The sequence below is a fragment of the Stenotrophomonas sp. PvP093 genome, assembly GCF_017876915.1.
In the GTDB taxonomy this organism is placed as follows: Bacteria; Pseudomonadota; Gammaproteobacteria; order Xanthomonadales; family Xanthomonadaceae; genus Stenotrophomonas; species Stenotrophomonas muris.
Map to the genome: position 1 here is coordinate 2,780,362 of NZ_JAGIOX010000004.1, position 113,462 is coordinate 2,893,823.

A 113,462-nucleotide genomic window follows, 5' to 3' on the forward strand; every position below is an offset into this window, starting at 1 on the left:
CCTACCGCACCTCCGACGTGGTCGGCCTGGACACCATGGCCCACGTCATCAAGACCATGGGCGACACCCTGCCGAATGACCCGTGGCATGAATTCTTCAAGTCGCCGAAGTGGCTGGACGCGCTGATTTCCAAGGGCGCGCTGGGCCAGAAGACCGGTGCCGGCATCTTCCGCAAGGTCGGCAAGGACATTGTGGTGCTGGACCTGGAGAAGCAGGACTACCGTCCGGCCGATCGCGCTGCCGCGCCGGAAGTGGTCGAGATCCTGAAGATCAGGAACCCGGCCGAGAAGTTCGCCAAGCTGCGCGAGAGCCAGCACCCGCAGGCGCAGTTCCTGTGGGCGACCTTCCGCGACCTGTTCCACTACAGCGCCTACCACCTGGCCGACATTGCCGAGACCGCGCGCGACGTCGACCTGGCCATCCGCTGGGGCTACGGCTGGTCGCTGGGCCCGTTCGAAACCTGGCAGGCCGCCGGCTGGAAGCAGGTGGCGCAGTGGATCGCCGATGACATCGTCGCCGGCAAGAGCATGAGCAATGCCCCGTTGCCGGATTGGGTGTTCGATGGCCGCGATGGCGTGCATGCCGCCGAAGGCAGCTACAGCCCGTCGCGCAACGCCAAGCTGCCGCGCTCGTCGCTGCCGGTGTACCAGCGCCAGCGCTTCCCCGATCCGCTGCTGGGCGAGACGTTCGCGCCGGGCGAGACCGTGTTCGAGAACGATGGCCTGCGCATGTGGCACGACGGTGATGGCATCGCCGTGGTCAGCTTCAAGACCAAGATGAACACCGTGTCCGACCAGGTGCTGGACGGCCTGCAGGAATGCGTGAGCCGCGCCGAGAAGGACTTCCAGGGCCTGGTGATCTGGCAGCAGAAGGAACCCTTCTCCGCCGGTGCCGACCTGGCCGGTGCCCTCGGCCTGCTGCAGGCCGGCAAGGTCGACCAGTTCGAAGAAATGGTTGCCAACTTCCAGCGCACCAGCCAGCGCATCAAGTACTCGCTGGTGCCAGTGGTGGCTGCCGTGCGCGGCCTGGCCCTGGGTGGCGGCTGCGAGTTCCAGATGCACAGCGCCAAGACCGTGGCCTTCCTGGAAAGCTACATCGGCCTGGTCGAGGCCGGCGTCGGCCTGCTGCCGGCCGGTGGTGGCCTGAAGGAACTGGCCGTGCGCGCCTCGCAGGCTGCGGGCCCGGGCGGCGACGTGTTCGCCGAACTGAAGAAGACCTTCGAGACCGTGGCGATGGCCAAGGTGTCCAACTCGGCGGTCAACGCCAAGGAACTGGGCCTGCTGCGCAGCACCGACAAGGTGGTGTTCAACAGCTACGAGGCCCTGCACATCGCCAAGGCCGAAGCACGCGCCCTGGCCGAAGCGGGTTACCGCCCGCCGCTGCCGGCACGCCGCATCCAGGTGGCCGGTGACGTGGGTATCGCCACCTTCAAGATGATGCTGGTCAACATGCTGGAAGGCCGCTTCATCAGCCCGTACGACTACGAGATCGCCGAGCGCATCGCTACCGTGCTGTGCGGTGGCAAGGTCGACCGCGGCACCCTGGTCGACGAAGAGTGGCTGCTGACCCTGGAGCGCAAGCACTTCGTCGAACTGGCCCAGCAGGAAAAGACCCAGGCCCGCATCGCGCACATGCTGAAGACCGGCAAGCCGCTGCGTAACTGATCGCCCATCCCTGCTTCCGGTGGGTGCCGACCGTTGGTCGGCACTCCGGCTAAAAAATTCAAGAGATCACTGCAATGACCAAGCAAATCCAGGACGCCTACATCGTCGCCGCCACCCGTACCCCGGTTGGCAAGGCGCCCAAGGGCATGTTCCGCAACACCCGCCCCGACGACATGCTTGCGCACGTGCTGCGCAGCGTCGTCGCCCAAGCCCCGGGCGTGGACGTCAACCGCATCGATGACGCCATCATCGGTTGCGCCATGCCGGAAGCCGAGCAGGGCATGAACGTGGCCCGCATCGGCGTGCTGCTGGCCGGCCTGCCGAACACCATCGCCGCACAGACCGTGAACCGCTTCTGCTCCTCCGGCCTGCAGGCCGTGGCGCAGGCCGCCGACGCGATCCGCCTGGGCAACGCCGACCTGATGCTGGCCGGCGGCACCGAGTCGATGTCGATGGTGCCGATGATGGGCAACAAGATCGCCATGGCGCCGAGCGTGTTCGACAACGACCACGTTGCCATCGCCTACGGCATGGGCATCACCGCCGAGAAGGTCGCCGAAGAGTGGAAGGTCTCGCGCGAAGACCAGGACGCCTTTGCCCTGGCCTCGCACCAGAAGGCCATGGCCGCGATCCAGAACGGCGAGTTCAAGGACGAGATCAGCCCGTACGAGATCGTCTCGCACCTGCCGGACCTGGCCGACGGCCAGCGCATCATCACCCGCAACAAGATCGCCGACACCGACGAAGGCCCCCGCCCGGACTCCTCGGCCGAAGGCCTGGCCAAGCTGCGCCCGGTGTTCCGCAACGGCCAGTTCGGCGGCACCGTCACCGCCGGCAACTCGTCGCAGATGAGCGACGGCGCCGGCGCCGTGCTGCTGGCCTCGGAGCAGGCGATCAAGGATTACGGCCTGACCCCGCTGGCCCGTTTCGTCAGCTTCTCGGTGGCCGGCGTGCGCCCGGAAGTGATGGGCATCGGCCCGATCGCCGCGATCCCGAAGGCACTGAAGCAGGCCGGCCTGACCCAGGACCAGTTGGACTGGATCGAGCTCAACGAAGCCTTCGCCGCGCAGTCGCTGGCGGTGATCCGTGACTGCGGCCTGGACCCGGCCAAGGTCAACCCGCTGGGCGGCGCGATTGCCCTGGGCCACCCGCTGGGTGCGACCGGCGCGATCCGTACCGCAACCCTGCTGCACGGCCTGCGTCGTCGCCAGCAGAAGTACGGCATGGTGACGATGTGCATCGGCACCGGCATGGGTGCGGCGGGTATTTTCGAGGCGCTGTAAGGTTCAAGGCGTTGCCTCGTTGGGCTTCATGGCGTGGGTCGGGTTGGCAGGGCTGCCCGGGACACGCCGTGAACCCTTCCATGGGGGCTCGATGGCGCCATCCATGGCGCCAACGGTCCCGGGCAGCCCTGCCAACCCGGCCCTTCCAGCCTCCCCGCGGCGGAGGGATGAGCAAAGGCAGGGTCAAAGGTTGGGGTCAGATCCCTTTGCTGCGCAAAGGGATCTGACCCCAACCCACGAAAAAAGGCAGCCAGTGGCTGCCTTTTTGCTTTTGCTTCTGCCTTTGATTCCGCCCTTCCCGTCCGCGCCACACGGAAACTGTCGAGAGGGGGCGGATGGCCCTCTCCAAAACCGTTGGCGCCATGGATGGCGCCATCGAGCACCATGGAAGGGCTTTGGCGTGTTTTGGAGAGGGCCATCCGCCCCCTCCCCCACGTATCAATCAAGGCGCCGCACGGAGCGCTTGATAAAACCCTTATTCCGCCAGCATCGCCGCCAGCTTCTCCCGCGCCGGGCCAGCCAGCTTCGTGTTGTCCAGCGCGAAGCGGATCGTCGCCTCCACCAGACCCAGGTGCGTGCCGCAGTCGAAGCGGGTGCCCTCGAAACGATAGGCATCGACTTCTTCAGTCTTCAGCAGCTCGGCAATCGCATCGGTCAGCTGGATCTCGCCGCCGGCACCGGTCTGGGTCTGTTCCAGCAGCTCGAAGATCTTCGGGCTGAGCACGTAACGGCCCACCACCGCCAGATCGCTCGGCGCGTCCTCCGGCTTCGGCTTCTCGACGATCTGCGAAATACGGCCCTTGCGGCCATCGAACGCGTCGGTGGCGACGATGCCGTAACTGGCGGTCTTATCGTGCGGCACGTCTTCAACCGCGATCACGCTGGCGCCACTGGCTTCGTTGAGGTCGGCCATCTGCTTCAGCGCGCCCGCACCGCGGTTCCAGATCAGGTCGTCGGGCAGCAGTACGGCAAACGGCTCGTCACCGATCACCGACCTGGCACACAGCACCGCGTGCCCGAGGCCCAGCGCCTCGGCCTGGGTCACGAAGATCGCGCGCACACCATTGGGGAGCACGTGCCGGATCAGTTCCAGCTGCTCCTGCTTGCCAGCGCGCTCAAGCTTCTGCTCCAGCTCGTACGCCTTGTCGAAATAGTCGGCAACGGCGTGCTTGTAGCGGTTGGTGATGAACACCAGCGTGTCACAGCCGGCTTCGATCGCCTCATCCACCGCGTACTGGATCAGCGGCCGATCAATGATCGGCAGCATCTCCTTCGGCACAGTCTTGGTTGCTGGCAAAAAACGCGTCCCCAATCCTGCCACCGGGAAAACTGCTTTGCGAATTCGCTTGCTCATTGGTGCCTGTTGGCCTCACGTGCCGGAAAAGGCACGACTTTAGCGGATGAAATGTAAGCATCCTGTTCGATTGGCGAGAATTCCGGCATCGTCGCAAACAGGATTTCCTGGATGCGGGCGGTGTCGTAGCTGGCAATCGCCTCGCGCAGGCGCGGAACGTTGCCCAGCACCAGGTCGCGCGAGAACGTACGCACGCCGGCTTCAAGAATCTTCGGGTGCGCGGTGGAGCGGTAATCTTCGTCCGAATAGAACAGCGTCTCGTGCAGCTTCTCGCCCGGACGCAGGCCGGTATAGATGATCTGGATGTCCTTGTACGGCTGCTTGCCGGTCAGGCGGATCATCTGTTCGGCGAGCACGCGGATCGGCACCGGCTCGCCCATGTCGAGGGTATAGATCGCACCATGCGACGCCGATGCGGCCGCCTGCAGGATCAGCTGGCAGGCCTCGGGAATGGTCATGAAGTAGCGGCTGACTTCCGGGTCGGTGACCGTGACCGGGCCACCGCGCAGGATCTGCTCGCGGAACAGCGGCACCACGCTGCCGGCCGACGCCAGCACGTTGCCGAAGCGCACCGTGACAAAACGGGTATGCGTGGACTTCTGGTCCAGGCTCTGGCAGATCATCTCGGCGTAGCGCTTGCTCGCGCCCAGCGCATTGACCGGGTCGACCGCCTTGTCGGTGGAGATGAACACGAAATGCTCCACGCGGGCTTCCAGGCAGGCGCGCGCGACGTTCTCGGTCGCCAGGATGTTGTTGCGCACTGCTTCACGCAGCTGGCGTTCCAGCACCGGTACATGCTTGTAGGCGGCCGCATGGAAAGCGGTATCGACGGGGTGCAGCGACAGCGCGTGGCGGATCACCGCCGGGTCACCGCAGTCGCCCAGCACCGCCTCGATCTCGACATCGGGGAAGCTGCGACGCAGCTCGCCCTCGATGGTCAGCAGCAGCAGCTCGCTGATCTCCAGCAGGATGATGCGACCGGCACCATGCCGCGCGCACTGGCGGCACAGCTCCGAGCCGATCGAACCACCGGCGCCGGTAACCATCACGGTGCGCCCACCCAACCAGCCGCGGATCAGGTTCCAGTCCGGCATGATCGGCTTGCGCCCCAGCAGGTCCTCGATCGCCACTTCCTTCAGCTGGCCCGGCAGCGACTGGCCCTGCAGGATGTCACTGAGCTTGGGCACGGTACGGAACGGCACGCCGGTGCTTTCGCAGATCGCGACGACGCGCTGCATGCCTGCGGCGTCCAGCGACGGCATGGCAATGACCAGCAGCTTGGCAGCGGTCTCGCGGACCACCGTCGGCGCGTCATCCAGCGTGCCCAGGATCGGCAGGCCCTGCAGCTTGGCGCCCCGCAGGTGCGGTGCATCGTCGAGCAGGCCGACCGGCTCGAAGTTGCCGGAGCGGCGCAGGTCGCGCACCAGGGTCTCGGCCGCCTGGCCGGCGCCGAGGATCAGCACGCGGCGGGCGCTAGAATCGGACTGCAGTGCCTGGTAGTCCTTCCAGGCGCGGTACAGCAGGCGCGGCGCGCCGAGCAGTGCCGACAGCGCGAACGGGTAGATCACCAGCACCGACATGGGTACGCCGTCGAAGCGCTTCCACATCAGCACCAGGATGATGGCCACCATGCCGATGAAGCTGGCCTTGAAGATGTTCAGCAGGTCGCTGACGCTGGCAAACCGCCACAGGCCGCGGTACAGGCCCACGCGCCAGAACACCAGGCCCTGCAGCAGCAGGACCAGGGTGGTATCGACGTTCCACAGGGGCAGCGCCGGGGCGTTGGGCAGGATCGAGTAACGCCCTGCATGGAGCAGCTGCCAGCATGCCCAGACCATGAAGAGGTCGTGGCAGACGATGGCCGAACGCGGCATCAGGCCGAGGATTCTGTCCCGCCAGGGTGAAGCCATAATTCAGGTAATTCCTTGTCGGTGGCGCATTCCATTGCGCAGGAGGAGCCAGAGGACGCTCAGCGCGATGAACCACGCGATCGCCACGACAGCCTCCCACCTCGGCTGCAAATTGGAGCAGACATTGAACACTGTAATACTGAACAGACCCAAAGCAAAGTACATCCCTGTCACCTGCGGGTGACTGGCTCCTGCCTGCACCGCGCGCTGGTAGACATGCTGGGTATGGGGTTCCATCCAGCGTTGTCCGGAAATGATGCGCGCCAGCAGTGTGAAGCCCGCGTCCACGAGGAACGGCGAAACCGGTACCAGCAGCAGGATCCAGTTGATATCGGTACGCACGCTGGCGATCGCCAGCACCACTGCGACCGCATACCCCAGCGCGCCGCTTCCAACATCGCCCATGAAGATCCGGGCGCGAGGGAAGTTGAACGGCAGGAATCCAAGGCAGGCCAGGCCCAGCGCCACGGCGGCCAGTGAATAGGGCCACGGCAGTACCGGCGCCAGCCCCAGCATCGCCACAACGGCCTGGCTGGCGGCGATGCCATTGATGCCGTCCATGAAGTTCCAGATGTTGATCAGCGACGCGGTGAACAGCAGCACCAGCACCGCCAACAGCCAGCTGCCACCATTCACCTTGACCAGGCCGGCCAACAGCGCTGCGGCGATGAAATGCACCAGCAGGCGACGCATCGCCGGCAGGGGCTTGTGGTCGTCCCACCAGCCGATACCGGCCACCAGCACCAGCCCAAGGCTGGCCACCAGCACCGTCGGCGTGCTTTCGGGCCAGGCCCAGATGGCCACGCCGGCGGTCACCAGCAGGCTGATGACGATGGCGATGCCGCCACCGCGCGGGGTGGCAACGCTATGGCTGCGACGCTCGCCCGGCTGGTCCATCAACTGCTGGCGCAGTGCATAGCCCCGCGCAGCCCAGGTCAGCAACGCACTGAGCAGGGCGAGCCCCAGCAGCGCGCCCATCACAAGCCAGGGCATGGATCAGAGCACCGCGTAGTTCAGCAGCGGCTTGACCGTCCCCCACTCCTTGCAGCTCGGGCACTGCCAGTGGTGGGTACGCGCACCGAAGCCGCAGCGCGTGCAGCGATAGGCCGGGTTGCGCACCAGCAGCTGGTCGGTGATGTGCTTGAGGTCATGCAGGGTGGCGGTGGAATCGGCTCCCTCGGCGAGGGTCAGATCGATCAGCGCGGATTCGCCACGTACCGACGGGCGATCCTTGAGCTGGCGACCGAGGTAGGCACGGGCCGGCGCCACACCTTCCTGCTCTTCCATCAACCGGGTCAGCGCCAATACCGGGGCGATGCCGCGGTAGTGCTCGGTCATCTCCGACAGGAACGCGCGTGCACCTGCCAGATCGCCGACCCTGCGATAGTTCTGCATCAGTGCCGGCAGCAGTTCCGGCAGGTATTCGGGGTCGTTGCGCGCGGCGCGCTCGAAGGCGCGCACGGCGGCCTCTGGATTGCCCGCGTCGGTTTCCAGCCGGCCCTCGATGATGCCGGCGCGCACCGACATCGCGTCGGCCTGGTAGGCGCGGGCGATCGCTGCCCTCGCCTCTTCCAGCTTGCCGGCGCCACGGAAACGTTCGGCCAGTTCGCATTCGAACTGTCCGATCAGCTTGCCCATCGGCTCGCCGGTGACGTCCTCGAAACGGGTCGCGTTGTCGATCGCCTTTTCCCAGTCGCGCTCGGCCTGGTAGATGCCGATCAGGTGCTTGAGCGCCTGCGGTGCGCGCTGATCCAGCTGCGCCAGCTCGGTGAACACGGTCTCGGCACGGTCCAGCAGGCCGGACTTCATGTAGTCCTCGCCCAGCGCCAGCAGGGCCTGCACGCGCTGTGCATCACTGAGGTCGTGGCGGTTGACCAGGCCCTGGTGCAGGCGGATGGCGCGGTCGACTTCGCCGCGGCGGCGGAACAGGTGGCCCAGCGCGACCTGGGTCTCGAAGGTTTCCTTGTCCAGCTCGGCGATGTGCAGGAACAGCTCGATGGCCTTGTCCGGCTGCTCGTTGAGCAGGTAGTTCAGGCCACGGAAATAGGTGCTCGACAGGCGGCTGACCTGGCTGTCACCGTGGCGTTGACCACCGCGCCGCCCGATCACCCACCCAGCCAGGGCGGCCAGCGGAACGAACAGGAAGAACCAGAACCACTCGGTGACGAAATCCATCTTCGATCAGCGTCCATCAAAAGATTGAGGGGAAGCAACCGGTGCCGGCGTGGCGGCAGCGGACTTGTTGGCGCGGCGCAGCTGGCTGTAGAGCGGAATGACCACGCTCACCAGCACCAGGCCAGCGCCAACGATGACGCCGATCAGCAACGCGGCAATGATGGCCACGCCGACCGAGGTCTTAAGCTGGGTGAACAGCAGGTTGATGGTCATCTCGTCCATGTTCATGGCACCGATGATCAACCCAAGAATGAGTACCGCCAGCAGGACCAGCAGACGAAAAACCTTCATGCGACAGCTCCAGTGGCAGGAGTCCGTAGCTTATCCGACTCGCGGCTGGATTCGCACGCGGTGGCGCGACGGAAGGCTCAGGCCGGATCGGCGTCCAGCGGCAGCACACTGCTGACCCGCTCGCGCAGTTCCTTGCCCGGCTTGAAATGGGGGACATGCTTGCCCGGCAGGGCAACCGATTCGCCGGTCTTCGGGTTGCGACCCAGGCGCGGCGGACGATAGTGCAGCGAGAAGCTGCCAAATCCACGGATTTCGATGCGATCCCCGGCGGACAGCGATCCGCCCATCATTTCCAGCAACGACTTCACCGCCAGATCGACATCATCGGCCTTCAGGTGCGCCTGGCGGCGCGCAAGGATTTCGATCAGTTCGGATTTGGTCATTACCGGCTCACATCAGGGGCATCTCAGCCTGAAACGGCCCGGGCAATGCCCGGGCCGTCCAGGAAACAACGAACAGCGTAAGGCCGATTACTCGGACTTGTTGCCGTTCAGCTGTGCACGCAGCAGCGCGCCCAGCTGGGTGGTGCCGCTGGAAGCCGAAGAGGACTGGTATTCCTCCAGCACTTCGCGCATTTCCGCGTCGTCCTTGGCCTTGATCGACAGCTGCAGGGTACGGCCCTTGCGGTCCATGCCCACGAACTTGGCTTCGACCTTGTCGCCGACCTTCAGGTGCTGGGTGGCGTCGTCAACGCGCTCGTTGGCGATGTCGCGGGCCGAGACGTAACCTTCGATGCCGTCAGCCAGCTCGATGATCGCGCCCTTGGCGTCGACTTCCTTCACCACGCCTTCAACCTTGGAGCCCTTCGGATTGGCAGCCATGTACTGGCCGAACGGATCCTGCTCCAGCTGCTTCACGCCCAGGGAGATGCGCTCGCGCTCCGGATCGACAGCCAGGACGACGGCGTCCAGGGTATCGCCCTTCTTGAAGTTGCGAACGACGTCTTCGCCGGTGGTGTTCCAGCTGATGTCGGACAGGTGGACCAGGCCGTCGATGCCGCCGTCCAGGCCGATGAAGATGCCGAAGTCGGTGATCGACTTGATCTGGCCCGACACCTTGTCACCCTTCTTGTGGGTGGCAGCGAAGGTTTCCCACGGATTGGCGGCAACCTGCTTCATGCCCAGCGAGATACGGCGACGCTCTTCATCGACGTCCAGCACCATCACTTCGACTTCATCACCAACCTGGACAACCTTGGACGGGTTGACGTTCTTGTTGGTCCAATCCATCTCCGAGACGTGCACCAGGCCTTCGACGCCCGGCTCGATCTCAACGAACGCACCGTAATCGGTGACGTTGGAGACCTTGCCGAAGACGCGGCTGTTGGCCGGGTAACGACGGCCGATGTTGTCCCACGGATCCTCGCCCAGCTGCTTCAGGCCCAGCGAAACGCGGTTGCGCTCGCGGTCGAACTTCAGCACGCGGACGTCCAGCTCGTCGCCGACGTTCACGACTTCCGACGGGTGACGCACGCGCTTCCACGCCATGTCGGTGATGTGCAGCAGGCCGTCGATACCGCCCAGGTCCACGAACGCGCCGTAATCGGTCAGGTTCTTGACGACACCCTTCAGGATCGCGCCTTCCTGCAGCTTGTCCATCAGCTGCTCGCGCTCTTCCGAGTGCTCGCTTTCGACGACAGCGCGGCGCGAGACCACGACGTTGTTACGCTTGCGGTCCAGCTTGATGAGCTTGAACTCGAGTTCCTTGCCTTCCAGGTAGGCCGGATCGCGCACCGGGCGCACATCGACCAGGGAACCCGGCAGGAAGGCGCGGACATCCTTGATGTCCACGGTGAAACCACCCTTGACCTTGCCGCTGATGCGGCCGGTGATGGTTTCGTTCTTTTCCAACGCTTCTTCCAGCTCGTCCCACACCATCGCGCGCTTGGCCTTCTCGCGCGACAGGACGGTTTCGCCGAAGCCGTTCTCGATCGAGTCGAGGGCGACCTTGACGATGTCGCCTTCGGCGACGTCGATTTCGCCAGCGTCGTTACGGAACTGTTCGATCGGCACGATGCCTTCGGACTTCAGGCCAGCGTTGATCACCACGACGTCGCCGCGGACTTCAACAACGGTACCGCTGACGATGGCGCCCGGCTTCAGCTTGGCCAGATTGGCCTGGCTGGCTTCAAACAGTTCGGCAAATGATTCGGTCATTAGATTTACTCTGTTGGACACATGGGTCGGTGGCGTCCCCTTCAGGGGAATGGCGACCGCCCGCCTGTTGGTCGACCCCGGAAACGCAGGTCGTGTGTAGTAGGAAAACCGCCACGCATCATTGCGCGGCGGAGCTGGTACAGCACTGCTATGCGCGACCGCCGCCGATGCTGCTGGCAGCGCTCCCGCGCGAACGGATCAGGCAGCCGGAACCGGAAGCAGATCCATCACTCTGGCAACGACATCATCGATGCCGATGCCTGTGGTGTCGATGAGGACAGCATCGTCTGCCGGCTTCAGGGGCGCCACGGTACGCTGGGCATCACGGGCGTCGCGGGCCATGATCTCGCGCAGGAGGTCATCAAAGTTAACAGAAACCCCCTTGTCCTTCAACTGCTTATGCCGGCGCTCGGCGCGCTCCTCGGCACTGGCGGTCAGGAAGACCTTGTAGGAGGCGTCCGGGAAGATCACCGTGCCCATGTCGCGGCCGTCGGCGACCAGGCCCGGCAGCTCCCTGAATGCGCGCTGGCGCTCCTTCAGGGCAGCGCGGACCTCGGGAATGGCGGCAATGGCCGAGGCCAGCGCACCGGTGGTCTCCAGGCGCAGCTCGTCGGTGGCATCGGTGCCGTTGACCATGACCCGCATGGCATCGCCCTGCTCGACAAACTGAACGTGGGTGTCGAAGGTGCAACGCACCAGCGCCGAGGCGTCGGAGGTATCGATGTCGGCCCAGCTTGCGGCCACGCCCACCGCCCGGTACAGCGCGCCCGAATCCAGGTAATGCCAGCCCATCCGGCGCGCGATGATGCGGCTGATGGTACCCTTGCCGGCCCCGGATGGGCCGTCGATGGTCAGGACGGGAGCGAGTGGATTCATGGGGGTCCCAGAGCGTGTGAAGAGGCCATTCTAGCCCCTGCCAGACGCCCCCAGCGGGATCTTTTGTGCAACCACTTGAAACCACGAGGAAAAGCCCGGTAGAATGGCGGGCTTGAACGAGCGTCAACTGCCGATTGTCTTTCGCATATCGCGGCCACGCTCCACCCGAACAACTACTGTTTACGCCGAGGTATGCCATGAAAGTCCTGTCCTCCCTGAAGTCGGCGAAGGCCCGTCACCGTGACTGCAAGGTCGTGCGTCGTCGTGGCAAGATCTTCGTCATCTGCAAGTCGAACCCGCGTTTCAAGGCGCGTCAGCGCTAAGCCTCACAGCCTTACGGCTGCGGCTGGCCCTAAGCGGGGCCGACCCGATGCAAGAAACCGCCTTCGGGCGGTTTTTTGTTTATGCGGCTTTTTCCTGCCGTTTTTGCTGTAATCGCCTTTCTTGACCACTGGGGAGTAGATCGAGATGAAGCGTTACCTGTCCGCCCTGGCCGTGATGGCCACCCTGGCCGCCGCCACACCGGCACTGGCCGATACCCTGCTTGTCGACCGCGCCCGCGAGAAGCCGGCCGGTGCCCTGCCCGTGCGCGGCCAGAGCATGCAGCAGGTGCAGGCGCAGTTCGGCGCGCCCAGCGAGCAGCTGCAGCCGCGTGGCGGGCAGAAACGGCAATGGCCGACCATCAACCGCTGGGTGTACCCGCAGTTCACCGTCTACTTCGAGAAGCAGAAGGTGATCGACGTGGTGGCCAACCAGGCGGACCCGAACGAAATCGGCCCGAAACCGCCGATCCGTTGATCCCATTACCCGCCGTGGGCGGGCCTGTGTAGCGAGACCATGAACCAGACCCTTCGTTTTCCTGCCGAGTGGGAAGCCCAGAGCGGCGTCCTGATTGCCTGGCCCACCGCCGATACCGACTGGGCTGACCGCCTGGGCCAGGTGGAAGAGACCTACATCGCCCTGGTCGCGGCCATCACCCGCTTCCAGCCGGTGCTGATCTGCGTGGCCGACGACGATGTGGAGACCTACGCCGAGATGCGACTGCGCTCCAACCGCATCGACATGGACAAGGTCCACTTCACCACGGCGGCCTACGACGATACCTGGCTGCGCGACTCCGGCCCGATCACCCTGCGCCGTGCCGACGGCGGCTTCCAGCTGCTGGATTTCCGCTTCACCGGCTGGGGCGGCAAGTTCGACGCCACCCTGGATGACCAGCTGGTGGGCGTGCTCGACCAGGCCGGCGTATTCAACGATGCGCCGGTCCGCAGCATTCCGTTCGCGCTGGAAGGCGGCGGCATCGAGACCGACGGTGAAGGCACCCTGCTGACCACCTGGAAGTGCCTGCACGAGCGCCACCCGGACCGCGACCGCGCCAGCCTGAGCGCCGACCTGGCCGACTGGCTGCAGCAGGACCGCGTGCTGTGGCTGGACCACGGCTACCTGGAAGGCGACGACACCGACGCGCACATCGATACCCTCGCCCGCTTCGCCTCCGCTGACAGCATCGTCTACCAGGCCTGCGACGACGAGAGCGACTCGCATTACGCCGAACTGCAGGCGATGGGCAATGAGCTGGCCGCGCTACGCACCAGGGATGGCCAGCCGTACCGCCTGTTCCCGCTGCCGTGGGCCCGGCCGGTGATCGACGAAGGCCGTCGCCTGGCTGCCTCGTACGCCAACTACCTGATCGTCAATGGCGCGGTGCTGATGCCGGCCTATGGCGACCCGGCCGATGACCTGGCCCGCGACGTGCTGGCACAGGCGCACCCGGGCCGAGAGATCGTGCAGGTGCCCTGCCGCTCGCTGATCTGGCAGAACGGCAGCCTGCACTGCATCACCATGCAGCTGCCGGCTGGGCTGTTGAAGGCGTAACGGTCGTGCCGGCCGCTGGCCGGCAACCCTGCAATGCCTGATGGATCCACGGGATTGCCGGCCAGCGGCCGGCACTACCCGCTGCGCCATTCAGCGCGCGACACGCCGTCGCCGCCCATCCGCGCTAACATGCTGGTTTTCCCCCGCAGGAACGCCCCGCATGAACTCGCGCAGCCCCCTTACCGTCGCCCTGATCCAGGAGCGCAACCACGGTGATGCCGCCGCCAACCTGGCGGTGATCGAAGCACGCGTGGCCGAGGCGGCTGCGCAGGGTGCCAAGCTGGTGCTGCTGCAGGAACTGCATAACGGCCCGTACTTCTGCCAGCACGAATCGGTGGACGAGTTCGACCTGGCCGAGCCGATTCCGGGCCCGAGCACCGAGCGCCTTGGCGCGCTGGCGAAGAAGCATGGCGTGGTGCTGGTCGGCTCGCTGTTCGAGCGCCGCGCTGCCGGGCTGTACCACAACACCGCCGTGGTGTTCGAGAAGGACGGTACGCTGCTCGGCAAGTACCGCAAGATGCATATCCCGGACGACCCGGGCTTCTACGAGAAGTTCTACTTCACCCCGGGCGACATCGGCTTCACGCCGATCGATACCTCGGTGGGCCGCCTGGGCGTGCTGGTGTGCTGGGACCAGTGGTACCCGGAAGCGGCGCGCCTGATGGCGCTGGCCGGCGCCGAGCTGTTGCTGTATCCGACTGCGATCGGCTGGGATCCGGACGACGTGCAGGACGAGAAGACCCGCCAGCGCGACGCCTGGGTGCTGAGCCATCGCGGCCATGCCGTGGCCAACGGCCTGCCGGTGCTGAGCTGCAACCGCGTCGGCCACGAGGCTTCGCCGCTGGGCGCGTCGGGCATCCAGTTCTGGGGCAACAGCCACGTGCTCGGCCCGCAGGGCGAGTTCCTGGCCGAGGCCGGCACCGAGGCCACCGTGCTGCTGTGCGACGTCGACCTGCAGCGCAGCGAGCACGTGCGCCGCATCTGGCCGTTCCTGCGTGATCGCCGCATCGATGCCTACGGCGACCTGCTCAAGCGCTACATCGACTGAGCCGGAGCCCGCGCATGGCCGTCCTCATCCGTGATGCCGGCCCGGCCGACATCGACGCGATCACCGCGATCTACGCGGTGGAAGTGACCGACTTCGTCAACACTTACGAGTACGACATCCCGGACGCGTCCGAGATGCTGCGCCGCATGCGCGACATCATCGACCGCGGCTTCCCCTACCTGGTCGCCGAGATTGACGGCCAGGTGGCCGGCTATGCCTACGCCAACACCTACCGCACCCGCGTTGCCTACCAGTGGACCGTGGAAAACTCGGTCTACGTCGATGCCGCGTTTCAGGGCAAGGGCGTCGGCACCGGCCTGCTGCAGGCGTTGATCGACGCCTGCGTGGCGCGTGGCTACCGGCAGATGGTGGCGGTGATCGGCGAACCGACCAATACCGCTTCAATCAAGCTGCACGAACGCTTCGGCTTCGAGCTGGTCGGCGTGTTCCGTGGCCTCGGCCGCAAGCATGGCCGCTGGCTGGACACCGTGCAGATGCAGCGCGCGCTCGGCGATGGCGCCGACACCGCACCTTCCAATGAATGAACCCATGACCGAAACCCTTCCCGAGACCGGTGACGACCTGTTCGCCGGCCAGCCGGTGCGCGTCGTCGAACGCGACGGCGTCCGCTACACCCTGCTGGGCACCGCCCATGTCTCACGCGCCAGCGTCGAGGCCGTGGAAAAAGCCATCGACAGCGGTCGCTTCGACGCCGTGGCCGTTGAACTGGACCCGCAGCGCCTGCAGGCACTGAGCGACCCGGACACGCTGGCCAAGCTCGACCTGGTCGAGGTGATCCGCAAGGGCCGCGTCGCCCTGTTCGCCGCCAACCTGGCCCTGTCCGCCTACCAGCGCCGCCTGGCCGAACAGCTCGACATCGAGCCGGGCGCGGAACTGAAACGCGCGGTGGAACTGGCGCGCGAACGCGACCTGCCGGTGCGCCTGATCGACCGCGAGGTCGGCCTGACCTTCCGCCGGGCGTCGCAGCGGCTTGGGTTCTTCGGCAAGCTGAAGCTGGTTGCCGGGCTGGGCGCCGGCCTGTTCTCGTCCGAGGAAGTGGGCGAGAACGAGATCGAAAAGCTCAAGCAGGGCGACATGCTGGAATCGAGCTTCGGTGAGTTCGCCAGCGAGAGCCCGGCGCTGTACGAAACCATCATCGGCGAGCGCGACCGCTACATGGCCACGCGCCTGCGCGAGGAGCACACCCCGCAGCAGCGTGAAGTGCTGGCGGTGGTCGGTGCCGGTCACCTGGCCGGGCTGGCGCGCTACCTGGAAACCGATACCGAGGCACCGGCGCCGCTGCGCGCCGAGCTGGAGGCGGTGCCGAAGAAGCGCAACATCCCGTGGTTCACGCTCGGCATCCTGACGATCGTGGCGACCGGCATCGGTGTGGGCTTCTACCGCGGCGGCCTGGGCGTGGGCACCGAGCTGCTGGCGACCTGGGCAATGTATACCGGCGGCCTGGCGGGCCTGGGCTGCCTGCTGGCAGGCGGTCACCCGCTGAGCATTCTCACCGCGATCGCGGTGGCCCCGTTCAAGCCGTTCCGCCTGAGCATCCCGACCGGCGCATTCTCGGCGCTGGTGGAAGCACGCCTGCGCAAGCCGGCCTACGAGGACTTCCTGAAGCTGCGCGACGATGCGCAGAGCCTGAAGGGCTGGTACCGCAATCGCGTTACCCGCGTGGTGCTGACCTTCATGCTGACCAACATCGGCAGCATGCTCGGCCTGTGGCTGACCACCTTCAAGGTGTGGGGCAAGGTGGCGGGATAAGCCTCTCAACCGGCCACAGAATCTGTAGCGCCCGAGCCCATGCTCGGGCGACGCGGCGACGCGGCGACGCGGCGACGCGGCGAGCAGAAAAAAAGGGGGAGACCGCCCCACTACGACCGGCCTCCCCCACACCACAACACGTTGGCGCGCATTACAGCCGGGCAGCGCCCGGCTCCATCCTCTCCAGCCCGCGTGCACGGCGGATCAACCGCGTCACGGCATTGCGCAGGTCATCGAGCACCGCATAGATCGTCGGCAGGAACAGTAGGCTGACCACCGTCGAGAACGCCAGGCCGCCCGCAATCGCGCGCGCCATCGGCGAATACTCCGGGCCATTGCCGAACATCTGCGTATCGGTCAGCGAGATCGGGATCATCGCCAGGATCGCCGTGCCCATGGTCATCATGATCGGGCGCAGGCGTTCGCGTGAGCCTTCCACCAGCGCCTGGGTGCGGCCCATACCGCTGCGCCGCAGGTTGTTGATGTGCTCGATCATCACGATGCCGTTGTTCACCACCACGCCCATCAGCACCAGGATGCCGATGAAGGACATGATCCCGAACGAGGTGCCGGTGATCCAGAACAGCCAGAACACGCCGAAGATCGAGAACAGCACTCCGCTCATGATCGCCGCCGGGAACAGCAGCGACTCGAACACCGCCGCCATCACCACGTAGATCATCACCAGTGCGATCAGCAGGTTGAACACCATCTGCTGCATGGCCTCGTCGTCGTTGCCGTAGTCGCCGCCGTCGAAGGTGAAGCCATAGCCGGCCGGGAAGTTCATCGGCTTGAGCACGGCTTCGATCGCCTTGCGCCCGTCCGGCGCGGTGACCTTCTCGGCCAGGTTGGCCTTGATGGTCAACGTGGTCTGGCGGTTGGTGCGGCCGATCTGGGTGGCGGACGAACCAACGTCCACGGTGACCAGGCTCAGCAGCGGCACGCTGCGGCCATCGCCGGTGCGCACGCTGAAACCGGCCAGGTCTTCCGGGCTGCTCTGCTCGGCGCCGGCAAAGCGCACCCACACCGGCACTTCGTTGTCACCGCGGCGGAACTCGCGCATCGGCGCGCCGCGCAGCGCCAGGCCGACGAAGCTGGCCACCTGCTCGGCATTGAAGCCGAACGCTGCGGCACGCTCGCGGTCGACGCGCACCTTCAGCTCGCCGCCCTTCTCGCCGTTGTCGATGCGCACGTCACGCAGCTCGGCACGCTGCGCCAGCAACGGCACCACTTCCTGGCCGATCTCCTGCAGCATCGAGCTGGAATCACCCACCAGCTGCACCTGCACGCCCTGGTTGCTGCCGCCACCGCCATCGCCGCCCTGGTTGCCGACGAAGTAATCGGTGCGTGCCGACTTCGGCAGGCCCTTGCGCAGTTCCTCCTGCAGCGACTTGATGTCCTTGGCGTATTCTTCGTCCAGGGTGACCACCGTGGAGCTGCCTTCCTGCTCGCTGTACCAGGAATACACCTGCTTCACGTGCAGGCGTTCGCGGTTCTGGTCGATCCAGTTCTCCACCCGCGCCACTTCCTCGGACATCTGGCGGTAGGTGTAGGCGCCCTTCCACATGTAGCCGATGAAGATGTCCTTGCCCCCCTCACCACCGAACATGTCGACCTTGGTCAGCTTCATCGGCACCAGGCTGACCAGCACCACGAGCAGGATGCCGAGCAGGCTCCAACCGCGGTGATGCAGTGACCAGTCCAGCAGCTGCGCATAGCGTCGCTGCAGGCGCGCGATCAGGCCGGTCTGCGAGTGCACCAGCTTGGGCGTGGCCATGCGCGCGGACAGCATCGGGATCAGGCTGACCGCCACCAGCCACGAGGCCAGCAGCGAGACCGAGATGGTGATCGCGATCTGCGCCATGAAGATGCTGATGTTGTTGGTCTCGCCGAACAGGTTCGGCACGAAGACGATGCAGTGGCACAGCGTGCCGGCGCTGAGCGCGATGGCCACGTTGCGGGTGCCGATGATCGAGGCCAGCCGTGGCTGCCCCGGCATGCGCTCGCGCTCCTGGTAGATGCTCTCCACCACCACCACCGCGTTGTCGACCAGCATGCCGACGGCCAGCAGCAGGCCCATCATGGTCAGGATGTTGAGTGTCACCCCGACGAAGTACATGAAGCCGAGGGTGATGGTGAAGCAGATCGGAATGGCCAGGGTCACCATCAGCGTCGACGGCCAATGGCGCAGGAAGAAGAACAGCACGGTGACCGACAGGATCAGGCCGACCGCGCCGGCCTCGGCCAGCTCCAGCAGCGAGGACGTCACTGCCTTGCCCTGGTTGTCGATCACCTTGATCTGCACGTCGCGCATCGACGGCTGCGCGCGGATCGCCTCGACCTCGGCCAGTGCCGCACGCGAAACGTCCACCAGGTTGGCGCTGCGTTCCTTGAAGATGTCCAGGCCCACCGCCGGGTTGCCGTCCAGGCGGCGCCCGTAGTTCATCCGCGCCGGCTTCAGGCGCACGTCGGCGATGTCGCCCAGGCGCAGGCCCTTGGCGTTGATCACCAGGTCGCGCATCTCCTGAAGGTCGGTGATCTCGCCTACCGGCTGCACGCGCACGCGTTGGCCGTTGTCATCGATCTGCCCGGCCGAGATCGAGAAGTTCAGCGTGCGCAGGCGCTCGCTCAGCTCGTTGATGCTCAACCCATGCGCGTTGAGCCGGTTCGGATCGATGGCGATCTCCACCTCGTTCGGCGGCGCACCGGTGATATCGACGCGGGCCACACCGGGAATACGCTCGATGCGCCGCTTGAACTCACGATCGAGCATGTCATAGGCGGTGGTCAGGTCGGTGGTGCTGGCCAGCCGCACCTTCAGCACGGGCTGGTCGCTGCTGGACCACTTGAACACGTTGTAGCGCTGCAGGTCGTCGGGCAGGTCGCTGCGGATCGCGTCGATACGCTCGCGCGCGTCCGACGCGGCAATGGCGATGTCGCGGTCCCAGTCGCTGAACTCGATGTAGATCAGCGCCGCCTCGGAGGTGGCCGACGAGCGCATGCGCTTGATGCCGGTCATCGTCGCCAGCGATTCCTCGACTGGACGGATGATGGTCCGTTCCACTTCTTCCGGGGTCGAGCCGGTGTAGGGAATCTGCACGAACAGGAACGGCGCGGAGATGTCCGGCAGCGCCTCCAACGGCAGCCGGAACGAAGCGATCAGGCCGATCACCACCAGCGACACGAAACACATGATGGTGGTGACCGGACGGCGGATGGAGAACTCGGCAACACTCATGCCGGTTCCTCCACACCCGCTGTGCCGCCCTCGTCGCCATGCAGGCCCTCACCGGCGTGCTTGCGGCCGCGCTCACGGTAGTAGGCGTCGCCGCGACGATCCATCAGGTCGTACACCACCGGGATCACCAGCAGCGTCAGCAGCGTCGACACCAGCAGGCCACCGATCACGGTGATCGCCATCGGTGCACGCACTTCGGCGCCCTCGCCCATCGCCACCGCCAGCGGCAGGAAGCCGAACAGCGTGCACAGCGTGGTCATGATGATCGGGCGCAGGCGGGAACGCGCACCCTCCACCAGCGCCTCATGCTTGGCCACGCCGGCCTCGCGCAGCTGGTTGACCTTGTCGATCAGGATGATCGCGTTCTTGGTGACCAGGCCGACCAGCAGGATCAGGCCGATGAACACCACCACCGAGATGGGCTTTCCGGTCAGCATCAGCGCCAGGATCGCGCCGACCAGCGCCAGCGGGATGGTGAACAGGATCACGAACGGGTGCAGCAGGGATTCGAACTGCGAGGCCATCACCAGGTAGACCAGGAAGATCGCCAGGCCGAAGGCGAAGATCAGCGACTTCGCCGCCTGCGCCAGTTCCTCGCCCTGGCCACCGATGTGCAGGCCGACACCCGCGCCCAGCGGCTGCTCGGCCACCATCTGCTGCACTTCGCGCATGGCGGCGCCGAGGTCGATGTCGCGCAGGTTGGCCGACACCACCGCCACCCGGGTCTGGTCGGCACGATGGATCTCGCTGGGGCCGGTGGTGGCGACCACGTCGGCCACCGCGTCCAGGGTCACCGGACGGGTGCTGCCCGGATTGACGATCAGCCGGCGGATGCTCTCCACGCTGGCGCGGTCACCTTCCTGGGCGCGCACCAGCACGTCGATCTTGCGGTCACGGAAGCTGTAGCGGGTGGCGACGTCGCCACGCACCTTCTTCACCACCACGTCGGCGATCTGGCGGGTGGTCAGGCCCAGTGCACCGGCGCGCTCCTGGTCGAAGCGGATCTGGATTTCCGGGAAGCCCTCTTCCACCGTCGACTTCACGTCGGCGTAGTGGGCGTTGCCGCGCAGCATCGCCGCCAGGCGCTGGCCGGCCACTTCCAGGGTCGCCATGTCCTGCCCGCGCAGTTCGATTTCCAGCGGCGTGGAAAAGCTGAACAACGCCGGCCGCGCGAAGTCGACCTGGGCACCCGGGTGCTGGCTCATGGTGCCGCGCAGGCGCTCGGTGATCGCCGCTTCAGTGTGCGCATTGCCGCCACCTTCCATCACCACAGTCAGCTTGCCGATGTTCTCGCCACTTTCGGTCGGGCTGGCATCCAGCCGGGTGCCGCTGCCACTGACGCCATACAGCGAGGCCACGCCTTCGCCCTTGCCATGCGCCAGCTGCAGCTCGCGCACCAGCGCATCGGTCTGCTTGAGCGGCGTGCCGGCCGGCAGCTTCACCGTCATTTCGAAACGGTCCTGCGCCAGCTGCGGGATCAGGTCGGCGCCAAGCATCGGCACCAGCGCCATGGTCGCCACGAAAATGATGGCTGCCACGCCCAGCACCTTGCCGGGATGCGCCAGCGCACTCGGCAGCAGGCGCAGGTAGCCTCGCTCGGCGCCTGCATAGGGCTTCATCGCCAGGTCGCTGGCCTTGCGCATCACCGGGCCGACCACCGCCACCACGCCGCGCCACAGGCGCACCACGAGCCAGGCCAGCGCATAGAAGCTCCAGCGCACGCTGGCGAGCACGCCACGGCGGCCCAGTGCAACCGGCTTCTGCCAACGCTTCTGCGGCTGCCATGCTGCGTTCGGCGCCTCTTCCGGGAACGCCAGCGGCGGCCGCCCCTTCAGCGAGCTCAGCATCGGGATCAGGGTCATCGACACCAGCAGCGAGATCGCGATGGCGATCGCCACGGTCAGCGCCTGGTCGCGGAACAGCTGCCCGGCGATGCCATCGACGAACACCAGCGGCAGGAACACCGCGATGGTGGTCAGGGTCGAGGCGACCACGGCCATGCTCACTTCACGGGTGCCGGCGATCGCCGCCTGCAGGATGCCCAGGCCACGCTCACGGGCCTTGGCGATGCTCTCCAGCACCACGATCGAGTCATCCACCACCAGGCCGGTGGCCAATGCCAGGCCACCCAGCGACATCACGTTCAAGCTCAGGCCGAGCTGGCCCATGAAGAAGAACGTGGCGATGATCGAGACCGGCAACGACAGGCTGATCACGAACGTACTCCAGCCATCGCGCAGGAACAGGAAGATGATCAGGATCGCCAGCAGGCCGCCGATCACGGCATCCTTCTTGACGTCGGCGATGGCGTGCTCGATGAAGCGCGACTGGTCCTCGATGGTGGTCAGCTGGACATCGGACGGGAACGTGCCCTTGATCTGCTCCAGGCGCTTTCGCAGCGCTTCAGCGGTGGACACGGTGTTGGCGTCGCCTTCCTTGTAGATGGCCAGCTCGACCGACTCCTTGCCGCCCAGGCGGATGATCGCTTCGCGCTCCTTGTAGCCCTGGCGCACGGTGGCCACGTCCTTCAGGCGCACCGGCACGCCGTTGGCAACCACGCTGGAGCCACCGCCGGACGATGCGCTCTGTGCCGCCGACGCCGCCGCGATGGCGGCCGCCGAACCGGTCGACGCGGCGATGTTGAACATCTGCTGCAGCGCCGAGTCCGCCGCGCTGCCATTGGCGGCCTGGGTGGTCACCAGCAGGTTGCGGATCTCCTCCAGGTCGGCGAACTGGTTGACGGTACGCACCAGGAAGCGCTGCGAGCCCTCCTCCAGGCGGCCGCCGGAAATGTTGATGTTCTCGTCCTTCAGGCGCTTGATGACGGTGTCGATCGGCAGGTTCAGCTGGGCAAGCTTCTGCTGGTCGATGTCGACCTGGATCTCGTCCTCCAGGCCGCCGCCCACCTTCACTGCCGCCACACCGGTGACCGGCTCCAGCTTCTTCTTGAGGTCTTCATCGGCATAGCGGCGCAGGCCGGTCAGCTCGCGCACCGCATAGGCATCGCTGGTCGGCGCCGTCTTGTTCGACAGCACCAGGCGCATGATCGGCTCGGTTGACGGATTGAAGCGCAGCAGCACCGGGGCCTTGGCCTCCAGCGGCAGGTTCAGCGCTTCCATCTTGTCGCGCACCTCCAGGCTGGCCTGGTCCATGTTGGTGCCCCAGGCGAATTCCAGCACCACGTCGCTCTGGCCGGTGCGCGAGACCGACTTCAGCTTGCGCAGGTTCTTGACCACGCCGACCGCTTCTTCAACCGGCTGGGTGATCAGGGTTTCGATTTCAGTCGGCGCTGCACCGGTGTATTCGGTGCGCACGGTCAGCGTCGGGTAGCTCAGGTCGGGCAGCAGGTTGACCTTGAGATTGCCCAGCGCGATCAGGCCGAACAGCAGCAGCGTGACCGTGCACATGGCGATGGTCACGCGGCGGCGGGTGGCAAACTCCACCAGGCCGCCGCGCATGCCGGCGGCGGCGCCGTCGCTCGCCGGCGAGGCACCGTGGTCGTGGCCCGGGGCGGTCATTGCTTGCTCCCGGCCTTGTCTGCGGGCTTGGCGGCCGCAGCGACCGTCTTCGCCTTCGGATCGGCAATCACCTGCACCGTGGTGCCGTCGCGCAGGGCGACCTTGCCGGCGGTGACCACCTGATCACCGGCCGCCAGGCCATCACGGATCTCCACCCACGGGCCCTCGGCGTAACCCAGCTTGACCGGAACGCGTGCGACCTTGCCTTCGCGCACGCGGAACACCGCCGGCTCACCGTCGTCGAGCAACGCCAGGCGCGGTACGACCAGCGCATCGGCACGCTGGTCGTAGTCGATGCGGATGCGACCGAACATGCCGGGCTGCAGCGCGTGTGCGGCGCCGTCGAAGGCGCTGACCACGCGAAACGTGCCGCTGCCCGAATCCACCACCGGCGCGATGCGATCAACGGTGCCGGTGAAGCTCTGCCCCGGCAGCGCGTCGGCCGCCAGCGTCACCGGCTGGCCGGCGCGCAGGGTGGCCAGTTCACGCTCGGGCACGTTGAGGGTGGCTTCCAGCCGCGAGTTGTCGACGATGCGGAAGATCGGCGTGTTGATCTGCACGAAGTTGCCGGTCTTGATCGAGCGCGATGCGATCACGCCGGAGATCGGCGCCACCACCGTGGTGTAGGACAGCTCCAGCGTGGCCAGCCGGTACTGCGCGCGGACGTTTTCCAGGTCGTAGCGCAGCTGGTCGACATCGGCGGCGCTGACCATCTGCTGGCCGACCAGCTTCTGTGCGCGCTGGTAATTGTTTTCCAGCTTGCGCATCTGCGCTTCGCTCTGTGCAACGGCCAGCCGTGCACGATCCGGGTCCAGCCGCACCAGCGGTTGGCCGGCGGTGACCCGCTGCCCTTCCTCGACCAGCACCGCCAGCGCCACGCCGGAGGTCTTGGCGACCACCTGCGACTCGGCGCGTGGTTCCAGCGCGGCAGTGCCCGTGTAGCTGGCCGCTACGGCACGATGGCTGGCCACCGCCACTTCGACCGGGACTGCGTCGACCTTCTTCTCCTCCTTGGTCTCGGCAGCCTTGGCTTCGGAATTGGGCCCTGCGGCGCAACCGCCCAGCAGCAGGGAGGTGGAGATCAGCAGTGCGGCAGCGCAGATTCCGCTGCGACGGCCGGACAGGAAGGTTGGGTGCGACATCGTCGGGTCCCTGAAGGATGCGTGGACAGGTGTGGTAGCAAAGTAATTCACCACTTCACGGAAACACCATATCCCAAAGGTCATGGTGCCTTCACGCCACCGGTCGGCCCGACCCCATTTCAGCTAGATGAAACCTGAGGCTATACTCGGGTCGTTCCGTACCCCACGCCGGAACGACCAGACCCGAATCCCCGGAAACGACACCATGCGCCCGCAGCCGCTCGCCGCTTGTCTCGCTCTGGCCGTCCTCCTGCCCCTTGGGGCCGCCGCACAGCCCGCTCCTGCTCCTGCCGCACCCGCCCCGGCCCCGGCTCCCGCCGTTGCGCCAGCGCCCGCCGCACCCACCGGCAACTTCGACAATGGCCGCGTCCTGGCCTACACCTGCCAGGGCTGCCACGGGATCACCGGCTACAAGAACGCCTACCCCAGTTATCGGGTGCCGAAGATCGGCGGCCAGACCCAGCAGTATCTGGCCCAGGCCCTGACCGAGTACCGCCAGGGCAAGCGCCGGCATCCGACGATGCAGGCGCAGTCGATGAGTTTCAGCGAACAGGAGATCGCCGATCTCTCTGTTTACCTGTCCACCGTCAAGTAAGGCCCGCCCATGTCGAAAGCCGCGCATCCGATGCGTCACGCCATCGCCCTGTCCGTTGCCCTGCTGCTGGCCGCCTGCTCACAGTCGCAGGTGGAAAACAGCGAAAAATCGGCCGCCGACCCGGGCCATGCCAGCGGCGAGCACGGTTCATCGTCCTCCGCCGGCCTGCCCGCTGGCCGCGAGGCCGCCGGTGAAGCCCGCGCCAAGGTGAAGGGCAAGGCCACCAACCAGAGCTGCATCGACTGCCATGGGGCCGACGGCAACGCGCCGATCGATCCGACCTATCCGAAGCTGGGTGGGCAGTACGGTGACTACCTGGCGCACGCGCTGCAGGCCTACCGCGCCGGTGACCGCCAGCATGCGCTGATGACGCCGCAGGCGAAGGACCTGAGTGATCAGGACATCGCCGATCTGGCGGCGTACTTCGGCAGCCGGCCGAGCCAGCTGCGGGATCTGCACGGGGTCAAATGACGGCCGGCCCCCCGGTCGGTGCGGACCGTCGGTTGGTGGGTGCGGACCGTTGGTTGGTAGGTGCGGACCGTTGGTCCGCACAGATTCCGGATATCCACGCATGGCGTGGATCTGCTGAGCCGGGCGTGGGCTCGGCTCTACATCAATCGGCGCGATCGCTGGCGCCGGTCAACGCTCAGCCTTCCAGCTCTTCCCAGCGCGCGTAAGCGGCATCCAGTTCGGCCTGCACCTTGGCCAGCTGCTGGGTGTGCGCCGTCACTTCAGCACTGCTGCGGGTGTAGAACGATGGGTCGTTCATCGCCGAGGTCAGCCCTTCGACATCGCCTTCCAGCTTCTCGATGGTCTTTGGCAGCTGCTCCAGCTCGCGCGCTTCCTTGTACGCCAGCTTGCGCTTGGGGGCTGCGGGAGTCGCGGCCGCAGCAGCGGCCGGTGCAGCAGTCGCCGGCTTGGCAGCCGGGGCCGCGGCAGGCGCAGCCACGCTGGCCGCATAGCGCTGCCAGTCGCTGTAGCCACCGACGTACTCGCCGATCACGCCGTCGCCTTCCATCACCAGCGTGGAGGTCACCACGTTGTCGATGAAGTCACGGTCGTGGCTGACCAGCAGCAGTGTACCGGTGTACTCGCCCAGCAGCTCTTCCAGCAGCTCCAGGGTTTCCACGTCGAGGTCGTTGGTCGGTTCGTCCATCACCAGCAGGTTGGACGGCTGCGCGAACAGCTTGGCCAGCAGCAGGCGGTTGCGCTCGCCACCGGACAGGCGGGTGATCGGCGCACGCGCGCGCTCGGGGGTGAACATGAAGTCCTGCAGGTAGGCATGCACGTGCTTGCGCTTTCCGTTGAACTCGAGGAAATCGCGGCCTTCGGCCACGTTCTCGATCGCGCTCCAGTCTTCGCGCAGCACCGCGCGGTACTGGTCGAAATAGGCGATCTGCAGGTTGGTGCCCGCATTGACCTCTCCCTTGGCCGGCTGCAGTTCACCCAGCAGCAGCTTCAGCAGCGTGGTCTTGCCGCTGCCGTTGGGGCCGATCAGGCCGATGCGGTCGCCACGCAGGATGGTGGTGGTGAAATCGCGGACCATGGTGCGCTCGCCGAAGGCGAACGAAATGTCCTTGACGTCGATGACCTTCTTGCCGGAGCTGACGCCCTGCGCGGCTTCCATCTTGACGTTACCGCTGAGGTCGCGGCGCTGCGAGCGTTCGGTGCGCATCGCCTTGAGGCGGCGCACGCGGCCTTCGTCGCGGGTACGGCGCGCCTTGATGCCTTGGCGGATCCAGACTTCTTCCTGCGCCAGCAGCTTGTCGAAGCGGGCATTTTCCTGCGCCTGCGCGTTGAGGCGTTCCTCGCGGCGGCGCTCGTAGTTGGCCCAGTCGCCCGGCCAGCTGGTCACCTGGCCGCGGTCGATCTCGACGATGCGGGTGGCCAGCGCACGCAGGAAGCGGCGGTCATGGGTGACGAACACCACGCTGCCGCTCCAGCCCTTCAGGAACGCTTCGAGCCAGTCGATGGCTTCGATGTCCAGGTGGTTGGTCGGTTCGTCCAGCAGCAGCACGTCCGGGCTGGAGACCAGTGCACGGGCCAGCAGCACGCGGCGCTTCATGCCGCCGGACAGGCGGCCGAATTCGGCATCGCCGTCCAGGTCGAGCTTGGTCAGCGTTTCGCTGACACGCTGGTCCAGGCCCCAGCCGTTGGCGGCATCGATCTTGGCCTGCACATTGCCGAGGGCTTCACCATCGAAGACCTCGGCATGGCTGAGATGGTGGAACTCGGCCAGCCACTGGCCCAGTTCACCGAGGCCATCGGCAACGACGTCGAACACCGAGCCGGCTGCGCCGTGTGGCACTTCCTGCTCCAGGCGGGTGACGCGCACGCCCTGCTGCACGCGGACTTCGCCGTCATCGGGCTTGTGGTCGCCCGACAGCAGCTTGAGCAGGGTGGATTTGCCGGCGCCGTTGCGGCCGATCAGGGCGATGCGTTCGCCCGGCTCGATCGACAGTTCGGCCTTTTCCAGCAACAACGGGCCGCCGACGCTGAAGTCGACGTTCTGCAGAGTAATCAGAGGCATCCGGATATTGTACGGGTTGGGGGCGTCGGCCGGGTTGCACCCGGCACCCGCGGTAGTGCCGGCCGCTGGCCGGCAACCTCAACGGCAACGTCAAAAGCTGGTTTCCTGTGGGATGGCGGGATGGGTCCGGTCGCGGGGGACGCCGTAAACCCGTCCCTGGGGGCTTGGCCGCGGCATCCATGCCGCGGACACCCCCGCCACCGGACCCATCCCGCCTTCGACAGATTCCTGCAATCTGTCGGAACTACATTCTGCTCTGGTGGGTGTCGACCTTGGTCGACACGGTAGATCCACGCCATGCGTGGATGAGCGCTACAAGAAGGGTCGATGGATGGAATCGACTGGAAATCTGATGTCTACCCCACCTCCCCCAGCAACGCCTGCAACCCCGGCAGCCATTGCTTGCCGGGGTGGCGCACCAGCCACAGGGTGCGCTGCAGGGCCGGCAGCGGAGTCTCGAGCACGCGCAGGCGGCCCAGGGCCAGCGGCTCTTCCAGCGCGTGGCGCGACAGGCAGGCCAGGCCGAGGCCGGCGATGGCGGCCTGCTTGATCGCTTCGGTATTGCCCAGCTGCAGGGTCTGCGCGAAGCCACGCAGGTGCGGCAGCAGGGCCTGTTCCACGGCTTCGCGGGTGCCGGAGCCAGGCTCACGCAGCAGCCAGCGTGCTCGGCGCAGTTCATCCAGCGACCAGCGTGCGCGGGCATCGGCGGCAGCCACGATCACCAGTGGGTCCTGCTGCCAGGCGGTCACCTGCAGGCCACGCTCATGGCACGGGCCTTCGATCAGGCCGGCGTCGACGTCCAGGCGCTGTACCGCGGCGACCACGCCGGCACTGTTGTCGATGCGCAGATCGACCTCGGCCTGCGGCGCCTGCCGCAGCAGTTCGGCGATGCGTGGCGGCAGCAGGTAGTTGCCGATGGTGGTACTGGCGGCCAGCACCAGCCGTAGCGGTGCGCCCTGCGACGGGTCGCCGCCGGCGGCCAGCTGCCGCTCCAGATCGGCGGCGTTGACCAGCAAGGTGCGCGCCGGCTCCAGCAGCGCGCGGCCGTGCCCGTTCAGCGCCAGGCGGCGGCCGATGCGGTCGAACAGCGGGGTGCCGAAGTGCGCCTCCAGCTCCTGCAGGGCGGCGCTGCTGGCCGACTGCGAGAGCGCGACGGCCTGGCCGGCGGCAGTGGTGGTGCCATGGTCGGCGATGGCGACGAAGACCTGCAGCTGGCGCAAGGTCAGGCGCATGGAATGTACCCGCTTTATAGGTAGGTTTCACCCATATTATTCGTTTTACAGGTCAGTGACACAGGCGCACGCTTGGCCCATCACTCCAGTCCTGTCGCGCCATGAACGCCACCGCTCTCTCCTCCTGGTCCCTGCCCGCCCTGCGCCAACGCTGGCAGCCTCGCCTGCCCGGCCTGCTGCTGGTGGGCCTGATCGCGGCGGCGTCGCTGTACCTGGCCCAGCTTCCCTGGCTCCAGGCGCATGGCCTGAGCGCGCTGACCGTGGCCATCGTCGCCGGCATCGTGGTCGGCAACACCCTTTACCCGCGGCTGGCGCCGAGCAGCGCGGCCGGTGTCGGCTTCTCCAAGCACTGGCTGTTGCGCGCCGGCATCGTGCTGTACGGCCTGCGCCTGACCTTCCAGGACATCGGCCACGTCGGCGTGGCCGGCGTGCTGATGGACGTGCTGGTGGTCGCCAGCACCTTCGGGCTGGCCTGCTGGCTGGGCATGCGCGTGTTCAAGATGGAGCGCGAAGCGGCGATGCTGATCGGCGCCGGCAGCGCGATCTGCGGCGCGGCGGCGGTGATGGCCGCCGAGCCGGTGGTGCGCGGCCGCGCTGCGCAGGTCACCGTCGCGGTCTCTACGGTGGTGGTGTTCGGCACGCTGGCGATGTTCCTTTACCCGGCGTTGTATGCACTGGTGCAGTCGCACGGCTGGCTGGCAATGGACGCGCGGCAGTACGGCCTGTTCACCGGTGCGACGGTGCATGAAGTGGCACAGGTGGTGGCGGCAGGCCGCGCGGTCAACGAAGCAGCGGCCGACACGGCGGTGATCACCAAGATGGTGCGGGTGATGCTGCTGGCGCCGTTCCTGGTCGCGCTGTCGCTGTGGCTGGCGCGTGGCGGCAAGGCCAGCGCCGACGGCAGCAAGGCGCGCATCGTGGTGCCGTGGTTCGCTTTTGGTTTCGTGGCGGTGGCCGGGTTCAACTCGCTGCATCTGCTGCCGGCGGGCCTGCAGGCGGGGCTGGTGCAGCTGGATACCGTGCTGCTGGCGATGGCGATGGCCGCGCTGGGCCTGACCACCCACGTCTCGGCGCTGCGCCAGGCCGGGCTGAAGCCGCTGCTGCTGGCGCTGATCCTGTTCGCCTGGCTGCTGTTCGGTGGCCTGGCGATCCATCAGGGTGTACTGGCGGTGCTTGGCTGAGCAGGAGCGTGCCGACCCAGGTCGGCATCCATCCGTAGATCCACGCCATGCGTGGACGCCCCCCGGGTATATTCACGCCCTGCGTGGATGACGACTCCGATGGGGTCGGAGCCCTTTCCTGCGGAAAGGGATTCGACCCCATCCGATCAGGCGGGACCGGCCGCGCAGGCAGGTACAATGCGCCATGACTGACTTCTCGACCCTGCCGCTGAGCCCGGCCCTGCAGCCCGGCCTGGATGCCCTCGGCTATACCACCCTCACCCCCGTGCAGGCGCAGAGCCTGCCGGCCATCCTCGATGGCCGTGATGTGATCGCACAGGCACCCACCGGCAGCGGCAAGACCGCCGCCTTCGGCCTGGGCCTGCTGCAGGCCATCGACCCCAGCCTGATCCGCGTGCAGGCGCTGGTGCTGTGCCCGACCCGCGAACTGGCCGACCAGGTCGGCAAGCAGATCCGCAAGCTGGCCACCGGCATCCCCAACCTGAAGCTGTTGCTGCTGGTGGGCGGCGTGCCGCTGGGCCCGCAGCTGGCCTCGCTTGAAGGCCACGATCCGCATGTGGTGGTCGGCACGCCCGGCCGCGTGCAGGAGCTGGCACGCAAGCGCGCGCTGAACCTGGGCGCGGTGCGCACGCTGGTGCTGGACGAGGCCGACCGCATGCTCGACATGGGCTTCGAGGAGCCGATCCGCGAGATCGCCGGCCGCACCCATAGGGACCGCCAGAGCCTGCTGTTCTCCGCCACCTTCCCCGACAGCATCCGCGCCATGGCGCGTGACCTGCTGCGCGACGCGGTGGAAGTGACCGTGGAAGGCGCCGACCAGGCACCGGCCATCCGCCACCTGTTCTGCGAGGTGGAACCGGCGCATCGCCAGAAGGCGCTGGCCGGCCTGCTGCTGAAGTACACGCCGGAATCGGCGGTCGTGTTCTGCAACACCCGCAAGGACGTGGACGAAGTGGCCAACTCGCTGCAGCAGTTCGGCTTCTCCGCACTGGCCCTGCATGGCGACATGGAACAGCGCGACCGCGAGGAAGTGCTGTTGCTGCTGGCCAACCGCAGCTGCAACGTGCTGGTCGCCAGCGACGTCGCCGCGCGCGGCCTGGACGTGGAAGAGCTGGCGGCGGTGATCAACTACGAACTGCCGACCGACGTGGAGAGCTACCAGCACCGCGTGGGCCGTACCGGGCGCGCCGGTGCCAGCGGCCTGGCGATCAGCCTGGTGGCCGGCCGCGAGAAGACCCGCGCCGACGCCATCGAAGCGCAGATGGGGCAGCCGCTGGACTGGCAGAAGACGCCGCTGGCAACCTCGCGCCCGGCCGAACTGCCGCAGGCCGCGATGCGCACGTTGCGCATCGACGGTGGCAAGACCGACAAGCTGCGCCCGGGCGACATCCTCGGTGCGCTGACCGGTGATGCCGGCCTGTCGAGCAAGTTCATCGGCAAGATCGCGATCTTCCCGACCCGCTCCTATGTGGCGATCGCGCGTGAGCAGGCCAACAAGGCCGTGGCCAAGCTGGAAGCCGGCAAGATCAAGGGCCGTCGTTTCCGCGTGCGGATGATGTGATTGAAGCAGCGTTGCCAACTACGGTTGGTAACGATCTGGCCTGGTAGCGGCCAACCTTGGTTGGCCCGTCCATGGCACCCGTCGCGAAAAGTGCTGCCAACCAAGGTTGGCAACGACCGGCTCCCGGCCATTCGCGCTGGCAGGTGCCAACCCTGGTTGGCACCCACCCTTCGGTCAGAACACCAGTTCGGTGTGCAGCGGCAGGTCCGATTCCCAGCGGGCGCGACCTCCGAGGCCGTCCAGTTCGACCAGTACACCGGCGCCGACCACTTCAACGCCCAGGCGGCGCACCAGCGACAGCGCAGCGACCAGCGTGCCGCCGGTGGCCAGCACGTCATCGATGATCACGACGCGGGCGCCGGCCGGCAGCGCATCGGCATGCACTTCGATGCAGTCGCTGCGGTATTCCAGCGTGTATTCCTCGCGCAGGACCTGGCCTGGCAGCTTGCCCGGCTTGCGCACCGGCACGAAGCCGACGCCCAGCTCCAGCGCCATCGCGGCACCGAGGATGAACCCACGCGATTCGATGCCGACCACTGCGTCCAGCTTCTGGTCGCGCCAACGGTCGGCCATCGCGGTGATCGCGCCGCGGAAATCCTCGCCATGGGCGAGCAGCGGCATGATGTCCTTGAACAGGATGCCGGGCTTGGGGAAGTCGGCGATGTCGCGCAGGCGGGAGGCCCACTGCGGAGCGACGATGGCGTCGGTCATGTCACATTGGCTATCTGATGGCGGCATAGGGTACCTGTTCCGGGCGCCGCCTGCCTGCTGGTGGTGTCCGGCCGGGCTGCGCCCGGCACCTGCCGTAGTGCCGGCCGCTGGCCGGCAACCTCAACAGCAACTGCAACTGCAACTGCAACTGCCTGCATCCCGGGGGATGGCGGGGCGGGTCCGGTTGCGGGGGACGCCGTAGATACGTCCGTGTAGGCTCGGTCGCGCCATCCATGGCGCTCACGCCCCCGCAACCGGACCCACCCCGCCTTCGACAGTTTCCTGCGATCTGTCGGAATTGCTCATGGGGTCAGATCCGTTTTACGAAGGAAAACGGATCTGACCCCGGAATTTCATTCGATATCTGACAGATGTGTCGACCAAGGTCGACACCTACCCACAGCCGCGGGAATCTGTCGGAGGTGGGGCGGTGTCGGAGTGCGGGGTGTCAGCCGCATGGATGCGGCTGCCAAGCTTACAGGGACGTACTTGCAGCGTCCCCGCACTCCGACACCGCCCCGCCAAACCACGGAATCCGCTTTTGCTCTGGCTGTTGATCTGGCCTCCGCAGGTGCAGGGCGCAGCCCTGCCGAAACCCACCCTCAGGAACTGCAGGACAGCATCGAGCAACCGGCGCGATTGTCGGCCCACGCCGGGCGCTTGCCAGCGAAGTGTTCCAGGCCGGCACGCTCGGTGTACGGGTCGCGCAGCACGTCCTGCAGTGCATGGACGCCGCCGAGATCCCCCTGCTCTGCGCGGTCGATCGCTTCCTGGGCCAGCCAGTTGCGCAGCACGTACAGCGGGTTGGCCGCTGCCATCTTCGCCTGGCGTTCGCTGGCCGCCAGCGGATCGCGGCGCAGGCGCGCTGCGTAGTCCTGCAGCCAGTGCTGCAGCGGTGCCTGCACTGCCTGTCGCCGCGCCTCGTCGTAGTACACCGCGTCCAGAACCGTCGCATCTGCTGCCGCCGGGTCGATGCGCATCAGTGCGCGCCAAGCCAGGGTCATGTCCATTGCGCCCTCCTGCATCAGCTGTTGCCAGCGCTGGTAGAGCTGCAGGTCATCATCGTCGGCAGCAGCCAGCCCCAGCTTCGCTGCAGCATCGCGACGCGTGCAGGCCACGAACGTGGACTGGTAAGCCGCCAGGCCTGCCTGCAGCGGTGCGACATCGGCGAACAGCGGCGACAGCGCCTGCGCCAATCGGCTCAGGTTCCAGTACGCCACCTGCGGCTGGGTGCCGAAGCGGTAGCGGCGCCCCTGGGCGTCGGTGGTGTTCGGCGTCCAGTCCGGATCGAAGTCCTCGACCCAGCCATAGGGGCCGTAATCCAGCGTCACACCGAGCACGGACAGGTTGTCGGTGTTCATCACGCCGTGCACGAAGCCGACACGCATCCAGTGCGCGATCATCTCGGCGGTGCGCACCGCGATCTGCGCGAACCAGTCGCCGTACAGCGCCTCGCCCTGCCCCTGCAGTTCGGGGAAGTCGCGGGCGATGCAGGCATCCACCAGCTGCTGCAGCAGGGCGGTTTCACCGCGCGAGGCCGGCAGTTCGAACGAACCGAAGCGCAGGAACGACGGCGAGACCCGGCATACGATGGCGCCTGGCTCGGCACGCGGATGGCCGTCATAGAACATGTCGCGCACCACGTCCTCACCGGTGCCGACCAGTGACAACGCGCGCGTAGTCGGCACGCCAAGGTGATGCATCGCCTCGCTGCACAGGAATTCGCGGATCGATGAGCGCAGCACTGCCCGTCCATCGCCCCCCCGCGAGTACGGCGTTGGCCCGGCCCCCTTCAACTGCAGCTCCCAGTGCTGGCCATCCGGCGCAACCAGCTCACCCAGCGAAATCGCACGCCCGTCGCCGAGCTGGCCGGCCCAGTGGCCAAACTGATGGCCACCGTAGTTGGCTGCCCACGGTTGCATGCCGGCGTACAGCGCATTGCCGCCGAATACCTGCGCGAAACCTTCGCTTTCGACTTCAGCGGTATCGAAGCCAAGCATTTCGGCGACGTCCGGCGCCCAGGCCAACAGCGTGGGCGCCGTCACCGGGGTCGGCATCACGGGCGACCAGGCGGCGCCCAGCACTTCGCGCCTGCGCGGGCCGGATTCGGGGTCGCCCGGCAGGGTGTGCAGCAGGCGGTTGTCGAAACGGGGAGTGTCGGTATCCATGGTGCTGGAGATGAGGGCGACGGCCGCCCTCCTCAATTGCCGCCGAGCGCCTGCAGGTGGCCGCCGTGGGCCTCGGCACGCTGGTAGGCCGGGCGTTCACCGATACGCTTGAGGAAGCCACGCAGTGCCGGTTTGTCGTCCAGGCCACCACCGCGCGCGGCAGCGGCCTGGATCGGGAAGCTCATCTGGATGTCGGCCGCACTGAAACGCTCGCCGGCAAACCACGGGCTTTCGGCCAGGCGGCGCTCCATCCAGTCCAGGTGCAGGCGCCGCTGCGGGCCGATGAAGCCGCGCTCGGCCTTGTCGGCAATGCTGCGTGCGATCGGGCGCGCGAAGAACGGCATCGGCGCGTTGCGTATGCGGCCCATCACCAGGGTCAGCAGCAACGGTGGCATCGCCGAGCCTTCGGCGTAGTGCAGCCAGTAGCGGTAAGCGATGCGTTCGGCCCCGTCTGCCGGCATTGGTGACGGCGACAGCTGGCGTTGCGTGTCGTAACGGTCAGCGAGGTAGTCGAGGATCGCGCCGGACTCGGCCAGTACCAGCTCACCATCCTGCAGTACCGGAGACTTGCCGAGCGGATGCACGTTGCGCAGTTCCGGCGGCGCCAGCAGCGTCTTCGGATCGCGCGGATAGCGGCGCAGTTCGTAGTCCAACCCCAGCTCCTCCAGCATCCACAGCACGCGCAGCGAACGGGAGTTTTCCAGATGGTGGACGATGCGCATGGGGGTGATCCCTTGGGGAGACGCGCATCGTACCGCGCCGGCTGCATGTCCTTTGTAGAGTTGAGCCATGCTCGACTGTCTTTGGGCGCAGTCCAGCATGGCTCGACTCTACAAAAAAAACGGCGGGCAATAAAAAACGCCGGAAGCTTTCGCTTCCGGCGTTCTGGCTACCCAACGGTAGCAGACGGATTAGACCGCCTGCACCTGGTCAGCCTGCATGCCCTTCTGACCCTGGACGGCGATGAAGGTAACCTTCTGGCCTTCCTGCAGGGTCTTGAAGCCGGTGCCCTGGATCGCGCGGAAGTGCACGAACAGGTCCGGGCCGCTTTCCGGGGTGATGAAGCCGAAGCCCTTGGCGTCGTTGAACCACTTGACGGTACCGGTCTGACGTTCAGACATTTTTACTAACTCCTGAAACACATGTTGAAAAAAATCGCAGCCACCGGGTATCGGGGCCGAGACTGAGTTGCAGGCGTTGGTAAAGCGGATCGATGAGCGGATCGTGAGATCAACTGCACCAGGCCACGATTCACGGTGACCCTAGCAAACACAGTGGCTCGCACGATACGCGTGTTTTCTGCAAAAAGCGATAGCCCCGACGTTCATGGGAATACGTCACCCGCTAGGCGTGACAAGGGTTGGCAGCCTCTCGCGGCTAACTCCGAGTCCCCATTCAGGTTTTTCCTACCCTACACTGGGTAAATGACTGAAGCTGAAACCCCCGCTGAACACGCCTCTCCCCGCATCTGGGTGGATGCGGACGCCTGTCCCACCGTCATCCGCGACACCCTGTTCCGTGCGGCTGAACGGGTCGGGATCGAACTGACCTTGGTCGCCAACCAGTGGATCCGCACCCCGCCCTCGCGCTGGCTGCGCTCGATCCAGGTGCCGCAGGGGCTGGACGTGGCCGACAGCGCCATCGTCGAGCGGGTCGCCGCGGGGGACCTGGTGGTCACCCAGGACATCCCGCTGGCCGCGCTGGTGCTGAAGAAGCAGGCCGTCGCGCTGAACCCGCGCGGCCAGTTGTACACACCGAACAACATGGCCGAGCGACTGTCGATGCGCAATTTCATGGAGGAACTGCGCGGCGCCGGGGTCCAGACCGGCGGACCGCCGCCCCTGGGCCCCCGCGACCGGCAGCTGTTCGCCGCCGAGCTGGACCGCTGGCTGGCGCGACGCCCGGCCCGCTGAGCGCCTGGCCGCCCTAAGCCGGAAGGCTCAGGCTGCGGCCGCTGCTGAACATCCGTCGTGCACCACTCAACGGGTCATCGAAAGCCAGGGCCCGCGCCAGCAGCTGCAGCGGCGCCTCGGCTACGTCCGGTGCCCGTTGCCGAAGCTGCGGGTACAGGTCGTCACCCATGATCGGCGCCCCCAGCATGGCCATGTGCACGCGCAGCTGATGCTTGCGGCCGGTTTCCGGCAGCAGGCGGTAGCGCCAGATCGGCCCTTCGGCCTCGATCAGCTCGATCCGGCTGCGCGCATTGGCCTCGCCGGGCACTTCGGCCATGCGGAAGAACGGCTCGCCCGGCACCAGGCGGCTGTACCGCTGCAGCGGAAACTCCCGCCCCGGCAGCGCCGGTGCCAAGGCCTCATAGGTCTTTTCGATGCGCCGCTCACGGAACAGGCGCTGGTAAGCATCGCGCGACGCACGCTGGGTCGAGAACAGCACCAGCCCGGCCGTCAGCCGATCCAGCCGGTGCAGCGGCACCAGATCGGCATTGCCGGTGCGGGCGACCAGCCGCGCCAGCAGCGTCTCGCGTACATGCCCGCCCGCCGGTGTCACCGGCAGGAAATGCGGCTTGTCGGCCACCAGCAGGTGCGCATCCAGATGGACGATGGTTTCGGTGAAGGGGATCACCGGTTCGTCGGCCACCTCGCGGAAGTACTGGATGTCCAGCCCGACCTGCCAGGGCATGTCCGCAGTGAGCGCCCTGCCCTGCGCGTCCAGCACGCGGCCGCGCGCGAAGCGATCCTGCCATTGCGCGCGCGCGATGCGCGGAAAACGTGCACACAGGCCATCCAGCAGGGTGGCCCAGGGGCCGGGCGGCAGCTGCAACCGGCTGGGCAAGCTCATGGCGTCCACTCCGGCCACGGGAAAGAGCGCAAGAGTGCCACCGTTGACGGTGCGCAGACAGTCCGGCCACGGACACCCCCGGAGCAAACCTCTATCATTGTCCTCTTTAGTCCACGGATCCCCCATGGCTCTTACCGCCACCATCCGCAAGGCCGAACTGCAGATCAGCGACATGGATCGCGGCTACTACGCGACCCACAACCTGACCCTGGCCCAGCATCCGTCCGAGACCGACGAGCGCCTGATGGTGCGCCTGCTCGCCTTCGCGCTGAACGCCGGCGATCGCCTGGAGTTCGGCCGCGGCCTGAGTACCGATGACGAGCCCGATCTGTGGGAACACGACTACACCGGCGACATCCTGCAGTGGATCGACCTGGGCCATCCGGACGAATCGCGCATCCGCAAGGCCAGCAATCGCAGCCGCCAGGTGCAGGTGGTCAACTACGGCGGCAACGCCTCGGAGATCTGGTGGGGCAAGCAGGGCAAGGGTCTGGCGCGCTTCGACAATCTTTCGGTGGTTGATCTGGACGGCGAATTCGTCGAGCGCTGGGGCCAGCAGATCCAGCGTGCCATGCGTTGGAGCGTGCTGATCCAGGACGGCGAAGTGCAGCTGCTCAACGACCAGATCCAGCTCGACGTGATCCCGGACTGGCGCAAGCGCGCCAAGGCATGAGCACCATCCGTTGCGATGTGGTGGTCATCGGTGCCGGCGCAGCCGGGCTGATGACCGCGATCACTGCCGGCCAGCGCGGCCGCCAGGTGCAGGTGATCGACCATGCCAACAAGGTCGGCAAGAAGATCCTGATGTCCGGCGGTGGCCGCTGCAACTTCACCAACACCGGCACCACCCCGGCCAACTTCCTGTCGGCCAACCCGCACTTCTGCAAGTCGGCGCTGGCCCGCTACACGCCCTGGCATTTCATCGAGCTGGTGCACAAGCACGGCATCGCCTATCACGAAAAGGAACTGGGGCAGCTGTTCTGCGATATCTCGTCCAAGCAGATCGTGAAGATGCTGGTGGACGAGTGCCAGGCGGCCGGCGTACAGATCCGTACCGAGTGCAGCGTGCAGCGCATCGAGCACGGCAGCGATGGTTTCCGCGTGCACACCACCCAGGGCCTGTTCCATTGCGCCTCGCTGGTGGTTGCCACCGGTGGCCTGTCGATTCCCAGCATGGGGGCCAGCGGCTTTGGCTATGAGGTGGCCCGCCAGTTCGGCCACCAGGTACTGCCGACCCGCGCCGGGCTGGTGCCGCTGACCCTCAGCGGCAAGCACCAGGAGCGGCTGGCCGACCTCAGCGGCGTCGCACTGCCGATCGAGGCGCGCTGCAACGGAAAGAGTTTCCAGAACTTCATGCTGCTGACCCACCGTGGCGTAAGCGGCCCGGCCATCCTGCAGATTTCGTCGTTCTGGCAGCCCGGCGATGCGCTGGAGCTGGACCTGTTGCCGGGCCAGGATGCCGGCGAGTGGTTGCGCCAGATGAAGCGCGACCGCCCGGCCGCCGAGCTGCGCACGGTGCTGGGCGAGGTACTGCCGAAGCGGCTGGCGCAACGCCTGTGCGAGCACTGGCTGCCCGACCGGCCCGTGCGCCAGCTGGACGAGCCGGTGCTGCGCCAGGCTGCGCAGCTGCTGGGCGCATTCCCGCTGGTGGCCAGCGGCACCGAAGGCTACCGCACCGCCGAGGTCACCCTGGGCGGCGTGGACACCGCCGAAGTGTCATCCTCGACGATGGAATCCAAGCGCGTGCCCGGCCTGCACTTCGTTGGCGAGGTGCTGGACGTGACCGGCTGGCTGGGCGGCTACAACTTCCAATGGGCCTGGGCCAGCGGCCACGCAGCGGGCGGCGTGGTGTGAACCACTTCGCCGTTCGAGGCGCGCCAGGGGTGCGCGCATGGACGGTTCGCCGCGCATCGTGTATCTAGATTCGCAGATTGGGGAGCAGTGCATGCAGAACGCGAACGACATCACCATCCGCCTGCTGATCGTCGATGACAGCGGCGAGAATGCCGAAGCCATCGTCAGCACCCTGCGCAACAGCGGCATCGCGGTACGCCCGTGGCGCCCGCAGGATGCGGCCGAGCTGGCCCAGGTGCTGGCCAGCCAGGCCATCGACCTGGTGCTGGCCTCGCCTTCGCAGGGCATCCCGCTGCAGCTGGCGGCCCAGCACATCGCCGCCAGCGGCAAGGACATCCCGCTGGTGCTGCTGGCCGAGCGCATCGACGAGGACGAACTGGTGCAGGCCAGCAGCCATGGCATCCGCGCCCTCGCCCTGCGCCAGCGCCCCGAGCATCTGCTCGCCGTGGTCCGCGACCAGTGGGTCGACCTGCAGGCGCGTCGCGGCCTGCGCCGGATCGAGGCGCAGATGCGCGAGACCGAGCGCCGCTGCGACGCGCTGATCGCCTCCTCGCGCGACCCCATCGCCTATGTGCATGAAGGCATGCACATCCGCGCCAACGACGCCTATCTGGAGATGTTCGGCTACGAGCATTTCGAGGACATCGAAGGCATTTCGCTGCTGGACATGGTCGCCGCCCAGCACGTGGAGGGCTTCAAACAGCTGCTCAAAGGCCTCAGCCGTGGCGAGGCGCCGCCGCCGCAGTACCAGCTCGACGCGCGCCACGAGGACGGCAGTTCCTTCCCGGCGACGATGGAATTTGCCGCGGCCACCTACGAGGGCGAGTCCTGCCTGCAGGTGGTGCTCCGCCGCCGCATGGAGTTCGACCCCGAGCTGGCACGCGAGGTCGAGGACCTGCGCCAGCGCGACCAGGTCACCGGCCTGCTCAATCGCCCGACCTTCATGCTGCAGCTGGAAAGCGCGGTGGCCCAGGCCGGGCGCAGCGAGGGTCAGTTCGGCCTGCTGCTGATCGAGCCTGACCACTACGCGCGCCTGCTGCCGGATATCGGCCTGGCGTCGGCCGACATCCTGATCGGCGCTCTCGCCGCCCTGCTGGCCGAGGTGGTCGGCGAGGACGCGCAACTGGCCCGCTTCGGCGAACACAATTTCGCCGTGCTGCAGGCCGGGCCCTACGCGCAGACCGTGGCGCTGGCCGAGCGCATCCGCGAAGCCTATGCCGCACATGTCTTCAGCATCGGCGCACGCTCGGCCACGGTGACGGTCAGCATCGGTGGCGTGCAGGTGGGCGAGAAGATCGCCAGCATCGGCCAGGTGCTGGCGCGCGCCAGCGACTGCACCCAGGCCGCCGCCGAACTGGGCAACACCTGCCGCATCTTCGACCCGGCTGCCGCCGACCGTGTCGAGGAAGAACGCGTACAGCGCTGGGTTGCGCGCATCCGCGAGGCGCTGGCCGGCGACGGCTTCCAGCTGCACTACCAGCCGGTGCTGAACCTGCAGGGCGAGCCACTGGAGCTGTACGAGGCCTACCTGCGCCTGGAGAACAATGGCGAGCTGCTGAGCCCGACCGCGTTCCTGGGCATCGCCGAGGAACACGGCCTGTTGGCCGACATCAACCGCTGGGTGGTCTCGCAGGCCATCGCGGTGCTCGGCCAGCGGGCACGCGAGGGCAACGCCACCCAGGTGCTGGTGAAGGTGACGCCGGAATCGTTCGACGACCCGCAGATGATCGCCACGCTGCGCCGCGAACTGCAGGCACAGGGCGTGCCCGGCGAACGGCTGTGGCTGCATGCGCCGGAAGCGAAGGTCTTCACCCACCTGCGCAGTGCGCAGCAGTTCCTAGCCGAAGTGGCGCCGCTGGGCTGCCGCATCGGCCTGGAGCAGTTCGGTTCGGGGCTGGATTCATTCCAGCTGCTGGCCCACTTCCAGCCGCAGTTCCTCAAGCTGGACCGGGGCTTCACCAGCGACCTGGCCGCCACGCGCGAGAACATCGACCGCATCAGCCAGATCACCGCGCGCGCACAGGAAGCGGGTATCCGCACCATTGCCGAGTTCGTCAGCGATGCCAACTCGATGACGCTGCTGTTCAGTGCCGGCGTGGATTACGTGCAGGGCGACTTCGTCGGCCCGGCGCTGCCGGAGATGGGCTTCGAGTTCGGGTGACGCCTCTCTGTAGAGCCGAGCCACGCTCGGCTGCGGGACTCAAGCGAAGAGCAGCCGAGCATGGCTCGGCTCTACACAAACGAGAAGGCCGGCGTTCGCCGGCCTTTTCGTTGATCAGGTCATGTCGACCAGATTTTCGATCTTCACGTCCGGATTGACGTCGGCCTCGTAGTCCACGCCCTCCACGCCGAAGCCGAACAGGCGCAGGAAGTCGGCCTTGTAGCCGGCCAGATCGCTGATCTCGTACAGGTTCTCGTTGGTCACCTGCGGCCACAGCGCGACCACCCTGCCCTGCACATCTGCGGCCATTTCCTTGTAATCGGCGCGCAGGCGGCCTTCCTCATCGATCAGCGCAACGGTGCGGCCATCGCCATCGACCAGGTCGTGGCGCAGGCGATCGATCGCCACGCCGTCGGCCTTGCCGCCGTAGAGGATGTCGTACAGCACGTCCAGCTGTTCGATGCAGCCTTCGTGGGTGCCCTTTTCCTTCATCACCTTGAACAGCAGCGACAGGTACAGCGGCATGGTCGGAATGGCCGAGCTGGCCTGGGTCACCACCGCCTTCAGCACCGATACGCGTGCATCGCCACCGATCTTGGCCAGCTTCTCGCGCAGGCCCAGCACCTTGGTGTCCAGGTCCTTCTTGGCCGCACCGATCGAGCCATTCCAGTAGATCGCCTGGGTGATCTCTTCGCCCACGTAGGTGAAGGCGGTGGTGGTGCAGCCGTTGGCCAGCACGCCGGCATCGGCGAGCGCGTCGATCCACATCTGCCAGTCTTCACCGCCCATCACCGCGACGGTACCGGCGATCTCTTCCGGGGTAGCCGGCTGCAGGTGGGTCTCGGTCAGCACTTCCTTGTCGGTATCCAGGCCACGCAGGGTGATCGGCTCGCCGATCGGCTTCAGCGAGGAGCTGATGATCTCGCCGGTCTTCGGATGCTTGCGGCGCGGCGCCGCCAGGCTGTAGACAACCTGGTCGACCTGGCCGAGATCGGCCTTGATCATTTCGATGGTCTTCGCCTTCACTTCATCGGAGAAGGCATCGCCGTTGATGCTCTTGGCATACAGGCCGGCTTCGTCGGCGTACTTGTGGAACGCAGCCGAGTTGTACCAGCCCGCCGTGCCCGGCTTGGTCTCGCTGCCCGGCCGTTCGAAGAAGATGCCGAGGGTGGCGGCGCCACTGCCAAAGGCAGCGGTGATGCGCGCGGCCAGGCCGTAGCCGGTCGAGGCACCGATCACCAGCACCCGCTTGGGACCGTTCTGGATCGGTGGGCGCGCGCGGATGTAGTCGATCTGCTGCTTGACCGCGGCCTCGCAGCCGGTCGGGTGGGTGGTGACGCAGATGAAGCCGCGGACGCGCGGTTTGATGACCATGGATACCTCGGGTTGGCAGATGCGGCGCACGGGGCGCTCAGCAGGAATACGGGCGCGCGCCTGCGCGCGCGAACCGCAGGATCGTAGTGCGCGGGGGACGATTGCACAACCGACGCTGGCGTAGGGTGAGGTTTGTTTTGCAGGGTTGCACCCTGCACACGCGGTAGTGCCGGCCGCTGGCCGGCAACCTCAACAGCAGCGTCAAAAGCTGAGTTCCTGTGGGTTGGCGGGGTGGATCCGGTTGCGGGGGGCGCTGCAAGTACGTCCATGTAAGCTCGGTCGCCGCATCCATGCGGCTCACGCCCCCGCAACCGGACCCACCCCGCCTTCGACAGATTTCCGCGACCTGTCGGGACAGCATTCTTCTCTGGTGGGTGTCGACCTTGGTCGACACGGTAGATCTGGTTCCAGTCTGATTATCGATATCTGACAGATGTGTCGACCAAGGTCGACACCTACCAACAGCCGCAGGAATCTGTCAGAGGCGGGGCGGTGTCGGAGTGCGGGGTGTCAGCCGCATGGATGCGGCTGCCAAGCCTACACGGACGTACTTGCGGCGTCCCCGCACTCCGACACCGTCCCGCCCAACCACGGAATGCACTCTGTTGCTGTTGCTGTTGCCGGCCAGCGGCCGGCACTACCGGGGGTGCAGGGCTGCAAGCCCTGCACACAAAAAACCCCGCTTGCGCGGGGTTCTCTGTGTGCCGCGTGCAGCAGATGCTTACGGGCGACGGGCCAGGGCCTCGACGTCCTTCGCCTTCGGCAGCAGGTCCTGCTTGCTGACGCGCAGGAAGCCGATCGTCAGCATCGGCACCGCGACCAGGATCGAGGACAGCACCACGATCACCGCACCGATCATGTGCGTCTCGGCCAGGCCTTCCATCGACGCACCGCCGTACAGGTACAGGGCAAGCGCCGACAGGAAGAACATCACCGCGGTGATCACCGTACGCGACAGCGTCTGGTTGATCGAACGGTTCAGCACCTCCATCGAGTCCACGCGCAGGCTGCGGAAGTTCTCGCGGACGCGGTCGAACACCACGATGATGTCGTTGATCGCAAAGCCCATCACCGACAGCAGGCCGGCCAGCACGGTCAGGTCGAACTCACGGCCCAGCAGGGACACGTAGGCGACCGTCACGATCAGGTCGAACATCGCCACGATGCTGGCGGTGACCGCGAACTTCCATTCGAAGCGCACCGCGATGTAGATCAGGAAGCCGGCCAGCATGAAGATGGTGGCGTACAGGCCGTTCTTCGCCAGGTCCTTGCCGATCTGCGGGCCGACGAATGCGGTACTCATCACCGTGGCCTGGTTGTCGGCGCTGGACAGCACCTTCACCACGGCCGCGGCGGTGGCCTTGTCCTCGGCAGCGGCATCACCGGTGCCCGGCGCATGCTCGCCGTGCGGCGCCAGGCGGATCAGCAGGTCGGTATTGCCACCGACGCTCTGCACCTGGGCACCGTCGAAGCCGTTCTGCTCCAGCTTGGCGCGGACCTGCTCGACGTCCACGGCCTTCTCGAAACGCGTTTCGATCAGGGTGCCGCCGGTGAAGTCCAGTGCGTAGTTGAAGCCCTTGATGCCGATGATGGCGACCGAGGCCAGGAACACCACGATGGTGACTGCCATGGCGACATGGCGCCAGCGCATGAAGTCGATCTTGGTGTCGTTCGGGAGGATGTGCAGCGGAAACAGTTTCATTGTGCGTGTCGTCCCGTCAGATGGCCACGTTCTGGAGCTTCTTGCGACGGCCGTAGATCAGCGTCGCCAGCGCACGCGACACGGTGATCGCAGTGAACATGGAGGCGAAAATACCGATGATCATGGTCAGCGCGAAGCCCTTCAGCGGACCGGTACCGAATGCGAACAGCGCCACGCCGACGATCAGGCCGGTCAGGTTGGCGTCGAGGATGGTGCCCGAGGCACGCTCGTAACCGGTCACGATCGCGGTCTTGCCCGGCACGCCGGCGCGCAGTTCTTCACGGATACGCTCGTTGATCAGCACGTTGGCGTCCACCGACAGGCCCACCGACAACGCCAGGCCGGCGAAGCCCGGCAGGGTCATGGTGGCGCCGAACAGCGACATCACCGCCACCACGATCAGCAGGTTGAACAGCATCGCCGCCGAGGTGATCACACCGAACATGCGGTAGTAGATGCTGAAGAACACCAGGGTGAACAGGAACGCGAACACCACCGCGCGCATGCCGTTCTTGACGTTCTCGGCGCCCAGGCTCGGGCCGACCACGCGCTCTTCGACGAAGTCCATCGGCGCGGCCAGCGAGCCGGACTTCAGCAGCTTGGCCAGGTCCTCGGCTTCCTTCTTCTGCAGGCCGGTGGTCTGGAAGTTCTTGCCGAACACGCCGTTGATGTTGGCCACCGAGATCACTTCCTCGTTGACCTTGAAGCCACGCACTTCCTGGCCGTCGACGACGGTCACGGTCGGCACGCGTTCGGTGTAGACCACCGCCATCGGCTTGTTCACGTTGGCGCTGGTGAAGTCGAACATGCGCTGGCCGCCGACATTGTTCAGCGTCACGCTGACGGCCGGGGAGCCACTGTTCGAATCGGTCACCGCCTGCGCGCCGACCATCTGGTCACCGGTGACGATCACGCGCTTGTTCAGCAGGATCGGGCCGCGGCCATCACGCTGCTGGTAGACCTTCGCTTCCGGCGGGATGCGGCCGGAATTGATGGCGTCCTGCGCATTGCCCTCGACCACCGCGCGGTACTCCAGGGTGGCGGTGGCACCGATCATGCGCTTGGCTTCGGCGGTGTCCTGCACGCCCGGCAGCTGCACGACCACACGGTCGGCACCCTGGCGCTGGATGATCGGCTCGGCCACGCCGAGCTGGTTCACGCGGTTGCGCAGGGTGTTGATGTTCTGCTCGATGGCGCCGTTGGCGATCTGCGTGATCTCGGTCTCCGGCACGGTGACCGTGATGCGGTTGCCGCTGACGTCATAGCCGAGCGTCGGCTGTGCCTTGACCAGGGCGGCACGGGCACGCTGCGCGGCGTCGTCACCGGCGGACGGGCTCAGGTTGGCCACGATGCTGTTGTCCGCACGGCGCTCCACCGACTGGTAGGCGATGCGTGCGTCACGCAGGGTGCTGCGCACGTCTTCGGTGTAGGCATCCAGGCGCTTGTCGAGGGCGGCCTTCTGGTCGACCTGCAGCACGAAGTGCACGCCACCCTGAAGGTCCAGGCCGAGCACCATCGGGCGACCGCCCAGCCGTGCCAGCCAGTCCGGCACGGTCGAGGCCAGGTTCAGGGCCACCGTGTACTTCTCGCCGACGGTGTCGCGCAGGGCATCGCTGGCCGCAGACTGCGACTTCAGGTCCGGCAGACGGACGATCAGGCTTTCCCCTTCCTTTTCGGCACCGATGGCAGTGACCCCGGCCTTCTTCAGGTCGGCCAGCACACGGTCGCGCAGCGCATCGTCGATCTGCCCGCCACGGTTGGCGGTGATCTGGAGGGCCGGGTCCTTCTGGTAGATGTTGGGCAGCGCGTACAGCGCACTGAGCGCCAGTACGATCAGGATGACGACGTACTTCCAGCGTGGAAATTCGAGCATTGCTTGGGTCCCGCGCGGCGCCATCCCCGGCGCCGCGGTTGTGCTTCGGAAAGGGAGTGGCTTACTTGGCCGAATCCAGGGTGCCGGTCGGCAGCACGCTGCCGACAGCGCCCTTCTGCACGCGGATGCGCACGTTCTCGGCCACTTCGATGGTGATGAAGTTGTCGCCGATGTCGGTGACCTTGCCGGCGATGCCACCGTTGGTCAGCACTTCGTCGCCACGCTTGATCTTCTCCAGCATGGACTTGTGTTCCTTCTGCCGCTTCATCTGCGGGCGGATCATCAGGAAGTACATGATGGCGATCAGGATGATCGGGAACAGCAGCGTGGTCAGGCCCATGCCCTGCGGTTGGCCGCCGGCGGCCTGGGCGTGGGCGGCGGGAATCAGGAAAGCAAGCAGGTTCATCGTTGGTCCTTTGGTTGGGCGGCGCTCCCGTCCCTTCAGGGACGGGGGTGTCGACCGCGGATCTGGGTCAGCCTTGAAGTATGCCACGGCCCCGGGCGTTCGTCCTTGGGCCGTTTGGCAGGGGGCGTTCGGGTTACAGCGGCGGGGCCACCGCCCCGCGTGCCGCGTAGAAGGACTCACGGAAGGCCAGGAAGGTTCCCGCCTCGATCGCCGCGCGGATGTCGGCCATCAGCTTTTCGTAGTAGAACAGGTTGTGCAGGGTGCCCAGCATCGGCGCCAGCATCTCGTTGCAGCGGTCCAGGTGGCGCAGGTAGGAACGGGTGTAGCCGCCGGTGCAGGCCACGCAGCCACAACCCGGCTCGATCGGGTCCATGTCCCGCGCGTACTGGGAGTTGCGGATGCGGACGGTGCCGAACGAGGTGAAATAGTGGCCGTTGCGGGCGTTGCGGGTCGGCATCACGCAATCGAACATGTCCACGCCACGTGCGACACCCTCGACCAGGTCCTCCGGCCGGCCCACGCCCATCAGGTAGCGCGGGCGGTCGCCCGGCAGCTCCGGGTCCAGGTGGTCGAGCATGGCGTTGCGCTCGTGCTCCGGCTCGCCCACGGCCAGGCCGCCGATGGCGTAGCCGTCGAAGCCGATCGCCTGCAGGGCGTCGGCCGAGCGGCTGCGCAGGTCGGTATGCACGCCGCCCTGGACGATGCCGAACAGGGCCGCGTCGTTGCCCAGTTCGTCATGCGCGTTGCGGCTGCGCTGCGCCCAGCGCAGGCTCAACTCCATCGAACGGCGGGCAACGTCCTCGGTGGCCGGGTACGGGGTGCATTCGTCGAAGATCATCACGATGTCCGAATCGAGCACCTTCTGGATCTTCATGCTCTCCTCGGGACCGAGGAAGACCCGTGCGCCGTCGGTCGGCGAGGCGAAGGTCACGCCCTGCTCGGTGATCTTGCGGCGGTGCGCCAGCGAGAACACCTGGAAGCCGCCGGAGTCGGTCAGGATCGGGCCATCCCAGCGGCAGAAGCCGTGCAGGCCGCCGTGGTCGGCGATGATGTCCAGGCCCGGGCGCAGGTACAGGTGGAAGGTATTGCCGAGGATGATCTCGGCGCCCAGCGCGCGCACCTGGTCCGGCAGGATGCCCTTGACCGAGCCATAGGTCCCCACCGGCATGAAGGCCGGCGTTTCCACCGTGCCACGCGGGAAGGTCAGGCGGCCACGGCGGGCACGGCCGTCGCGGGTCTGGAGCTGGAACTGCAGTCGGGACATGGAGCGGTCATTGGGGCAAATAGTTGCCTATTGTCTCCCAAGAAGGCGTGCGCACCAAGGTGCGCACGCACAGGGGGCCCCTGCCCTCCCGGGGCGCGCTACCCCGCCTGCGGGAACAGCAGCATCGCGTCGCCGTAGCTGAAGAAGCGGTAGCGCTGCTCGATCGCGTGCTGGTAGGCCTCGAACACGCGCTCCTTGCCGGCAAACGCGGAGATCATCATCAGCAGCGTGCTTTCCGGCAGGTGGAAGTTGGTCACCATCGCGTCCACGCTGCGGATGCGGTAGCCGGGGGTGATGAAGATCTGCGTCTCGCCGGCGAACGGCAGCAGCTCGCCATCGCGCATCGCGCTTTCCAGCGCGCGCACCACGGTGGTGCCGACGCCGATCACGCGGCCGCCGGCGGCGCGCGTGCGCCGCACCTGCTGCACCAGTTCGGCACCGACATTCAGCCACTCGCGGTGCATCACGTGGTCCTTCAGGTCTTCGGCACGCACCGGCTGGAAGGTGCCCGCGCCCACGTGCAGGGTGACGTGGCCGAACTCCACGCCCTTTTCCTTCAGTGCGGCCAGCAACGGTTCGTCGAAATGCAGGCCCGCGGTCGGTGCCGCCACCGCGCCCACTTCACGCGCGAACACGGTCTGGTAGCGCTCGCGGTCGTCCACGCCCGGCTCGCGCTGGATGTACGGCGGCAGCGGCAGGCGGCCGGCGTGCAGCAGCCACTGTTCCAGCGATTCGGGCACATGGAACTGCAGCACATAGAACTCGCCATCGCGGCCCAGCACCTCGGCCTCGCCGCCGGCATCCAGCGCGATACGGCTGCCCGCCTTCGGCGACTTGCTGGCACCGACCTGCGCACGGGCCTGCTGGCCACCGAGCAGGCGCTCGATCAGGATCTCCACGCGGCCGCCGCTGGCCTTCTGCCCGAACAGGCGCGCCGGGATCACCCGGGTGTCGTTGAACACCAGCAGGTCGCCCGGCTGCAGCAGCGACGGAAGGTCACGCACCTGCAGGTCGGTGAACGCGGCGGGGGCTTGCGGCACCAGCAGCAGGCGGCTGGCGGAACGCTCGGCCAGGGGCGCCTGCGCGATCAGTTCGGCCGGCAGGTCGTAGTTGAAATCGGACTTCTTCAAGGCAGTGGGCGGCAACAGGTCGACAATGGCGCGCATTGTACGTCCAGCGTCTGCGAGCCGGCGTGCTTCGCGGCGAACGTCGCGCAAAATGCTGCTATGCAGCAGGTTTTTGCGGGGTTATCGCGCAAAAAAACAAGTGCTAGCATCGAGTCGGAAGTCCGCTGCACGAGCCTGCCCCCAAGCGCGCGTTGACGCGCGTTTTGCTTTTGAAGGCCCGTGCGACCCATCGTTTCAGGAGATCTGCAATGAGCTTCATCGAACGCCTCGCCCCCCTGCGCACCCAGCCCGGCACCCGCCTCACCACCGGCCTGGACGACGCCACCCTGACCGCCCTGTCCGTCCGCCACCCGCAGCTGATCGCCGCAGTGGATGCCGCCGCCGAGGAGTTCGCGCGCGTGCAGGCCGACCTGGGGCCGCTGCTGGCGCAGGACGAACAGGCGCAGATCGACGCGATGCAGGACGGCTTCGTCAATTTCTACGCCGATGATGCAGTGACCCCGTACGTGGCGCTGGCCGCGCGTGGCCCCTGGGTGGTCACCCTGAAGGGCGCGGTGCTGTACGACGCCGGCGGCTACGGCATGCTCGGCTTCGGGCATACCCCGGATGCCGTGCTGGAGGCGATGGCACGCCCACAGGTGATGGCCAACATCATGACCCCCAGCCTGTCGCAGCAGCGCTTCATCACGGCCCTGCGCGCCGAGATCGGCCACCGCCGTGGCGGCTGCCCGTTCGCGCGCTTCATGTGCCTGAATTCCGGCTCCGAGGCGGTCGGCCTGGCCGCGCGCATCGCCGACGTCAACGCCAAGCTGCAGACCGACCCGGGCGCGCGCCACGCCGGCGCCACGATCAAGCGCGTGGTGGTCAAGGGCAGCTTCCATGGCCGTACCGACCGCCCTGCCCTGTATTCCGATTCCAGCCGCAAGAGCTACATGCAGCACCTGGCCAGCTACCGCGGCGAGGATTCGGTGATCACCGTGGCGCCGTACGACGAGACCGGCCTGCGCAAGGTGTTCGAGGACGCCGCACGCAACCAGTGGTTCATCGAGGCGGTGTTCCTGGAACCGGTAATGGGCGAAGGCGACCCGGGCCGTTCGGTGCCGCCGGCGTTCTATGCCGTGGCCCGTGAGCTGACCCGTGCGCACGGCAGCCTGCTGCTGCTGGACTCGATCCAGGCTGGTCTGCGCGCGCATGGCGTGCTGTCGGTGGTCGATTACCCGGGCTTCGAAGGCCTGGATCCGCCGGACATGGAGACCTACTCCAAGGCGCTCAACGCCGCGCAGTACCCGCTGTCGGTGCTGGCGGTGACCGAGCACGCCGCGCAGCTGTACCGCAAGGGCATCTACGGCAACACCATGACCAGCAACCCACGCGCGCTGGACGTGGCCTGTGCCACCCTGGCGCAGCTGACCCCGCAGGTGCGTGCCAACATCGCCGAACGCGGTGCCGAGGCCGTGCGCAAGCTGGAACAGCTCAAGAGCGAACTGGGTGGCCTGATCACCAAGGTGCAGGGCACCGGCCTGCTGTTCTCCTGCGAGCTGGCCCCGCAGTTCAAGTGCTACGGCGCCAATTCCACCGAGGAATGGCTGCGCCAGCACGGCATCAACGTGATCCACGGCGGCGAGAATTCGCTGCGCTTCACCCCGCACTTCGGCATGGACAGCGATGAGCTGGACCTGCTGGTCGGCATGGTGGGCCGCGCCCTGCGTGAAGGCCCGCGTCGCGAACAGGCGGCTGCCGCGTAAGCCTGCTTGGCGTTTGTAGAGTCGAGCCATGCTCGACTCAGCCTTTGCCGCGATCTGAACGAAGCGCAGCCGAGCGTGGCTCGGCTCTACAGAAGGCCTGTCAAGGCCTCATAATCCACCGACACCCCGTCCCTGACCGCCCTGCGGTTGGCGACGGGGCGTTTTCGTTTCCGGCCAAGAGACAGGAAGATCCATGAAATCGATCTGTGTGTACTGTGGTTCCAACGCTGGCAGCAAGCCGGCCTACACCGAACGCGCCATTGCCCTGGGTGATCGCATCGCCCGTGACGGCCTGCGCCTGGTGTATGGCGGCGGCAACGTCGGCCTGATGGGAACCGTGGCCAATGCCGTGCTCGCCGCCGGCGGGGAGGTGACCGGCGTGATCCCGCGCCAGCTGGCCGACTGGGAAGTGGCCCACCGCGGCCTGACCGAACTGGAGATCGTCGGTTCGATGCATGAGCGCAAGTCGCGCATGTTCGACCTCGCCGATGGCTTCGTCGCCCTGCCCGGCGGCTTCGGCACCATGGAAGAGATCTTCGAGATGCTGACCTGGCGCCAGCTGGGCATCGGCAACAAGCCATGCGCCTTCCTCGACGTGGAAGGCTTCTACGCCCCGCTGATCGGCATGATCGATCGCATGGTGGAAGAGCGCTTCCTGCATCCGGACCAGCGCCAGGACCTGTGGTACGGCTCGGACATCGAGGAAATGCTGGAGTGGATGCAGAACTATCAGCCGGCCCAGGCTTCCAAGTGGATCGACGAGAAGCGTCGCTCCGCCCTGCGCTGAGGCGACCCGGCGCGGTGGCTCAGGCCACCGCGCCGTCCCACGGCGCCGGGCGGCCCAGCAGGTAGCCCTGGCCGTAGTCGCAACCAAGTTCGCGCAGCGTCTGCCGCTGCGCTTCGGTCTCGATGCCTTCGCCGATGGTTTCGATGCCCAAGGTGCGGGCCAGTGACAGCACGCCCTCGACCAGCGCGCGCGTGCTCTGCACTTCCGGCCCATGCAGGCCGGCGATGAAGCTCTGGTCGATCTTCAACGTGCTGATCGGGAAGCGGTGCAGGTAGGACAGCGCCGAGAAGCCGGTACCGAAATCGTCCAGCTGCACCTGGATGCCACGCTCGCGCAGGCCCTGCAGGATGCGCAGCGTGTGCGGGCCATCATCCAGCAGCGCCACCTCGGTAATCTCCAGGCGCAGCCGGCGTGGGTCGGCGCCGCATGCATCGAGCAGACCGAACAGGCGGCCACTGAACTCGGCCGAGCGGAAATGGCGTGGCGATACGTTCACCGAGACATAGCCGTGGCCGCCTTCGGCCAGTCCCGCGATGACCTGTTCGTAGATCAGCCAGTCGACCTGCTCGATCAGGCCGCTTTCCTCGCCCAGCTCCAGGAACGCCCCGGGCAGCAACAGGCCACGACGCTCGTGGCGCCAGCGCAGCAAGGCCTCGTGCCCCACCACTTCGCCATCGGACAGGCGCACGATCGGCTGGTAGAACGGCACGAAGTCGCGGTTGTTGATCGCACGCCGCAGATCCGCTTCCAGGTCCAGGCTGCGCATCGCTTCTTCGCGCATGTCTTCGTCGAAGATCGCGCAGCGGTCATGACCCTGCGCCTTGGCCCGGTACATCGCCGCGTCTGCGTCGCGCAGCAGTTCTTCACCGGTCCGGTAGCGCGGGTTCCACAAGGCGATGCCCAGGCTGCCGGACGGGAACAGTTCGCGCCCGGCGATCCACATCGATTCCTGCAGTGCCAGCAACAGCCGCTGGCCGAACTCCAGCGCCTGTGCCAGCCCCTGCGGACACTGCAGCAGCACCGCGAACTCATCGCCGCCCAGCCGCGCCACCACGTCATCGGTGCCGGCCATCGATACGATGCGCTTGGCCACCTCCACCAGCATGCGATCTCCGGCAGCGTGGCCGATGCTGTCGTTGACCAGCTTGAAGCGGTCCAGGTCGAGGAACAGCACGGCAAACACCGGCCCACCCTCGCGCTTGGCCAGCGCCAGCGCATCCTGCAGGCGATCAAGCAGGTGCAGGCGGTTGGGCAGGCCGGTCAGCGCATCGTGCATGGCCTGATGGGTCAGGCGCTGCTCGGCACGCAGGCGCTCGCCGATCTGCCCGAGCAGCTTCTCGTTGACCTCGGCCAGCTCGCGGGTACGTTCCTCCACGCGCTTTTCCAGCTCGGCATGCGCCGAACGCAGCTGCTGCTGGTCGCGCTGGCGCGCCAGCCCGGTTCCGATGTTCTGTGCAACGAAGGTCAACAAGCGCTGATCGTGCACGCTGAACGTGCTGTTCTCGCTGTAGCTCTGCACCACGATCGCGCCGACCACCTCGTCATCGCGCAGCAGCGGCACACCCAGCCAGCAATGCGAACGTGCGCCCGATTCGCGTACTTCGCCGCTGGCCAGCAGTGCGTCGATCTGCTGCCGCGAAGCCAGCAACGGACGCCGGTTGCGCACCACGTACTCGGTCAGGCCGCGGCTGAACGGGCGTGGCGCACGGCTGGCGTTGTGCTCGTCCACCGAGTAGACGAAGTCCAGGCCGCTGCCGGCCCCGTTCACCAGCGCGATGTAGAAATTGCGCGCGTCAAGCAGGCGCCCGACCACGCCATGCACCTGCCCGTAGAACTGGGCCAGGCTGTCGGCCGACATCGCCATCTCGGCGATGTTGTACAGCGCGGTCTGCAGCTGCTCTGCGCGGCGGCGCTCGGCCACTTCATCCTGCAGGCTGTGGTTGGCACGCTGCAGCTCCAGCGTGCGCCGCTCCACCTGCTGTTCCAGCCGGACCTGCGCCTGGCGCCGGTCCATCGCGGTCTGCACGTGCTGCGCGACAAAACCCAGCAGCGCCCGCTCGGCCTCGCCATAACGGGCCGCCAGCTCATAGCTCTGCACCACGATGGCGCCGCATACCCGGCCATCGCGCAGCATCGGCACGCCCAGCCAGTCGAGGCTCTCCGGTCCACGCTGCGGGTCGTGCTCCTGCTCGACCACGCGCGCCAGCAACTCGCGCGAGGGGCCGCTGAGCGGCTTGCCGTGGCGCAGCAACGCCACGGTCAGGCTGCGCGGCATCTCGTCGGCGTCATGGCTCTGCGACGGATCGGCGACGAAGTCATCGACCTGGTCGGCGAAGTACAGGAAGCGGATCTGGTCACGGACATCGTCGTACTCGACGATGTAGCAGTTTTCCGCGTACATCAGCGTGCCAAGCACGCCGTGCACGTGACGCAGCATCTCCGACATCTCCAGGTCGGCGCCAGCCAGATCGGCGATCTGGAACAGCGCCTGCTGCAGCCGTTCAGCTTCTTCCAGCGCCTTGATCTGCCCGGCCTGGCGACCGCGCTGCAGCGCCAGCTCCATGGCCTGCCGGGCCAGCCCCCACCACGCCGCTGAAGGCACGGCACCTTCGACCGACAACTGCAGGCGGGCACCGTCATATTCCCAGCCATGGCAACCGTTGCCCACGCCGGGCACCGTCAATGCGTCGGCCGCCGCGACAGCCGGCCAGCCGCCCTGTCCGCGGCCCAGCTGCGGGTCATCCCAGCCAACGCGGACCACGGCCGAGTCCGGCAGCAGCGCATGCAATGCGCGCACCAGCGCCGTGCTCAGCACGGCCTCGTGTGGTGGCTCTTCCGCCGGTTCAACGTGCGTGGACAAATGACAATCTCTCGGCGCCGTCTGTGCGTCGCCTCCCCTGAGCCGCCGAGCATAGCGCGCCACCCGGGGGGCAATGGAAGCCCGTAAACCCCGAATCGTGCGCCCGTACGTTTTTCCTCCTGCCCGTAGCCGCTTCCACGCCATGAACCTCGCCCTGCCCGCCCCCGTCGCCGGCTATGCGCCACCGCCTGCAGGCCTTACCCTGTACGCCGTGGAAGCCAGCGCACTGCCAACCGATGAAGCCTTGATGCTGGCCTGGGCCGGTGGCGACCTGCGCGCGTTCGAAAGCCTGTATGCACGCCATCGCAAGCGCCTGTTCGGCTTCCTGCTGCGGCAACTGCGCGACAACGCGTTGGCCGAGGAGATCTTCCAGGATGTCTGGCAGCGGGTGATCAGCGCGCGCGCGGGCTGGCAGCCTGACGCTGCATTCAGCACCTGGCTGTTCCGCATCGCCCACAACCGCCTGAACGACCACTGGCGGGCCGCTCGCCATCGCCCTGCCGCACCGGCCGACGCCGACCTGCGCCTGGCCGCGATCGAGGACGGGCAGACCCCGGAAGCCGAGCTTTCCGAATTCGAACAACGTCGCCGCATCCAGCTGGCGATGGAGCAACTGCCGCCCGAGCAGCGCGAAGTGCTGCAGCTGCGGCTGGATCAGGAACTGAGCCTGGAGGAGATCGGCCAGATCACCGGCGTAGGCCGGGAAACCGTGAAATCGCGGCTGCGCTATGCGATGGACAAGCTGCGTGCGGGATTGAACGCATGAACCGAGACGAACCGCTGACGCCGGAAGAACGCGAGCTGGCGCGCCTGCTCGGCCGTCGCGTCGAACAGGCCCCGCCGGCCGCGCTGGACGCCACCATCCTGGCCGCGGCGCGCGCTGCCGTGCACGCACCGGCGGCCGATGCTGCTGTCTCCGCCGAGGCGCCGCGCAGGCAGCGCACACGTCCGCGTTGGCCGGCGGTGTTCGGCATCGCCGCCTCGATGGTGTTCGCCATCGGCATCGCCTGGCAGCTGCGCCCGGAACCGCCGCCGGTTCCGGCAGGCGAGGCCGCTGTTGCTGCGGCGCCCGCTGCGGCAGACGTCGCGGCCGCCGATCAGGCCGCTGGGAGCAGTCCAGCCGACAGCGCGGTTGCCGCATCGGAAACGGCCACCGAACCTGCAGCACCCGAGGCGGCCCCTGTTGCTGCTCCCCCGGCACCGTCCGTCGCGCGGGTAGCCAAGCCTGCGCCGACCGAGACTGCTGAAGCTCCGGCCCAGGCTGCACGATCGATGGCGGCGGATGCGGCCGCCGATACGTCCTTTGCGGCGCTCCCGCCTGGTCCGGCCGCCGCACCGGCAGCGGCACCGCCCGCGCCTCCCGCACCGGCTGCCTATTCGGCACCTGCACCGGCATTGGCGCCGGCCCCGGCAGGGGAGCTGAAAGCGCGCACCGCCGAGGCGCCAGTGGCCAACGCTGCCGATGCGGAACGGGCGCAGGCACTGGATCGGGTAGAGATCACCTCGATGAAGCGGCCGGCCCCGAGCCGCTCCGCGCCCGGCGTCATGCGCCGCGGCGCCGACGCGCGGCTCAGTGCGGATGCCGTGCAGGCCGAGGTGGACGCCGATGCACAGCTGCCGCGACGGCAGTGGCTGCAGAAGATCCGCGCGCGCCGCGATGACGGCCAGCGCGACCTGGCTCGCGCCAGCCTGGAGCGCTATGTGCAGCAGTATCCGGAAGCACGCCTGCCGCGCGACCTGCGCCCGCTGCTGGACGACTGAAGCGGGCAGTGACCTCCGGCGACCCCGTAGAATGGCGGGAATGCCCGATACCCTCGCCCAGCCGGTAAGCCACACGCTGGAAGTCAAACACAGCCGCTTCATTGCCCATGCCGCGCCGATCGATGGCGCCGCGGCAGCATTGGCGTTCCTGCAACAGGTGGCCGTAGCCGACGCAACCCACAACTGCTGGGCCTACCGGCACGGCCAGGACTACCGCTCCAGTGACGATGGCGAGCCCGCCGGCACCGCTGGGCGGCCGATCCTGGCTGCGATCGACGGCCAGGGCTTCGACCGGGTGATGGTGGTCGTGACGCGCTGGTTCGGCGGTATCAAGCTGGGCGCCGGTGGACTGGTGCGCGCCTACGGTGGCGCCGCCGCCGAATGCCTGCGTACCGCCCCGCGCTTGCCGCTGGTGGCGATGGCCCGGCTGCAGCTGTTGGCCGGCTTCGAGGATCTGGGCACCCTGCATGCCACCCTTCCCAGCTTCGGCGCCGTGAAGCGCGATGAACAGTTCGATGCCAACGGCGTGTGCCTGCGGGTCGAATTGCCGGCCGATCAGGTCGATGCATTGAAAATCCGCCTGCGCGACGCCACCCGTGACCGTATCCGCATACAAGACGACGACCAGGATGACTGACAAGGACGACGCCCCCGCCTCGGCCCCACCGCTGCGCCGCCTCGGCAGCCTGCGGACGCTGTGGCCGTTCGTGCGCCGCCACAGCGGGCTGTTCACCGCCTGGCTGCTGGCGCTGGCGGTCTCTTCGGCCGCCACGCTGAGCCTGCCCCCCGCCGTGAAGCAGATGATCGACCACGGCTTCACCAGCGGTGGCCAGATCAACCGTGCCTTCGCCCTGCTGATGCTGGTGGCGGTGGTGCTGGCACTGGCAACGGCCGCACGGTTCTTCTTCGTGTCGCTGCTGGGCGAAAAAGTCGTGGCCGACCTGCGCAGCCGCCTGTACGCACACCTGATCCAACTCGGTGCCGGTTTCCATGACCGCAGCCGCAGCGGCGAACTGGTCTCGCGCCTGACCGCTGACAGCGAACTGCTGCGCAGCGTGGTCGGCTCGACCATGTCGGTCGCCCTGCGCAGCAGCGTCACCGTGGTCGGCAGCCTGGCCATGCTGTTCGTCACCAGCCCCAGGCTGGCGGCATGGTCGCTGCTCGGCATCCCACTGGCGGTACTGCCGATCATCATCGGCGCGCGGAAGCTGCGCACGGTTGCACGCAGCAGCCAGGACCGCATCGCCGATGCCAACAGCCTGGCCAGCGAGACGCTGGGCGCCGTGCGCACGGTGCAGGCACATGCACGCGAGCCTTACGAGCGCGGACGCTTCGACAAGGCACTGGGCGATGCCATCGGCGCCGCGCGCCGACGCATCGGTGCGCAGTCGCTGGTCACCGCCAGCGCCATCCTGCTGGTGTTCGGCGCCATCGTTGGCGTGCTGTGGCTGGGCGCGCACGATGTCATCGACGGGCGCCTCAGTGCCGGCACGCTGGGGCAGTTCGTGCTGTACGCGCTGATCGGCGGCGGCTCGGTGGGCGCGCTGGCCGAAGTGTGGAACGAACTGCAGCGTGCAGCCGGTGGCATGGGCCGCATTGGCGAGCTGCTGCAGGAAGACATCGAGATCCGTGCGCCGGCGCAGCCGCACGTTCTGCCGCAACCATTGCGCGGCGAAATCCAGTTCGACGACGTGGTGTTCCACTATCCGCAACGTCCGGACCAGGCCGCGCTGGACCACTTCAACCTGCATGTCCGCCCGGGCGAGACGGTGGCCCTGGTCGGCCCGTCGGGCGCGGGCAAGAGCACGGTGCTGTCGATGCTGCTGCGCTTCCACGATCCGGCCAGCGGCCGCATCTGCGTGGATGGCATCGACGTACGCCAGGTCGATCCGGCCGAGCTGCGCGCGCAGCTGGCGCTGGTGCCGCAGCAGCCGACGCTGTTCGCGGCCAGTGCGCGCGACAACATCCGCTATGGCCGCCTGCAGGCCAGTGACGCCGAGGTCGAAGCTGCCGCGCGTGCGGCCGAGGCCGATGGCTTCCTGCGCGCGTTGCCGCAGGGCTACGACAGTGAGCTGGGCGAACGCGGTGCGCGCCTGTCCGGTGGCCAGCAGCAGCGCGTGGCGATCGCCCGCGCACTGCTGAAGGACGCGCCGATCCTGCTGCTCGATGAAGCCACCAGCGCGCTGGACGCACAGAGCGAGCACAGCGTGCAGCAGGCGCTGGAGCGGCTGATGGCCGGTCGCACCACGCTGGTCATCGCCCACCGCCTGGCCACCGTGCTCAAGGCCGACCGCATCGTGGTGATGGACCAGGGCCGCATCGTGGCCGAAGGTACCCATGCCCAGCTTCTGGCCGAAGGCGGACTGTACGCTGAACTGGCACGACTGCAGTTCATCGATTGATGACGGCCGGCTAACATCGGCCGGACCAAGCTGGCCTCGCATCAGCAGCATCCGCTGAAGGAGGTACGCGATGTCGTTCCGTCAGTTCCCTGCAGTCGACAGCAATGGCGAAAGCCACATCATCATCGAGTTCAAGCCCGAGGCGAATGGCAGCGGGCATCACTCTGAATCCACGCCGCGTTACGAGCTGGATGACGGGCGTCATCTGGTTCGCAATGGCCGCGAATTCACCACCAGCGGTGGCGAACTGCGGTTGATGATCTGGCGCTGCCCACCTTGGTGGGCACTGGCCGTGTCGCCCTGCTCTGGTAGGTGTCGACCTCGGTCGACACGCGCTTTGCCAAGGGCAGTCGAGCAAGGCTCGACTCCACAAGAAGGCGTGATCAATTTTTCACCAAGCATCTTGACAGCCTTGCCTGACAAGGGCTGCGCAGGGTTATCCACACGTTTGCTCAGAAACCATCCACACCGCCTGTGGATGAATTCAGCCCAGCACCCGTCCGATGCCGCTGGCGTCCACGTCGGCCGCGGCCCGGGTGATCGCCGCCGGATCGCTGCCGGCCACGAATCCGATGCGGAAGTGCACTTCACCGCCGGGCGTGCGCGAGGAATGGATCGAAGCCAGGCTGATGCCATGCTGCTCGAACACGTTCAACAGCTCGCGCAGCGAGCCAGGCCGGTCCTCCGGCAGGTGCACCGACAGCGCGTTGCGCTCGGTCAGATCGGCCAGCAGATACCCCACGCGTTCGAACGTGTAGTTGCCATCCGCCAGGGCCTGGTCGCCGAAGGCACTGCGATTGGCTGACAGCAGCTGCTCACGGAATGCAGCCCGTGCGCCGTCGTCGCCCTGTCCGACCTGCACCTGCAGGGCCTGCAGCTGCCCCACCAGCCGCTCCAGCATCGGCGCCACGTACGGGTTGCCGAACTGGATGTCTTCGTAGATCGCCGGATTCAGCGACAGGATGCGCGAGATGATCGCCGTGTCCAGCTCGAACGACGCCGAACGGTACGGCATCATCGCGGCCAGATCCCCCAGCTGCGGCTGGTACTGGCGCAGCACGCCTGCCTGCGCCAGGTGGGTGGCATGCACCATCGCCTGCACCAGCGCCATCATCTGGTCGTGGTGCTGCGGCGTCGCGCGCACGCACTCGGCCTGCAGCGCGGTGCACAGCGTATCGACCCATGCCCGCCAGTGCTGCAGCCGCGCTTCGCAGACCACCATCACCCGCCCCTTCAGGGTCGGCGCCTTGGGTGGCGCGGTCATCGGGTGCAGTCCGACCACTTCGGCCTGCGAGGCCAGCATCGCCTGCACCGGTGCCTCCTTTACCGAGGTCACATCCAGCCACAGCCTGCCCTGCTCGCGGCCCGCCGATTGCCGCACGTACTCGGCGATCAACGCCGGCGTGTGCCGGATCGGTGCCGAGAACACCAGTACATCGGCCTGCGCCAGCAGGTGTTCCGGCGTGTGCGAGTCCGGGTCGGCCGGGTCATGGCCGATCACCTGCAGCTGCAGGTGCTGCTGGAAGAAGCGGCACAGCCAGCGCCCATAGGCACCAGCACTGCCGACGATGCCGACCGTGCGCGGCGTGCGTGGATCCAGGCCGCTCATGCCACGCGTTCAGCGCGGAAGCGCGTTCCTTCGGCCAGCGCCGCCGGCGCGGCAGCGATCACGTCGAACTCCTCGAAGCCGTTGTCCAGGGTCGCCTCCAGCGCCGCATGGGTGCCGGCAATCGCGCGCGAAATCGCCTGCTGCATCGACTCACCGCGCAGCAGGAACGACACCACCAGCGACATCAGCACGTCACCGGTACCGGCCACGTCCACCGGCAGCAGCGGTGAGGTCCAGCGCCAGGTTTCCTCGTGCCCGACCGCCAGGGTGACCAGCTCACCCGGGTTGCCGCCTACGCTGTGCGCGATCACCCAGTGCGGGCCACGATCCAGCAGCGTGCGCGCGGCGGCGATGGCATCGGCCTCGGCCAGTGCCGGCATGCCGGTCAGGCGATTCAGTTCGAAGGCATTGGGCGTCACCAGCCAGGCGTGCGGCAGCAGGCGCTCGGCGAAGATCGCTTCCAGGCCCGGTTCCACGTAGGGTCCGGTATGGGTATCACCGATCACCGGGTCCAGGCAGTAACGCAGCTGTGGGCAGGCCGGCAGGATGTTGTCCAGCCAGTCGGCGAAGGCCGCACCGTTGGCGGTGCTGCCGAAGTAGCCGGACACCAGCATCTTCGCCCGCTGCGGCAGGCCACGCTCGTGGGTACCCAGCAGCAGGTCGGCAAACCAGTCGGCGGGCAGCACGCGGCCCCGCGTAGTGTCGTAGAACGGCGCATTGCTCAGCAGCACGGTCGGGATTTCGGCGACGCGCACGCCCAGTGCGCGCATCGGCGGGACGGCGGCACTGTTGCCGGCGTGGCCGTACACAAGTTGCGACTGGACCGAGATGACATCGATCGGCGACGGCCCATCCGGCCGCTGGCGGCGGCCGTGGACCAGGTGGTTATCAAGGGATTCGCTCATGGCCGCATTCTACGCCCAAGGGAGTTTTCGGCAGGGCTTGCAGCCCTGCACCTGCCGAAGGCGAAGCCGAAGCAAGATCAAGAGCCGCATTCCGTGGGATGGCGGGGCGGTGTGGGTGGTCAGGACCGTTGGTCGGCACATCTGTGGGATACCGAAATAAATCGGGGTCAGATCCGTTTTCCTTCGGAAAACGGATCTGACTCCAAGAGCCGTTCCGACGGATCGCAGGAAACTGTCGAAGGCGGGGTGGGTCCGGTTGCAGGGGTGTCCGCGGCATGGATGCCGCGGCCAAGCCCCCAGGGATGGGTTTACGGCGTCCCCTGCAACCGGACCCACCCCGCCAACCCACGGATAGCCCGCTTCTGCTGTTGACGTTGCCTCTGCAGGTGCAGGGCTGCAAGCCCTGCAAACCCAAACCCCTCAGCGAGCAGCAGGCCGCGACGGCGGCAGCCACGCCGCTACGATGCCCAGCAGCGGCAGGAACGCGGTCAGCTGATAGACGTATTCGATGCTGGTCCTGTCTGCCAGCATGCCCAGCACGGCCGCGCCAAGCCCGCCCATGCCGAATGCAAAGCCGAAGAACAGGCCGGACACCATGCCGATGCGGTGCGGCATCATCTCCTGCGCGTACACCACGATGGCCGAGAACGCCGAGGAGAGCACGAAGCCGATCAGCACTGCCAGCACTGTGGTCCATAGCAGATCGGCGTGCGGCAGCATCAGCGCGAACGGGGCCACGCCGAGGATCGAGGTCCAGATGATCGGCTTGCGGCCGATGCGGTCACCCAGCGGGCCGCCGAGGAAACCACCGGCGGCAGACGCCACCAGGAACGCGAACAGATGCAGTTGCGCCTGTGCCACCGGAATGCCGAAGTGGTGGATCAGGTAGAAGGTGAAGTAGCTGCCGATGCTGGCCATGTAGAAGTACTTGCTGAAGATCAGCACCAGCAGGATCGCCAGCACCTTGGCCACGGTGCGCGACGAATGCCGCGGGGCCATAGACGCGGTGCTGGCCGGACGCGGTGTGCCCAGGTGCAGTGCATACCAGCGGCCAACATAGGTCAGCAGCGCGATGCCGATCAGCGCGGCGCCGGCAAACCATGATGCGGCACGCTGGCCATACGGCACGATCACGGCCGCAGCGATCAACGGCCCCAGCGCGGTACCGAAGTTGCCACCCACCTGGAACACCGACTGCGCGAAGCCATGGCGACCGCCCGAGGCCAGCCGGGCGATGCGCGAGGCCTCCGGGTGGAAGATGGCCGAACCAATGCCGACCATCGCCGCAGCCATCAGCACCACCGCGTAGTTCGGCGCAAAGCCGAGCAGCAGCATGCCGCACAGGGTCGAGGCCATGCCGATCGGCAGCGAGTACGGTGCCGGGCGGCGGTCGGTGGCCATGCCGATCAACGGCTGGAAGATCGACGCGGTGAGCTGGTAGGTCAGCGTGATCAGGCCGATCTGGGTGAAGCTGAGGTTGAAGCCGCCCTTGATCACCGGATAGATGGCCAGGATCAGGGACTGCATCATGTCGTTGACGACATGCGAGGTGGAGATGGCGGCCAGCACGCCGGGAGCCACCGGGCGTGAGGTCGTTGCGGGAGAAGCCAGGGTCGACATGGACACAGTCAGGTTGGGGGCGAGCCACGCATGCTACGGTGGGCCCCCACTCCCTTCTGCCGCGTTCGGGTCATGGCCTATCGCAAAAAGGACACTCCCTGCCCAATCCGCGAGACCGCGCCGTGGAACGAAGTGCCGGTACACCGCCCGGTGACCAGCCGCGCCCGGCACTACCCGCCCGGTACCCACATCGCGCCACACCGGCATCGCCGTCACCAACTGGTCTTCGCCATGTCCGGCCTGATGGTGGTGCGCGCGGACGGTGGCCGCTGGGTCGTGCCCTCCACCCGCGCGATCTGGGTTCCGGCCGGCATGGTGCATGCGGTGGACTGCATCGCCGAGGTGCACATGCGCAGCCTGTACGTGGAACCGGACTTTGCACCGCAACTGCCGGATGGGGCGTTCGCAGTACAGGTGGCGCCGCTGCTGCGCGAACTACTGCTGGCGGCCAGCCTGATCGAGTCCGCGCACGTGGACGACAGCCGCGACGGTCGCGTGGTGCGCCTGCTGCTGGACGAGCTGCACCGCATGGACGTGCTGCCGCTGCACCTGCCCTCGCCCACCGACCCGCGCCTGCAGAGGATCTGCCAGCACATCCAGAAGCATCCCGCCGACGACGCCACGCTGCAGGACTGGGCCCAGGCCCTGCAGGTGGACGTGAAGACCATCCAGCGCCATTTCGCCGGCGAACTGGGCATGACCTTCGGGCAGTGGCGGCAGCAGGCGCGCCTGCTGGCCGCCCTGGAGCGGCTGGCAGTCGGCGACAAGGTCATCGATGTGGCGCTGGCGATGGGCTACGACAGCCCCAGCGCGTTCACCAGCATGTTCAAGCGCCAACTGGGGCAGACGCCCGCGGCGTTTTTCCGCTGATCGCAAACGAAAACGCCGGGCATGGCCCGGCGCTACCGCTCAACGCTTCGGTTGAAAAACTCAGGACGTCATCCGGTCCCAGAAGCCCTTCACGCCATCCATGAACGTCGCCGACTTCGGCGAATGCTTGCGTGCTTCCTCGCCGACAAAGGTGGCTTCGAACTGCTCCAGCAGCTTGCGCTGTTCGTTGGTGAGGTTGACCGGGGTCTCCACCACCACGCGGCAGTACAGGTCGCCCTCGCTGCGGCTGCGCACCGAACGCACGCCCTTGCCGCGCAGGCGGAACAGCTTGCCGGTCTGGGTCTCGGCCGGGATGCGGATTTCCGCTTCGCCGCCGAGGGTCGCCACGCGTACGGTGTCGCCCAGCGCTGCCTGCGAGATGCGGATCGGCACTTCGCAGTGCAGGTCGTCGCCATCGCGCTGGAAGATCGCATGCTCGCGCACGCGCACTTCCACGTACAGGTCACCCGGCGGCGTACCGGCCGGACCGGCCTCACCTTCACCCTGCAGGCGGATGCGGTCGCCGGTATCGACGCCCGCCGGCACCTTCACCGACAGCACCTTGTCTTCCTCGACACGGCCGTTGCCGTGGCAGGTCTTGCAGGGCTTGGCGATGATCTGGCCACGGCCGCCGCAGTTGTGGCAGGCCTGCTGCATGGCGAAGATGCCGCGCTGGATGCGCACCTGGCCGCGGCCATGGCACACATTGCAGGTTTCGACCTTGCCGTCTTCGGAGCCACTGCCATCGCAGTCGCCGCACTCGGCCAGGGTCGGGATCTCGATGCGGCGCTCGACGCCGCGTACCGCTTCTTCCAGGTCCAGCTCCATCACGTAGCCGATGTCGGCGCCGCGACGGGCCTGGCGCGGCCCACCGCCGCCCCCGCCAAAAATGTTGCCGAAGATATCGCCGAAGATATCGTTCATGTCCGGGCCGCCCGGACCACCACCGCCCATGCCGTGCTCGAACGCGGCGTGGCCGTGGCTGTCGTACATGCGGCGCTTGTTGCCATCGGACAGCACTTCGTAGGCTTCCTTGCACTCCTTGAAGGAGGCTTCGGCCGCCGCATCACCCGGGTTGCGGTCCGGGTGGAACTTCATCGCACAGCGACGGTAGGCCTTCTTCAGCTCGTCGTCGGTGGCGGTGCGGGCAACGCCCAGCACTTCGTAGTAATCGCGCTTGCTCATATGGTGAATCTGGTTCCGGAAAGTCGGGATTCGTCAAAGCGGAAGAGCGGAACCAGGTCCGCTCTTGCGTCGGGCGCCCCGACACGCCGGTGGGCGGTCAGGACCCTGATGCGACAACGGGACGCTGATGGCCAGCGTCCCGTGTCGGTCCGGATCAGGACTTCTTGTCGTCCTTGACTTCGGTGAACTCGGCGTCGACCACGTCGTCCTGCGCCTTGCCGGCGTTGCCGGCGTCGGCACCCGGGGCACCGCCCTGGTCGGCCGAAGCAGCGGCGAACAGCGACTGGCCGGCTTCCTCCAGCACCTTCGACTTGGCTTCGATCTGTGCCTTGTCGTCACCCTTCATCGCGGTTTCCAGGTCGGCCAGGGCCGCCTCGACCTTGCCGATGACATCGCCGCCGACCTTGCTGCCGTGCTCGGTGATGGCACTGCGGGTGCCGTGGATCAGGGCATCGGCCTGATTGCGGGCCTGCACCAGCTCCTGGAACTTCTTGTCTTCTTCGCGGTTGGCTTCCGCGTCGGCGACCATGCGTGCGATCTCTTCCTCGGACAGGCCCGAACCGGCCTTGATCTCGACCTTCTGTTCCTTGTTGGTCTTCTTGTCCTTGGCCGACACGTGCAGGATGCCGTTGGCGTCGATGTCGAAGGACACTTCCACCTGCGGCAGGCCACGCGGAGCCGGCTCGATGCCGGACAGGTCGAACTTGGCCAGCGACTTGTTGAAGCGGGCCTGCTCGCGCTCACCCTGCAGCACGTGCACGGTCACGGCCGACTGGTTGTCCTCGGCGGTGGAGAACACCTGCGAGGCCTTGGTCGGGATGGTGGTGTTCTTCTCGATGATCTTGGTGAACACGCCGCCCATGGTTTCGATACCCAGCGACAGCGGGGTCACGTCCAGCAGCAGCACGTCCTTGACGTCGCCGCCCAGCACGCCGCCCTGGATCGCAGCGCCCAGTGCCACGGCTTCGTCCGGGTTGACGTCCTTGCGCGGTTCCTTGCCGAAGAATTCGGTCACCGCCTGCTGCACCTTCGGCATGCGGGTCTGGCCACCGACCAGGATCACTTCGCTGATGTCGCTCGAACGCAGGCCGGCATCGTTCAGGGCGACGCGGCACGGCTCGATCGACTTCTTGATCAGGTCTTCCACCAGTGCTTCCAGCTTGGCGCGGGTCAGCTTGATGTTCAGGTGCTTCGGACCCGAGGCGTCAGCGGTGACGTACGGCAGGTTCACTTCGGTCTGCTGGGCGCTGGACAGCTCGATCTTGGCGCGCTCGGCAGCGTCCTTCAGGCGCTGCAGGGCCAGCGGATCCTTGCGCAGGTCGATGCCCTGGTCCTTGTTGAATTCTTCAACCAGGTACTCGATGACGCGGTTGTCGAAGTCTTCGCCGCCCAGGAAGGTGTCGCCGTTGGTGGCCAGCACTTCGAACTGCTTCTCGCCGTCGACGTTGGCGATCTCGATCACCGAGACGTCGAAGGTGCCGCCGCCCAGGTCGTACACCACGATCTTGCGATCCTTGTTGTCGCCCTTGTCCAGGCCATAGGCCAGCGCGGCCGCGGTCGGCTCGTTGATGATGCGCTTGACGTCCAGGCCGGCGATGCGGCCGGCATCCTTGGTCGCCTGGCGCTGGCTGTCGTTGAAGTAGGCCGGCACGGTGATGACCGCTTCGGTGACCTTCTCACCGAGGAAGTCCTCGGCGGTCTTCTTCATCTTCTCCAGCACCTTGGCCGAGATTTCCTGCGGGGCCATCTTCTTGCCATCGCTGGTCGACACCCAGGCATCGCCGTTGTCATGGGCCAGGATGCTGTACGGGACGTGGGCGATGTCCTTCTGCACTTCGGCGTCGGTGAACTTGCGGCCGATCAGGCGCTTCACCGCGTAGAAGGTGTTCTTCGGGTTGGTGACGGCCTGGCGCTTGGCCGAGGCGCCCACCAGGACTTCGCCGTCCTTGGTGTAGGCGACGATCGACGGGGTGGTGCGATCGCCTTCCGAATTCTCGATGACGCGGGCCTTGCCGCCGTCCATGATCGCCACGCACGAGTTGGTGGTGCCGAGGTCGATACCAATGATCTTGCCCATGGGGGAGACTCCTGAGGATGCTTGTTGGGGTCAGTCCGGCCGTTCGGCCGGTGGATGAATACGATGTGGGGGAGGCTCGTGGAACATTCAAGCCATCTCCCGAACGCTGTGTTTCCGGTCGCCCGGCGCGTTCAGCGTCGGGCCGGGTGACGGGACATTCCCGCCTTCCGGCCCTGGAGGGGTCAGTCGGCGGCCACCACCACCAGCGCCGGCCGCAGCAGGCGCTCGTTGAGCAGGTAACCCTTCTGGAACACGGTCACCACGCTGCCCGGGGCGGCGTCTGGGGCCGGCACCTGGCTGATGGCCTGGTGGTGTTCCGGGTTGAACGGCTGGCCGATCGGGTCCAGCAGGACCAGCCCGTTGTCGGCGGCAACCTTCAGCAGCTGCTTGTAGGTCAGCTCCAGGCCCTCGCGCAGCGGATGCGGGTCATCGCCGGCCGCCTTCAAGCCGGCATCCAGGCTGTCGAACACCGGCAGCAGCTCGCCCAGCAGCTTCTCGTTGGCGAACTTGCGGGCCTGCTCGATGTCACGGGCAACGCGCTTGCGCTGGTTCTCGAGGTCGGCGCGCTCACGCAGCGCATCGGCCTTGATCTGCTCGACCTCGGCGCGCAGGCGCTCCACTTCGTCGTTGACGCCGGCGGCGGCGGCCGCATCGGCGGCAGTCTGCTGGGATTCGATATCTGGATGTTCGTGGTTCATGTCTGGGTCCCTGGCGGTCAGTCTCCGCCTCCACCCACCCTAGTGTGGGCGGGATGCTGCGTTTCAAGCGTCGGATGTTCCAGGAGTGCGCCCGGCTGGCGAAAACGCCGCGCCGAGTACATCGGCAGTAGCCTGGACCAGCGGGATCATCCGGTCGTAGGCCATCCGCTTGGGGCCGATCACGCCCAGCACGCCCAGCACCTGGCCATTGGCGGCATAGGGGGCGGTGACCAGCGAGACCCCCTGCAACGGCATCATCCCGGTCTCTTCGCCAATGAAGATGCGCACCCCCGGGGCCTGGATGGTGCGCTCCAGCAGCTGCAGGATCTCCCGCTTGCTGGAGAACAGCTCGAACAGCTCGCGCAGCCGCTCCAGGTCGGACAGGTCCTGCACCCCCATCAGACGGGTCTGCCCGGCCACCAGCATGTCATCGGCCGCCGGCTGCAGGGCCTGCTCGGCCAGCTCGATGCTGTGCGCCAGCAGCTGCTCCAGCTCCGAACGGGCATCACGCAGTTCCAGCAGCAGGCGGGTGCGGATCTCGGCCATCGGCAGGCCGGCGAAATGCGCGTTGAGGTAGTTGGCGACCTGTTCCAGCTGGCCCGGCGCGAACTCCTGGCGGGTCTCGATGACCCGGTTCTGCACCTCGTTGTCGGCGAACACCAGGATCGCCAGCACCCGGCGCCCGTCCAGCGCCACGAAATCGATCTGGCGGAACGCGAACTGCTCGCGCCGCGGGGCGCTGACCACGCCGACGAAGTGGCTCATCGCCGACAGCAGCTCCGAGGCGCTGCCAAGCAGGGCCTGGGTGCTGCCGCCGCCGGCCAGTTCCTGGCGCAGCCGGGCCAGCTCGCCTTCGCCCGGCGGCTGCATCTGCAGCAGGCTGTCGACGAACACCCGGTAGCCATGTGCGGTCGGGACGCGCCCGGCCGAGGTGTGCGGCGAAGCCAGCAGCCCCAGGTCTTCCAGGTCACCCAGGATGTTGCGGATGGTGGCCGGACTGACCTCCAGCCCGGCCACGCGCGCCAGCGTCTGCGAGCCGACCGGCTCACCGTCCTGGATGTAACGCGCGATCAGCGTGCGCAGCAGATGGCGCGCACGCGGGGCAAGCTGGTCGGGAGAACCGTGCATGGAATCAACCTGTGAGACACGGACACTAGATAATGGCGGCGGATCACCTTGGCAAGTCATTGGACCTCCCGCGCCCGCGTGCTAGCGTTGCGCGGCTGCTGACACCCCCTTACCCATGCTCAGACATCTTTCGATCAAGGATTTCGCCGTCGTCCGCGCCACCGAACTGGAGTTCGGGCCAGGCATGACCGTGGTTTCAGGCGAGACCGGCGCCGGCAAGTCACTGATGGTCGACGCGCTGGGCTTCCTGTCCGGCCTGCGCGCCGACAGCGGCGTGGTCCGCCACGGCGCCGCGCGCGCCGAGCTGTCGGCCGAGTTCGCGCTGGACCAGCTGCAGGCCGCGCGCCAGTGGCTGGCCGACAACGAGCTGGACGACGAGGAGCAGTGCCAGCTGCGCCGCGTGATCCGTGCCGATGGCGGCTCGCGGGCCTGGATCAACGGCCGCCCGGTGACCCTGGCCCAGCTGGCCGACCTGGCCTCGCTGCTGGTGGAGATCCACGGCCAGCACGAACAGCAGGCCCTGCTGACGCGCCCGTCGCAGCTGGCCCTGCTGGACGCCTATGCCGGCAACGAGGACGAGCGCCGCCAGGTGCGCCGCGCCGCTGCGGCCTGGCAGGCGCTGGTCGATGAATCGCTGGCGCTGTCGCAGCAGGGCGACGTCAGTGACCGGATCGGCTTCCTGGAGCACCAGCTGCGCGAACTGGACCGCGAAGACCTGGAACCGGAGTCGATTGCCGCGCTGGGCGCCAGCCACCGCCGCCAGGCCCATGCCAGTGCCCTGCTGAGTGCCTGCCAGGCGGCCAGCAACCAGCTCAATGGCGACGACGGCAGTTCCGCGCTGGACCTGCTGCAGCAGGTGCGCCACGAGCTGTCGCGCCTGATCGAACACGACCCGCGCCTGGGCGAGGTCGACGGCCTGATCGAGAACGCCTCGATCCAGCTGCACGAAGCCCTGTCGCTGCTGGACCGCGTGCATGACGACCTCGACGCCGACCCGGAACAGTTCGAGGAGAACGAGCGTCGCCTCGGCCGCCTGCACGACCTGGCCCGCAAGCACCGTGTGCCGATGGACGAGCTGGGCGCGCAGCGCGAGCGCATGCACGCCGAAGTGGAACAGCTGCGTGGTGCTGACGAACGCCTGCAGCGCCTCGCCGGCGAGATCGACAAGGCCGCTGCGGCCTGGCGCGTGCAGGCCGGGCTGCTGACCGCCAGCCGCCGCGCCGCCGCTGCCGAGCTGTCGGCCACCACCACCGGCATCATCGCCGAGCTGGGCATGGGCGGCGGCCAGTTCCTGATCGAGCTGGAACCGCAGGACGCCGGCAAGCCCGACCCGCAGGGTGCCGAGCGCGTGGAATTCCTGGTGGCGGCCAATGCCGGGCAGCCACCGCGTGCCCTGCGCAAGGTGGCCTCGGGTGGCGAACTGTCGCGCATCTCGCTGGCCATCGAAGTGGCCGCGCTGGACCTGGATGCAGTGCCGACCATGGTGTTCGACGAAGTCGACTCCGGCATCGGTGGCGCGGTGGCGGACATCGTCGGCCAGAAGCTGCGCGCCCTTGGCGAGAAGCGCCAGGTGCTGTGCGTGACCCACCTGCCGCAGGTCGCCTCGAAGGGCCATGCCCATTACCGGGTCAGCAAGGCCCCGGTGGAAGGCATGACCCAGAGCGCAGTGGAAAAGCTGGACAGCAAGGCGCGCGAGGAAGAACTGGCGCGCATGCTCGGCGGCGTGGAAGTGAGCAAGGAAGCGCGCGCCGCCGCACGCAAGCTGCTGCAGGTGTAACGCCGGCCGAGCCGAGCATTGGCTCGGCTTCCGCACGGTAGTGCCGGCCGCTGGCCGGCACCCCGATGCGGGTGGATGAAGATCATGAGGTTGCCGGCCAGCGGCCGGCACTACCCCTGTGGCTGCGTCAGATCGACGTTCTCCACCAGGAAATCAAGAAACGCGCGCACCCGCAGCGGCAGGTAGCCGCCCTGCCCCAGGAACACCGCGTGCACCTCTTCCAGGTCACCGGGATTGGCGTCCTCCAGCACCGGCAGCAAGCGCCCGGCGGCAATGTCCTGCTGCACCTGGAATGCTGCCAGCCGCGCCATGCCCAGCCCACCCAGCACCAGCTGGCGCAGCGCATCGCCGTTGCTGGCGCGCGCGTTGCCACTGGGCAGCAGCATGCGTTCGCGCCCGTCCTGCAGCAACGGCCAGCCCTGCATCGCGCGCGCATGGCCGATATCCAGCCGGTTGTGCGACTGCAGCTCCTCGGCAGTGCGTGGCAGCCCGTGCCGCTGCGCGTAGGCCGGTGCAGCCACGATCATCATCCGCGTCGCACCCAGCCGCCGCGCCACCAGGCTGGAGCTCTTCAGTGGACCGGCCCGCACCGCCACGTCGGTGCGCTGCTCAAGCAGGTCGATCACCTCGTCATTGAGGGTCAGGTCCACGCCTACCTGCGGGTTGCGTTCGAGGAATGCCGGCAGCAGCGGCAACAGGAAATGCTGGCCGAACGGCACGTTGGAGTTGACCCGCAACCGTCCACGCGGCTCGGCATGGGCACTGGCACAGCGCTCGGCCTCCTCCAGGTCGGCCAGCACGCGCAGGCCGCGCTCGTAGAACGCGCAGCCTTCCGGGGTCAGCTGCAGCTGGCGGGTGGAGCGTTGCAGCAGGCGCGTACCCAGCCGCTGCTCCAGCCGGGCCACCAGCTTGCTCACTGCTGACGGCGTCATGTCCAGGGTGCGTGCGGCGGCGGAGAAGCCACCGGTCTCGATCACCCGCACGAACACTTCCAGTTCGCCGGATCGGTTGATGTCGGGTCGCGCCATGGCGATGAATCCAGTTCACAGATGATTGTCCATACGCAGTCTAGTTCACAGATGACCCCGGAATCACCATGGCGTTCCCTCCCACCTGGATTGCCCGATGAACCGCTTGAGCCAGCTCACCGCCACCGCCCTGCTCGCCCTGTCCGGCGTCGCCAGTGCCGCATCCGCCCCGCACTGGGTCGCCAGCTGGCAGGCCAGCCCGCAACCGGTCTGGGACGCGGATTTCCTGTTCCCGACCCTGGTTCCGGCCACGCTGCAGGACCAGACCTTCCGCCAGACCGCGCGCATCAGCCTGGGCGGGCCCCGGCTGCGGGTGCGGCTGAGCAATGCCTACGGCACCCAGCCGCTGCGGATCGGGGCGGCCAGCGTGGCCGCGGGCGCGGGCGCCACCCCGCAACCGCTCAGCTTCGACGGCCAGCCTGGGGTGTTGATCGGTGCCGGTCAGGAACGGCTGAGCGATCCGCTGGCGGTGGCCACGGAAGACCACCAGGCGCTGCAGGTCAGCGTTTTCGTGCCGGGGCCGACGCCGGTGCAGACGTTCCATTGGGACGGCCGCCAGACCAGCTGGATCGCCGGCGGCAATCAGGCCCGGGCGCGCGACCTGCAGGGTGCCAGTTCCACTACCGCACGCCTGTTCCTCACCGGGATCGAGGTCGAGGCCGCCGCCAGTGCGCGTAGCGTGGTGGTGATTGGCGACTCGATCACCGACGGCGCCACCGCCAGCCTCGACCAGGACCAGCGCTGGACCGACCATCTGGCCGCGCGTCTGGCACCGCGCGGCGTCGCGGTGGTCAACGCGGGCATTTCCGGCAATCGGCTGCTGAGCGACGGCATGGGCGAGTCGGTTCTGGCCCGCCTGCGGCGTGACGCACTGGATCAGCCCGGCGTCGCCAGCGTCATCGTGCTGATCGGCATCAACGACATCAGCTGGCCCGGTACTGCCTTCGCCCGCGCGCAGCCCCGGCCCAGCCTGCCCGAGCTGCAGGCCGGCTATCGTGCCCTGGCCGAACAGGCCCACCGGCGGGGTCTACGCATATTCGGCGCCACCCTGATGCCGTTCGCGGGCGCCCTGCCCGGCACGCCGCTGGACGACTACTACCACCCGGACAAGGAGGCCCTGCGCCAACAGCTCAATGCATGGCTGCGCAGCAACAGCCCGTTCGACGCGGTGATCGACCTGGACGCGGCGCTACGCGACCCGGCCGATCCGTCACGGATGGCCGCCGCCTACGACTCCGGCGACCACCTCCACCCGGGGGATGCCGGCAACCGGGCGATGGCCGAGGCGGTGGACCTGGAGATCCTGCTCGGTTGCAAGGGGTCAGAGCCCCTTGCTGGCGCAAAGGGATCCGACCCCGCAGAGCGCCCGGGGCCGGCCCCCTTTCCTGGAGGGAAAGGGCCCTGACCCCGGCAACGAAAAACCCCGGGCAAGCCCGGGGTTTCGTCGCTAGCGGCTGGCCGGAACGGCCTACTTGCGCTTCTTGCGCACGTAGAGCACCAGCGAGTGTTCTTCCAGCTCATAGCCGTGATCGGCCGCGATCTTGCGCTGCAGCTCCTCGATCTCATGGCTTTCGAATTCGATGATCTTGCCGCTGTCCACGTCGACCATATGGTCGTGGTGGCCACCACGGTCCAGCTCGTAAACGGCCTGGCCACCCTCGAAATTGTGCTTGAGCACGAGGCCGGCGGCCTCGAACTGGGTCAGCACCCGGTAGACCGTCGCCAGGCCGATCTCGTCGCCATGCTCGAGCAGCTGGCGGTAGATGTCCTCGGCGGTCATGTGGTGCTGGTGGTGCTGGGCATTGCGCTGTTCGAGCAGCGCCAGGATCCGCATCCGCGGATGGGTCACCTTCAGGCCGACTTTACGCAGGTCGTGGGTTTCCATAGGTCTCCGTTCATTGGCGATTTAGCGCCAGCTGCCTCGGATTGGGTCGCGGTGGCACGCCGGGAGTGTATCATCGGTTTGATTTCCCCAACCGCCAGTCCCGATGCGCAATCTCCTGTTGGTCGCCGCCGTCGCCCTGTCCACCACCGGGTGCGGCATCATCTACAAGCAACCCATCTATCAGGGCAACCTGATCCGGGAAGATGCCGTGGCCAAGCTGCAGGTCGGGCAGAGCAAGCAGCAGGTCACCGCGCTGCTGGGCACCCCGTCCATCCCCGACCCGTTCCACGCCCAGCGCTGGGACTACACCTCCAGCCAGCGCGTGAACCGCCTCGGCCGCACCGAAGTGAAGAACTTCGTGGTGTTCTTCGAGAATGACGCCGTTACCCGCTGGGAAGGCGACTACTTCCCGGGCAACGACAAGGCCCTGGCCCAGCAGACGGTGCGCCAGTTCGGCCGCAACCTGCCGAAGGACAAGAAGAAGAAGGGCCGCTGAGGCCTGCCCGTCCGCAGGGACGGGTTGCCGGGATCAACCGCCGAGCGCGCGACGCCGGCGGTTGTCCTTGGGGTCGGCCAGCAGCGGGCGCAGCAGCTCGATGCGGTCCCCGTCCAGCAGCGCCTGCTGTGGACGGGCCAGCACGCCATGCACCGCGGCGGCCGGACAGTCGGCACTACCTTCCAGCGCAGCGGCGGCGATGGCGTCGGCCACGGTCGCTCCCTCTTCCAGCTGCAGGTGGCGCGACAGCACGCGCTCCGGCCAAGCCAGCACCACCTCGACCTCGATCATCGCTCAGCCCTCGTCGGCGACGCGGACGAAATCATTGACCATGCGATCGGCCAGTCCCTGGAAGCCGATCGCCAGGGCCGGACCGAGCAGGCGCGAGCTGGGTTCGAACTCCAGGGTCAGGGTGACCTTGCACGCATCCTCGGCCAGCGCATGGAATTCCCAGCGGCCGTGCAGCTGCTTGAACGGGCCATCGCGCAGCTGCATGTCGATGCTGTGCGGGCGCTGCAGGGTGTTTTCAGTCTGGAACCAGGTACTGAACGAGCCCAGGCCCAGGTCCAGGCGCGCCACCAGGCGGTCCTCGCCCTGCTCCAGGATCTGGGCAGCCGAGCACCAGCGGAAACGGCGCGGATAGGCCTGGACGTCGTTGACCAGGTCGAACATGCGCGCGGCCGAATGTTCGACCAGGGCGCTGCGGCGGATAGTAGGCATGAATACAGGACGTTTCGGCAATCGACCGGGCGGGCCCGAATCGGAGACAATACGGAAATGAGCAAGAACAGCGGCAAGGATAAAGCAAAGAGCGCGACGGCCAACAAAACCATCGCGTTGAACAAGCGTGCCCGCCACGAGTACCACATCGAAGAGCGCTTCGAGGCCGGCCTGGCCCTGCAGGGCTGGGAGGTGAAGTCGATCCGCGCTGGCCGCGGCAACATCATCGACGCCTACGCCTATGTGAAGCACGGCGAGATCTTCCTGATCGGCGCGCAGATCACCCCGTTGATCCAGGCCTCCACCCACGTGGTGGCCAATGACCGGCGCGAGCGCAAGCTGCTGCTGCACCGGAGCGAGATCGACAAGCTGGTCGGCAAGGTCGAGCGCGATGGCTACACGATCGTGCCCACTGCGATGTACTGGAGCAAGAACAAGATCAAGCTCGAAGTCGCGCTGGCCAAGGGCAAGCAGACCCACGACAAGCGCGATGCCGCCAAGGACCGCGACTGGGCGATCGAGAAACAGCGTGTGATGCGTCGCGGCAACCGCGACGCATGACCGTCCCCATCGGCGCCTTGGTGACTGCCAGCGCCGATGAAACGCGCACGTTGTGCGCGCGCCTGCTGGCCTTCAACCAGGCCCACGGCGGCGATTCACTCGATGAGACTCCAGTCCGCCTGGCCTGGCATGACGAGCGCGGCGCGCTGCGCGGTGGCGTGCTGGCCGACGTCTGTGCCGGCTGGCTGCAGGTACATGTGCTGTGGGTGGATCCGGAACTGCGCGGGCAAGGCATCGGCCAGCGCCTGCTGGCGGAAGCAGAAGCCGCCGCGCGCCAGCTTGGCGCCCGCAACGTGATGCTGGACACCTTCGACTGGCAGGCCGAAGCTTTCTACCTGCGGCAGGGCTACACCGTCTATGGGCGGCTGCCCGATTGCCCGCCCGGGCACGAGCGGATCTACCTGCGCAAGCCATTGTCAGGTTCCTGACCGCGGCCGCGGAAACCGCCGACCGGTCACCCTGCCAGCAGGCCCTGCCCGCGCATGCGCGGTGCCAGCGCTGCGTGCATCACGGCCAGGTGCATCACCACTGCCAGTTCCGGCGCATGCCGGTCATCGCCGGCGCGCCACCGCTGCGCCAGCTGGGCCGCGTCGGCCGGCAGCAGGGCCAGCAGCTGGGCGTCATCCAGCGAATCGGCCGCGCCCTGAAGCTGCCGCGCCATCTGTCGGGACTGCCATACATGCACGCCGATGCTGAGGCTGGCCAACGACATCAGGACCACGGCCAACCCGTGCTCGAACCATTGCGACAGCACGTCCGGCCCCCACAGCAGGGCCGCCAACACTGCCAGGCCCGGCAGGCGCCAGCCCAGCCAATGGATGCGACCGCGCTGCGACCAGTGCACAACCACCGCACTGGCCACCAATGCCGCGGCCGCAGTCGCCGGCAGCTCGGTCAGCGCGGTGGCCGCAAGCAACACCGCCAGCACCGCCCAGACCCAGCCGGGCGGCAGGGCGCGCCGCTGGTAGTCGGCCCCGACGGGTCCGACCAGCTGTCGCAGGCTGCGTTGTTGGCTTGCCTCGGTCACCCACAGTCTCCGTGTCTTTCCTGGTCCGGATGGTCGCCGCCAGTGTGTCGCAAATTCGTGCCAATGAAGTTACCAATCCGCTATGGCCAATGCAGTGCAACTTATTGGAAATTGACAACGCTGCGCGCGCACCGTCGCCCCCACAGCCGGGACCGAGCGCCGGATCAGCTCAGGCCGGAAGCGAGGGTCGCGTCACGACGGGCACCGCCTGGCAACGTTCATGCACAGAGCCGACCGGTACGGCGCAGACACGCTCACCGACGAACCGGCGGTACTCCCGGTTGCCATCCTCGGGCTGATCCAGCCCGGGAACCTTCAGCAGGTCCAGCCCCCGCGCCTGGGCAATCAGCTCTGCGGCCTTCACCATCGCCGTGGACCTGCCACCGAAGAAGGCGATACGCGATTCGCGCGAGTGCTCGGAGAACGTGTTGATCAGGTCTACCAGCGACCGCCCCAGACCGACGACATTCACCACCAGCAGGCTGTAGTGCCGCCATTCCACCAGCGTTGCCGCGCTGCACGCGTCGCCGACCACTTCAACGCTGACCCGCGCATCGATCGACAGGCGCGACTCCATCGCAAGTCGCTCCATTGTTCGCTCACCCACCAGCAGGACCCTGATCGAGGCCATCACCCACTCCTTCCCTATGTGTGCCCGCCGCCGAAAGCAGGGACTCCAGTGAAGGAGAAAATGGTAGGCACGCGCATGCCGGCACCCAATAAGACAACCCCGAAAACAGCGTTGATTGCAGGTACTCCAGGCCTTGCAGCAGGGTGCGGCACGCCAGAATCGGAATGGTCTCATGCGGGCCAACGTGCTCCCCGCATTATTCTCGCCACCTCACAGTCGCGGCGTTCCTGCAGTGTCCGGGACCGCAACATGGAATGGATCGGGAGGGCAGAGGCATGGCGTTTCATGGCGACCTGGACGGCATCGACCTGGAAGACATCATCGCGCTGATTGGCGCACGGTCGGGCGTGCTTTCGCTCGGCCCGATCCAGGGAAAAACCCTGAACCTGCATGTGGCCGCGGGACTGGTCGCATCGTTCTCCATCGAGCAGAACATCGAGGGCAAGGACCGGATCTTCAAACTTGCCCGGTGGTTCTCCAGGCACCGCTGCAGTTTCAGTTTTGAACAGAAGCCGATCTACGCGACGCAGGCCCTGCATCTGGACCTGCTGCAGCTGTTTCCACGCCGACAGCCGACCGTTTCAGCGACAGACCCGGTGACGGGCCCGCTATCCAATCCGGACACGGTGTTCATGCTGATCAAGGCCAAGAAGGCCGCGCTTCCACTGGAGCTCCAGCGTTTCCTGGACCGGGTCGCGCCGATGCTGGAAAAGGGTGCCAGTGCGCACGACATTGCGCGCCGCACGCAGATGCGACTGCAGGATGTACAGCTCGCACTGCACGGCCTGAAACAGGCCAGGAAAGCGTGGCCGGCGTTTGTCGGCACAACGCCACCGGCGCGCCCTGCCGGATATGGCGTGTTCTCGTGGCTGCTGCGCCCCCGTGCTGCGCGCGCTGCATCGGGGTGAACGGTTGCAGGGTACGGGCTCCCAGACCGCTGCGACCGGCAAGACCGTGGTGGTGGCGGACGAGCATGCCATCTTCGTGCTCGGCATGGTGAGCTCGCTGCGGGTGCTTCCGCAGGTTGTGGTGACCGGCCAGACCACCCGTCGCACCGTCCTGCTGGAACTGGTGGAACAGCAGCAGCCCGACGTGGTCATCACCGGCTACACCCTGCAGGTGGAAGGCAGCACGCACCCCGGCCACGCACCGATCGCGGATATCGGCCGCTTGTCGCCGAGCACCCGCATCATCGCCATTACATCGCAACCGAGCGACGCGCTGCACCGGCGCATTCTTCGTGCGGGTGCCCACCTCGTGCAGGACAAGACCTGCCCCATCAACACCCTCATCCGGGGCGTGATCGACACGCTCAAGGGCGGCGCTCCCGCTGCTGCCGACAACCAGCGTCCAGTGATCGTCGGCACCGGTGCCCTGTCCACCTGCGAGCAGCAGGTCCTTCGACTCTATCTTTCCGGCATGAACGTCACCGCCATCGCAACGCTGCTGCAGCGGAGTAAGAAGACCATCAGCGCGCAGAAGATCAGCGCCATGAAAAAGCTCGGGGTATCGAGCAACCAGGAGCTGGTGCTTCTGGCCACGACCTTCCCCCCGCCCGAATGGCCGGAGGCGGGCGGGCTTTGAGCTGGGCCCAGCCCTATCGGCCCTGTACCTTGCAGCGCTGTAGAAACCGGAGGTACATTCTCCCCGTGGCGCCATCGGCGCCGGTTTCGCAAACACCAGAATAACGCGGCCCATCAATGCTTTAGCGTTATGGACTTTTTCGTTCACGCCTGCCGGATGTGCAGAAATGGGCATCGATTGGCAGCGTTTGGTCAACTTCTTAGTCAACATTCGATGTTGACCGTTGCCGTCGTCAGCGCGCCGATGGATCTCCGAGCTGCAGGTTCTCGTCTTCCAGCTTCCTTATCTCATCACCCAGAGCTATGTGCAGGCGGTCATAGATCGGGTGCACCTGCTCCCATAAAGCTCGCGCTTCGGCTTTCGCCACCGAGTTGGTCACTTGATACAGCAGCTCCCGGTACTCAGAGAGCTGTTCATAAACAGTGCGCGTGTGAATTCTCGCGTGTATCGGCACGACCTCGGCTATAGCGAGCCTGAAATCCTCCGCAACCTGAGGAGTTAACTTGTACGTCCCCCACTCGCCCGGTCCTGTCGTACGCTTTGATGTCCTCGAGGTGAACAACTGCCGCCGTCCGCATGAGCTTCAGCAATAGGGGTTGAACGGAGATGAGGTTCGCGCGCTCAGCATCTATGCGCCGCATGCGTAGGGCGTCGTAGCGTTGCTCTCGCCGTAACTCCTTCGCGTGCCTCCGGCGACCTTTTTCCGTCAGGTGGTCCTGGAACCGTTTCAGACCGAAGCCGAGAATCAGCGTGGCCACCGGCACCAGCCACTTCCAGTCGTCGCCAGCGCTCGCCGCTGCACTGGCCGCCGGCGCGGCCTTGACGGTCGCCAGGAAAAGAGCTTCCCGCATCTTCAGTTCCCCTAGATCCTGTCACAAGTTTGCCTGAACGATCTGACGAATAGTTTAAGTCGGCGGTGCGTGCAAATCGCCAAAGCAGCGGTAGTAACTCCTTCAGATCGCGCCCCCGAGCCGGCGCCCGGCAGCTGGCCGATCAGGTAGTCCAGTGCCAGCCTCCTCGCTCTCGCCAATGCGACCACAGCCAGGTCACCGACCACCACACCTCTGTCGAGCCGCATTCCTAATCCTGTGACTGCTATAGGGTTTTTCCTACGAGTAAGAGGCATAGACTCCGATAGCGCACTTGAGAACGTGGGCGCAGCCTTATGCAGCTGCAAACCCAAGCGGAGGCATCGACAAAAGAACACGTTCTGCACGAAACCTGATTACCTTTTCCAATAGGGAGTTGTAGCGCATGAGAATGGATAGGAAGTGGGGAATTTTGGCGCTTTCGGTCGGACTGACCTTGGGCAGCACCTACACAGCAGGTGCGCAACAGGATCCCGAGGCCGTCCCGATGCTATCGGATCAGAATAAGCTGCTTGTCACGTCAGAGATTCAGAATGATGTGCAGCGGTTCGTCAATGCCCAGAAGCGAATCGATGGACAAGGCAAGAATATACTGGCTCGGATCACCCCAGATCCGTCGCGCCAGTGGATTTATGTGGATCTTGATGGTGCCTTTCTACCCAAGGGCCGAAGCGAAATGGGGGAGGACCTTGGGCAACTCATTAGGGATATTCAGAACCATGTCGTGGATCTTCTTACAGGCATCGTAGAGTTCAAGGCCGTCGTCATCAGGGTCGATGGCAAGCGCCTGGATGAGATTTATCCTCCTCGCTACAAGTCCAAGCAGAGGGCACGCGCCACTTCACAACTGACTACCCCAGTAGATGGCTTAGTCGTGCTCAGTCCATCGCACGGAAAATACTTTCACTACGGCAGTAACAAATGGGAGTATCAGCGCCCGCTCTATGTGAACTCCACTGTCGTCCATGAGGACACTATTACCCCGGGCTACACCTCGATGCTGCAGAGCCTTCTGACATTGAGGAGCCCGACGCATGCCACGTCAATACGTCAGACTCGAGACATTGGCAACACTGCGATTGATCCTAACAGCGGCTTGAAATGGGCAGAGCTCGCTGCACGCTATTACTTGGCCAGGCTCTATCCCAATGAAACCGGGATGTGGAATCAGTATCCTAATGGAAAACCGAACCGTGCAGACCTCCGTGAGTATGATGACGATATTGCTGTTCGCCCAAATTTTGCAAACTTCCTAAACGCTGAAACAATGATCTCCATCCACACGGATGGTAGCGACACGAACCCGTCAGCACGGGGGCTGTCTGTCTTCACGAATCTCAACGATCCAAAATCTGTAGCGCTTGCCGAGAGCGTCAAGTGCTACGTGCAGGAGCAAATCAAACAGCGCCCTGATTACCCAACATTCCCCATCCGCTCAGGCCCCAATGATGGAGTGGGCTACGGGGAGGTCCGGGAGGCGGATATGGAGACCGTGTTGGTTGAGGTGGGCTTCCATAGCAACGCCGAAGACGCTGCACTACTTCAGACCACAGAGTTCCGTACCATTTCGATGAGAGGTATCGAAAAGGGCTATCGCATGTACAGAGAGGGGAAGGCCTGCATACCTTTTGCCATTACATCGGTAGGTCCGGCTGCAGGCAAGTCCCCCGGCAAAGTACCTGTGGCGTTCACCTATGTGGGTTATCCGCAGGGAGCAATGAAGGCAGATGTGGAGATTGTTAAGTGCGCACCGGGCAACACCTGCAACGGCGCGAAAGGCCTTCCGGTCACACTCGCCGATGGAAAGCTGTCATGGAACTTTACATGTGGCAACGTCGGCGCAAACGCGACGCATACAGTAAGGACGAAGCTCTATGATGCTGATGGCGTCTTCGCAAAGTCTGTCGAATCAGCCGTGACCTGCCAGGTGTAAGGCGGCCGAGAACTCGCGCTAGTTACCTGAGTTCGCGCTAAAGCATGAACCGTTTGCCAAGGCCTCCTCGTCAGGGAGGCCTTTTAACTCATGCCTCGATTGAAAGAGGCTTCTAGGAAGGGGCTGCCGTGGCGGCCCCATGGACCTTACAGGTGCGGCAGGCCCAACCGCCTCCGCAGCGCCGCCACGAGCACGATCGAGGTCCGCACCAGCGCGTGCTGGTCGCGGGTCAGCTGGTCGTACATCTCCAGCAACTTCGGAAAGATATGCCCCACCCGGGTGCACTCGTCGTCGGTGTAACGCTTGCCGTCCACCACCGCCGGGCCCGTGACGCTTGCGCAGACAGTCAGGATGCCGGCCGAGTCGTAGTACGGCGTGTAGCGGCGTCCTTCGTGCGCCGAGCCGTTCGTGGCAAGGGCGGCCACCAACGCGCCGATCAGCGCCAGCGGTGCGGCGGCGAACCCGATCCGCTGCTTGGTGTTGGGCGTGATGTCAGCCAGGGCGGCGGATCCACGTCCAGAGGCGCTTGGCATTGCCCATGCGCGCGGACCACCAAGCGGACCAGTCGCCCCAGTTCTTCAACCTGACGGTGAACATCTGGACGACGGTGAACACGATCGCGCCGGTCAGCGCCCAGTCGCTCAACGTGTAGCCCGGCGAGTAGGTCGCTGCGGTGGCGCTGGCTGCCGCCCCGATCTTCGAACCTGCGACCGCCAGGTCCGTTGTGATCTGCTCTTTGATGCTCACCGCAGTTCTCCCAGTGAAAGGAGGCCGGCATGGCCCACCACTACCGCGGTTGCAGGGTCGCGCGGACACCAGCGGCGCGTCTCACGACGGCCTATGTGCTGGCTTGAGTGGTGGCCATGACTACCGGCCATTTGGTAGCGGGAGGTGGATTCGAACCACCGACCTCGTGGTTATGAGCCACGCGAGCTGCCGGACTGCTCTACCCCGCAAACAAGAAGGCCGCTGATCGACCAGCGGACTCCCACGTCCTGGTCAATCAACGGCCTTTGAATTGAGGCGCCCATAAGAACGCCCACTGTAGGAATCCAAACCTACTTTCGGTTCCCGAGGCAAATGCGGTTCCTCATGAGGAAGAAATCTTCCTCATGAGGAACAACTGAGGTCAGCTTTATGAACGATCGGCTGCCATCATCGCGAAGCCCCGAAGCGCGGTCTCTGTATTTCTAACGGCAGCGCTAAGCTCAAGCTCAACCGGGTCGTCGCTCTCCAGTGAAGAGAACACCCAAGTGTCGGCATCGAAGGCCAGGTCGGTGTAGGCGGCGTACGCGTCTGCGTCATCTGCCTTTCCTGAGAGCAGCATGTTCGCCTTTGACTGCGCTGCTCGCTTCAGATGAATCTGCGCATCTACAGCCTTCTGTCGAACAATCTTGAGTATCCGCAGCACGGCTTCCACTGAATCTGCTGCCTCTTCTCCCAAGGCAGCACGCACCCTGTATCGAATCGCCTCAAGCTGAGCCGTCGTATCAGCGTGGGGAACATAGCGGAGCTCGATCGCTCCGTAGACCCGCCTGCGCTCGTGGTCTTCAGGAGATTCGCCCTCTTTGGGAGTGATCATTTTCGATTCGGCCTCTGCCACTACCGGGCGACGGAGGTCTTTAATCACGTCCCGCACTCCATAGACGAGGGTTAGCGCATCCTCTGCGAGCGCTTGACTCTTCGTGGCCTTCAACTGTTTCCGCCATGACGAAAGGCCTGCCCAGCCAACCCAAGCCAGGACGAGTGCGCCCGCTCCCTGCGCGAGCGCACCAAATCCTTGTGTGACTACGGGCCAATCGATTGCCAATGTCCAACAGCTCATAACTGGCCCCACGGAATCAGAACGCGCTTCGAAGGTCGGAGTTTGGAAATATCATTGCGAGCACGTGCCAGCACGGCTTCAAACTACGTTGCGTTCAGCTTCCCCTCGAACGCAGTAAAGGTCGCCTTAGTCAAATCCAGGGATCGCGCCCGCACAACTGACGCGGCGTGCGCCTCGCGATCCGAGGCCAGATCGTCGGCAACCGCGCCAAGTTGCCTGGGTTCCCAGCCACGAACTAAGACACCCGTATCCTGCTGCTCGAAGTCAACTTGCTTCAACACGCGTTGCGCGTCTCTAAGCAGCGAGTGAAATCGAGACGTCCGGCTTATCACCATGCCGGAGTAGTAGCCGGACAACAGCCCTGTGGCCAGCCCAGTCCCGAGGCCGATCAAACTGTTCTCGCACAAAGGATCCATCCAGCGCCCCATTTGAAGGACTGTAGGGAAGCGGCCCGCCCCCTAACAAACCTTAACAAATGTAATAATCGCCGCCAATACAGGGAGGGTGTCGCAATGGTTGAGACCGTGCTTGGTATGACCGATCTGCAGATCAAACTGTTCACGGCGCTTGGGCAGATCGGTGTAGCTGTCGCTGTGGGCTACGTTGCTTACCGTCAATGGCGAACTGCACAACAGCAGGCTTCCACTGCTCGGAACAAGTTGCAGCTCGACCTATTCGACCGGCGCTTGGCGGTTTATGAGGCAGTGCGATCCGTGGCCTACCGCTCAATTACGTCTGACTGGCGGGCAAACGTTGAGCTGGAGATGGCCTCTCATCTCGCCGAACTCCGATGGCTGTTTGGCGAGACCGTGCGCGACTTCGTTTGGAACGAGCTCTATCTCCCGCTGGTGGACCTGTCTTCGGCCAAGGCCACTATTGCTGAGCCAGGACGGCTCAGCGAGCCAGAGGTGCGAAAATCGCACGAAGCGGCAACTGTCAGGCAGAACGAGTTGAGAAAAATGCTCGGCAATTCACTGAAGGTGCTCGACGAAACGATGGCCGGATTCCTGACTCTTACCCACTGATTGCCTGGCCGTTAGACCGGGTGCCGTGCCGCCCCTCCGGGCAACCCGTAGAGTGACGACGCGATGCAGCGGCGGTGTGGATGGACACCCTGCCAGCGGAAATGGTCCCTTGGAGCAAGGCGAATAGGGAAGCCGGTATCAAGCCCGGCCCGCTGCATCGCACTCTTCCGCACGGTCACGCACGGGCTGCCCGAACCATAGCGCCTTTCGAAACCCTTTCCGGCCACCGTGAAGCGCTTCCTGCAGCACAGCGCTGGCGCACTTGTGGGCCTTGATGTAGTTGGCCTTGCGCATCTTGGCTGACTTGGCCAAGCCGGCGAATGGCTGGCGCCGCTCCGGCCACACCAGCTCGTGCGCCGCGTCATAGATCACCAGACGAAGGCGCCAGCGATCGGCGGGCTTGCCGAGGTCCAGCGGCCGCGGTCGCATTGCGCGCACGTCCTTGGCCACCTGCCGGTAGGCAGCGAGGGAGAGCCTTGCGATCGCAGCGGGGCCCATTCGCGTTGCTACAGTCAGCGCGGTGTGCTTCTCCAGCGGGTTGCGCATGTAGCCGACCGCGCCGGCGATGTCGCTGCTCCCCAGCGGCGCCAAGGTACTGCGCCCCTCCACTGGCATGCGGTAGCTCCCGTCATCCCCCTCGCTCCCTGTGAGGGTTTCGACTACAGCGGTACCGGCTGCCCGCGTCACCTGGCAAAAGCTGAGGCAGACCATGGCTGATACAGGCACTGCCGACGGCACTGCCACCCGGATCCTGCAGCTGCTGCAGGAGGGACCGGGCCTGGCCGGCGAGCTGGCGGCCGAACTGCAGCTGCCTTCGAACCGGGTCAGCAGCTACCTGCACCAGCTGGCCAAGAGCGGCCGCGTGCGGCGCGCACCCTTCCACGGCCCTGACGAACGCCCATCGGTCCTCTGGAGCCTGCAGGCGGTGTCCCATGAGTAGCCACGCCCCCTCAGCGCGAGGATTGTCGAGGGGCGCATCCCCCGCGAATCTGCGCCCGGTCCGATACGTGACGCTCAGGCAATTCGAGGCGGGACCGGCTACACGGTCGACGCCACCAACTCGAAGATCAAGCGTGGCGATTGGTTGGAAGGCGCGGTGTTCATCAAGGCGCCAGATGGAAGAAACCTGATCGATTTGGAGGGGTACGAAGAGTGGGTAGTCCAAGGCAAAGCGGCGTCCGGCCAGTTTCACAAGGCAGCATCGAGATAACGTTCCACTACCGCGGCAAGCGCTGCCGCGAGCGACTGAAGCTGCCCCCGACCGCGCGGAACCTGCGGTACTGCCAAAACCTGCTGGGCCAGATCAAGATCGAGATCGAGAAAGGCACGTTCGACTACGCCACGCACTTCCCCAACAGCAAACGTGCTCGCCAGGTGGCCACTCGGCCTGTAGCCCTGGACAACCTGGAGCAGGTGCTGACCCGGTGGCTGGCGCAGAAGGAGCCCGAGCTCGAGCACAGCAGCCTGATCGGCTACCGCCGCATCGTCGAGAACATCCTGGTGCCGCGCTGCGGCGCGATCGCGCTGCGTGACTTCGACCGTATCGCCCTGAAGGAGCTGGTGGCCACGTTCGACGAGTCGGCATCGGCCAAGCGCATCAACAACGTCCTGGGCCCTCTGCGCGGCGCCCTGGACGAGGCAGTCGCCGACGACTTGATCTCCAGCAATCGCTTCGATGGCTTCAGGGTGAAGCGGCGTGCCAAGGTCAACGCTCGTGAAGAGGTCGACCCCTTCACGCCGGAGGAAGTCCAGGCGATCCTGGCCGCCTGCCGCGAGGACCAGGTCCGCAACTACTGCCAGTTCAACTTCGCCACGGGCCTGCGCACCTCGGAAATGATCGGTCTCTGCTGGTCGGACATCGACTGGCGCAAGGGCACGGTCAAGATCCGGCGCGCATGGGTCATGGGCAAGATGAAGGCCCCCAAGACCGAGTCCGGCGTGCGCAAGGTGCAGCTGCTGCAGCCGGCGATCGATGCCCTGAAGGCCCAGCGTACCCATACCGCCACTGCCGGCGAGTTCGTCTTCCACGATCCCAGGACGAATGCGCGGTGGGGGTCGGATCAGAGCATCCGCGCAGGCGAATGGCAGCGCGCGCTGCGCAAGGCCGGGGTCCGGTACCGGTACCCGTGTCAGATGCGCCACACCTTCGCCTCCCAGGCGCTCAGCGCCGGCGAGAACGTCATGTGGGTGGCGAGGCAGATGGGCCACCGCGACTGGACAATCACCGCCAAGAAATACGGCCGGTGGATCCCCTCGATGGTCCCCGATGCCGGCGCCAAGGCCGCCGCGGTCTGGAACCCCCCTCGCCGCCGCCCTGCCCCGCAGCCTGCTGCTGGACGGCAGCGGGGACTGAACGGTTATGGCGCCAACCCTGGCCGCGCGTGACTGTTCAGGAAGATTGCCGTAACATTCGCGTCGTTGGGCAGGGTTAGTGCCAGCTTTTTGCCAGCATTGACCCCAAAAGCCTTGCAATACTTGAAGAAACCGGGGGTGCATTGTCCCCGTGACGCCATCGGCGCCGGTTTCCAAACCGCAGAAATAATGAAGCCCATCAATGCCTTAGCTTGATGGGCTTTTTTGTTCATAACTGCCGCATGGTCAGGAATGGGCATGCGTTGGCAGCAACTTGCCAGCTTTCTTGCCAGCTTTTGAAGCTGGCAAGGTGCCCCGCTCACCTTCCTGGCGGATCCGCGAGCTGCTGGTTCTCGTCCTCGAGCTGCTTGATCGTCTCGCCCGTCACCCGGTGCAGCTCGTTGTTGGCAGGGTCGAGAACTGCCCATGCGGCCTCAAAGCCTTCGACTGTGTCTGCATGCAATGCAGCCGTGATCAGGTTGATCACGTCATTCAAGGGCACTGAAACTGCTTTGGAGTGGATTCGCGCCTGCAGCGGTATCAGCTCCAGCGCACTCTGCCGCACCTCCGCCTCGACAGGGCCTGCCAGGTGTATCCCGGCCCATGGCATCCCATCCCGGAACAACCGTCGCTTTTCGTTCACCGCAACAGTCGCCGCGCGGACAAATCGGACAGCGGCCGGCTGCAATGCAAGGAGGTTGGCTCGCTCCGCATCGAGACGCCTCATGCGCAACTGGTCATAACGCTGTTCCCGTCGCAGAACTGTCTCGTGCCGCCTACGCCCCTTCTCGGTTACGTGATCTTGGAACCACTTCAATCCGAAGCCCAAGATCAACGTGGCGACGGGTACCATCCACTTCCAGTCGTAGCCAGCGGCCGCCGGCACGGCTTTGGCCGTTGCCACTAAAAGAGCTTCCAGCATCTTCAGACCCCCTAGTTCCCGCGGACATCTTGCCTGAACGACTTGACGAATTGATCAAATCGGGGGTTTCTGCAAACCGCCAAAGCGACCGTCGACCTCACCCCATCCAACCGAACGGTGGCTCAGTGTTTGCCTTGGCCAGCCTGTTTGCCCGCACAGCCTCCCGCCAGGCGGTGATCTTGGCCACGTCCTCCCGCAATCGAGCTTGGTGCCTCGTGACCCAGAGCTCGGCGCCGGCGCGGCCCTGGTCGTAGCTGCTGCAGCGCCGCGACGGTCCGCCAGGACCGTTCCTATGTCGATCGAGGTGTGCCATCCAGATCCCGTCATCGACGCGCTGGGTCATGGAGACGACCCAGATCCCCTGGCAGGCGATCACAGTCAGCGGGTCGCTTGGCCAGCTGGCAGAGCGTGTGGTCCAGTAGAAGGAGTCGGGAAGCGGCATGGCCGGCAGGATACGAATCTCGGTCGCAGCGGCTGCGATTGTGAGCACTCTATTGCCACGCCACCGTCGCTCCCCTCCTACGCCGCGAGCTGGTGCTCGTAGAAGGGGTGACGCTTGTCGTCGAAGATCCGATACAACGCGGCCAGGTCAGCCGGGTCCGGATGGAGCCAGGCGTCGACGTGCTCGGGCTTGATGTTGATGATCGTCCGATCGTGGCCAGCCGCAGCGACTTCGGGCTCGGGATCGTCGGTGATCGCCGCGAACGAAAGGAGATCGGGCTCTTTCCCCGCGGGGTCCGTCCAGTGCGACCACAGGCACGCCACCAGCATCGGTTCGCCCGTGCGCGGGGTGAACTGCACCACCTGGTTCTTGCCGTCCGGACCTTCCACGTTCTCGTAGAACGTCTCCACCACCATCAGCCCGTGGGTGTGGCCGAATGCCGGCGCCCAGAACTTCTCCAGGCTATCCCGGCGCGCGTTGTAGGTGCCCGGGAAGCGCTGGTCATAGTTGGCCGGCTTTCCTGCCAGGCGGCACTGGTAGCGCATGGGCTTGATGACCAGTTTGCCGCCCTCGGAAATGATCACCGGGGCGTAGACCCCGGGGAAGATCCGGCTGTCGCGGTCCTTCGGTTCGGAGCGCTTGAGATCGGCCAGCTTGGCCAGGGCGCGTTCGATCTTGTTGCCGGCGATTCGCACGTCTTCCCTGGCCTTCTTGGTTTCCTTCACCTGCAGCGCGCGCTCCGCGTCGGCCAGGCGCTTCCGGTTCGCGAAGAGCTCCTGCTCCAGGATGGCGGCCTCGGCACGATTCCACTGTTCGATCTCGGCCCAGACCGCGAGCTCGGCCGGGCTGGCGCCGGCGCGGAACGCATCATCCATCGCCTTCGGCGTCTTCGGCCGCTTCTTCCCGGGATCATGGGCATACAGCGCGGCGAACTCCTGCAGGGAGATCGTGGCGCCGGTCATACGGACCAGCTTCTGATAGGCGGCGGTGATCTGGGCGGAGTAGCACATGGCCGGATTACAGCACGCCGGCCTTATGGCGCCGTGAGCGTCCTGGGACGCTGAAGGGGGCCGCCGTGGCGGCCCCGTGGACCTTACAGGTCCGGCAGGCCCAATCGTCGCCGCAGGGCGGCCAGGAGCACGATCGAGCTTCGAACCAGCGCGTGCTGGTCACGGGTCAGCTGGTCATACATGTCCAGCACCTCCGGGGGGATCTGCCCTACCCGGCCTGCCTTGAAGGCCTCCATCGAGACCACCTGAGCCTTGTGGCGCTCATCTTCCATGCCCTTCTCCAGCGTCTGGCGGCGGGAGTGCCGCCCTCTGGATGCCTTGGGCCCTACCTCCAAGCCTGTTGCAGGGGAAAGAAAGCCAGCACCACTGTCCATGGGCTGGCCGTTCTCCTGCTTTCCTTCTCCAATGGCCACTACCTGCGAGTCCTTCTTGTCCATCGGTTACTGACCCCTGTATCGGTAACGCCGGCACCAGCGCCGGCGTCTTCACATTGCTTTCATCCGGTCGGATCCGATGGGGGCACAGCGTCCCTGCAATTACTCCGTCACTGCTTTGTTCAGCCGCGCGGCCAGCTTGGGGTTGAGCACGATGCCAGCCTCTGCCCTGGCGCTGTAGCGGGCACGGTTCTTGATGGACTGCTGCAGCCCGCTCGAAGTGATCGCCAGTTCCGGATTGACCTTGTTGAAGTCGCGGATCTTGGCCAACACGGATGCCCTGTCCCCCGCCCCACCATTGCGCAGCGCCATGGCGAAGGCATTCACCAGGGACTTGCGACGATCGAGGATGTGCTGCTCATAGTTCTTCAGCGCGCGGGTGGTCTGGTACTGCCTGGACACCTTCTCCGGAGCGAAGCCGTTCGCCTGCAGCAGGATCTCCCAGGGCGACAGATCGGCCACGACGGGATCGCCGCGCAGGGTGTTCACGCCCTGGGTGGCGTAGCGGCCGGCCTTGATCATGTCCTTGAGTCCCTTGGGCAGCATGGTCTCGACGCCGCGCATGATGTGACCCTCGTCGACCTGCTGCTTGCCGACCAGCACGTTCTTCAGCACGCCGCCCATCGGGCCAGCGGCCTGCTCGAGCAGGTTGTTGAACATGCCGCGGCCGTCGAGCTCGCGATCGGCGTCGCGGATCCACAGGCTGTCCAATCCAACGCGGCCGGAAATGTTCGCGCCGGTCAGCTTGTCGGCCGGGCCATGCAGCAACAGATCCGCCCCGCCCTGCCCCAGCATGCCGGTGAGGAAAGCCCGCAGCTCGGTCTCTGCATCCCACGGTTCGTCGTCATCCCCGAAGGTGGCCTGGATGCCGTTGAGCGCCCCCATGATCATTCCCATCATCGGCAGGCCCATGGCTCCGGAGAACAGTGCGCTCATGCCCAGCAGGCCGGTCAAGTTGCGACGTGCCAAACGCCGGACCTCGGGGTCCCCACCAAATCCTGCATTCCAGACCATTCGCCCAAGCGCCCAGGTCATGTTCAAGCTGTACTGCCGGAACATCAGCAGCACTTTCGCGGTACCGCTCTGCATGAAGCGGGCACGATTGGCGTTGCTGTAGTCGAAGTGCGTGTCGAAGATGGCGTCGCGGGCGAACTTCACCGCCTCGTCGAACGACTTGCCATCCGCGCGCGCCAGGCGATAGGCGGCCATGCCGGTCGCCTCGCGGTTCATGACCTCGGTCTTGTGGAAGCCCCAGCCGATGATCTCCATGGCCTTGCTCCAGGCCGGGTTGTAACCCGTCATGCCACCCTCGGCGATGCCGGCGAGGTTGTGGGCCTGCGTCTTCTCGATCGCGCCGGCGACTTCCAGCGCCTGGTAGGCGCGGAGCTCGTCGGGGTCGGTCAGGGTTTTCTGAATGTTGCCCACCGTGCGCACGGCGTCGCGGCTGGCGGCCAGCAGGTAGTTCATGGCCTTGACCCCACCGTGACGTGCGGCCAAGTAGGGATAGCTGACCAAGGCGGTCTGGGTCACGTTCACCAGCGCCGCCGCCGGCGTGGCTCCCAGGTAATAGGTGAAACCGAAGGACGAGATCATGTTCGTCAGCGCCGAGTCGGTCGGGTTCATGATCCAGTCGTGCCGCTTGCCCAGCTCTTCGAGGATCGCATCGCCGGCCACGATCTTTCGTGTGTCAACGCTAGGGGTTGCTTGGATCTTCTTTTGTGCGTCCTGCAGGTCGGTCAGCACACCCTGCAGTTTGTGGGCATATCGCAATCGCGCCAGCTGGTGTGACCCGTGCTGCATGTTGTAGGCGAACGCGCGCACAGCATCAGGGTCGAAACCAGGCACCGACTTGCGATGGATCTGGTGCTTGCGCATCGACAGCTCCGGCATCGTCTGCAGGTAGAGCTGGTAGATCTGGTCCTGGATAGCGTCGGAAACGTGCGCGGTCCGCAGCTGGTCGATCACATCAGCAACGAAGGTGCCACTCGGTGCGTCAGCCGCCTTGCCCTCCATTTTCATACCTCTGGCGGTGACAGCCCACTCCCTGCGCTGCAGGTCCTTCACCGCCCGGTCCAGCTCGTTCTGCGATTCGAACATCAGGAAGGTGTTGGTGCCGTCCTTCTCCGCTGCAACGAAGAACTTGCCGAATCGCTGCAGGGGGAAGTAGACGCCCTGCAGACGTGCAGATTCGAACTGCTCGCGGATCTTGTGCACCAGCATGCGGCGGCTGCTGTCGCTGATAACCTGGCCTCCTACCAAATCACCACCTTTCAGGTCCTCGATGCGCTGGACCAATGCCTCTTCTACCGCATCGGACCTCGACCGATAGGCGTCACGGAACTGCAGGTAGAAGGAGCGCGCTTGGGGCGACAGCTGCGACCACTGCTCCACCAAGGGAACGTACTGCCGGCGACGCCGGGGCTCTGCCTTCAGCATGGCCTTCAGTGCTTTGATCTCGTTCATGATGTTCGTCTTGCTGTCGCCGCTTCGCTCGCGCATCTGCTGCTGTTTCACCCTAATGGCGTGCAGCACGTTTTTGCGATTGACCTCCTGCAGGCCCTTCTCGCCGGGCATCCGGAACTGCAGGGGCTGGTACTCACGGGACGGATCTACACCGTCCATGGTTGCCTGGTGCATGAGATCGAACAGGCGCCGGCTTTCGTCCTTGTTCTTGCTAGCCCATTGACGGGCAGGCTCGGCGATCGCCTCTGACTCCGCCTGCAGCTTGTTCCGATCTGCCTGCATCTCAGCCAGGTAATCGGAGTAGCGATCGATAGTGGGGAAGTAGTCGCCCCCCAGTTCGGTCAGATGGCGAGTGGCCAGGAATCCCAGCCACGTTGATCGGAGGGCATCCTTCACATTGCTCGGGGTCAAATCAGCCAACTTCTGCCGAGCACGCGCCAGCACGCCTTCACCTTGAATTCCCCTCTGGATCGCATCGATGTCCTCGAGCGCGTCTGCAGGCGGCATGCTGAAGAGGCGACCGCGGGCGGCCCGCGTCACCTCGGCACCGTTGGGCAGCACCACGCTCCAGGTGCGCGGCCCACTCTCAACCGGATCGGCCAGCACCTGGCCACCGGTGCGCTCCGCCTCAGCGCGCGCGGCACCAAGGGTCAGGAAGTCAGCCGGGCGGCCGCGCTCGTCGGCGAGGTACCACTGATCGTCGCGGCGGAGAAAACGGCCGCCATTTTGCTCGAGGAAAGCCTCGCCGCGGCCGTCGATCTGCGGCTGTGCGAACGAGTAGGACCGCACCATTTCCCGCTGCGCCTGCGCCGACATGCCGGCACGCAGGAAGCCGTCGGCCTGGCTCAACAGGTCCCGAACCTCAGCCTCGGACCACTTCAGCGACGGCATGACGCGCCGCAGGAAGCGGCGGACTGCGGCGGCGACGCGGCTGGTGAAGCTGTTGCGAATCCCCCGTTCGGCCATGACGGCGATCGCTTCCTTGGCGAAGGTCTCGCGATCGACAGTGCCGTAGCGCCTGGTCACGTCGGCCAGCACCGACTTCATTGCAGCGGTGCCGGATCCGTTCGCCGCCAGCTGGTCGATCGCGTCCACGATCTGGGTCCAGTCCCTGGCCCCCACCACGGACTCGACGCCGTAGTGCCCGATTGCCTCGTGGGCCAGCACCTGCGCGAAGCGCTGCTCGGTGGCGATGTTGCCGGCGTTGATCCAGACCGTGGGCCGGCCGTCATACACGCCCTCGGCGCGGCGGTACCCCGGATCGACCTTGGCGCTGGCCGGGAAATCCTCGGCCGAGCGCACCACGACAACGCTCGGCGCGTTCTCGCCCCAGTGCTGGGTCAGGTCGGTTTTGAGCTGCAGCGCGCGGTCGAAGTCCAGGCCGCCACTGGCGGCCGGGGCGGCGGAGCGATTTACCCGCCCGCCGGTCCGAGGTGCTTCAACTCCGGATCCTTCGCCAGCTGTTCCTTCGCCCACTGCCCGGAGGCCCGGTACTCGGCCTGCAGCGACGCGATCTCGGAGGGCGTCAGCATCGAGACGTCCCTTGTCGAGGGTGAGGATGGTGCGGGCTTCGGATTCGGTGAGGCCTTCGAAGCCGTAGCCGAACTGGTCGCGCCACCAGGGTTCGATTGATCCGAAACGTTCACGGACGTCGGCCAGGCTCTGGGTGTTGAGGGCGATTCTCCGCGAATAGTCCTTGCCGGTCAAAGCGGTAGCCAGCACCACCTTGCCGCCGTTGTCCTCGATATGCGTCTTCAGCTGGGCCAGCGTGCCGCCTTGGGTAAGCGTGTCATCGATGAGCACATAGTCGCGCCCCGCTTCGACCTTGCCAGTGAACGGCGGCTGGTTGGCCAGCCGATGCAGTGCATCCCCGCCGCTGCGGTCGACCTTCGCCGCCTGGACGATGTCCTCGGACACCTGCAGCCCCAGCCGCTGGGCCAGCACCTCGGCCGCCATCCGGGGGATACGGTTGTTTCCCGTCGCTTCCCGGGACTGTACGGCCACCACCAGCGGCTTGCTCCCCTCCGGCAGCGCCGCACGCACGTTGTCGACGAACTCCGGGGTGATGACGTCGCGAACAACGCGCAGCGCGGCAGCATCGTCGCCAGCCTTGCCCGCGGTGTAGTCCGCATGCGCACTGAGGCGCCCGGGGCGATGTGCTGTCACGACATCCGGGAAATCGGCCTCCCAGCCACGACGGGAGAACAGACGAACACCACCGGCCGGGGTCTCTTCGTGCTTGACCTCGGCGAAGAAGCGATCGAACGCTGCGTTCATGGCCTGGCGCTCGGCGCCGCCGGGGAACGGCCGAGCAAACTCGGTGCCCACCGGGACAGCGAAGCGCGGATCCGAACCGAAGGACATGAAGGCGCTGGCGCGGCCGACATCCTGCAGGCGGTCCTCCACGTAGGAACTGAAGGCACGTGCCAGGAGCTCGTGCGGCGTGGTCCAGTAGTTGCCCACACGGCCATCGTCCAGCTTTCGAGCCTCGGTTAGGAACGAGGTCGGGACGTTTTTGGTCTTGGCCTCGCCGGCGTCTGCCGACTGCCAGAGCGCTACCCGACGTTGGTAGGTGCCCATCGCATCGCGCAGCCGATCGAGTGAACCGGTGCGCTCGGAATTGAAGCCGGTGCGGTTGGTAACCGACTTCAGGACGCCGTCCAACGCGTCCAGCTCGTCGTTCGTAAACCGGACGCCGCCGCCCTTGGTCGGCTTCGCATCGGTGCTGAACGTCTCACCGTTGAGCAGGCGATCGGCTGCAGCGTCGAACGTAGCCAGCTCCTGCTGCGTGGCAGCGCGCTTGCGCGAGCCCCACGCCCGCTCCTTCTCGATGTGGGCGCGCAGATCGCCCAGTTGCTTCTGCACCTGGTCACGGGCCTTGCCCAGGAAGGATTCAGCGCGCGCGGTGTCTTCGACGTACTGCTCTGCGCGGGTTCGCATGGTGTCCATCAGCTCCTGGAATGCCTCGCGGAGCTCCGGACGCACATTGCCACGGAGCCGGCTGGCATTGCTCAGGTAGTCGTCAACGCCGGACGCCTTCATGACCTTGTCGCCGCGGCGGTTGGTGATCTGCTCCGCCCCCTTGCCGTCCTGCCGGCCGAGGTAGTGGTCCAGCGCGTGCATCCACTCGTGGGCCAGGGAGCCGGCTCCCTTGAGCTTGGTCAGGTTGATCACGGCGTAGTCGCGCTCGTAGTGCGCGCGAGCGCCACTGAGGCCGTGGCCACGAGCGCCGAAGGCAAGGCCGATCTGCCCGTCCAGACTCATCGCCCGCGGAGGCAGGTTCAGCAGCTCGGACAGGTCGACCAGCGCGTCGAAGGCGTGATTCATCACCTCCTGGCGTTCGTCCTGGTTGTTCCACTTGCCGAACTCGACACCCCGGAAGCCGAAGGTGTCCATGAACTGCTGGCCCTGGACATCCCCCTCCCGCCGCGCCTCACCGATGCGCATGACCTTGTCCGGCCGCGGCAGTGCATCCTCGCCCACGGTGGTTTTGGTATCGATCAGCGCTGGCGCGTGCTCCGCCATGTACTGCAGCGCCGCCGCGCGGGTGTCGAAGCCGTCCTTGAGATAGACGCGCTTGCGGTCGGTGACGTCGCGCACGATCGCCCAGTTGTTGGGCTCGCGCTCTACAGCGCGGTGATTGCGAGCCAGCTCGACCATCGGGATTGCCGCGTCGGCCTCGGCCTGGCTGGCAAAGGTCTGCCGGCTGGCCAACGGGTTGCCCAAGCGGCCCTTCTTCGCCTTGAACAGGCGCCAGGTTCCCGGGTTGCGGGTGTCTTCCATCGCGACGTACTTCTTTGACCAGGCGGCGCCGGTGTCCTGGTCGCCGTCCGGATCTGCCCGACGCTGCGGCCTGGCACCGGTCGGCTTGGCCAGATCCTTGCGCGCACCGCCCAGCTTCTCACCCAGGTCTTCGATCGCCGCCGGAGTGGCGGCCTGCTTCTGCGGCAGCGCGGGCGCGGCGTCGGTCGCCGCGGTGCTGTTCCGTGCAGAGGCGGTAGCCTTGCGCGCCTTCGCGACCGGCTTGCCGAGCACCTGCTCCAAGTCGTTCGGCGACGGGATCGTGCTGTGCCAGCGCGGCTCCTCACCAGACAGCGGATTGCCGGCGGAATCGACCTGCTGCACCTTCACCTGCCAGCGCGGATCCTTCCCCGGCGGTCGAAACTCAATCACTCGATCCCGGGTGTTGCCATAGGCGTTCACGACGCGCCCCGGCGCGAAGTACGCACCGAGGGTGCCAATGTCGCCGCGGTCGTACTGCGGGGAGCCACCGATGCGTCGCACCTTGGGCGTATAGACCGGGCCAGGCTCACCTGCGGCCGGCGCTGCAGCAGCTGCAGCTGCTGCAGGTTCCATCCCGGTCTTGGCCAACGCACTGTCGCTTTCTGCCGGCGCACTGACGGTTTCGGCCGAAGTGCTGACGCTCTGCCCTGGTTCACTTACGTTCGTGGCTGGCGCCGGCGCCGCCGGCACAGCCTTGGTTACCCGGCGCGTAGTCTTCTTCGGGTCGCGCACCCACGCCTTGAATTGCTCCTGCGACATTTCCTTGATGCCGCCCAGGCCGGTCCAGCCCTTCGAATAGTTGGCCAGGTAGGTGTCGCGCGCTTCCTGCTCCGACGCGGTTCCCATGATGACCTTGTGCTCATCGAAGGAGCCGTCCTTATTGACCTGGTCGACCACGTACACCGGCAGGGACGGATCTTCTGCGCGGTCGGTCATGAACACGTCGACGTGGTCCTTGTCCTTGCCGACCGTGCCCTTGAAGTAGCCGTAGTGGTTCTTCAGCGCCGGCCAACGTGGATCCCGCTGGCTGCCGGCGGGGTTTTCGATGCTGATGTCGTGGCCGTTGATGCGGACGTGACCCTTCTTGTAGTTGCCGGCCTCCTTCTGCGCATCCGAAGGCAGCGGCAAGTCGTTCCCCGGGTTGGTCGCAGCCTCGGCTGCCGCGGTGGCCACCTTCGGTGCGTCCGCGGGCACCGCCGCGCTGTTCTGGCCAGCCGACGCCTCTGCAATGGGCTGCTCCGGAGCGGTATCGGCCGGGCTGGTGGCCTGCGTGGTGCCAACGGCACGCGGCTCGCCGACCGGTTCGCGAGACGAACCGGTATCCCCTTGCACCTCTGCTTGCCTTGGCTCGAGCTGCAGTTCGCTGGCCAGTGGAGCCGGCGCGGCACGGTCGGCGGTTGCGGTGCCATCCAGCTGCAGATCAGCCTGCGGCGCCGCGCCCTTCGGCGGCTTCTGCGCCGCGCTTGCTGCCTCACCCGTTGCCTCGTTGCCGGCGTCCGCCGGCGGCTCGGTCAAGCCACGTCGACGCTCGCCCTTGACCTCTTCCAGCAGCGGCCGCACCCGGGCGCTGGGCAGCCCGTACTGGTCGCGCATGGAGCGCAGCAGGGTCGGCGTGTTGATCCCGCCATGGGTCTCGACCTGGTACTGCAGACCGGTGTGTAGCAGCTGCTTGATGTCGGTCGAGGTCGGCTCCCGCAGAGTTTCGCCCGTCTGCGCATCGACCCACGGCGGCGCCACCGCCGGCGGCGGCGATGCAGGTGCTGCCGGCGCGGGGACCTCCGGCGTCGACAGGCCGGGCTGCACGTCTTGAACCTGCGGAGCTGGGCCCTCCGTGCTTGCAGTTGCAGGTGCACCGGCAGCAGCTGGATCCGCCGACCGACGAGCACGCGATACCAGGTTGGCGACGCCGGCGATCGAGTCAGGTGCGGCATCCGGGAACGGGACCGTCGGCTGCGGCCGCGCGGCGACTCGGCGCCCGTCAAAAGGCGCGGACATGCCGCGACCCTGTGGGAACCGCATTTCGGGTTCTGCCATGACCTCCGGGCGAACACTGCCCGGCGTGATAGTGCCATCGGGTCCTGCAGTCATTACCTCCGGCGGAGGCAGCGCCAGCATCTGGGGAATCGGCGGTGGCGGCAGTGCTGGGGGTGTCGGGGTCGGCCGACGCGCCAGGCGCTCCCGTTCCGCATCGGCTGCCACCGCAGCCTGGTTGTCGCCGCGGCTGGCCACTGCGCCACCGGCGGCCATGCCGCCACCCAGCAAGCCACCGATCGCCGCGCCGGTACCGGCCGCTTCGGGGACACCCTCCCATGCAGCCTGGGTCGGATCGATCTGTCGCTGGCCGAGGTTGCCGGCGAGCTGTGAGCCGCCTTCCTGGATGCCTTCTTCCACGGTCTCGCGCGCAGCGCCGGCGAGCATTGCCTTGGGCTTGCGGGCCAGGCCACGGGTGAACACGTCCGCTTCGAAGGGTGCCGCAATGCGGCCGGCGATCGCCGCGATCGGCGCAGTGATCGCCTGCGCCTCCATCGATGCGCCGCGCGCGATCGTTTCCTTCACCGTCTGCGGATCGCCGCCGGCGGCGACCATGCGCTTGTACTCCGGGTTGGCATCCCAGACCGACTGCGGCTGCGCCATGGCCTGCTGGTAGGTCTGCTGGCCCGCCGACCCGGTCTCCATGATGGTCGTCATGCCAGTGGCAGCGGCGGTCGCTGCGCGGTGACCGGCGGCCGTGGCAGCCGTTTCTGCGGCCTCGGTACCGAGACCCTTGGCCACCGCACCCGCGAGTGCGCGTTCACCGGCACGCGCAGCAGCAAGTCGAGTGCCGGCTCCCATCGCGGCGACGTTGGGCACCTGCTCTGCCAGGAAGTTGCCGATCAGTCGCGGTGAGGACAGTACCTTGCCGGCGCTGGGGAAGAACCCCTTGGTGTCCTGCAGGTCCTGCTTCTCCTGCTTCAGCGCATCCGACTGACTATCGGCCAGGTAGTCGGTGGCCGCCTGCGTTGCCTTGGACAGGGCCGCTGTATCGGACCCAGCACGGCGCCCGCCGAAGATCTCCGAGGGCGTTCCCGGCACCAGGGCAGCGGTTTCGGATGCGCCCTTGACACCCAGCCTGTCCAGGAAGCGCAGGCCCTGCCGCACGACGTTGGTCGGCTCCATGGAGTTTCGCTGCTCCACGGCGCCGCCGATGATGTTGGCGGCGCCGGATGCGATGCCCAGGCCGGTGTCCTTGATGGCTTCGCCCCAGGTACGTTCAGGGCGCTTGGCCACCTTCTGGAACGGGTCGCCCTGGACGGGTGAAAGCGTCGGCCGGCGCGCAACCTTGCCGGTGGTTGGTGCTGGCGCCTGAGTCGGCGCCGGGCTCGCACCGAACGGATTTCCATCAACCTTCTCGAACGTTGCCATCAGAGATTCACCTTCGAGTAGCTGCCGTCGTTGTTCTGCACGTACCAGTTGCCATCGGGTGCCCTACGCGCACCGGCCACAGGCGGGGCTTCTTGCGGGCGCAGGCCGGCATAGAGCGGATCCGCATCGAGCTGGGCCAGAGCGGCGGTCTTCGCGGCTTCGTCCATCGTGACGTTCCCGGAAATGGCGTTGAATCGATCGGTGTAGGACTTCAGGCGGTCGGCATCGGTGAGCTCGCCGGTTTGGCGCGGCGCCTGGGCCGCCCGCACGTTCTGTCCGTCGGCACCAGTCACGGGGCGCCAGCCGCCGTCGCTGCCCACAACCCCCATGCTTCCATCCGCCGCAACCGAGATCTCCGGCCGCCGAGCGATGCGGGCCGTTTCCAGCGACGCCTGGCGATTGGCGGCGTTGTCCTGCATCTGGGCATTGAACTGGCCGGCCTGCAGCGCGCGGTTCGCATCGCCCTGGGCAGCGACGGCGTTGACCTGGCCGGCGGCAAGATCGGCTTCGTCCTGCGTGCGGAGCGCAGATGCGCGCTCTGCCTGGCGCGCGCCGGCCTCGCCCAAGATCGCTTGCGCTACTGCGGCGCGGCCGCTCGGGCTGCCCTTCAGGCTTGCGCTGCCCATCGCGCGCGTGAGCTTGTCCACCGTGGTGTCGGCCGGATTCTCGATGATCCCGCCCTGGCGCCCTCGCTGCGCAATCTGCGGAGTCGGCCGCGGAGCAACCACTGTCGGCGCTGCAGGTGCAGCCGCGAGGGGTGGCACGAGGGGCGGCGCCGGTGCGCCGCTGGCCGAAGCGGCCGGCGCCGGCCCGCCAGCGGCTGCGATGGTGGCGGAGGATCCGGTGAACACCGAGTTGCCGTTGGCATCTACGGTGCGGGTGATGCCTGCCGGCAGGGTCGCCGTGCGGCCGTCCTGCGTCGTGTACGTGCTGGGAGCAGCTGCAACAGCCGCGGCGGCCCGGGGAGCTGCCGGACCTGCTGCACCTGCAGGCGATGCAGTGGAGTTCACGCTGGAACTGACACCGGTGAAGTCCGCCCCGATCGACGGCCGGCTGGCCAGGCGTGAACCGGCGAGGCCTGCAGTCGAGTCGACGCTCGAGCTCACGCCAGCGAAGGTGGGCTTCGGCTTCGCGGCACCGCCAAGCCTCACCGGAGCCAGGCGGCTCAGCGCGCTGGCGGCGCCGCCGATCGGATTGAGCTCGCTGGGCGCCCTCAACGGCTGCCCCTGCTGGGGCGACGGCGCCGCGCCGGCGGCAGCTCGACCTGCATCGCGCACGAAGCCTGCCGCCTCCCGACCTGGCGCCGTCACCGCATCCGCGACGGTACCGGCGGCACGCAATCCTGCGCCGGCGGCCTGCCGCGCCAACGTGGCGGTTCCGGCGACACCGCTGCGCAGCGCCGAGCCGAAGGCCGTGCCAGGGCTTGGCCGGGCGGCAATGCGGGGCTGTCCGGGCGCGACGCCGGCGGGGTTCAGTTCGTCTCGATCGTTGATGGCCATGCGGTTCCCCTTTGGAAGTGGAGGCGGATCACGCGTCCGCGATCTCGCCCTGGAAGCTGTAGTTCTGCGAGCAGGAGTTGGATTTGCTGCGGCCGCTGGAAACGCTGGCCCCGTAGTTGACAGCGCTCATCGTGCTGGCGGCGAGCTGGCTCGAGATCTGCGCCTTCGCGCGCTGGATCTCCGCCGACTGCGCCAGCAAGCCCAGCATCTGTTGGATGCGCATCTGGGCCTGCTGCAGCTGGACATCGACGTCGGCACGTTCCCGCGCCAGGCCGAGTTCGAAGCTGCGATCGGCAGCGGCCGAGGCGGCCTGCTCCACACCGGCGTCGGCGCTGTAGATCCGCGCCTTCGCATCGAATGCCTGGCCAACCGCGGCCAAGCGTGCACGCTCGCCGCTCAGGGTCGCGTCCCAGCGGGCAATGCCGGCGCGCCACACGTCCAGGTCGACCCCGTGCTGAGCCATGCGAAGGCGCTCGGCCTCGAATTGCATGTTGTTGCTGGCCGCCCAGGCATCGACGCGTTTGGCATTGGCGTCGACCAGCGTGCGGTACAGATCCGCCCGTTTGCCCTCACCCTCTACGCTCGCCGTATAGCCCTGCCACTCGGCAACATGGGCACGCCAACGCGCCTCGTAGGCGTCGACCTGGGCGCGGTACTTGTCGATTCCGAAGCGATTGATGTCGGCCTGCACCTTCACCGCCTCGACGCGGGTGCGGTAGAAGTCGGCCAGGGTGGTCACGCCGCGCAGCTGGGACTCGTAGAGGCGCACCCGCTGCTCATTTATCTCGCCGCGCGCCCGCTCGCCCTCGATCTGGGCCCGGAATACCTCGACTTTGGCCAGCTCCGCCTGGATGCGATCGCGCAGCACCTGGGCGTCGGTCTGATACGCCTGCAGGCGCGCGTTGAACACCGAGATCCGGGCGTTCAGCACGGCGATGACGGTCTCGCGCTGGAACGTTGCTGCCTGCAGCATCACCTTCTGCTCTTCCGTGTGCAGCTGCGCCAGCGTTCCTTCCAGCGCCGCTCCCTGGGCAATGGCCATGCGCTGGTTGGCCAGCGATTCCTCAAACTGCTTGATCGCTGCGTCACGGGAGGCCTCGGCCACGGCACCCTGTCCGGTCTGCCGGACTTCCAGGATCCTTCCGGCCAGCATGCCCTGGGGCTCGGTAAAGCCACGGGCGGCGAACTCGGACACCGCCTGGTCCACGCTCCGCTGGGTCTCCAGCTCGATGCGGCTGCGGGCTCGCTGGAAGATCGCGTCCTCGATGATCCTGGGCAGCGCCTGGCTGCCGACGATCATCGGCTTGAGCGTGGCCGTGAGCGTGTCCACCAGCGTGCTGACGTAGGGTGTGGCCTCAAACTGCCAGGTCTCGTTGAACGGTGGCTCGATAAAGATCGGCTTCTCCGCGTCGAACTCCGGCAGGGAGATATTTGGCACGTCGGGCAGGTTCAGCGCCTCGAACGTCGGTACCTGCGGCAGGACGTAGCTAGGCTCCGCCGGGAGCACAATCGGAGCCGGGTCCACCGGGAGTGTCGGCTCGAGCACATTCGGCGTGGTCGGCTTTGCGCCGAATGCCAGCGTCGGCGGTTGAGCATCGAGCTCGGGCGCTTCGCTGATCGAAATCGGAGCCGCAACGAACCCCGGCGCACTGGGCAACGGCACGTCCGGCGCGCGGAACTCAAGCGCCCCTTCATCCATGTCGGGCCGGCGCGGCCGCTGGAACGTGGCCTGCGGGTCCGCAAAGCGGAAATCGACGTTGAAGTCGATCGGATCCAGCCTGACGCTGTTGAGACCTTGCAGGTTGGACACGGCCATGTTGTACGTGGTCGTGCCGAGATCCATGAACTTGTCATGCGCGCTTCCAACCAACGTGATCGCGGCATCAGCCGACAGGTCAGGACACCAGGTAGTTGCCATTCATGCTTCTCCGGTCAGCTCCACAGGACGTAGACCGTTACGTCCCAACGATTTGCACCTTGTGTCGCCACGGCGGCAGCCCCATCGGGGCCGTTGTAGCTGGTCTGCTCGCCCATGTAGTAGGCGGCATAGCGGTCGCTGTCGATGCGATAGCGCATCTCGAGGGTGCGCCCGTCCACGTCGCCCTCGATCTTCAGCAGGAAGTCGGTGCCCACGGCGAATCCGGGGAGCTCGGATGCCTCTTCGGCTTCGACCATTCCGTTGTTGAAGGTGAGCATCCAGTCACTGGGCTGCGGATCTTCGCCACAGTCCTGAACAAGGTTGAATGGCTCGCGCCAGAAGCAAGGTCCTGCCATGGTCATCCCCTGGTCCGGCGATCAAGATAGATCGGCCTGAAGTCGATGGCTGCGAGCTCGAAGTCGGCGCCGTCCACGTTCTCGATCACGAAGTCGAAGTCGACGGCCTTGATCCCCTTCCCAAGCTTCCAGCGGGTTTCTCGCTCGCTCGATGCAGGTCGCTCCAGGATCCGGTAGATGGCCGATTCCTTCTGGCCGCTCTGCTCGTTGACCGTGATCACATGCAGCAGCAGTGCGCCCGTGGCGGTGTAGCCGACGAACGCCTCGGGCAGCCGCTTCAGGCGGCGCGTGCCGAGTGCGGAAAGGCCCAGCCGCAGCCGCGCAGCAATCGGGGTGCCGTCGTCGTCATCGCCGTCAAGCCGATGCAGGCCGTCTGCAGCCGCCGCGTAGTAGCGACCGCCGATCTTGGCGAAGCTGTTGAATGGATACTGGGTGTAACGGCTCAGCGCGCGGCTTTCGGTGTTCATGACCCATGCGACGTATTCGCCGGTGTCCAGCGCCAGGCGGGTCACGAATCCCAACCCGTCCTTCAGCAGCTGGGCCAGCTCGGCCGTCGCGCCGCCGGCGGCGCCGACGAGCAGCTGCTCATCCACCATCACAACACCGGTACCGGCTTCGAATGCCGCGGCATCAGCCAGCATGCCGTCCACCACGCGCTCTGCCGCGCGCTGCAGGCTGGCCACCAGGTCCGAGCCCAGCAGTCCATCGGTGACCGTCTCCGTGCGCAGTGCCTCGGTGAGGGCGCCGAACCACAGGCCGCCGACCAGGGCGTTCAACGCATCGGCGTAGGACGTGGCCACTCCCAGCATCAGCAGGCGGTCGATGACGCGCTCCAGCCTGATCGAGTCAGCGCGAATTTCCGGGCTGAAGGCAATCCCCTCTTCGACCAGCAGCATGAACACCACCGCCGCTGCATCTTCCAGGCTCAGCGTGTCTGCCGTCCTGCAGCTGGCCAGCAGCGCGCTGCGCCGGGTCTCGTCGATGGAGAGCACTTCGTTCAGCACGTGCGTTGGCAGGCTGCTTCGGGTCTCGCCGATAGCCAGCGATGAACGCGGCGACGCAAACCAGCGCCCGCCGAACGCAGAGATCATGCGCGGTCGGGCAGACAGACCTGCATAGGCAAGCGGCGTGGTGATCTGTCGACCGCTGCCATACAGCGCCAGGCGCGCGCCGCCTGCTCCACGGCCGGGGGCAGTCTGGAAGCCCGCAGCGCGCACGCTGATCCCCGCGGCACCGCCGCCGATGTCGCGGCCGTAGCCCTGCCCGGATGTGATCAGGTTCAATGCGGCGGCGCCGTTGGCGGGTACCACCGGGTCTACCCCGCCGCCGAAGTAGATCTGCCCCTGTCCAGACGAGCCCAGGCGGAGCACGGCACTGCCGGCTGCGCCGAGCCCTGAGCCAACCCCCACGGCCCTCAGTGACAACGTGACCTGGCCACGCCCCTCGATCTCCGCATGCTGCAGCGGCAGGAACTCGATGGTCATTCGATGAAATCTCCGGTCGCGTAGATCGCACAACCCACGACCACGAGCCCATGGCTGGCTTGCTGCGACGTGTAGAAGCGCTGTCCGTTGTGCAGGTAGTGGACGGTGCCGCCGATGCGCCTTGCCTCCCAAAGGTCTTGGGGTACATAGAACCGGGTCGGCGATACGCGGCGGCCGCGCTCCAGCACACAAGCCTGCAGGCGGCCGCCCTCGCTTTGATGGAAGTACAGGCCGTGTCGAATCCGGGCAGGGTCGAACAGTTCCGCCTCGCCCAGGATGGCGAACCCGACCACCACGCCCACGGCGCGGCCCATCGTCAGTCGCATCGCTACGTCGCCGTTGAGCTCGTCGACACTGTCGGCACCGGCGTTCCACTCGAACACCGAGAGGGATTTCCGGCGCGGCGGAACGGCTGGTACTGGAGGCTCAGCCTTCTGCTCGGGGTACGTGGTGCAGGTGACTGGTCCAGGCGGCGAGGTCTGAACGAACAGGCTCCTGCACAGCATGTACCGCACGTAGGTGACGCCGTTCTGCTCTTCATAGGCAAGGATGGTGGCGCCCTTCGGCAACTGCACAGCGCCATTGCTCGGAGCCGGCATCCGGCCTTCGCTGCACTCCTGCCGCCAGTAGCCCTGGGCCGGCGAGGCGCCGCAGACGGTATAGGAAGCCCGGTACGGCACCGCAGGTTTCGCGGGTTGGGGCGGGACGTACCTGGAGACTGGCGGCTTGGACAACATGTCAGCTGGCCTGGTCGACAACCACGTTGAAGATGCTCACGCCGGTGCTGTTGCTGCCGTTGGCCGTCATCACATCACTGCTGAACAGCACGGCCGCATTGGAGGCAGGCCCGCCCGCAGTGCCCTGCAGACGAACGCCGGTGGTGGAACCACGGCCATCGTCGGCTGCAGCGCAGAAGCGGTAGAACGAGGGGGAAAGGCTCGTGGCGCCGGCATTGGCACCCTCAAACTGGATCAGGCCTTCCCACTCTTCGCTCGGTGCCTTGGGCAGGACATTGCCGACGGGAGCGGAGAAGGTCAGGCCGCCGCCGCTGACCGAGAGTTTCGCCAGCTGCGTGTGACTGCCCACCATATCCAGGGCAGCGTCGGCCGAGGCCGGTACCGGCCCAGCGAACACGTAAAGGAAGCCGCCGTCGAGGGCATTCTTGACCTGCCCAAGCAGGGCCTGCGCGAGCGGGATGGAGATCGTCATGGTGCTGTTCCTTCGTCAGAGTGGGGGGATCGCAAACCACCATTCACCGATCTCGATGCTGGTGTCGGTGGCCATGGCCAGGGTGGGCAGGCGCATCTGGAAGTCGCCCGGGCTGTCGTCGTCTAGACCGATCGCGCCATCGATGCGGGGAGATTCGAAGGAGACCGCACCGGCGTCGGGCGCGTTGCCGACCAGGCGGAACCAGCCCGCGGTTCCCGCGGCGAGCCCGCGAAGTACCCACCGCTGGGCGGCGTCCTTGTAGACGTAGCGGCCGTTGCGCACGAAGCTCAGGCCATTGGCGGAAACGCCTGGCTGCCAAACGCCGCCGTCAACGGTGATTCTCGCCAGCAACGCACCGGTGGCCGGCATATCTGCAGTTTCCGGCTGGGGCCCGGTGCGAATCTCGATGCAACCGGCGCGGAAGATCCCCTCGAATGCCGACGGGCCAAGGATCGACGCCTCGAACCCCGTTGAAGTGTTCACGGCCATGAAGGCTCCTAGATGGGCTTGGGTAGGACGGTCAGCGGGTAGAAGCGCCTGTCCTCGGCGGTAACGCCGAGCAACGCCCCCAGGTCATGACCCGTCAGGTAGTTCAGTGCACCGGTGTAGGCACCAGGTATCGAGACGCAGTAGCGCCCCTTGTTGTAGTTCCAGCCCCCGGCCCAATCGAAGCCGAGGAAGTCCCTCACGCCTTGTCGGTCCATCATCAGCGGCACCAGCAGCGAGGAACCGCTGAACGCAATCAGGCCTTCGCGTGGGTGCTTGTTCCAGATCACACCAGTCTGGTTCGGTGTACGAGGGCCCCACCCGGATCCGCTGGCACCGACCCAGTAGCTACCGAACACGAGACCGTCGCTGACGGCGCCCGGCGCACGGGTATCCAGACCCGGGAAAGGCGCACCGATGCCGGAGCTCGGATCCCACGCCACAGGCTCGGATTGGCCATACACCATCCGGCCTGCCATGTAGGCGAACGGCTGGATCGTGTGGCTACCGTTGAAACCCTGTATCCGCCATCCCGAAAACAGGTTGTGGCGCACGTCCATGTACGCCAACAGGTGATAGTCCTGGCGGTCATTGCCAACCGCGAAGTCCCGATCGATCAACGTGATCTCGCCGCCGTCGAACTCCAGCACCACCGACACGCGCACCATTCCCTGGTAGTTGTTGGCCTCCACAGCAAACCGCCCCTCGCTCCGGCGCAGCGCCAGATAGGCATCTTTCCGCTCCATGCCGGCGAAGTCGGACACGACCAGGCCGCGCGTGGGCGCCACCAATGCGAAGTTCCCACCGCTTCCGGCGTAGTTGCCCTGCAGGTAGGCGGCCTGGACTGCGTTGTGGGTGATGCCGCTGTCGGAGATCTCCACCTCTTGGGTCATGGTGTTGATCAACGCAGCGACCGCCGTCTGCTCACTGTTGACGGTGCGGATCGCCCGGGTGCCATCACCGTTGAAGAACCACGGCATGGCCGAATCGGTGAACGTGTTCCCCGAAGTGCTGCCCTCGGGATTGATCTGCCCGGGCGTCATGCCCAGCAGGCGGTGGCTGCCGGGCTCTACGACCCAGTCGCCCTTCTGCGACGTCCCCTCGTTGCGATGCAACCTGAAGGCCACGAAGGCCGACTGCGCGGTGGTGGGCTGCCCCTGGGTGTAGTTCGTGAATGCCACCAGCAGTTCTTGGACGCCGGCTGACGTCTTGCGCACGCAGGCGGAGTTGACGCGCCACGACAGGTATTCGGGCGGATCCTGCTGCAGTTCCTGGGCGTACGAGATCCGGTCGAACAGCGCCTGGCCCTGCTGCAGCACCCAGCGCGCGCCGATGTCGAGCAAGGCAACGTCGTGCACGTACCTCGAGCAGAAGCCATAGAACGACAGCGCCAGATCCTCGCCGTCCTTCCAGTCGATGTTCCCGAAGAAGTACAGCCCATCGGGATACAGGTCCGGCCGGTTGTAGCTTTCGTAGCGGGCGCCCTGGATCTGATCGACCACATCCCATCTTTGCCAGTAGCGGGTCACCACCCGGCTGCCGGCGAACTCCAGCCACCCGGTCGGATCGTTGCCTGTCGGATCCACCTGCGTGCCGCGCTGCGCCGGATCGCCCGTGGGCACGTCCCATCGTGGCCAGACGATGAAGCCGCCGCGGGGCTCCGGCGGTTCCTCCACCGGTGGTGGCCCCGGGGCTATGATCGTGACCCGTGGCAGCTCGCCGATCTTCTCGGCCAGCAGCACCGTGCCGTCTTGCAGTTCCCGGCGCAGATTCGCGATTCCGAGGCCATTCCGTTTGGCCTCTTCGAGCACGAAGCCCAGCAGCTTCCTTGCTTCCGGGACGTGCTGAGCCGCGACCTCTCGATCGCCAACGACCACGATCGGCGTCCACCCGCTGTACCGCGACCCGCTCATCAGGTGACGTCGCCCTCGTCCTTGGCGGACAGCACGTACTCCAGCGCCAGCTTGTCGCCAGCGAGCTGGTTGGTGCGAGGCGTGGCGAAGCGGGTGGCAGCGACCAGGATGTTCGCCGTCGCGCCCTTGGCCGAGCCAGTCAGCAGTCCGATGCCGTAGAGGTTGTACGGTCCACCAGCCGAATAGATCAGGGTCGCCGCAGCCAGGGCGGCGCTGTTGCCGATGGCCTCGGCCGTGGAAGGCGTGGTGGTCCACGGCAGACGGCTGGCGTTGGTGTAGGCCGTGAATTCGGTGGCCACGTCCTTGAAGGTGGATCCCTTCCAGTCCGCTGCCGGCGTCACGTTGCCGGAGAACGGCGCCAGGTAGAAGGCGGTCTGCTGGCTGGCAGCGCCGAGTGCGCTGTTCAGGATGTAGTTCAGGCCTTCGCTGACCAGTCGGTTCGGATCGACTTGCCACGGCCCGAACGCACCGCCTGCCGACGCATGGGCATGTCGGAAGACACCGCCGATGGTCGCGCGCGCGCGAGGAAGGTAGATGCCCGCCTCGGTAACTTCGTAACTGTGCTGGCGGATGGCGCGAACGGCGTCGCGCCCCACCGTGCCCAGGTTCTGCAGGGCCTTCATGACGTTCATCGGGTTTCTCCTTCGGTGGTTACCATTTGCCCGCGGGGCAGGAAGCCCCTTGGAATCGGGTCTTGCTTGCCAGGGGACAGCTGCAGAGACTGCAGCGCAGGAAAAGGCGACGTCCCAGCCGTTCGGCGTTCGGACAGGCACGGCAGATCTCCAGGCGACGTTTCACGTCGTCCGGCTTGGCCAACACAGCCATGGCTCAGGGGTCTCGGTGGATGACGTGGGCGACTGCCCGGTCGGTGACGGCCAGCGATTGGCCCTTGGGTGCCCGCAGCGCCGCCACGAGTTGGCTGAGGCCGTCCTGCTCGCGCAGCAGCAGTGCGGCATGGTCGGCATCATCGACGACCGCCTCCCCCTTCTTCAGCACCTGCACCTGGCCGCCAGGCAACCCGACGCAGAAGTACCCGTCACGGGCAAGCCAGACCAGCACCGGTGCTGCGGATTGCAGCCCGAGCACGTCACCGTTGACGACCATGGCCGAGCCAGGCACAGCGCCACTGCCGCGCGCCACTGCCTGGCTGAAGTCCTTGGGGTCGGCGCCGGCGTACCAATAGGTACGCGCACCTGCTGCAACGTAGAGGCCAGCACCGTCCGGCAATCCGTCGCCGATAGGCTCCATCAGATCGATCGGGGCATTGAAGCGCATGCGGCTGGCCGCTGGCCGGAACATGCCGTAGCGCAGTGCCTCCGACCACAGCACCTCCTGGCCACAGGCAACGAACTGCCGGCCGTGGCCGCCGCGCACGATGTGGCCCGAGGGCAGCGGCCGCAGAAACTGTGTGGTGAGCGCCCTTCCCTCGCCTGCTGACAGCACGGGTGCCGAACGGGTGCCGGCCGGGAGCACGGCGTACTGCCGCAGTACCTGATCATTCGGCCCCGAGACGTACACCGCAACCGAAACCGTATCCGGTGCCACTGGCAGCGGAATATCGCTCAGCTCGAACCCGCCGCCCTCGGCAATGTCGATCGCCGCGGCCAGGGTGCTGCCCGACTCGCGGCCGAGCCGATCCATGAACGTCACCGCGACCTGATATTGCCCTGGAGCCAGCGCACTTGCGGCGGACGGTGTCAGGACCGGCTGGCCCGCGGGGTGCTCAGGCGACCAAGGATGTCCCTGCAGGTCGATGTCGAGGACACCGCTGGCCGTGCTGTTGCTGAAGAAGACGCGATCGCCGATCAGCGCGTAGCTCAGCGGATCCAGACCAACGTCGATTCCAAGCGCTTCCACTTGCTCATCCTCGTGGAGGGCATGCAGCTGCCCACCATCGACGAAGAGCCCGTACTGCAGGTGCTCATGGCTCCACAACGAGTGGGTCAATGCACCGGGGCGGAAGCGCTGGTGCCCGCGGCGCCGCTGCGGCCTGCCAGCGGCGTCGAGGTCGACATTGTCAGCCTCACGAAGGGCGCGCGGGATCCCGTCATCATCGGTCGGCAACGCCCCTTCCCCGGCGACGTTGTTGATGCCCAGTGGCCAAGGGCCACCCGGGCGAAGGTCGTCATCGCGAACGGGCATGTCAGAACCACATGGGTTGGGTGCCGGTGGTGGGGTCGATCGACAGCTGCTGCAGCGCGCGCGCGGTCGGGCGCTCGCCGAAGTAGCTCTCAAACAGTGCAAGGTGGCGGTCGGCGTCCGCAGTGCTCCGTTGCTCGGAATCGCGCTTGTTCAGGGCACGCCAGCAGGCCCAGTGCACCAACTTCCGGTGATGGATGGCGTCGATCACCGGCTCGTCCTCGCCGTCCTCCATCGCCTCGGCCGCCTGCGGCACGCGCCACAGCGTGAGCTGCAGGACGTCGACCTCTGTAGGTACCGGGCTCACTGACACCTCGCGGGCCTGTCGATCGCGCACCAGGTACGCGGGGCACCCTGCCTCAGTGCGCCAGTGGTGATGCCTTCCATCCAGGGCGGCGCTGGTGGTCCTGCAGAGTGGGTCGGACAGGTTGCTGGCCAACACCGCACGTCGGATCACGTAAACGGTCGCATGAAGCGGATAGTCGGCCCGGCCGGGCTCCAGGTTGATGTGACAGATTTCGGGGCGGCCACTCTCCACGAGCAACCGCGCCCGAATGCACGCCTCTTCCACAGCTTCGTTGAGGTGCCGGGTCAACGCGTCGTTGCTCCACAGATATGGAGCGCGGTCGTCGTCGAGCTCTTCCCGGCATTCCTCGATCAATTGGCTGAGGGTGCGCGCCTCCACGTCAGGCTTCCTCGAGCGCCTGGCCAAGCACCTTCAGGGTGGTGCCGCGCTGGTCGGGTTCCGGCTTGGCCAGTTCCAGGTCGAGGGCGGCCTTGATGACGACCTTGTCGATACCACCCTTGGCCAGTTCGGCCTTCAGCTTCTGCCAGGTCAACCCGTTCAGATGGGCCGCGGCTTCAACGATCTCCGGCGGCAGAGCAGCTGCGACGTTCGCGCCTGCCGGCGGCTCGCTGGTGCTGGTGCTGGTATCAGTGCCCGAGCCACCGGCATCGGTACCGATGCTGCCGCCTGCCGGCGGCGGCGGAAGCTGGTCTGCGGCCGGGCCGGTCGGCGGTGCTGGCTTGGCGACGGTCTGCAGGCTCTGTGCCCGGGCGATGTAGTACGCCTCGGGAATGCCCAGCAGGCGCTGGATGTGGTCAGAGTCTTCGATGTCGGCGACGTGCTCCGAGTCGGCATTGGCGGGATCGATCGGCACGAAGAAATACACGGTGCCTTCCAGCTCAACAGGCGCCTTCGGACGCTTGAATTTGCATGCAATCAGCATTGGATGCTCCTGGTAGGCGGGGCTGCAGCCGCAGCCCCGCTACGGTTAGGGGGCTCAGGCCGGGAAGCTGGCCAGGCGCAGGATCAGCTCGCCCTGCTGGGCACCCGGGGCGGTATTGAGCTTCACGTAAACCGGACGATTCACCGGCTTGGAGCCCAGGGCCTCCGCGATCAGGTGCAGGGCCACCGGGGTGAATGCCGCGGTGTCCGCAACCACCGCGGTCGGGGCGATGACGGTGTTGTCGGCCGCCGATGCGCCGTCGATTGCGTCGGGAATGAAAACGGTGACGTTCTGGGCCGCCAGCTTGCCGGCGGCGTCCAGCTTGGCGAACAGGCCCGAGCCCTGGCTGTGCAGCTTGTGGTTGGCCGGCAGCTCACCGATCAGCACCAGATCGCCATCCGCGGCGGCCTCGACGGGCCAGCTGTAGTCGTTGACCACCACCAGGCCGGCGGCCGGCGACGATGCGCCGCTGTTGCGGCCAGTTGCGAGTTTCGTGGACATGGATTTCTCCTGCGAAGGATGTGGGTTCTGAACGCAGGAGCCCCGGCATGCCGGGGCTCCTGCAGTGACGTTTACTGCGGGTTCGGATCGGCCGCGGCGGTATCCAGGGCAATCGTGCCGAAGTCCTTACCGTTGAAGCGGGTCTTCTTGATGCCGAAGATCGCGCCGGCGCAGATCTCGATGTCGTTGCCGTGATCGAGCGGAACCTCGGACCAGTCGAAGCGCAGTCCATTGCCCGGCGAACCGAAGGCCAGCACCAGGGCCTGGCGACCAAGGAACAGCGCGCGGGCCGCTGCGACGTTGCCGCCGGCACCATAGTCCCCGAAGCGCACCACGGACTTGTGCTTGTGCAGGATCGTGTTGCCGATCATGCCCAGGTTGTCCTTGAAGATCGGGTTGCTGGCACCTTCGGAGGCTGCAGCAGCCTTCTGGATGTCCAACCAGTTGCCCGGATCCGTGGAGGTCTTCAGGTCATGCGCCTGAAAGGGGTGCATGACGGTGACGAAGTGCTCGCCGCCGGCGATGGTGATCGGCTGGATCTCCGCCACCTGGGTCGAACCGCCACCCTGCGATGCCGCCTTGGTGTTGGCGCGCTCGATCAGGACACGGCTCATCTTGCCGGCCGAGGTCAGCGAAGCCTTGCTGGCGCCATCACCGAACAGGATGTGCGAGCTGTCCGGTGCCTCGAACGTGTTGCCCGCACGACCGGCGTAGTTCAGCGGGACGTTGTAGTCCTCATTGATGCCGCGGGCGCCCGAGCCGTACATGAAGAAGAGCTCGTCGTAGAAGCGCGCCCAGAACTCGGTCAGGCGGTTGCGACCGACCTTGCGCAGGTCGTGGACGGTGCGCTTGCGGCTCATACGGCCACCGCAGCTGACCGGCTTACGGGCCTGGTCGATGAAGACCTTGTCGGTAAAGAAGTCGAGCTTCTCGCCCTTGCCCTCGGCCTTCTGGTCGCCTTCGATGACGCCACCGGACAGCTGCACGGAAAGGTCGTAGCTGATGGTGTCGCCGGCTTCCTGCTCCAGGTCGGTCTGCAGCATCACGGGCATCGAGGTCTCCGACCCCTTGCCCATCATCTTGCGCGTCCAGTAGGACTGTTTGGATACCGAAACCATGAGGTCCGCAGACCACAGCTTCCGGGCCTTCGGGTCGTTCAGACCCACGATCGTCTGTGCCATGTTGCTTCTCCAGGGAGATCACGGCACTTCTGCGCCTCTGTCGTTGACCCGCACTACTGCGCAGGTTTTTGAGGATGTTCAGCCCGTTGTGGGCGTTGGCCGACGCGCTACTCGCTGCAGCGCGCCGCCAGTTGGTTGCTGCTCACCGGCTCGGGTGATGGTCACCGGCGTGTTGGATTCGATGATCACCCGCGAGCGTTTGCCGCTCTTCTCGGTGAAGGTGATCGACGCACCCGACCCGGAGGGGATCAGGACCACGTCGCCGGGCTCCAAGGTGGTGTGCAGCTTGGGCATGGGGCTCAGTTGTCCGCCACGAAGGAACCGGGCACGTCACGCAGGATGCGATCGCGTTCGCTCTCCGACTTGCCGGCCAGGAACGACTCGATGTCCTCGATGTTGTCCATGCCGGCAGCGGCGTCAGCCGTCGATCGGGAGGTCGGGTCGGCAGCGGCCGGCACGGTGCTGAGGGTAGCCGGCACATCGCCCAGCGGCGCGGCGCGATCCGGCTTCGCCGGCGGCTGCGCCGCGGGGGGCGCGGTCGCGGCGGTCGAGGCCTGCAGCAGGCCCTCGCTCACCAGCAGATCCCGCGCACCAGCCAGGATGTCCCAGTCGGTGACCTGCCGCCCTGCAGCAGCGGCTTCGTTCACCACGCTCTGCATTGCCTGCTCCCACGCGGCGAAGCGCATGGGGCTTGCGGCGATGCCGGCGTTCTCCGGGCGGGACAGGAACTGGCGCTGCAGGTACGCCCAGGACTGGTCGGCGTTCTGCTGGCTCATCTGCTGCTGCAGGGTGGCCATGTCCTGGGCACGCTCGACGCGGCTGCGCTCGTCTCGCAGATCCTCGTACTGCTGCTCGTAGGCTTCGTCTTCGACGTCGCCGGACTTGTACTTCTCCTT

98 protein-coding genes, 1 tRNA gene and 2 pseudogenes (2 of these 101 only partly in view) are annotated in these 113,462 nt (G+C 66.4%); 35 read left to right on the forward strand and 66 right to left on the reverse strand.

All coding sequences use genetic code 11. From position 1 onward, the window contains the following. Together J3A72_RS15300 and J3A72_RS15305 are read left to right on the forward strand one after the other, a co-directional pair. Positions 1-1,664, forward strand: the 3' portion of a protein-coding gene (locus tag J3A72_RS15300; RefSeq protein ID WP_049440713.1) for a 3-hydroxyacyl-CoA dehydrogenase/enoyl-CoA hydratase family protein. The gene continues 709 nt to the left of window position 1, outside the view; only the last 1,664 of its 2,373 coding nucleotides appear in the window; the start codon falls outside the window, past its left edge; the stop codon is at positions 1,662-1,664. A gap of 74 nt (positions 1,665-1,738) precedes the next feature. Next, the gene (locus J3A72_RS15305; protein ID WP_019661304.1) at positions 1,739-2,947 is read left to right on the forward strand and encodes an acetyl-CoA C-acyltransferase; all 1,209 of its coding nucleotides are present in this window, start codon (positions 1,739-1,741) and stop codon (positions 2,945-2,947) included. Between the two features lie 475 nt (positions 2,948-3,422). Here J3A72_RS15305 and galU read toward each other — a convergent pair whose 3' ends face one another. The 8 genes from galU to cmk form a co-directional block, all read right to left on the reverse strand. Then, on the reverse strand, positions 3,423-4,301 hold the full coding sequence (galU, locus tag J3A72_RS15310) for a UTP--glucose-1-phosphate uridylyltransferase GalU (RefSeq protein WP_075076759.1): 879 nt from the start codon (positions 4,299-4,301) through the stop codon (positions 3,423-3,425). Further along, the gene (locus J3A72_RS15315) at positions 4,298-6,211 is read right to left on the reverse strand and encodes a nucleoside-diphosphate sugar epimerase/dehydratase (protein ID WP_014646852.1); all 1,914 of its coding nucleotides are present in this window, start codon (positions 6,209-6,211) and stop codon (positions 4,298-4,300) included. The genes galU and J3A72_RS15315 overlap by 4 nt, the downstream gene beginning before the upstream one ends. 3 nt (positions 6,212-6,214) lie before the next feature. Further along, positions 6,215-7,204, reverse strand: a complete 990-nt coding sequence (locus J3A72_RS15320) for a glycosyltransferase family 4 protein (RefSeq protein WP_046430191.1) — start codon at positions 7,202-7,204, stop codon at positions 6,215-6,217. Positions 7,205-7,207: 3 nt separating this feature from the next. After that, positions 7,208-8,386 carry a lipopolysaccharide assembly protein LapB gene (gene lapB / locus J3A72_RS15325; RefSeq protein ID WP_014646850.1) on the reverse strand — a complete coding sequence of 393 codons (1,179 nt, stop codon included), beginning with the start codon at positions 8,384-8,386 and terminating at the stop codon, positions 7,208-7,210. A 6-nt stretch (positions 8,387-8,392) separates the two neighbouring features. After that, a complete protein-coding gene (locus J3A72_RS15330; protein WP_014646849.1) occupies positions 8,393-8,677 on the reverse strand; it encodes a LapA family protein in 285 nt (94 codons plus the stop codon). 77 nt (positions 8,678-8,754) lie between these two features. Continuing rightward, positions 8,755-9,060 carry an integration host factor subunit beta gene (locus J3A72_RS15335; protein WP_005409286.1) on the reverse strand — a complete coding sequence of 102 codons (306 nt, stop codon included), beginning with the start codon at positions 9,058-9,060 and terminating at the stop codon, positions 8,755-8,757. A gap of 87 nt (positions 9,061-9,147) precedes the next feature. After that, on the reverse strand, positions 9,148-10,833 hold the full coding sequence (gene rpsA, locus J3A72_RS15340) for a 30S ribosomal protein S1 (RefSeq protein WP_005416230.1): 1,686 nt from the start codon (positions 10,831-10,833) through the stop codon (positions 9,148-9,150). 198 nt (positions 10,834-11,031) lie between these two features. After that, the gene (gene cmk, locus J3A72_RS15345; RefSeq protein WP_014036894.1) at positions 11,032-11,709 is read right to left on the reverse strand and encodes a (d)CMP kinase; all 678 of its coding nucleotides are present in this window, start codon (positions 11,707-11,709) and stop codon (positions 11,032-11,034) included. A gap of 197 nt (positions 11,710-11,906) precedes the next feature. Here cmk and ykgO point away from each other — a divergent pair, with 197 nt between their 5' ends. The 6 genes from ykgO (at position 11,907) to J3A72_RS15375 (ending at position 16,402) form a co-directional block, all read left to right on the forward strand. Continuing rightward, a complete protein-coding gene (ykgO, locus tag J3A72_RS15350; protein WP_005409283.1) occupies positions 11,907-12,032 on the forward strand; it encodes a type B 50S ribosomal protein L36 in 126 nt (41 codons plus the stop codon). A gap of 145 nt (positions 12,033-12,177) precedes the next feature. Further along, the gene (locus tag J3A72_RS15355; protein ID WP_005416228.1) at positions 12,178-12,507 is read left to right on the forward strand and encodes a hypothetical protein; all 330 of its coding nucleotides are present in this window, start codon (positions 12,178-12,180) and stop codon (positions 12,505-12,507) included. Between the two features lie 39 nt (positions 12,508-12,546). Beyond that, positions 12,547-13,584: an agmatine deiminase family protein gene (locus tag J3A72_RS15360; protein WP_014646848.1), complete on the forward strand. Its 1,038-nt coding sequence runs from the start codon at positions 12,547-12,549 to the stop codon at positions 13,582-13,584. Between the two features lie 160 nt (positions 13,585-13,744). Continuing rightward, positions 13,745-14,632, forward strand: coding sequence for a carbon-nitrogen hydrolase (locus J3A72_RS15365; protein ID WP_008267821.1), 888 nt, complete (start codon positions 13,745-13,747; stop codon positions 14,630-14,632). 14 nt (positions 14,633-14,646) lie between these two features. After that, complete coding sequence (locus tag J3A72_RS15370; protein WP_014646846.1) at positions 14,647-15,177, forward strand: GNAT family N-acetyltransferase; 531 nt, start codon at positions 14,647-14,649, stop codon at positions 15,175-15,177. After that, positions 15,170-16,402: a TraB/GumN family protein gene (locus J3A72_RS15375; protein ID WP_075076758.1), complete on the forward strand. Its 1,233-nt coding sequence runs from the start codon at positions 15,170-15,172 to the stop codon at positions 16,400-16,402. Before J3A72_RS15370 ends, J3A72_RS15375 begins: the two co-directional genes overlap by 8 nt. Positions 16,403-16,553: 151 nt before the next feature. On the opposite strand, the gene J3A72_RS15380 is transcribed toward J3A72_RS15375, so the two are convergent. From J3A72_RS15380 to J3A72_RS15390, 3 genes and pseudogenes are all read right to left on the reverse strand, one after another. Further along, positions 16,554-19,640, reverse strand: coding sequence for an efflux RND transporter permease subunit (locus J3A72_RS15380; protein WP_032960741.1), 3,087 nt, complete (start codon positions 19,638-19,640; stop codon positions 16,554-16,556). After that, a pseudogene (locus J3A72_RS15385) lies at positions 19,637-23,092 on the reverse strand (efflux RND transporter permease subunit); the annotation flags it as partial. The pseudogene J3A72_RS15385 and the gene J3A72_RS15380, both read right to left, overlap by 4 nt. 62 nt (positions 23,093-23,154) lie before the next feature. Beyond that, positions 23,155-24,300 carry a MexH family multidrug efflux RND transporter periplasmic adaptor subunit gene (locus tag J3A72_RS15390; RefSeq protein ID WP_014036886.1) on the reverse strand — a complete coding sequence of 382 codons (1,146 nt, stop codon included), beginning with the start codon at positions 24,298-24,300 and terminating at the stop codon, positions 23,155-23,157. A 205-nt stretch (positions 24,301-24,505) separates the two neighbouring features. On the opposite strand from J3A72_RS15390, the gene J3A72_RS15395 reads away from it, so the two are divergent. Then, positions 24,506-24,895, forward strand: a complete 390-nt coding sequence (locus tag J3A72_RS15395; protein ID WP_075076756.1) for a c-type cytochrome — start codon at positions 24,506-24,508, stop codon at positions 24,893-24,895. 9 nt (positions 24,896-24,904) lie between these two features. Further along, the gene (locus J3A72_RS15400; RefSeq protein WP_005416218.1) at positions 24,905-25,366 is read left to right on the forward strand and encodes a cytochrome c; all 462 of its coding nucleotides are present in this window, start codon (positions 24,905-24,907) and stop codon (positions 25,364-25,366) included. 175 nt (positions 25,367-25,541) lie between these two features. Here the strand turns inward: J3A72_RS15400 and J3A72_RS15405 are convergent, their stop codons facing one another. Further along, positions 25,542-27,425, reverse strand: coding sequence for an ATP-binding cassette domain-containing protein (locus J3A72_RS15405; protein ID WP_014646841.1), 1,884 nt, complete (start codon positions 27,423-27,425; stop codon positions 25,542-25,544). A gap of 356 nt (positions 27,426-27,781) precedes the next feature. Then, positions 27,782-28,657, reverse strand: coding sequence for a LysR substrate-binding domain-containing protein (locus tag J3A72_RS15410; RefSeq protein WP_014646840.1), 876 nt, complete (start codon positions 28,655-28,657; stop codon positions 27,782-27,784). A gap of 101 nt (positions 28,658-28,758) precedes the next feature. On the opposite strand from J3A72_RS15410, the gene J3A72_RS15415 reads away from it, so the two are divergent. Continuing rightward, a complete protein-coding gene (locus J3A72_RS15415; RefSeq protein ID WP_032960449.1) occupies positions 28,759-29,838 on the forward strand; it encodes a YeiH family protein in 1,080 nt (359 codons plus the stop codon). 184 nt (positions 29,839-30,022) lie between these two features. Further along, a complete protein-coding gene (gene dbpA, locus J3A72_RS15420) occupies positions 30,023-31,399 on the forward strand; it encodes an ATP-dependent RNA helicase DbpA (protein ID WP_014646838.1) in 1,377 nt (458 codons plus the stop codon). Positions 31,400-31,573: 174 nt separating this feature from the next. On the opposite strand, the gene J3A72_RS15425 is transcribed toward dbpA, so the two are convergent. The 4 genes from J3A72_RS15425 to J3A72_RS15440 form a co-directional block, all read right to left on the reverse strand. Then, positions 31,574-32,110: an adenine phosphoribosyltransferase gene (locus J3A72_RS15425; protein WP_049405272.1), complete on the reverse strand. Its 537-nt coding sequence runs from the start codon at positions 32,108-32,110 to the stop codon at positions 31,574-31,576. Between the two features lie 602 nt (positions 32,111-32,712). Then, positions 32,713-34,278, reverse strand: a complete 1,566-nt coding sequence (locus J3A72_RS15430) for a YdiU family protein (RefSeq protein WP_075077180.1) — start codon at positions 34,276-34,278, stop codon at positions 32,713-32,715. Between the two features lie 32 nt (positions 34,279-34,310). Next, positions 34,311-35,000: a glutathione S-transferase gene (locus J3A72_RS15435; protein ID WP_014646835.1), complete on the reverse strand. Its 690-nt coding sequence runs from the start codon at positions 34,998-35,000 to the stop codon at positions 34,311-34,313. 189 nt (positions 35,001-35,189) lie between these two features. Continuing rightward, positions 35,190-35,399 carry a cold-shock protein gene (locus tag J3A72_RS15440; RefSeq protein WP_005416210.1) on the reverse strand — a complete coding sequence of 70 codons (210 nt, stop codon included), beginning with the start codon at positions 35,397-35,399 and terminating at the stop codon, positions 35,190-35,192. Between the two features lie 303 nt (positions 35,400-35,702). Here J3A72_RS15440 and J3A72_RS15445 point away from each other — a divergent pair, with 303 nt between their 5' ends. After that, complete coding sequence (locus J3A72_RS15445) at positions 35,703-36,191, forward strand: YaiI/YqxD family protein (protein ID WP_075077179.1); 489 nt, start codon at positions 35,703-35,705, stop codon at positions 36,189-36,191. A 13-nt stretch (positions 36,192-36,204) separates the two neighbouring features. Here the strand turns inward: J3A72_RS15445 and J3A72_RS15450 are convergent, their stop codons facing one another. Continuing rightward, positions 36,205-37,074, reverse strand: a complete 870-nt coding sequence (locus J3A72_RS15450) for a pseudouridine synthase (protein ID WP_014646833.1) — start codon at positions 37,072-37,074, stop codon at positions 36,205-36,207. 124 nt (positions 37,075-37,198) lie between these two features. On the opposite strand from J3A72_RS15450, the gene J3A72_RS15455 reads away from it, so the two are divergent. The 3 genes from J3A72_RS15455 to J3A72_RS15465 all read left to right on the forward strand — a co-directional run bounded on the left by J3A72_RS15455 (position 37,199) and on the right by J3A72_RS15465 (position 41,089). Beyond that, positions 37,199-37,747, forward strand: a complete 549-nt coding sequence (locus J3A72_RS15455) for a YaeQ family protein (protein ID WP_049441891.1) — start codon at positions 37,199-37,201, stop codon at positions 37,745-37,747. After that, entirely contained in the window at positions 37,744-38,928 is a 1,185-nt protein-coding gene (locus tag J3A72_RS15460) for an NAD(P)/FAD-dependent oxidoreductase (protein WP_032960467.1), read from the forward strand. Before J3A72_RS15455 ends, J3A72_RS15460 begins: the two co-directional genes overlap by 4 nt. 91 nt (positions 38,929-39,019) lie before the next feature. Then, positions 39,020-41,089: an EAL domain-containing protein gene (locus J3A72_RS15465; RefSeq protein WP_046430216.1), complete on the forward strand. Its 2,070-nt coding sequence runs from the start codon at positions 39,020-39,022 to the stop codon at positions 41,087-41,089. A 114-nt stretch (positions 41,090-41,203) separates the two neighbouring features. Here J3A72_RS15465 and fabV read toward each other — a convergent pair whose 3' ends face one another. The 6 genes from fabV to queA all read right to left on the reverse strand — a co-directional run bounded on the left by fabV (position 41,204) and on the right by queA (position 48,874). Further along, positions 41,204-42,463 (reverse strand): enoyl-ACP reductase FabV, encoded by a 1,260-nt coding sequence (gene fabV / locus J3A72_RS15470; protein ID WP_041863324.1) that lies wholly within the window; start codon positions 42,461-42,463, stop codon positions 41,204-41,206. Positions 42,464-43,184: 721 nt separating this feature from the next. Next, a complete protein-coding gene (gene secF, locus J3A72_RS15475) occupies positions 43,185-44,165 on the reverse strand; it encodes a protein translocase subunit SecF (protein ID WP_014646828.1) in 981 nt (326 codons plus the stop codon). Between the two features lie 16 nt (positions 44,166-44,181). Next, positions 44,182-46,038 (reverse strand): protein translocase subunit SecD, encoded by a 1,857-nt coding sequence (gene secD, locus J3A72_RS15480; RefSeq protein ID WP_075077178.1) that lies wholly within the window; start codon positions 46,036-46,038, stop codon positions 44,182-44,184. A 61-nt stretch (positions 46,039-46,099) separates the two neighbouring features. Further along, a complete protein-coding gene (gene yajC, locus J3A72_RS15485; RefSeq protein WP_014036867.1) occupies positions 46,100-46,444 on the reverse strand; it encodes a preprotein translocase subunit YajC in 345 nt (114 codons plus the stop codon). 133 nt (positions 46,445-46,577) lie between these two features. Beyond that, positions 46,578-47,708, reverse strand: coding sequence for a tRNA guanosine(34) transglycosylase Tgt (tgt, locus tag J3A72_RS15490; protein ID WP_014646826.1), 1,131 nt, complete (start codon positions 47,706-47,708; stop codon positions 46,578-46,580). 98 nt (positions 47,709-47,806) lie between these two features. Next, a complete protein-coding gene (gene queA, locus J3A72_RS15495; RefSeq protein ID WP_014646825.1) occupies positions 47,807-48,874 on the reverse strand; it encodes a tRNA preQ1(34) S-adenosylmethionine ribosyltransferase-isomerase QueA in 1,068 nt (355 codons plus the stop codon). Positions 48,875-49,083: 209 nt separating this feature from the next. Here queA and J3A72_RS15500 point away from each other — a divergent pair, with 209 nt between their 5' ends. Then, positions 49,084-50,580, forward strand: a complete 1,497-nt coding sequence (locus tag J3A72_RS15500) for an aminotransferase class III-fold pyridoxal phosphate-dependent enzyme (protein ID WP_049408221.1) — start codon at positions 49,084-49,086, stop codon at positions 50,578-50,580. A 193-nt stretch (positions 50,581-50,773) separates the two neighbouring features. Then, positions 50,774-51,367 carry a TIGR00730 family Rossman fold protein gene (locus tag J3A72_RS15505; protein ID WP_014036864.1) on the forward strand — a complete coding sequence of 198 codons (594 nt, stop codon included), beginning with the start codon at positions 50,774-50,776 and terminating at the stop codon, positions 51,365-51,367. A 19-nt stretch (positions 51,368-51,386) separates the two neighbouring features. On the opposite strand, the gene J3A72_RS15510 is transcribed toward J3A72_RS15505, so the two are convergent. Beyond that, positions 51,387-54,227, reverse strand: coding sequence for an EAL domain-containing protein (locus J3A72_RS15510; protein ID WP_069117163.1), 2,841 nt, complete (start codon positions 54,225-54,227; stop codon positions 51,387-51,389). A 247-nt stretch (positions 54,228-54,474) separates the two neighbouring features. Between J3A72_RS15510 and J3A72_RS15515 the strand changes: the two genes are divergently transcribed. The 5 genes and pseudogenes from J3A72_RS15515 to J3A72_RS15535 all read left to right on the forward strand — a co-directional run. After that, positions 54,475-54,993 carry an RNA polymerase sigma factor gene (locus J3A72_RS15515; protein WP_229653773.1) on the forward strand — a complete coding sequence of 173 codons (519 nt, stop codon included), beginning with the start codon at positions 54,475-54,477 and terminating at the stop codon, positions 54,991-54,993. Beyond that, positions 54,990-55,988: a hypothetical protein gene (locus J3A72_RS15520; protein ID WP_075077177.1), complete on the forward strand. Its 999-nt coding sequence runs from the start codon at positions 54,990-54,992 to the stop codon at positions 55,986-55,988. The genes J3A72_RS15515 and J3A72_RS15520 overlap by 4 nt, the downstream gene beginning before the upstream one ends. A gap of 40 nt (positions 55,989-56,028) precedes the next feature. Next, a complete protein-coding gene (locus J3A72_RS15525) occupies positions 56,029-56,625 on the forward strand; it encodes a YigZ family protein (RefSeq protein WP_032960562.1) in 597 nt (198 codons plus the stop codon). Next, positions 56,618-58,390 (forward strand): ABC transporter transmembrane domain-containing protein, encoded by a 1,773-nt coding sequence (locus J3A72_RS15530; protein WP_032960563.1) that lies wholly within the window; start codon positions 56,618-56,620, stop codon positions 58,388-58,390. Before J3A72_RS15525 ends, J3A72_RS15530 begins: the two co-directional genes overlap by 8 nt. Before the next feature lie 70 nt (positions 58,391-58,460). Beyond that, positions 58,461-58,646 (forward strand): annotated as a pseudogene (locus J3A72_RS15535) (hypothetical protein); the annotation flags it as partial. Positions 58,647-58,874: 228 nt separating this feature from the next. Here J3A72_RS15535 and J3A72_RS15540 read toward each other — a convergent pair. The 3 genes from J3A72_RS15540 to J3A72_RS15550 all read right to left on the reverse strand — a co-directional run bounded on the left by J3A72_RS15540 (position 58,875) and on the right by J3A72_RS15550 (position 62,524). Further along, complete coding sequence (locus J3A72_RS15540; protein ID WP_140222826.1) at positions 58,875-59,999, reverse strand: prephenate dehydrogenase; 1,125 nt, start codon at positions 59,997-59,999, stop codon at positions 58,875-58,877. Continuing rightward, entirely contained in the window at positions 59,996-60,904 is a 909-nt protein-coding gene (gene pdxY / locus J3A72_RS15545; RefSeq protein WP_014646816.1) for a pyridoxal kinase, read from the reverse strand. The genes J3A72_RS15540 and pdxY overlap by 4 nt, the downstream gene beginning before the upstream one ends. 420 nt (positions 60,905-61,324) lie before the next feature. After that, the gene (locus tag J3A72_RS15550) at positions 61,325-62,524 is read right to left on the reverse strand and encodes an MFS transporter (protein ID WP_075076181.1); all 1,200 of its coding nucleotides are present in this window, start codon (positions 62,522-62,524) and stop codon (positions 61,325-61,327) included. 72 nt (positions 62,525-62,596) lie between these two features. Here J3A72_RS15550 and J3A72_RS15555 point away from each other — a divergent pair, with 72 nt between their 5' ends. Then, complete coding sequence (locus tag J3A72_RS15555) at positions 62,597-63,394, forward strand: helix-turn-helix transcriptional regulator (protein WP_014646814.1); 798 nt, start codon at positions 62,597-62,599, stop codon at positions 63,392-63,394. Positions 63,395-63,454: 60 nt separating this feature from the next. Here the strand turns inward: J3A72_RS15555 and dnaJ are convergent, their stop codons facing one another. The 4 genes from dnaJ to hrcA all read right to left on the reverse strand — a co-directional run bounded on the left by dnaJ (position 63,455) and on the right by hrcA (position 68,482). Next, a complete protein-coding gene (gene dnaJ, locus J3A72_RS15560; RefSeq protein WP_014036853.1) occupies positions 63,455-64,579 on the reverse strand; it encodes a molecular chaperone DnaJ in 1,125 nt (374 codons plus the stop codon). Positions 64,580-64,733: 154 nt separating this feature from the next. Beyond that, complete coding sequence (gene dnaK / locus J3A72_RS15565) at positions 64,734-66,656, reverse strand: molecular chaperone DnaK (RefSeq protein WP_014646813.1); 1,923 nt, start codon at positions 66,654-66,656, stop codon at positions 64,734-64,736. Between the two features lie 182 nt (positions 66,657-66,838). After that, positions 66,839-67,354, reverse strand: coding sequence for a nucleotide exchange factor GrpE (gene grpE / locus J3A72_RS15570; protein WP_014646812.1), 516 nt, complete (start codon positions 67,352-67,354; stop codon positions 66,839-66,841). 63 nt (positions 67,355-67,417) lie between these two features. Beyond that, positions 67,418-68,482: a heat-inducible transcriptional repressor HrcA gene (gene hrcA, locus J3A72_RS15575; RefSeq protein WP_075076180.1), complete on the reverse strand. Its 1,065-nt coding sequence runs from the start codon at positions 68,480-68,482 to the stop codon at positions 67,418-67,420. Between the two features lie 115 nt (positions 68,483-68,597). On the opposite strand from hrcA, the gene recN reads away from it, so the two are divergent. Continuing rightward, positions 68,598-70,259, forward strand: coding sequence for a DNA repair protein RecN (gene recN, locus J3A72_RS15580; RefSeq protein WP_049439215.1), 1,662 nt, complete (start codon positions 68,598-68,600; stop codon positions 70,257-70,259). A 110-nt stretch (positions 70,260-70,369) separates the two neighbouring features. On the opposite strand, the gene J3A72_RS15585 is transcribed toward recN, so the two are convergent. Next, the gene (locus J3A72_RS15585) at positions 70,370-71,287 is read right to left on the reverse strand and encodes a LysR family transcriptional regulator (RefSeq protein ID WP_032959114.1); all 918 of its coding nucleotides are present in this window, start codon (positions 71,285-71,287) and stop codon (positions 70,370-70,372) included. A 97-nt stretch (positions 71,288-71,384) separates the two neighbouring features. On the opposite strand from J3A72_RS15585, the gene J3A72_RS15590 reads away from it, so the two are divergent. Next, a complete protein-coding gene (locus tag J3A72_RS15590) occupies positions 71,385-72,692 on the forward strand; it encodes an SGNH/GDSL hydrolase family protein (RefSeq protein ID WP_075076179.1) in 1,308 nt (435 codons plus the stop codon). Between the two features lie 63 nt (positions 72,693-72,755). On the opposite strand, the gene fur is transcribed toward J3A72_RS15590, so the two are convergent. Beyond that, on the reverse strand, positions 72,756-73,172 hold the full coding sequence (gene fur, locus J3A72_RS15595; RefSeq protein ID WP_014646807.1) for a ferric iron uptake transcriptional regulator: 417 nt from the start codon (positions 73,170-73,172) through the stop codon (positions 72,756-72,758). A 103-nt stretch (positions 73,173-73,275) separates the two neighbouring features. On the opposite strand from fur, the gene bamE reads away from it, so the two are divergent. Further along, entirely contained in the window at positions 73,276-73,668 is a 393-nt protein-coding gene (bamE, locus tag J3A72_RS15600; RefSeq protein ID WP_014036847.1) for an outer membrane protein assembly factor BamE, read from the forward strand. Between the two features lie 33 nt (positions 73,669-73,701). On the opposite strand, the gene J3A72_RS15605 is transcribed toward bamE, so the two are convergent. Then, on the reverse strand, positions 73,702-73,959 hold the full coding sequence (locus J3A72_RS15605) for an RnfH family protein (protein ID WP_014646806.1): 258 nt from the start codon (positions 73,957-73,959) through the stop codon (positions 73,702-73,704). A gap of 3 nt (positions 73,960-73,962) precedes the next feature. Next, positions 73,963-74,388 carry a type II toxin-antitoxin system RatA family toxin gene (locus J3A72_RS15610; protein ID WP_032959119.1) on the reverse strand — a complete coding sequence of 142 codons (426 nt, stop codon included), beginning with the start codon at positions 74,386-74,388 and terminating at the stop codon, positions 73,963-73,965. 57 nt (positions 74,389-74,445) lie between these two features. Between J3A72_RS15610 and smpB the strand changes: the two genes are divergently transcribed. After that, entirely contained in the window at positions 74,446-74,949 is a 504-nt protein-coding gene (gene smpB / locus J3A72_RS15615; protein WP_005409231.1) for an SsrA-binding protein SmpB, read from the forward strand. Next, entirely contained in the window at positions 74,946-75,377 is a 432-nt protein-coding gene (locus J3A72_RS15620; RefSeq protein WP_075076178.1) for a GNAT family N-acetyltransferase, read from the forward strand. The genes smpB and J3A72_RS15620 overlap by 4 nt, the downstream gene beginning before the upstream one ends. Positions 75,378-75,403: 26 nt before the next feature. On the opposite strand, the gene J3A72_RS15625 is transcribed toward J3A72_RS15620, so the two are convergent. Next, on the reverse strand, positions 75,404-75,976 hold the full coding sequence (locus tag J3A72_RS15625) for a hypothetical protein (RefSeq protein ID WP_075076177.1): 573 nt from the start codon (positions 75,974-75,976) through the stop codon (positions 75,404-75,406). A gap of 169 nt (positions 75,977-76,145) precedes the next feature. Further along, positions 76,146-76,607, reverse strand: coding sequence for a hypothetical protein (locus J3A72_RS15630; RefSeq protein ID WP_140222825.1), 462 nt, complete (start codon positions 76,605-76,607; stop codon positions 76,146-76,148). Positions 76,608-76,861: 254 nt separating this feature from the next. Between J3A72_RS15630 and J3A72_RS15635 the strand changes: the two genes are divergently transcribed. Both J3A72_RS15635 and J3A72_RS15640 read left to right on the forward strand, forming a co-directional pair. After that, the gene (locus tag J3A72_RS15635) at positions 76,862-77,515 is read left to right on the forward strand and encodes a DUF4388 domain-containing protein (protein ID WP_209572049.1); all 654 of its coding nucleotides are present in this window, start codon (positions 76,862-76,864) and stop codon (positions 77,513-77,515) included. Continuing rightward, positions 77,490-78,191 (forward strand): response regulator transcription factor, encoded by a 702-nt coding sequence (locus J3A72_RS15640; protein WP_075076174.1) that lies wholly within the window; start codon positions 77,490-77,492, stop codon positions 78,189-78,191. Before J3A72_RS15635 ends, J3A72_RS15640 begins: the two co-directional genes overlap by 26 nt. A 413-nt stretch (positions 78,192-78,604) precedes the next feature. On the opposite strand, the gene J3A72_RS15645 is transcribed toward J3A72_RS15640, so the two are convergent. Further along, positions 78,605-79,042, reverse strand: coding sequence for a hypothetical protein (locus tag J3A72_RS15645; RefSeq protein ID WP_075076173.1), 438 nt, complete (start codon positions 79,040-79,042; stop codon positions 78,605-78,607). 403 nt (positions 79,043-79,445) lie between these two features. On the opposite strand from J3A72_RS15645, the gene J3A72_RS15650 reads away from it, so the two are divergent. After that, positions 79,446-80,993 carry an N-acetylmuramoyl-L-alanine amidase gene (locus J3A72_RS15650; protein WP_080469275.1) on the forward strand — a complete coding sequence of 516 codons (1,548 nt, stop codon included), beginning with the start codon at positions 79,446-79,448 and terminating at the stop codon, positions 80,991-80,993. A gap of 146 nt (positions 80,994-81,139) precedes the next feature. Here J3A72_RS15650 and J3A72_RS15655 read toward each other — a convergent pair whose 3' ends face one another. From J3A72_RS15655 to J3A72_RS15675, 5 genes are all read right to left on the reverse strand, one after another. After that, the gene (locus J3A72_RS15655; protein ID WP_230374560.1) at positions 81,140-81,526 is read right to left on the reverse strand and encodes a hypothetical protein; all 387 of its coding nucleotides are present in this window, start codon (positions 81,524-81,526) and stop codon (positions 81,140-81,142) included. After that, positions 81,486-81,740 carry a hypothetical protein gene (locus J3A72_RS15660; RefSeq protein WP_230374559.1) on the reverse strand — a complete coding sequence of 85 codons (255 nt, stop codon included), beginning with the start codon at positions 81,738-81,740 and terminating at the stop codon, positions 81,486-81,488. Before J3A72_RS15660 ends, J3A72_RS15655 begins: the two co-directional genes overlap by 41 nt. A gap of 132 nt (positions 81,741-81,872) precedes the next feature. Then, a tRNA-Met gene (locus J3A72_RS15665) sits at positions 81,873-81,949 on the reverse strand. 179 nt (positions 81,950-82,128) lie between these two features. Further along, positions 82,129-82,689, reverse strand: a complete 561-nt coding sequence (locus J3A72_RS15670) for a hypothetical protein (RefSeq protein WP_140222824.1) — start codon at positions 82,687-82,689, stop codon at positions 82,129-82,131. 212 nt (positions 82,690-82,901) lie between these two features. Beyond that, positions 82,902-83,234 carry a hypothetical protein gene (locus tag J3A72_RS15675; RefSeq protein WP_230374558.1) on the reverse strand — a complete coding sequence of 111 codons (333 nt, stop codon included), beginning with the start codon at positions 83,232-83,234 and terminating at the stop codon, positions 82,902-82,904. Between the two features lie 96 nt (positions 83,235-83,330). On the opposite strand from J3A72_RS15675, the gene J3A72_RS15680 reads away from it, so the two are divergent. After that, complete coding sequence (locus J3A72_RS15680) at positions 83,331-83,843, forward strand: hypothetical protein (protein WP_140222823.1); 513 nt, start codon at positions 83,331-83,333, stop codon at positions 83,841-83,843. A 138-nt stretch (positions 83,844-83,981) separates the two neighbouring features. Here the strand turns inward: J3A72_RS15680 and J3A72_RS15685 are convergent, their stop codons facing one another. Continuing rightward, on the reverse strand, positions 83,982-84,458 hold the full coding sequence (locus J3A72_RS15685; protein ID WP_230374557.1) for a hypothetical protein: 477 nt from the start codon (positions 84,456-84,458) through the stop codon (positions 83,982-83,984). A 94-nt stretch (positions 84,459-84,552) separates the two neighbouring features. On the opposite strand from J3A72_RS15685, the gene J3A72_RS15690 reads away from it, so the two are divergent. Together J3A72_RS15690 and J3A72_RS15695 are read left to right on the forward strand one after the other, a co-directional pair. After that, positions 84,553-84,783, forward strand: coding sequence for a winged helix-turn-helix domain-containing protein (locus J3A72_RS15690; protein WP_075076169.1), 231 nt, complete (start codon positions 84,553-84,555; stop codon positions 84,781-84,783). Positions 84,784-84,995: 212 nt separating this feature from the next. Further along, positions 84,996-86,228: a site-specific integrase gene (locus J3A72_RS15695; RefSeq protein WP_075076168.1), complete on the forward strand. Its 1,233-nt coding sequence runs from the start codon at positions 84,996-84,998 to the stop codon at positions 86,226-86,228. Here J3A72_RS15695 and J3A72_RS15700 read toward each other — a convergent pair. From J3A72_RS15700 to J3A72_RS15810, 21 genes are all read right to left on the reverse strand, one after another. Further along, positions 86,201-86,455 carry a hypothetical protein gene (locus J3A72_RS15700; protein WP_209572050.1) on the reverse strand — a complete coding sequence of 85 codons (255 nt, stop codon included), beginning with the start codon at positions 86,453-86,455 and terminating at the stop codon, positions 86,201-86,203. The genes J3A72_RS15695 and J3A72_RS15700 overlap by 28 nt on opposite strands. A 59-nt stretch (positions 86,456-86,514) precedes the next feature. After that, entirely contained in the window at positions 86,515-87,117 is a 603-nt protein-coding gene (locus J3A72_RS15705; protein ID WP_088475828.1) for a hypothetical protein, read from the reverse strand. Between the two features lie 519 nt (positions 87,118-87,636). After that, complete coding sequence (locus J3A72_RS15710) at positions 87,637-88,569, reverse strand: SOS response-associated peptidase family protein (protein ID WP_088475830.1); 933 nt, start codon at positions 88,567-88,569, stop codon at positions 87,637-87,639. An 83-nt stretch (positions 88,570-88,652) separates the two neighbouring features. After that, positions 88,653-89,006, reverse strand: coding sequence for a hypothetical protein (locus J3A72_RS15715; RefSeq protein WP_088475831.1), 354 nt, complete (start codon positions 89,004-89,006; stop codon positions 88,653-88,655). Between the two features lie 99 nt (positions 89,007-89,105). Further along, positions 89,106-98,651, reverse strand: coding sequence for a PLxRFG domain-containing protein (locus tag J3A72_RS23115; protein ID WP_245336374.1), 9,546 nt, complete (start codon positions 98,649-98,651; stop codon positions 89,106-89,108). Further along, entirely contained in the window at positions 98,651-100,150 is a 1,500-nt protein-coding gene (locus J3A72_RS15735) for a hypothetical protein (RefSeq protein ID WP_088475832.1), read from the reverse strand. The genes J3A72_RS23115 and J3A72_RS15735 overlap by 1 nt, the downstream gene beginning before the upstream one ends. A 28-nt stretch (positions 100,151-100,178) precedes the next feature. Next, positions 100,179-101,993, reverse strand: a complete 1,815-nt coding sequence (locus J3A72_RS15740) for a hypothetical protein (RefSeq protein WP_245336375.1) — start codon at positions 101,991-101,993, stop codon at positions 100,179-100,181. Between the two features lie 89 nt (positions 101,994-102,082). Further along, the gene (locus tag J3A72_RS15745) at positions 102,083-102,424 is read right to left on the reverse strand and encodes a hypothetical protein (protein WP_141098680.1); all 342 of its coding nucleotides are present in this window, start codon (positions 102,422-102,424) and stop codon (positions 102,083-102,085) included. A 2-nt stretch (positions 102,425-102,426) separates the two neighbouring features. Next, the gene (locus J3A72_RS15750) at positions 102,427-103,908 is read right to left on the reverse strand and encodes a hypothetical protein (RefSeq protein ID WP_088475835.1); all 1,482 of its coding nucleotides are present in this window, start codon (positions 103,906-103,908) and stop codon (positions 102,427-102,429) included. Then, on the reverse strand, positions 103,905-104,645 hold the full coding sequence (locus J3A72_RS15755; protein WP_088475836.1) for a hypothetical protein: 741 nt from the start codon (positions 104,643-104,645) through the stop codon (positions 103,905-103,907). The genes J3A72_RS15750 and J3A72_RS15755 overlap by 4 nt, the downstream gene beginning before the upstream one ends. A 1-nt stretch (position 104,646) precedes the next feature. Continuing rightward, the gene (locus J3A72_RS15760; protein ID WP_088475837.1) at positions 104,647-105,117 is read right to left on the reverse strand and encodes a hypothetical protein; all 471 of its coding nucleotides are present in this window, start codon (positions 105,115-105,117) and stop codon (positions 104,647-104,649) included. Between the two features lie 15 nt (positions 105,118-105,132). Next, entirely contained in the window at positions 105,133-105,606 is a 474-nt protein-coding gene (locus J3A72_RS15765; protein ID WP_088475838.1) for a hypothetical protein, read from the reverse strand. 8 nt (positions 105,607-105,614) lie between these two features. Continuing rightward, on the reverse strand, positions 105,615-107,480 hold the full coding sequence (locus tag J3A72_RS15770; protein ID WP_254918033.1) for a hypothetical protein: 1,866 nt from the start codon (positions 107,478-107,480) through the stop codon (positions 105,615-105,617). Positions 107,481-107,515: 35 nt separating this feature from the next. After that, the gene (locus tag J3A72_RS15775) at positions 107,516-108,148 is read right to left on the reverse strand and encodes a hypothetical protein (protein ID WP_088475840.1); all 633 of its coding nucleotides are present in this window, start codon (positions 108,146-108,148) and stop codon (positions 107,516-107,518) included. A 196-nt stretch (positions 108,149-108,344) separates the two neighbouring features. Next, positions 108,345-109,658 (reverse strand): hypothetical protein, encoded by a 1,314-nt coding sequence (locus J3A72_RS15780; protein ID WP_088475841.1) that lies wholly within the window; start codon positions 109,656-109,658, stop codon positions 108,345-108,347. Between the two features lies 1 nt (position 109,659). After that, on the reverse strand, positions 109,660-110,340 hold the full coding sequence (locus J3A72_RS15785) for a DUF6682 family protein (protein WP_088475842.1): 681 nt from the start codon (positions 110,338-110,340) through the stop codon (positions 109,660-109,662). 1 nt (position 110,341) lies between these two features. Continuing rightward, entirely contained in the window at positions 110,342-110,884 is a 543-nt protein-coding gene (locus J3A72_RS15790) for a hypothetical protein (RefSeq protein ID WP_088475843.1), read from the reverse strand. A gap of 54 nt (positions 110,885-110,938) precedes the next feature. Next, complete coding sequence (locus tag J3A72_RS15795) at positions 110,939-111,385, reverse strand: hypothetical protein (RefSeq protein WP_088475844.1); 447 nt, start codon at positions 111,383-111,385, stop codon at positions 110,939-110,941. A 71-nt stretch (positions 111,386-111,456) separates the two neighbouring features. Then, complete coding sequence (locus J3A72_RS15800) at positions 111,457-112,566, reverse strand: N4-gp56 family major capsid protein (RefSeq protein WP_032977699.1); 1,110 nt, start codon at positions 112,564-112,566, stop codon at positions 111,457-111,459. A 78-nt stretch (positions 112,567-112,644) separates the two neighbouring features. Further along, complete coding sequence (locus tag J3A72_RS15805; RefSeq protein ID WP_005409207.1) at positions 112,645-112,860, reverse strand: hypothetical protein; 216 nt, start codon at positions 112,858-112,860, stop codon at positions 112,645-112,647. A gap of 5 nt (positions 112,861-112,865) precedes the next feature. Continuing rightward, positions 112,866-113,462 carry the 3' portion of a hypothetical protein gene (locus tag J3A72_RS15810; protein WP_088475845.1) on the reverse strand. It continues 390 nt past the right edge of the window, so 597 of the gene's 987 nt are visible here — the last part of the coding sequence; the start codon falls outside the window, past its right edge; it ends in the stop codon at positions 112,866-112,868.

What these genes read in the sequence shown, in the direction of transcription:
- J3A72_RS15590 (WP_075076179.1), top strand. Translation starts at nt 71,385, where the DNA reads ATGAACCGCTTGAGCCAGCTCACCGCCACCGCCCTGCTCGCCCTGTCC.
- dbpA (WP_014646838.1), top strand. Translation starts at nt 30,023, where the DNA reads ATGACTGACTTCTCGACCCTGCCGCTGAGCCCGGCCCTGCAGCCCGGC.
- fabV (WP_041863324.1), bottom strand. Translation starts at nt 42,463, where the DNA reads ATGGTCATCAAACCGCGCGTCCGCGGCTTCATCTGCGTCACCACCCAC.
- J3A72_RS15445 (WP_075077179.1), top strand. Translation starts at nt 35,703, where the DNA reads ATGACTGAAGCTGAAACCCCCGCTGAACACGCCTCTCCCCGCATCTGG.
- J3A72_RS15400 (WP_005416218.1), top strand. Translation starts at nt 24,905, where the DNA reads ATGTCGAAAGCCGCGCATCCGATGCGTCACGCCATCGCCCTGTCCGTT.
- J3A72_RS15460 (WP_032960467.1), top strand. Translation starts at nt 37,744, where the DNA reads ATGAGCACCATCCGTTGCGATGTGGTGGTCATCGGTGCCGGCGCAGCC.
- J3A72_RS15795 (WP_088475844.1), bottom strand. Translation starts at nt 111,385, where the DNA reads ATGTCCACGAAACTCGCAACTGGCCGCAACAGCGGCGCATCGTCGCCG.
- J3A72_RS15515 (WP_229653773.1), top strand. Translation starts at nt 54,475, where the DNA reads ATGCTGGCCTGGGCCGGTGGCGACCTGCGCGCGTTCGAAAGCCTGTAT.
- J3A72_RS15760 (WP_088475837.1), bottom strand. Translation starts at nt 105,117, where the DNA reads ATGACGATCTCCATCCCGCTCGCGCAGGCCCTGCTTGGGCAGGTCAAG.
- J3A72_RS15655 (WP_230374560.1), bottom strand. Translation starts at nt 81,526, where the DNA reads ATGCCAAGCGCCTCTGGACGTGGATCCGCCGCCCTGGCTGACATCACG.
- J3A72_RS15700 (WP_209572050.1), bottom strand. Translation starts at nt 86,455, where the DNA reads ATGCCCATTCCTGACCATGCGGCAGTTATGAACAAAAAAGCCCATCAA.
- J3A72_RS15500 (WP_049408221.1), top strand. Translation starts at nt 49,084, where the DNA reads ATGAGCTTCATCGAACGCCTCGCCCCCCTGCGCACCCAGCCCGGCACC.
- J3A72_RS15405 (WP_014646841.1), bottom strand. Translation starts at nt 27,425, where the DNA reads ATGCCTCTGATTACTCTGCAGAACGTCGACTTCAGCGTCGGCGGCCCG.
- grpE (WP_014646812.1), bottom strand. Translation starts at nt 67,354, where the DNA reads ATGAACCACGAACATCCAGATATCGAATCCCAGCAGACTGCCGCCGAT.
- smpB (WP_005409231.1), top strand. Translation starts at nt 74,446, where the DNA reads ATGAGCAAGAACAGCGGCAAGGATAAAGCAAAGAGCGCGACGGCCAAC.
- J3A72_RS15620 (WP_075076178.1), top strand. Translation starts at nt 74,946, where the DNA reads ATGACCGTCCCCATCGGCGCCTTGGTGACTGCCAGCGCCGATGAAACG.
- J3A72_RS15455 (WP_049441891.1), top strand. Translation starts at nt 37,199, where the DNA reads ATGGCTCTTACCGCCACCATCCGCAAGGCCGAACTGCAGATCAGCGAC.
- dnaJ (WP_014036853.1), bottom strand. Translation starts at nt 64,579, where the DNA reads ATGAGCAAGCGCGATTACTACGAAGTGCTGGGCGTTGCCCGCACCGCC.
- J3A72_RS15370 (WP_014646846.1), top strand. Translation starts at nt 14,647, where the DNA reads ATGGCCGTCCTCATCCGTGATGCCGGCCCGGCCGACATCGACGCGATC.
- J3A72_RS15555 (WP_014646814.1), top strand. Translation starts at nt 62,597, where the DNA reads ATGGCCTATCGCAAAAAGGACACTCCCTGCCCAATCCGCGAGACCGCG.
- recN (WP_049439215.1), top strand. Translation starts at nt 68,598, where the DNA reads ATGCTCAGACATCTTTCGATCAAGGATTTCGCCGTCGTCCGCGCCACC.
- J3A72_RS15305 (WP_019661304.1), top strand. Translation starts at nt 1,739, where the DNA reads ATGACCAAGCAAATCCAGGACGCCTACATCGTCGCCGCCACCCGTACC.
- J3A72_RS15380 (WP_032960741.1), bottom strand. Translation starts at nt 19,640, where the DNA reads ATGAGTGTTGCCGAGTTCTCCATCCGCCGTCCGGTCACCACCATCATG.
- J3A72_RS15415 (WP_032960449.1), top strand. Translation starts at nt 28,759, where the DNA reads ATGAACGCCACCGCTCTCTCCTCCTGGTCCCTGCCCGCCCTGCGCCAA.
- J3A72_RS15740 (WP_245336375.1), bottom strand. Translation starts at nt 101,993, where the DNA reads ATGGATCTCGGCACGACCACGTACAACATGGCCGTGTCCAACCTGCAA.
- J3A72_RS15635 (WP_209572049.1), top strand. Translation starts at nt 76,862, where the DNA reads ATGGATCGGGAGGGCAGAGGCATGGCGTTTCATGGCGACCTGGACGGC.
- yajC (WP_014036867.1), bottom strand. Translation starts at nt 46,444, where the DNA reads ATGAACCTGCTTGCTTTCCTGATTCCCGCCGCCCACGCCCAGGCCGCC.
- J3A72_RS15365 (WP_008267821.1), top strand. Translation starts at nt 13,745, where the DNA reads ATGAACTCGCGCAGCCCCCTTACCGTCGCCCTGATCCAGGAGCGCAAC.
- J3A72_RS15395 (WP_075076756.1), top strand. Translation starts at nt 24,506, where the DNA reads ATGCGCCCGCAGCCGCTCGCCGCTTGTCTCGCTCTGGCCGTCCTCCTG.
- pdxY (WP_014646816.1), bottom strand. Translation starts at nt 60,904, where the DNA reads ATGAGCGAATCCCTTGATAACCACCTGGTCCACGGCCGCCGCCAGCGG.
- J3A72_RS15410 (WP_014646840.1), bottom strand. Translation starts at nt 28,657, where the DNA reads ATGCGCCTGACCTTGCGCCAGCTGCAGGTCTTCGTCGCCATCGCCGAC.
- fur (WP_014646807.1), bottom strand. Translation starts at nt 73,172, where the DNA reads ATGGAAACCCACGACCTGCGTAAAGTCGGCCTGAAGGTGACCCATCCG.
- J3A72_RS15680 (WP_140222823.1), top strand. Translation starts at nt 83,331, where the DNA reads ATGGTTGAGACCGTGCTTGGTATGACCGATCTGCAGATCAAACTGTTC.
- J3A72_RS15520 (WP_075077177.1), top strand. Translation starts at nt 54,990, where the DNA reads ATGAACCGAGACGAACCGCTGACGCCGGAAGAACGCGAGCTGGCGCGC.
- J3A72_RS15735 (WP_088475832.1), bottom strand. Translation starts at nt 100,150, where the DNA reads ATGGCCATCAACGATCGAGACGAACTGAACCCCGCCGGCGTCGCGCCC.
- J3A72_RS15790 (WP_088475843.1), bottom strand. Translation starts at nt 110,884, where the DNA reads ATGCTGATTGCATGCAAATTCAAGCGTCCGAAGGCGCCTGTTGAGCTG.
- lapB (WP_014646850.1), bottom strand. Translation starts at nt 8,386, where the DNA reads ATGGATTTCGTCACCGAGTGGTTCTGGTTCTTCCTGTTCGTTCCGCTG.
- J3A72_RS15750 (WP_088475835.1), bottom strand. Translation starts at nt 103,908, where the DNA reads ATGACCATCGAGTTCCTGCCGCTGCAGCATGCGGAGATCGAGGGGCGT.
- rpsA (WP_005416230.1), bottom strand. Translation starts at nt 10,833, where the DNA reads ATGACCGAATCATTTGCCGAACTGTTTGAAGCCAGCCAGGCCAATCTG.
- J3A72_RS15465 (WP_046430216.1), top strand. Translation starts at nt 39,020, where the DNA reads ATGCAGAACGCGAACGACATCACCATCCGCCTGCTGATCGTCGATGAC.
- J3A72_RS15630 (WP_140222825.1), bottom strand. Translation starts at nt 76,607, where the DNA reads ATGGCCTCGATCAGGGTCCTGCTGGTGGGTGAGCGAACAATGGAGCGA.
- tgt (WP_014646826.1), bottom strand. Translation starts at nt 47,708, where the DNA reads ATGTCCCGACTGCAGTTCCAGCTCCAGACCCGCGACGGCCGTGCCCGC.
- J3A72_RS15450 (WP_014646833.1), bottom strand. Translation starts at nt 37,074, where the DNA reads ATGAGCTTGCCCAGCCGGTTGCAGCTGCCGCCCGGCCCCTGGGCCACC.
- secF (WP_014646828.1), bottom strand. Translation starts at nt 44,165, where the DNA reads ATGAAACTGTTTCCGCTGCACATCCTCCCGAACGACACCAAGATCGAC.
- J3A72_RS15375 (WP_075076758.1), top strand. Translation starts at nt 15,170, where the DNA reads ATGAATGAACCCATGACCGAAACCCTTCCCGAGACCGGTGACGACCTG.
- J3A72_RS23115 (WP_245336374.1), bottom strand. Translation starts at nt 98,651, where the DNA reads ATGGCAACGTTCGAGAAGGTTGATGGAAATCCGTTCGGTGCGAGCCCG.
- J3A72_RS15505 (WP_014036864.1), top strand. Translation starts at nt 50,774, where the DNA reads ATGAAATCGATCTGTGTGTACTGTGGTTCCAACGCTGGCAGCAAGCCG.
- J3A72_RS15585 (WP_032959114.1), bottom strand. Translation starts at nt 71,287, where the DNA reads ATGGCGCGACCCGACATCAACCGATCCGGCGAACTGGAAGTGTTCGTG.
- dnaK (WP_014646813.1), bottom strand. Translation starts at nt 66,656, where the DNA reads ATGGGCAAGATCATTGGTATCGACCTCGGCACCACCAACTCGTGCGTG.
- J3A72_RS15775 (WP_088475840.1), bottom strand. Translation starts at nt 108,148, where the DNA reads ATGAACGTCATGAAGGCCCTGCAGAACCTGGGCACGGTGGGGCGCGAC.
- J3A72_RS15335 (WP_005409286.1), bottom strand. Translation starts at nt 9,060, where the DNA reads ATGACCAAATCCGAACTGATCGAAATCCTTGCGCGCCGCCAGGCGCAC.
- J3A72_RS15805 (WP_005409207.1), bottom strand. Translation starts at nt 112,860, where the DNA reads ATGCCCAAGCTGCACACCACCTTGGAGCCCGGCGACGTGGTCCTGATC.
- J3A72_RS15675 (WP_230374558.1), bottom strand. Translation starts at nt 83,234, where the DNA reads ATGGATCCTTTGTGCGAGAACAGTTTGATCGGCCTCGGGACTGGGCTG.
- J3A72_RS15540 (WP_140222826.1), bottom strand. Translation starts at nt 59,999, where the DNA reads ATGAGCGGCCTGGATCCACGCACGCCGCGCACGGTCGGCATCGTCGGC.
- J3A72_RS15780 (WP_088475841.1), bottom strand. Translation starts at nt 109,658, where the DNA reads ATGCCCGTTCGCGATGACGACCTTCGCCCGGGTGGCCCTTGGCCACTG.
- J3A72_RS15430 (WP_075077180.1), bottom strand. Translation starts at nt 34,278, where the DNA reads ATGGATACCGACACTCCCCGTTTCGACAACCGCCTGCTGCACACCCTG.
- J3A72_RS15610 (WP_032959119.1), bottom strand. Translation starts at nt 74,388, where the DNA reads ATGCCTACTATCCGCCGCAGCGCCCTGGTCGAACATTCGGCCGCGCGC.
- J3A72_RS15715 (WP_088475831.1), bottom strand. Translation starts at nt 89,006, where the DNA reads ATGGACAAGAAGGACTCGCAGGTAGTGGCCATTGGAGAAGGAAAGCAG.
- ykgO (WP_005409283.1), top strand. Translation starts at nt 11,907, where the DNA reads ATGAAAGTCCTGTCCTCCCTGAAGTCGGCGAAGGCCCGTCACCGTGAC.
- bamE (WP_014036847.1), top strand. Translation starts at nt 73,276, where the DNA reads ATGCGCAATCTCCTGTTGGTCGCCGCCGTCGCCCTGTCCACCACCGGG.
- J3A72_RS15705 (WP_088475828.1), bottom strand. Translation starts at nt 87,117, where the DNA reads ATGCTGGAAGCTCTTTTAGTGGCAACGGCCAAAGCCGTGCCGGCGGCC.
- galU (WP_075076759.1), bottom strand. Translation starts at nt 4,301, where the DNA reads ATGAGCAAGCGAATTCGCAAAGCAGTTTTCCCGGTGGCAGGATTGGGG.
- J3A72_RS15315 (WP_014646852.1), bottom strand. Translation starts at nt 6,211, where the DNA reads ATGGCTTCACCCTGGCGGGACAGAATCCTCGGCCTGATGCCGCGTTCG.
- J3A72_RS15425 (WP_049405272.1), bottom strand. Translation starts at nt 32,110, where the DNA reads ATGACCGACGCCATCGTCGCTCCGCAGTGGGCCTCCCGCCTGCGCGAC.
- hrcA (WP_075076180.1), bottom strand. Translation starts at nt 68,482, where the DNA reads ATGCACGGTTCTCCCGACCAGCTTGCCCCGCGTGCGCGCCATCTGCTG.
- J3A72_RS15755 (WP_088475836.1), bottom strand. Translation starts at nt 104,645, where the DNA reads ATGTTGTCCAAGCCGCCAGTCTCCAGGTACGTCCCGCCCCAACCCGCG.
- J3A72_RS15550 (WP_075076181.1), bottom strand. Translation starts at nt 62,524, where the DNA reads ATGTCGACCCTGGCTTCTCCCGCAACGACCTCACGCCCGGTGGCTCCC.
- J3A72_RS15355 (WP_005416228.1), top strand. Translation starts at nt 12,178, where the DNA reads ATGAAGCGTTACCTGTCCGCCCTGGCCGTGATGGCCACCCTGGCCGCC.
- secD (WP_075077178.1), bottom strand. Translation starts at nt 46,038, where the DNA reads ATGCTCGAATTTCCACGCTGGAAGTACGTCGTCATCCTGATCGTACTG.
- J3A72_RS15530 (WP_032960563.1), top strand. Translation starts at nt 56,618, where the DNA reads ATGACTGACAAGGACGACGCCCCCGCCTCGGCCCCACCGCTGCGCCGC.
- J3A72_RS15360 (WP_014646848.1), top strand. Translation starts at nt 12,547, where the DNA reads ATGAACCAGACCCTTCGTTTTCCTGCCGAGTGGGAAGCCCAGAGCGGC.
- J3A72_RS15440 (WP_005416210.1), bottom strand. Translation starts at nt 35,399, where the DNA reads ATGTCTGAACGTCAGACCGGTACCGTCAAGTGGTTCAACGACGCCAAG.
- J3A72_RS15710 (WP_088475830.1), bottom strand. Translation starts at nt 88,569, where the DNA reads ATGTGCTACTCCGCCCAGATCACCGCCGCCTATCAGAAGCTGGTCCGT.
- J3A72_RS15745 (WP_141098680.1), bottom strand. Translation starts at nt 102,424, where the DNA reads ATGGCAGGACCTTGCTTCTGGCGCGAGCCATTCAACCTTGTTCAGGAC.
- J3A72_RS15645 (WP_075076173.1), bottom strand. Translation starts at nt 79,042, where the DNA reads ATGCGGGAAGCTCTTTTCCTGGCGACCGTCAAGGCCGCGCCGGCGGCC.
- J3A72_RS15690 (WP_075076169.1), top strand. Translation starts at nt 84,553, where the DNA reads ATGGCTGATACAGGCACTGCCGACGGCACTGCCACCCGGATCCTGCAG.
- cmk (WP_014036894.1), bottom strand. Translation starts at nt 11,709, where the DNA reads ATGAATCCACTCGCTCCCGTCCTGACCATCGACGGCCCATCCGGGGCC.
- queA (WP_014646825.1), bottom strand. Translation starts at nt 48,874, where the DNA reads ATGCGCGCCATTGTCGACCTGTTGCCGCCCACTGCCTTGAAGAAGTCC.
- J3A72_RS15685 (WP_230374557.1), bottom strand. Translation starts at nt 84,458, where the DNA reads ATGCCAGTGGAGGGGCGCAGTACCTTGGCGCCGCTGGGGAGCAGCGAC.
- J3A72_RS15650 (WP_080469275.1), top strand. Translation starts at nt 79,446, where the DNA reads ATGAGAATGGATAGGAAGTGGGGAATTTTGGCGCTTTCGGTCGGACTG.
- J3A72_RS15525 (WP_032960562.1), top strand. Translation starts at nt 56,029, where the DNA reads ATGCCCGATACCCTCGCCCAGCCGGTAAGCCACACGCTGGAAGTCAAA.
- J3A72_RS15330 (WP_014646849.1), bottom strand. Translation starts at nt 8,677, where the DNA reads ATGAAGGTTTTTCGTCTGCTGGTCCTGCTGGCGGTACTCATTCTTGGG.
- J3A72_RS15320 (WP_046430191.1), bottom strand. Translation starts at nt 7,204, where the DNA reads ATGCCCTGGCTTGTGATGGGCGCGCTGCTGGGGCTCGCCCTGCTCAGT.
- J3A72_RS15800 (WP_032977699.1), bottom strand. Translation starts at nt 112,566, where the DNA reads ATGGCACAGACGATCGTGGGTCTGAACGACCCGAAGGCCCGGAAGCTG.
- J3A72_RS15605 (WP_014646806.1), bottom strand. Translation starts at nt 73,959, where the DNA reads ATGATCGAGGTCGAGGTGGTGCTGGCTTGGCCGGAGCGCGTGCTGTCG.
- J3A72_RS15435 (WP_014646835.1), bottom strand. Translation starts at nt 35,000, where the DNA reads ATGCGCATCGTCCACCATCTGGAAAACTCCCGTTCGCTGCGCGTGCTG.
- J3A72_RS15390 (WP_014036886.1), bottom strand. Translation starts at nt 24,300, where the DNA reads ATGTCGCACCCAACCTTCCTGTCCGGCCGTCGCAGCGGAATCTGCGCT.
- J3A72_RS15765 (WP_088475838.1), bottom strand. Translation starts at nt 105,606, where the DNA reads ATGGCCGTGAACACTTCAACGGGGTTCGAGGCGTCGATCCTTGGCCCG.